General features: G+C 36.6%; 125 protein-coding genes, 1 tRNA gene, 1 pseudogene, 2 riboswitches and 2 other annotated features (1 of these 131 only partly in view). Of the genes and pseudogenes, 99 read left to right on the forward strand and 28 right to left on the reverse strand.

Annotated elements, in window-relative coordinates:
- Positions 1-202 precede the first annotated feature (202 nt).
- Positions 203-958, reverse strand: a complete 756-nt coding sequence (locus tag Y7E_RS0107800) for an HAD family hydrolase (RefSeq protein WP_017150723.1) — start codon at positions 956-958, stop codon at positions 203-205.
- 115 nt (positions 959-1,073) lie between these two features.
- Here Y7E_RS0107800 and Y7E_RS0107805 point away from each other — a divergent pair, with 115 nt between their 5' ends.
- A complete protein-coding gene (locus tag Y7E_RS0107805) occupies positions 1,074-2,027 on the forward strand; it encodes a LacI family DNA-binding transcriptional regulator (RefSeq protein ID WP_051128649.1) in 954 nt (317 codons plus the stop codon).
- A 4-nt stretch (positions 2,028-2,031) separates the two neighbouring features.
- Positions 2,032-2,538 carry a GNAT family N-acetyltransferase gene (locus Y7E_RS0107810; protein ID WP_017150725.1) on the forward strand — a complete coding sequence of 169 codons (507 nt, stop codon included), beginning with the start codon at positions 2,032-2,034 and terminating at the stop codon, positions 2,536-2,538.
- 11 nt (positions 2,539-2,549) lie between these two features.
- On the opposite strand, the gene Y7E_RS30890 is transcribed toward Y7E_RS0107810, so the two are convergent.
- Entirely contained in the window at positions 2,550-3,317 is a 768-nt protein-coding gene (locus Y7E_RS30890) for a CPBP family intramembrane glutamic endopeptidase (protein WP_017150726.1), read from the reverse strand.
- Positions 3,318-3,389: 72 nt separating this feature from the next.
- Here Y7E_RS30890 and Y7E_RS0107820 point away from each other — a divergent pair, with 72 nt between their 5' ends.
- Complete coding sequence (locus Y7E_RS0107820) at positions 3,390-3,848, forward strand: GNAT family N-acetyltransferase (RefSeq protein WP_017150727.1); 459 nt, start codon at positions 3,390-3,392, stop codon at positions 3,846-3,848.
- Positions 3,849-3,927: 79 nt separating this feature from the next.
- On the opposite strand, the gene Y7E_RS0107825 is transcribed toward Y7E_RS0107820, so the two are convergent.
- Complete coding sequence (locus Y7E_RS0107825) at positions 3,928-4,110, reverse strand: hypothetical protein (RefSeq protein ID WP_017150728.1); 183 nt, start codon at positions 4,108-4,110, stop codon at positions 3,928-3,930.
- Between the two features lie 164 nt (positions 4,111-4,274).
- Here Y7E_RS0107825 and Y7E_RS0107830 point away from each other — a divergent pair, with 164 nt between their 5' ends.
- Entirely contained in the window at positions 4,275-4,652 is a 378-nt protein-coding gene (locus Y7E_RS0107830; protein WP_017150729.1) for a MaoC family dehydratase, read from the forward strand.
- A 60-nt stretch (positions 4,653-4,712) separates the two neighbouring features.
- Here Y7E_RS0107830 and Y7E_RS0107835 read toward each other — a convergent pair whose 3' ends face one another.
- The gene (locus tag Y7E_RS0107835) at positions 4,713-5,258 is read right to left on the reverse strand and encodes a helix-turn-helix domain-containing protein (protein ID WP_017150730.1); all 546 of its coding nucleotides are present in this window, start codon (positions 5,256-5,258) and stop codon (positions 4,713-4,715) included.
- A gap of 157 nt (positions 5,259-5,415) precedes the next feature.
- Here Y7E_RS0107835 and Y7E_RS0107840 point away from each other — a divergent pair, with 157 nt between their 5' ends.
- Positions 5,416-5,820 (forward strand): DoxX family protein, encoded by a 405-nt coding sequence (locus tag Y7E_RS0107840; RefSeq protein ID WP_017150731.1) that lies wholly within the window; start codon positions 5,416-5,418, stop codon positions 5,818-5,820.
- A gap of 21 nt (positions 5,821-5,841) precedes the next feature.
- Positions 5,842-6,699, forward strand: a complete 858-nt coding sequence (locus Y7E_RS0107845; protein ID WP_017150732.1) for a VOC family protein — start codon at positions 5,842-5,844, stop codon at positions 6,697-6,699.
- A 17-nt stretch (positions 6,700-6,716) separates the two neighbouring features.
- On the opposite strand, the gene Y7E_RS0107850 is transcribed toward Y7E_RS0107845, so the two are convergent.
- Together Y7E_RS0107850 and Y7E_RS0107855 are read right to left on the reverse strand one after the other, a co-directional pair.
- Positions 6,717-7,028, reverse strand: coding sequence for a 4a-hydroxytetrahydrobiopterin dehydratase (locus Y7E_RS0107850; RefSeq protein ID WP_017150733.1), 312 nt, complete (start codon positions 7,026-7,028; stop codon positions 6,717-6,719).
- On the reverse strand, positions 7,009-8,763 hold the full coding sequence (locus tag Y7E_RS0107855) for an aromatic amino acid hydroxylase (protein WP_017150734.1): 1,755 nt from the start codon (positions 8,761-8,763) through the stop codon (positions 7,009-7,011). The genes Y7E_RS0107850 and Y7E_RS0107855 overlap by 20 nt, the downstream gene beginning before the upstream one ends.
- 162 nt (positions 8,764-8,925) lie before the next feature.
- Positions 8,926-9,153, reverse strand: a binding site (T-box leader).
- A 52-nt stretch (positions 9,154-9,205) separates the two neighbouring features.
- Positions 9,206-9,433 (reverse strand) — a binding site (T-box leader).
- A gap of 129 nt (positions 9,434-9,562) precedes the next feature.
- Between Y7E_RS0107855 and Y7E_RS0107860 the strand changes: the two genes are divergently transcribed.
- Positions 9,563-10,801 carry a TolB family protein gene (locus Y7E_RS0107860; protein ID WP_017150735.1) on the forward strand — a complete coding sequence of 413 codons (1,239 nt, stop codon included), beginning with the start codon at positions 9,563-9,565 and terminating at the stop codon, positions 10,799-10,801.
- Between the two features lie 100 nt (positions 10,802-10,901).
- Here Y7E_RS0107860 and Y7E_RS0107865 read toward each other — a convergent pair whose 3' ends face one another.
- Positions 10,902-11,024 (reverse strand): DUF4023 domain-containing protein, encoded by a 123-nt coding sequence (locus tag Y7E_RS0107865; protein WP_000071859.1) that lies wholly within the window; start codon positions 11,022-11,024, stop codon positions 10,902-10,904.
- A gap of 318 nt (positions 11,025-11,342) precedes the next feature.
- On the opposite strand from Y7E_RS0107865, the gene Y7E_RS0107870 reads away from it, so the two are divergent.
- The 3 genes from Y7E_RS0107870 to Y7E_RS0107880 all read left to right on the forward strand — a co-directional run bounded on the left by Y7E_RS0107870 (position 11,343) and on the right by Y7E_RS0107880 (position 13,231).
- Complete coding sequence (locus tag Y7E_RS0107870; RefSeq protein ID WP_017150736.1) at positions 11,343-11,918, forward strand: histidine phosphatase family protein; 576 nt, start codon at positions 11,343-11,345, stop codon at positions 11,916-11,918.
- A 13-nt stretch (positions 11,919-11,931) separates the two neighbouring features.
- On the forward strand, positions 11,932-12,465 hold the full coding sequence (locus Y7E_RS0107875) for a hypothetical protein (RefSeq protein WP_017150737.1): 534 nt from the start codon (positions 11,932-11,934) through the stop codon (positions 12,463-12,465).
- A gap of 265 nt (positions 12,466-12,730) precedes the next feature.
- Positions 12,731-13,231, forward strand: a complete 501-nt coding sequence (locus Y7E_RS0107880) for a DoxX family protein (protein WP_017150738.1) — start codon at positions 12,731-12,733, stop codon at positions 13,229-13,231.
- A 41-nt stretch (positions 13,232-13,272) separates the two neighbouring features.
- Here Y7E_RS0107880 and Y7E_RS0107885 read toward each other — a convergent pair whose 3' ends face one another.
- Entirely contained in the window at positions 13,273-14,154 is an 882-nt protein-coding gene (locus Y7E_RS0107885; protein WP_017150739.1) for an alpha/beta fold hydrolase, read from the reverse strand.
- Positions 14,155-14,169: 15 nt separating this feature from the next.
- Positions 14,170-15,009 carry a GNAT family N-acetyltransferase gene (locus tag Y7E_RS0107890; RefSeq protein WP_017150740.1) on the reverse strand — a complete coding sequence of 280 codons (840 nt, stop codon included), beginning with the start codon at positions 15,007-15,009 and terminating at the stop codon, positions 14,170-14,172.
- A gap of 292 nt (positions 15,010-15,301) precedes the next feature.
- On the opposite strand from Y7E_RS0107890, the gene Y7E_RS0107895 reads away from it, so the two are divergent.
- Together Y7E_RS0107895 and Y7E_RS0107900 are read left to right on the forward strand one after the other, a co-directional pair.
- Positions 15,302-16,687: an alkaline phosphatase gene (locus Y7E_RS0107895; protein ID WP_017150741.1), complete on the forward strand. Its 1,386-nt coding sequence runs from the start codon at positions 15,302-15,304 to the stop codon at positions 16,685-16,687.
- 60 nt (positions 16,688-16,747) lie between these two features.
- The gene (locus Y7E_RS0107900) at positions 16,748-17,227 is read left to right on the forward strand and encodes a Cif family virulence factor (protein WP_017150742.1); all 480 of its coding nucleotides are present in this window, start codon (positions 16,748-16,750) and stop codon (positions 17,225-17,227) included.
- A gap of 29 nt (positions 17,228-17,256) precedes the next feature.
- On the opposite strand, the gene Y7E_RS0107905 is transcribed toward Y7E_RS0107900, so the two are convergent.
- Positions 17,257-17,907, reverse strand: a complete 651-nt coding sequence (locus tag Y7E_RS0107905; RefSeq protein WP_017150743.1) for a GTP pyrophosphokinase — start codon at positions 17,905-17,907, stop codon at positions 17,257-17,259.
- 357 nt (positions 17,908-18,264) lie between these two features.
- Between Y7E_RS0107905 and rpmG (Y7E_RS0107910) the strand changes: the two genes are divergently transcribed.
- The 4 genes from rpmG (Y7E_RS0107910) to Y7E_RS0107925 all read left to right on the forward strand — a co-directional run bounded on the left by rpmG (Y7E_RS0107910) (position 18,265) and on the right by Y7E_RS0107925 (position 20,736).
- Positions 18,265-18,414: a 50S ribosomal protein L33 gene (gene rpmG / locus Y7E_RS0107910; protein ID WP_001265619.1), complete on the forward strand. Its 150-nt coding sequence runs from the start codon at positions 18,265-18,267 to the stop codon at positions 18,412-18,414.
- Positions 18,415-18,518: 104 nt separating this feature from the next.
- A complete protein-coding gene (locus tag Y7E_RS0107915) occupies positions 18,519-18,794 on the forward strand; it encodes a hypothetical protein (protein WP_017150744.1) in 276 nt (91 codons plus the stop codon).
- A 138-nt stretch (positions 18,795-18,932) separates the two neighbouring features.
- Positions 18,933-19,646, forward strand: a complete 714-nt coding sequence (gene sigK, locus Y7E_RS0107920) for an RNA polymerase sporulation sigma factor SigK (protein WP_017150745.1) — start codon at positions 18,933-18,935, stop codon at positions 19,644-19,646.
- A 307-nt stretch (positions 19,647-19,953) separates the two neighbouring features.
- Positions 19,954-20,736 carry a phosphatidylserine decarboxylase gene (locus Y7E_RS0107925; RefSeq protein ID WP_017150746.1) on the forward strand — a complete coding sequence of 261 codons (783 nt, stop codon included), beginning with the start codon at positions 19,954-19,956 and terminating at the stop codon, positions 20,734-20,736.
- Positions 20,737-20,900: 164 nt separating this feature from the next.
- Here Y7E_RS0107925 and sda read toward each other — a convergent pair whose 3' ends face one another.
- Entirely contained in the window at positions 20,901-21,056 is a 156-nt protein-coding gene (gene sda, locus Y7E_RS0107930) for a sporulation histidine kinase inhibitor Sda (protein ID WP_017150747.1), read from the reverse strand.
- Between the two features lie 243 nt (positions 21,057-21,299).
- On the opposite strand from sda, the gene Y7E_RS0107935 reads away from it, so the two are divergent.
- From Y7E_RS0107935 to Y7E_RS0107970, 8 genes are all read left to right on the forward strand, one after another.
- A complete protein-coding gene (locus tag Y7E_RS0107935) occupies positions 21,300-21,812 on the forward strand; it encodes a YqeG family HAD IIIA-type phosphatase (protein ID WP_017150748.1) in 513 nt (170 codons plus the stop codon).
- A 3-nt stretch (positions 21,813-21,815) separates the two neighbouring features.
- On the forward strand, positions 21,816-22,922 hold the full coding sequence (gene yqeH / locus Y7E_RS0107940; protein WP_017150749.1) for a ribosome biogenesis GTPase YqeH: 1,107 nt from the start codon (positions 21,816-21,818) through the stop codon (positions 22,920-22,922).
- A gap of 15 nt (positions 22,923-22,937) precedes the next feature.
- Positions 22,938-23,771, forward strand: coding sequence for a shikimate dehydrogenase (gene aroE, locus Y7E_RS0107945; protein WP_017150750.1), 834 nt, complete (start codon positions 22,938-22,940; stop codon positions 23,769-23,771).
- 4 nt (positions 23,772-23,775) lie between these two features.
- Positions 23,776-24,066 carry a ribosome assembly RNA-binding protein YhbY gene (gene yhbY, locus Y7E_RS0107950; protein ID WP_017150751.1) on the forward strand — a complete coding sequence of 97 codons (291 nt, stop codon included), beginning with the start codon at positions 23,776-23,778 and terminating at the stop codon, positions 24,064-24,066.
- Positions 24,067-24,240: 174 nt separating this feature from the next.
- Positions 24,241-24,810: a nicotinate-nucleotide adenylyltransferase gene (locus Y7E_RS0107955; protein WP_017150752.1), complete on the forward strand. Its 570-nt coding sequence runs from the start codon at positions 24,241-24,243 to the stop codon at positions 24,808-24,810.
- A complete protein-coding gene (gene yqeK, locus Y7E_RS0107960; RefSeq protein WP_017150753.1) occupies positions 24,800-25,369 on the forward strand; it encodes a bis(5'-nucleosyl)-tetraphosphatase (symmetrical) YqeK in 570 nt (189 codons plus the stop codon). Before Y7E_RS0107955 ends, yqeK begins: the two co-directional genes overlap by 11 nt.
- A complete protein-coding gene (gene rsfS / locus Y7E_RS0107965; protein WP_016116389.1) occupies positions 25,366-25,722 on the forward strand; it encodes a ribosome silencing factor in 357 nt (118 codons plus the stop codon). The genes yqeK and rsfS overlap by 4 nt, the downstream gene beginning before the upstream one ends.
- Positions 25,719-26,468 (forward strand): methyltransferase domain-containing protein, encoded by a 750-nt coding sequence (locus tag Y7E_RS0107970; protein WP_017150754.1) that lies wholly within the window; start codon positions 25,719-25,721, stop codon positions 26,466-26,468. Before rsfS ends, Y7E_RS0107970 begins: the two co-directional genes overlap by 4 nt.
- A gap of 172 nt (positions 26,469-26,640) precedes the next feature.
- Here Y7E_RS0107970 and comER read toward each other — a convergent pair whose 3' ends face one another.
- Positions 26,641-27,468: a late competence protein ComER gene (comER, locus tag Y7E_RS0107975; protein WP_017150755.1), complete on the reverse strand. Its 828-nt coding sequence runs from the start codon at positions 27,466-27,468 to the stop codon at positions 26,641-26,643.
- An 82-nt stretch (positions 27,469-27,550) separates the two neighbouring features.
- On the opposite strand from comER, the gene Y7E_RS0107980 reads away from it, so the two are divergent.
- From Y7E_RS0107980 to Y7E_RS0107990, 3 genes are all read left to right on the forward strand, one after another.
- Positions 27,551-28,147: a helix-hairpin-helix domain-containing protein gene (locus tag Y7E_RS0107980; protein WP_017150756.1), complete on the forward strand. Its 597-nt coding sequence runs from the start codon at positions 27,551-27,553 to the stop codon at positions 28,145-28,147.
- Positions 28,148-28,209: 62 nt separating this feature from the next.
- Positions 28,210-28,767, forward strand: a complete 558-nt coding sequence (locus Y7E_RS0107985) for a ComE operon protein 2 (RefSeq protein WP_017150757.1) — start codon at positions 28,210-28,212, stop codon at positions 28,765-28,767.
- 169 nt (positions 28,768-28,936) lie between these two features.
- Positions 28,937-31,261, forward strand: a complete 2,325-nt coding sequence (locus Y7E_RS0107990; protein WP_017150758.1) for a DNA internalization-related competence protein ComEC/Rec2 — start codon at positions 28,937-28,939, stop codon at positions 31,259-31,261.
- A gap of 32 nt (positions 31,262-31,293) precedes the next feature.
- Here Y7E_RS0107990 and Y7E_RS30895 read toward each other — a convergent pair whose 3' ends face one another.
- Positions 31,294-31,428, reverse strand: coding sequence for a YqzM family protein (locus tag Y7E_RS30895; protein WP_001001652.1), 135 nt, complete (start codon positions 31,426-31,428; stop codon positions 31,294-31,296).
- A gap of 360 nt (positions 31,429-31,788) precedes the next feature.
- On the opposite strand from Y7E_RS30895, the gene holA reads away from it, so the two are divergent.
- Positions 31,789-32,802 (forward strand): DNA polymerase III subunit delta, encoded by a 1,014-nt coding sequence (holA, locus tag Y7E_RS0108000; protein ID WP_017150759.1) that lies wholly within the window; start codon positions 31,789-31,791, stop codon positions 32,800-32,802.
- Between the two features lie 354 nt (positions 32,803-33,156).
- Here the strand turns inward: holA and rpsT are convergent, their stop codons facing one another.
- The gene (gene rpsT / locus Y7E_RS0108005; RefSeq protein WP_017150760.1) at positions 33,157-33,414 is read right to left on the reverse strand and encodes a 30S ribosomal protein S20; all 258 of its coding nucleotides are present in this window, start codon (positions 33,412-33,414) and stop codon (positions 33,157-33,159) included.
- 181 nt (positions 33,415-33,595) lie between these two features.
- Between rpsT and gpr the strand changes: the two genes are divergently transcribed.
- The 33 genes from gpr to Y7E_RS0108170 all read left to right on the forward strand — a co-directional run bounded on the left by gpr (position 33,596) and on the right by Y7E_RS0108170 (position 65,627).
- Complete coding sequence (gene gpr, locus Y7E_RS0108010) at positions 33,596-34,699, forward strand: GPR endopeptidase (protein WP_017150761.1); 1,104 nt, start codon at positions 33,596-33,598, stop codon at positions 34,697-34,699.
- 19 nt (positions 34,700-34,718) lie between these two features.
- Positions 34,719-35,072, forward strand: a complete 354-nt coding sequence (locus Y7E_RS0108015) for a DUF3679 domain-containing protein (RefSeq protein ID WP_026049139.1) — start codon at positions 34,719-34,721, stop codon at positions 35,070-35,072.
- A 199-nt stretch (positions 35,073-35,271) separates the two neighbouring features.
- Positions 35,272-37,095, forward strand: coding sequence for an elongation factor 4 (lepA, locus tag Y7E_RS0108020; RefSeq protein WP_017150763.1), 1,824 nt, complete (start codon positions 35,272-35,274; stop codon positions 37,093-37,095).
- A 144-nt stretch (positions 37,096-37,239) separates the two neighbouring features.
- On the forward strand, positions 37,240-37,614 hold the full coding sequence (locus Y7E_RS0108025) for a winged helix-turn-helix transcriptional regulator (protein WP_017150764.1): 375 nt from the start codon (positions 37,240-37,242) through the stop codon (positions 37,612-37,614).
- Positions 37,615-37,665: 51 nt separating this feature from the next.
- Positions 37,666-38,805: a radical SAM family heme chaperone HemW gene (gene hemW / locus Y7E_RS0108030; protein ID WP_026049140.1), complete on the forward strand. Its 1,140-nt coding sequence runs from the start codon at positions 37,666-37,668 to the stop codon at positions 38,803-38,805.
- Positions 38,806-38,938: 133 nt separating this feature from the next.
- Complete coding sequence (gene hrcA, locus Y7E_RS0108035) at positions 38,939-39,970, forward strand: heat-inducible transcriptional repressor HrcA (protein ID WP_017150766.1); 1,032 nt, start codon at positions 38,939-38,941, stop codon at positions 39,968-39,970.
- A 110-nt stretch (positions 39,971-40,080) separates the two neighbouring features.
- On the forward strand, positions 40,081-40,650 hold the full coding sequence (gene grpE, locus Y7E_RS0108040; protein WP_016116375.1) for a nucleotide exchange factor GrpE: 570 nt from the start codon (positions 40,081-40,083) through the stop codon (positions 40,648-40,650).
- Between the two features lie 26 nt (positions 40,651-40,676).
- Positions 40,677-42,512 (forward strand): chaperone protein DnaK, encoded by a 1,836-nt coding sequence (gene dnaK, locus Y7E_RS0108045; protein ID WP_017150767.1) that lies wholly within the window; start codon positions 40,677-40,679, stop codon positions 42,510-42,512.
- A gap of 224 nt (positions 42,513-42,736) precedes the next feature.
- Positions 42,737-43,849 carry a chaperone protein DnaJ gene (gene dnaJ / locus Y7E_RS0108050; RefSeq protein ID WP_017150768.1) on the forward strand — a complete coding sequence of 371 codons (1,113 nt, stop codon included), beginning with the start codon at positions 42,737-42,739 and terminating at the stop codon, positions 43,847-43,849.
- Between the two features lie 28 nt (positions 43,850-43,877).
- The gene (gene prmA / locus Y7E_RS0108055; protein WP_017150769.1) at positions 43,878-44,816 is read left to right on the forward strand and encodes a 50S ribosomal protein L11 methyltransferase; all 939 of its coding nucleotides are present in this window, start codon (positions 43,878-43,880) and stop codon (positions 44,814-44,816) included.
- A 144-nt stretch (positions 44,817-44,960) separates the two neighbouring features.
- Complete coding sequence (locus tag Y7E_RS0108060) at positions 44,961-45,710, forward strand: 16S rRNA (uracil(1498)-N(3))-methyltransferase (protein WP_017150770.1); 750 nt, start codon at positions 44,961-44,963, stop codon at positions 45,708-45,710.
- 6 nt (positions 45,711-45,716) lie between these two features.
- On the forward strand, positions 45,717-47,069 hold the full coding sequence (gene mtaB / locus Y7E_RS0108065) for a tRNA (N(6)-L-threonylcarbamoyladenosine(37)-C(2))-methylthiotransferase MtaB (RefSeq protein WP_017150771.1): 1,353 nt from the start codon (positions 45,717-45,719) through the stop codon (positions 47,067-47,069).
- Between the two features lie 143 nt (positions 47,070-47,212).
- The gene (gene deoC / locus Y7E_RS0108070) at positions 47,213-47,878 is read left to right on the forward strand and encodes a deoxyribose-phosphate aldolase (protein ID WP_017150772.1); all 666 of its coding nucleotides are present in this window, start codon (positions 47,213-47,215) and stop codon (positions 47,876-47,878) included.
- A 587-nt stretch (positions 47,879-48,465) separates the two neighbouring features.
- The gene (gene rpsU, locus Y7E_RS0108075) at positions 48,466-48,639 is read left to right on the forward strand and encodes a 30S ribosomal protein S21 (RefSeq protein WP_000048061.1); all 174 of its coding nucleotides are present in this window, start codon (positions 48,466-48,468) and stop codon (positions 48,637-48,639) included.
- A 15-nt stretch (positions 48,640-48,654) separates the two neighbouring features.
- Positions 48,655-49,098: a GatB/YqeY domain-containing protein gene (locus tag Y7E_RS0108080; RefSeq protein ID WP_017150773.1), complete on the forward strand. Its 444-nt coding sequence runs from the start codon at positions 48,655-48,657 to the stop codon at positions 49,096-49,098.
- Positions 49,099-49,204: 106 nt separating this feature from the next.
- Complete coding sequence (gene yqfC, locus Y7E_RS0108085; RefSeq protein WP_017150774.1) at positions 49,205-49,501, forward strand: sporulation protein YqfC; 297 nt, start codon at positions 49,205-49,207, stop codon at positions 49,499-49,501.
- 133 nt (positions 49,502-49,634) lie between these two features.
- Positions 49,635-50,834 (forward strand): sporulation protein YqfD, encoded by a 1,200-nt coding sequence (gene yqfD, locus Y7E_RS0108090; protein ID WP_017150775.1) that lies wholly within the window; start codon positions 49,635-49,637, stop codon positions 50,832-50,834.
- Between the two features lie 3 nt (positions 50,835-50,837).
- A complete protein-coding gene (locus Y7E_RS0108095) occupies positions 50,838-51,797 on the forward strand; it encodes a PhoH family protein (RefSeq protein ID WP_017150776.1) in 960 nt (319 codons plus the stop codon).
- Between the two features lie 244 nt (positions 51,798-52,041).
- The gene (locus Y7E_RS0108100; RefSeq protein ID WP_017150777.1) at positions 52,042-54,186 is read left to right on the forward strand and encodes an HD family phosphohydrolase; all 2,145 of its coding nucleotides are present in this window, start codon (positions 52,042-52,044) and stop codon (positions 54,184-54,186) included.
- Positions 54,183-54,653 (forward strand): rRNA maturation RNase YbeY, encoded by a 471-nt coding sequence (gene ybeY, locus Y7E_RS0108105; protein WP_017150778.1) that lies wholly within the window; start codon positions 54,183-54,185, stop codon positions 54,651-54,653. The genes Y7E_RS0108100 and ybeY overlap by 4 nt, the downstream gene beginning before the upstream one ends.
- Positions 54,650-55,003 carry a diacylglycerol kinase family protein gene (locus tag Y7E_RS0108110; protein WP_017150779.1) on the forward strand — a complete coding sequence of 118 codons (354 nt, stop codon included), beginning with the start codon at positions 54,650-54,652 and terminating at the stop codon, positions 55,001-55,003. Before ybeY ends, Y7E_RS0108110 begins: the two co-directional genes overlap by 4 nt.
- Positions 55,004-55,106: 103 nt before the next feature.
- Positions 55,107-55,505, forward strand: a complete 399-nt coding sequence (locus tag Y7E_RS0108115) for a cytidine deaminase (RefSeq protein ID WP_017150780.1) — start codon at positions 55,107-55,109, stop codon at positions 55,503-55,505.
- Entirely contained in the window at positions 55,498-56,403 is a 906-nt protein-coding gene (gene era, locus Y7E_RS0108120; protein ID WP_017150781.1) for a GTPase Era, read from the forward strand. Before Y7E_RS0108115 ends, era begins: the two co-directional genes overlap by 8 nt.
- 109 nt (positions 56,404-56,512) lie before the next feature.
- Entirely contained in the window at positions 56,513-56,656 is a 144-nt protein-coding gene (locus Y7E_RS30900) for a YqzL family protein (protein WP_000883924.1), read from the forward strand.
- Between the two features lie 33 nt (positions 56,657-56,689).
- The gene (recO, locus tag Y7E_RS0108130; protein ID WP_017150782.1) at positions 56,690-57,436 is read left to right on the forward strand and encodes a DNA repair protein RecO; all 747 of its coding nucleotides are present in this window, start codon (positions 56,690-56,692) and stop codon (positions 57,434-57,436) included.
- 107 nt (positions 57,437-57,543) lie between these two features.
- Positions 57,544-58,176: a transcriptional regulator CcpN gene (ccpN, locus tag Y7E_RS0108135; RefSeq protein ID WP_026049141.1), complete on the forward strand. Its 633-nt coding sequence runs from the start codon at positions 57,544-57,546 to the stop codon at positions 58,174-58,176.
- 29 nt (positions 58,177-58,205) lie between these two features.
- A complete protein-coding gene (locus Y7E_RS0108140; protein ID WP_000368932.1) occupies positions 58,206-59,018 on the forward strand; it encodes a pyruvate, water dikinase regulatory protein in 813 nt (270 codons plus the stop codon).
- Positions 59,019-59,422: 404 nt separating this feature from the next.
- Positions 59,423-59,881: a YaiI/YqxD family protein gene (locus Y7E_RS0108145; RefSeq protein ID WP_017150784.1), complete on the forward strand. Its 459-nt coding sequence runs from the start codon at positions 59,423-59,425 to the stop codon at positions 59,879-59,881.
- Between the two features lie 38 nt (positions 59,882-59,919).
- Positions 59,920-61,716 (forward strand): DNA primase, encoded by a 1,797-nt coding sequence (gene dnaG, locus Y7E_RS0108150; protein ID WP_017150785.1) that lies wholly within the window; start codon positions 59,920-59,922, stop codon positions 61,714-61,716.
- A gap of 59 nt (positions 61,717-61,775) precedes the next feature.
- Positions 61,776-62,897 (forward strand): RNA polymerase sigma factor RpoD, encoded by a 1,122-nt coding sequence (gene rpoD, locus Y7E_RS0108155; protein WP_003200669.1) that lies wholly within the window; start codon positions 61,776-61,778, stop codon positions 62,895-62,897.
- Between the two features lie 384 nt (positions 62,898-63,281).
- On the forward strand, positions 63,282-63,638 hold the full coding sequence (gene cccA / locus Y7E_RS0108160) for a cytochrome c550 (protein WP_017150786.1): 357 nt from the start codon (positions 63,282-63,284) through the stop codon (positions 63,636-63,638).
- A gap of 163 nt (positions 63,639-63,801) precedes the next feature.
- Positions 63,802-64,509: a tRNA (adenine(22)-N(1))-methyltransferase gene (locus tag Y7E_RS0108165; RefSeq protein ID WP_017150787.1), complete on the forward strand. Its 708-nt coding sequence runs from the start codon at positions 63,802-63,804 to the stop codon at positions 64,507-64,509.
- Positions 64,506-65,627, forward strand: coding sequence for a Nif3-like dinuclear metal center hexameric protein (locus Y7E_RS0108170; protein WP_017150788.1), 1,122 nt, complete (start codon positions 64,506-64,508; stop codon positions 65,625-65,627). Before Y7E_RS0108165 ends, Y7E_RS0108170 begins: the two co-directional genes overlap by 4 nt.
- Positions 65,628-65,999: 372 nt before the next feature.
- Here the strand turns inward: Y7E_RS0108170 and Y7E_RS0108175 are convergent, their stop codons facing one another.
- Both Y7E_RS0108175 and vrrA read right to left on the reverse strand, forming a co-directional pair.
- Positions 66,000-66,947, reverse strand: a complete 948-nt coding sequence (locus Y7E_RS0108175; RefSeq protein ID WP_017150789.1) for a 4-hydroxy-3-methylbut-2-enyl diphosphate reductase — start codon at positions 66,945-66,947, stop codon at positions 66,000-66,002.
- Positions 66,948-67,037: 90 nt separating this feature from the next.
- Positions 67,038-67,691, reverse strand: coding sequence for a VrrA/YqfQ family protein (gene vrrA / locus Y7E_RS0108180; protein ID WP_017150790.1), 654 nt, complete (start codon positions 67,689-67,691; stop codon positions 67,038-67,040).
- 181 nt (positions 67,692-67,872) lie between these two features.
- Between vrrA and Y7E_RS0108185 the strand changes: the two genes are divergently transcribed.
- The gene (locus Y7E_RS0108185) at positions 67,873-69,183 is read left to right on the forward strand and encodes a DEAD/DEAH box helicase (RefSeq protein WP_017150791.1); all 1,311 of its coding nucleotides are present in this window, start codon (positions 67,873-67,875) and stop codon (positions 69,181-69,183) included.
- Between the two features lie 201 nt (positions 69,184-69,384).
- The gene (locus tag Y7E_RS0108190) at positions 69,385-70,281 is read left to right on the forward strand and encodes a deoxyribonuclease IV (protein WP_017150792.1); all 897 of its coding nucleotides are present in this window, start codon (positions 69,385-69,387) and stop codon (positions 70,279-70,281) included.
- 19 nt (positions 70,282-70,300) lie between these two features.
- Here the strand turns inward: Y7E_RS0108190 and Y7E_RS0108195 are convergent, their stop codons facing one another.
- Positions 70,301-70,555 (reverse strand): DUF2624 domain-containing protein, encoded by a 255-nt coding sequence (locus tag Y7E_RS0108195; protein WP_017150793.1) that lies wholly within the window; start codon positions 70,553-70,555, stop codon positions 70,301-70,303.
- A gap of 151 nt (positions 70,556-70,706) precedes the next feature.
- On the opposite strand from Y7E_RS0108195, the gene Y7E_RS0108200 reads away from it, so the two are divergent.
- The 4 genes from Y7E_RS0108200 (at position 70,707) to Y7E_RS0108215 (ending at position 73,872) form a co-directional block, all read left to right on the forward strand.
- Positions 70,707-71,585, forward strand: a complete 879-nt coding sequence (locus tag Y7E_RS0108200; RefSeq protein WP_017150794.1) for a YitT family protein — start codon at positions 70,707-70,709, stop codon at positions 71,583-71,585.
- A 256-nt stretch (positions 71,586-71,841) separates the two neighbouring features.
- Complete coding sequence (locus Y7E_RS0108205; RefSeq protein WP_017150795.1) at positions 71,842-72,612, forward strand: metal ABC transporter ATP-binding protein; 771 nt, start codon at positions 71,842-71,844, stop codon at positions 72,610-72,612.
- Entirely contained in the window at positions 72,612-73,445 is an 834-nt protein-coding gene (locus Y7E_RS0108210; RefSeq protein ID WP_017150796.1) for a metal ABC transporter permease, read from the forward strand. The genes Y7E_RS0108205 and Y7E_RS0108210 overlap by 1 nt, the downstream gene beginning before the upstream one ends.
- A 13-nt stretch (positions 73,446-73,458) precedes the next feature.
- Positions 73,459-73,872, forward strand: a complete 414-nt coding sequence (locus tag Y7E_RS0108215) for a Fur family transcriptional regulator (RefSeq protein WP_017150797.1) — start codon at positions 73,459-73,461, stop codon at positions 73,870-73,872.
- Between the two features lie 100 nt (positions 73,873-73,972).
- Here Y7E_RS0108215 and ispG read toward each other — a convergent pair whose 3' ends face one another.
- From ispG to Y7E_RS0108230, 3 genes are all read right to left on the reverse strand, one after another.
- Positions 73,973-75,076 carry a flavodoxin-dependent (E)-4-hydroxy-3-methylbut-2-enyl-diphosphate synthase gene (ispG, locus tag Y7E_RS0108220; protein ID WP_161603953.1) on the reverse strand — a complete coding sequence of 368 codons (1,104 nt, stop codon included), beginning with the start codon at positions 75,074-75,076 and terminating at the stop codon, positions 73,973-73,975.
- A gap of 164 nt (positions 75,077-75,240) precedes the next feature.
- Positions 75,241-75,588 (reverse strand): hypothetical protein, encoded by a 348-nt coding sequence (locus Y7E_RS0108225; protein WP_017150799.1) that lies wholly within the window; start codon positions 75,586-75,588, stop codon positions 75,241-75,243.
- 64 nt (positions 75,589-75,652) lie between these two features.
- The gene (locus Y7E_RS0108230; protein ID WP_017150800.1) at positions 75,653-76,420 is read right to left on the reverse strand and encodes a DUF1189 domain-containing protein; all 768 of its coding nucleotides are present in this window, start codon (positions 76,418-76,420) and stop codon (positions 75,653-75,655) included.
- A gap of 507 nt (positions 76,421-76,927) precedes the next feature.
- On the opposite strand from Y7E_RS0108230, the gene Y7E_RS0108235 reads away from it, so the two are divergent.
- The 14 genes from Y7E_RS0108235 (at position 76,928) to glcK (ending at position 91,403) form a co-directional block, all read left to right on the forward strand.
- Positions 76,928-77,001: transfer RNA gene (locus Y7E_RS0108235), tRNA-Ile, on the forward strand.
- A gap of 225 nt (positions 77,002-77,226) precedes the next feature.
- The gene (sodA, locus tag Y7E_RS0108240) at positions 77,227-77,838 is read left to right on the forward strand and encodes a superoxide dismutase [Mn] (RefSeq protein WP_017150801.1); all 612 of its coding nucleotides are present in this window, start codon (positions 77,227-77,229) and stop codon (positions 77,836-77,838) included.
- A gap of 136 nt (positions 77,839-77,974) precedes the next feature.
- Positions 77,975-79,252 (forward strand): MFS transporter, encoded by a 1,278-nt coding sequence (locus tag Y7E_RS0108245; RefSeq protein WP_017150802.1) that lies wholly within the window; start codon positions 77,975-77,977, stop codon positions 79,250-79,252.
- A gap of 109 nt (positions 79,253-79,361) precedes the next feature.
- Positions 79,362-81,464, forward strand: coding sequence for a peptidoglycan D,D-transpeptidase FtsI family protein (locus Y7E_RS0108250; RefSeq protein WP_017150803.1), 2,103 nt, complete (start codon positions 79,362-79,364; stop codon positions 81,462-81,464).
- 315 nt (positions 81,465-81,779) lie between these two features.
- A complete protein-coding gene (locus Y7E_RS0108255) occupies positions 81,780-82,697 on the forward strand; it encodes a PstS family phosphate ABC transporter substrate-binding protein (RefSeq protein WP_017150804.1) in 918 nt (305 codons plus the stop codon).
- A 27-nt stretch (positions 82,698-82,724) separates the two neighbouring features.
- A complete protein-coding gene (gene pstC / locus Y7E_RS0108260; RefSeq protein WP_017150805.1) occupies positions 82,725-83,675 on the forward strand; it encodes a phosphate ABC transporter permease subunit PstC in 951 nt (316 codons plus the stop codon).
- Position 83,676: 1 nt separating this feature from the next.
- On the forward strand, positions 83,677-84,543 hold the full coding sequence (pstA, locus tag Y7E_RS0108265) for a phosphate ABC transporter permease PstA (RefSeq protein WP_017150806.1): 867 nt from the start codon (positions 83,677-83,679) through the stop codon (positions 84,541-84,543).
- A gap of 21 nt (positions 84,544-84,564) precedes the next feature.
- Positions 84,565-85,380, forward strand: a complete 816-nt coding sequence (pstB, locus tag Y7E_RS0108270; RefSeq protein ID WP_017150807.1) for a phosphate ABC transporter ATP-binding protein — start codon at positions 84,565-84,567, stop codon at positions 85,378-85,380.
- A gap of 325 nt (positions 85,381-85,705) precedes the next feature.
- Positions 85,706-86,362 (forward strand): phosphate signaling complex protein PhoU, encoded by a 657-nt coding sequence (gene phoU, locus Y7E_RS0108280; protein WP_017150809.1) that lies wholly within the window; start codon positions 85,706-85,708, stop codon positions 86,360-86,362.
- 420 nt (positions 86,363-86,782) lie between these two features.
- A complete protein-coding gene (locus tag Y7E_RS0108285; protein ID WP_017150810.1) occupies positions 86,783-89,137 on the forward strand; it encodes a sugar phosphate nucleotidyltransferase in 2,355 nt (784 codons plus the stop codon).
- Between the two features lie 70 nt (positions 89,138-89,207).
- A complete protein-coding gene (gene rpmG, locus Y7E_RS0108290; protein ID WP_001265618.1) occupies positions 89,208-89,357 on the forward strand; it encodes a 50S ribosomal protein L33 in 150 nt (49 codons plus the stop codon).
- 164 nt (positions 89,358-89,521) lie between these two features.
- Positions 89,522-90,100 (forward strand): 5-formyltetrahydrofolate cyclo-ligase, encoded by a 579-nt coding sequence (locus tag Y7E_RS0108295; RefSeq protein ID WP_017150811.1) that lies wholly within the window; start codon positions 89,522-89,524, stop codon positions 90,098-90,100.
- A 101-nt stretch (positions 90,101-90,201) separates the two neighbouring features.
- Positions 90,202-90,402, forward strand: coding sequence for a YqgQ family protein (locus Y7E_RS0108300; protein ID WP_016116335.1), 201 nt, complete (start codon positions 90,202-90,204; stop codon positions 90,400-90,402).
- A 20-nt stretch (positions 90,403-90,422) separates the two neighbouring features.
- Positions 90,423-91,403 carry a glucokinase gene (gene glcK / locus Y7E_RS0108305; RefSeq protein WP_017150812.1) on the forward strand — a complete coding sequence of 327 codons (981 nt, stop codon included), beginning with the start codon at positions 90,423-90,425 and terminating at the stop codon, positions 91,401-91,403.
- A gap of 133 nt (positions 91,404-91,536) precedes the next feature.
- Here glcK and Y7E_RS30905 read toward each other — a convergent pair whose 3' ends face one another.
- Positions 91,537-91,710: a DUF2759 domain-containing protein gene (locus Y7E_RS30905; protein ID WP_000524848.1), complete on the reverse strand. Its 174-nt coding sequence runs from the start codon at positions 91,708-91,710 to the stop codon at positions 91,537-91,539.
- 169 nt (positions 91,711-91,879) lie between these two features.
- Between Y7E_RS30905 and Y7E_RS0108315 the strand changes: the two genes are divergently transcribed.
- Together Y7E_RS0108315 and Y7E_RS0108320 are read left to right on the forward strand one after the other, a co-directional pair.
- A complete protein-coding gene (locus Y7E_RS0108315) occupies positions 91,880-92,509 on the forward strand; it encodes an MBL fold metallo-hydrolase (RefSeq protein WP_017150813.1) in 630 nt (209 codons plus the stop codon).
- An 8-nt stretch (positions 92,510-92,517) separates the two neighbouring features.
- Positions 92,518-93,630: a class I SAM-dependent methyltransferase gene (locus Y7E_RS0108320; protein ID WP_026049142.1), complete on the forward strand. Its 1,113-nt coding sequence runs from the start codon at positions 92,518-92,520 to the stop codon at positions 93,628-93,630.
- Between the two features lie 149 nt (positions 93,631-93,779).
- Here the strand turns inward: Y7E_RS0108320 and Y7E_RS0108325 are convergent, their stop codons facing one another.
- The 3 genes from Y7E_RS0108325 to Y7E_RS0108335 form a co-directional block, all read right to left on the reverse strand.
- Positions 93,780-94,070: an ArsR/SmtB family transcription factor gene (locus Y7E_RS0108325; RefSeq protein WP_000894376.1), complete on the reverse strand. Its 291-nt coding sequence runs from the start codon at positions 94,068-94,070 to the stop codon at positions 93,780-93,782.
- Positions 94,071-94,821: 751 nt separating this feature from the next.
- A complete protein-coding gene (metC, locus tag Y7E_RS0108330) occupies positions 94,822-95,985 on the reverse strand; it encodes a cystathionine beta-lyase (protein WP_017150815.1) in 1,164 nt (387 codons plus the stop codon).
- The gene (locus Y7E_RS0108335) at positions 95,982-97,094 is read right to left on the reverse strand and encodes a methionine biosynthesis PLP-dependent protein (RefSeq protein ID WP_017150816.1); all 1,113 of its coding nucleotides are present in this window, start codon (positions 97,092-97,094) and stop codon (positions 95,982-95,984) included. The genes metC and Y7E_RS0108335 overlap by 4 nt, the downstream gene beginning before the upstream one ends.
- 70 nt (positions 97,095-97,164) lie before the next feature.
- Positions 97,165-97,277, reverse strand: a riboswitch (SAM riboswitch).
- 396 nt (positions 97,278-97,673) lie between these two features.
- Positions 97,674-97,784, forward strand: a riboswitch (SAM riboswitch).
- A gap of 70 nt (positions 97,785-97,854) precedes the next feature.
- Here Y7E_RS0108335 and Y7E_RS0108340 point away from each other — a divergent pair.
- The 7 genes from Y7E_RS0108340 (at position 97,855) to Y7E_RS0108370 (ending at position 106,643) form a co-directional block, all read left to right on the forward strand.
- Positions 97,855-99,687, forward strand: coding sequence for a bifunctional homocysteine S-methyltransferase/methylenetetrahydrofolate reductase (locus Y7E_RS0108340; RefSeq protein ID WP_017150817.1), 1,833 nt, complete (start codon positions 97,855-97,857; stop codon positions 99,685-99,687).
- On the forward strand, positions 99,687-103,088 hold the full coding sequence (gene metH, locus Y7E_RS0108345; protein ID WP_017150818.1) for a methionine synthase: 3,402 nt from the start codon (positions 99,687-99,689) through the stop codon (positions 103,086-103,088). The genes Y7E_RS0108340 and metH overlap by 1 nt, the downstream gene beginning before the upstream one ends.
- An 18-nt stretch (positions 103,089-103,106) precedes the next feature.
- Positions 103,107-104,165, forward strand: coding sequence for an undecaprenyldiphospho-muramoylpentapeptide beta-N-acetylglucosaminyltransferase (locus Y7E_RS0108350; RefSeq protein ID WP_017150819.1), 1,059 nt, complete (start codon positions 103,107-103,109; stop codon positions 104,163-104,165).
- A 49-nt stretch (positions 104,166-104,214) separates the two neighbouring features.
- Complete coding sequence (locus Y7E_RS0108355; protein WP_087957883.1) at positions 104,215-104,517, forward strand: DUF3966 domain-containing protein; 303 nt, start codon at positions 104,215-104,217, stop codon at positions 104,515-104,517.
- A gap of 265 nt (positions 104,518-104,782) precedes the next feature.
- Positions 104,783-105,160: a nucleoside 2-deoxyribosyltransferase gene (locus Y7E_RS0108360; protein ID WP_017150821.1), complete on the forward strand. Its 378-nt coding sequence runs from the start codon at positions 104,783-104,785 to the stop codon at positions 105,158-105,160.
- A 3-nt stretch (positions 105,161-105,163) separates the two neighbouring features.
- Positions 105,164-106,141, forward strand: a complete 978-nt coding sequence (locus tag Y7E_RS0108365; RefSeq protein WP_017150822.1) for an HD domain-containing protein — start codon at positions 105,164-105,166, stop codon at positions 106,139-106,141.
- Between the two features lie 13 nt (positions 106,142-106,154).
- Positions 106,155-106,643: a hypothetical protein gene (locus Y7E_RS0108370; protein WP_017150823.1), complete on the forward strand. Its 489-nt coding sequence runs from the start codon at positions 106,155-106,157 to the stop codon at positions 106,641-106,643.
- Positions 106,644-106,685: 42 nt separating this feature from the next.
- On the opposite strand, the gene Y7E_RS0108375 is transcribed toward Y7E_RS0108370, so the two are convergent.
- The gene (locus tag Y7E_RS0108375; protein WP_017150824.1) at positions 106,686-106,997 is read right to left on the reverse strand and encodes a hypothetical protein; all 312 of its coding nucleotides are present in this window, start codon (positions 106,995-106,997) and stop codon (positions 106,686-106,688) included.
- Between the two features lie 234 nt (positions 106,998-107,231).
- Here Y7E_RS0108375 and Y7E_RS0108380 point away from each other — a divergent pair, with 234 nt between their 5' ends.
- Positions 107,232-107,447 (forward strand): DUF3912 family protein, encoded by a 216-nt coding sequence (locus Y7E_RS0108380; RefSeq protein ID WP_017150825.1) that lies wholly within the window; start codon positions 107,232-107,234, stop codon positions 107,445-107,447.
- 723 nt (positions 107,448-108,170) lie between these two features.
- Here the strand turns inward: Y7E_RS0108380 and Y7E_RS0108390 are convergent.
- The 3 genes from Y7E_RS0108390 to Y7E_RS0108400 all read right to left on the reverse strand — a co-directional run bounded on the left by Y7E_RS0108390 (position 108,171) and on the right by Y7E_RS0108400 (position 110,749).
- Positions 108,171-109,586 (reverse strand): L-cystine transporter, encoded by a 1,416-nt coding sequence (locus Y7E_RS0108390; protein ID WP_026049144.1) that lies wholly within the window; start codon positions 109,584-109,586, stop codon positions 108,171-108,173.
- Positions 109,587-109,672: 86 nt separating this feature from the next.
- Positions 109,673-109,915: a DUF2626 domain-containing protein gene (locus Y7E_RS0108395; RefSeq protein ID WP_000440707.1), complete on the reverse strand. Its 243-nt coding sequence runs from the start codon at positions 109,913-109,915 to the stop codon at positions 109,673-109,675.
- A 138-nt stretch (positions 109,916-110,053) separates the two neighbouring features.
- The gene (locus Y7E_RS0108400; protein WP_017150828.1) at positions 110,054-110,749 is read right to left on the reverse strand and encodes a helix-turn-helix transcriptional regulator; all 696 of its coding nucleotides are present in this window, start codon (positions 110,747-110,749) and stop codon (positions 110,054-110,056) included.
- A 205-nt stretch (positions 110,750-110,954) separates the two neighbouring features.
- On the opposite strand from Y7E_RS0108400, the gene comGA reads away from it, so the two are divergent.
- The 8 genes and pseudogenes from comGA to Y7E_RS0108435 form a co-directional block, all read left to right on the forward strand.
- Positions 110,955-111,998, forward strand: a complete 1,044-nt coding sequence (gene comGA, locus Y7E_RS0108405) for a competence type IV pilus ATPase ComGA (protein ID WP_017150829.1) — start codon at positions 110,955-110,957, stop codon at positions 111,996-111,998.
- Positions 111,985-113,025: a competence type IV pilus assembly protein ComGB gene (gene comGB / locus Y7E_RS0108410; RefSeq protein ID WP_026049145.1), complete on the forward strand. Its 1,041-nt coding sequence runs from the start codon at positions 111,985-111,987 to the stop codon at positions 113,023-113,025. The genes comGA and comGB overlap by 14 nt, the downstream gene beginning before the upstream one ends.
- Positions 113,026-113,038: 13 nt before the next feature.
- Entirely contained in the window at positions 113,039-113,344 is a 306-nt protein-coding gene (gene comGC, locus Y7E_RS0108415; RefSeq protein WP_017150831.1) for a competence type IV pilus major pilin ComGC, read from the forward strand.
- Positions 113,341-113,784, forward strand: a pseudogene (comGD, locus tag Y7E_RS0108420) (competence type IV pilus minor pilin ComGD); the annotation flags it as partial. The gene comGC and the pseudogene comGD, both read left to right, overlap by 4 nt.
- Entirely contained in the window at positions 113,765-114,082 is a 318-nt protein-coding gene (gene comGE / locus Y7E_RS34240; RefSeq protein ID WP_237741359.1) for a competence type IV pilus minor pilin ComGE, read from the forward strand. The pseudogene comGD and the gene comGE, both read left to right, overlap by 20 nt.
- Positions 114,069-114,530 (forward strand): competence type IV pilus minor pilin ComGF, encoded by a 462-nt coding sequence (gene comGF / locus Y7E_RS0108425; protein ID WP_026049146.1) that lies wholly within the window; start codon positions 114,069-114,071, stop codon positions 114,528-114,530. Before comGE ends, comGF begins: the two co-directional genes overlap by 14 nt.
- Positions 114,527-114,901 carry a competence type IV pilus minor pilin ComGG gene (gene comGG / locus Y7E_RS0108430; RefSeq protein WP_017150834.1) on the forward strand — a complete coding sequence of 125 codons (375 nt, stop codon included), beginning with the start codon at positions 114,527-114,529 and terminating at the stop codon, positions 114,899-114,901. Before comGF ends, comGG begins: the two co-directional genes overlap by 4 nt.
- Positions 114,902-115,068: 167 nt before the next feature.
- Positions 115,069-115,343, forward strand: partial view of a shikimate kinase gene (locus Y7E_RS0108435; RefSeq protein ID WP_017150835.1) — the 5' portion only. The gene runs 223 nt beyond the window's last position; 275 of the gene's 498 nt are visible here — the first part of the coding sequence; its start codon is at positions 115,069-115,071; its stop codon lies beyond the right edge, outside the window.

The raw sequence follows: 115,343 nt of genomic DNA on the forward strand, positions 1-115,343 counted from the left end.
GTATACGTTTTATAATGATAATCTTTATCAATTAAAATGTAATAGAACTAAGTTCTAATGCAAGGTCATTTTTGAACGGGAAGTTCTTGTCCGTTGTTAGAACAAGATAAATATCTAGTATATAACTGAAAATCCTACACCCCCCTCAGTTGTAGTTTTCTTTATACTAGTTATGATATGGATGCAGTAGACAAGTCTTTGTCTACTGCTTTTTTTTCGTTAAAACTTGTATATCACTGTAATCTGAAATGATAAAATTCGCATACGGTGTTAATTCTTCTATTGCATGCTCATGATTAGCAATACCGACAGCAATACTTCCAGCATCTTTGGCCATTTTTACGTCTACTATAGTATCTCCAACCATTACGAGCTCATTTGGCTTAATAGCAAGCCGTTCACATACTTTTGTAATCATTTCTGGATGAGGCTTTCCGTTTTCTACATCTTCTGGAGTAAGGAGAAAATGAAGCGGTGGTAGGTTAAGTAAATCGATACACTTTTTTGTTCTCACTTTATTATCTGAGGTGAGAATACCTGTGTATATTCCTTCCTTTTGCAAAGAAATAATGCATTCGGTTACCCCTTGAATAGGATGAAAAGCTTGTTCAATGGATAATTGTTCATTGCTTTCTTCAAATATGGTAGCTGCGAGTTCTTTGCAACGATGCCATGGATATTTTTTGATTTGATATAAAAGGCTCGCGACAACAATCATCTCCTCTTCTTCAGAGGCAACCGCTAATAGACCTTTAAAATCAACTTGGTTAGGAGGAACAAATCCAACTGCTTTTTCCCAATGCGGCTCATATTCTTTGCCAACAACTTGTAAAAATTTATATTTTCGTAGTCTATCAATTTCCTGCCAAAATGGAATTGCTTGAAATAATGTACCATCTTTATCAAAGGCAATTGCCTTTGTTTCAATAATTTTTCCTGAAATTTTAATTTTTCCCATATTTCATGTCACCTCGTTTATAATAGTTACCATATACTGTACATTCTGAAATGCATTACAGGTCAAGGGGGGAGTTAAGATTTCTACAATTGAAGATATCGCGAAATTAGCTGGAGTGTCTAAAGCAACCGTTTCCCGTGTGATCAATCATCATCCGTATGTACGTCCAGAATTAAGGGCGAAAGTGCAAGCGATTATTGATGAAAAAAATTATGTACCTGTGGCAACGGCGAAAGATTTACGTCGTCTGCAAACAAATTTAATTGGTGTAGTCGTACCAAATTTACATCACCCCTTCTTTAGTCAGTTAATCCAAGAGTTAAGTGGTATTTTAAAAATAGATTGTTATGATGTCGTGATATTACAATCAAATTATGAAATTGAGAGAGAAAGAGAATTTTTACAATATATTAGGACGAAGAAGTTAGATGGGATTATTTTTACTACACTTTCTTTGCCAATAGAGGAAATAGAACGTGCGGTCTCTTCAGGAGCAATTATTATTTGTAATGAACATGTAGAAACAGAACTCGTATCCACAGTTCAATTTGATGAAGAGTTAGCAGGTTATATAGGAACGAAGCACCTTTTTGAAAATGGATATACACGTATAGGATTTTGTTACGATACATTAAAAAGTAAAGCGCAGAGGCAGAGATACCAAGGATATAAAAGAGCTTTAAAGGAGCATGGCCTACAGTTGCAGCAAGAATGGATATTTTCAAATTGCTGTGGACTGAAGGATGGAAAAAATATTATACATATCATTCAATCCATGAAAAATGCTCCTGATGCAATTTTTACAGGTAGCGATGAGATAGCTGCTGGAATCATTATGGAAGCGCAGCGATTAAGAATTCGTATTCCACAAGATTTTGGTGTTATGGGATTTGATAACCAAGAAATCTCCATGATAATGCACCCTAATATAACAACGATTAATACCTCCATCAAAAGTATGGCAAAGAATTCTATCGTATTATTGCATAAACAATTACGAGGAGAGCATGTCCAACGTATACAATTGCCTATTTCAATTATAGGGAGAGAATCTACAAGAAAGGAGTAGGAGTATGTTCCATACAGATCGTTTACAATTTCGAAAATATACAATGGACGACTTAGATTTCTATGCTTCCTTATGGGGAAATGAGAAAGTGATGCGCTACATTGGGAACGGAACGCCAAAAACATATACGCAGTGTAAAAAAAGTTTGGAAAGCTGGGTCTTTCCGGGTTATAAGAATGGTTTAGGATTATTTCTAATGATCGAAAAGGATACAGGTATATCAATTGGACATGCAGGGCTTGTAAGGCAGCAAGTAGACGGGAAGGAAGAAATTGAAATCGGTTATTGGTTACTTCCAGAGTATTGGGGAAAAGGATACGCAAAGGAAGCAGCAACAGCTTTTCGCGATTATGGTTTTCAAGGGTTAAGACTAAATAAGCTTATTTCTCTTATTAATCCAGATCATCCTGCATCTATTTTCGTTGCTAGAAAAACAGGAATGAGTTATGAAAAAACGGCATCATTTCATGGGATAGATGTTCTTGTATATGCGATTAAAAGAGCAGGATAACTCCTGCTCTTTTAAAATATAAGACCACTAAATGTCATTAACATATTTAAAACTATATGCCATATAATAGCTGGAATGATGCTATTTGATTTCACAACTATTCCACCATAAAATATACCAGCTAAAATGAAAGCAGTGGAAACACTCCAAGAAAAACCTAAGGAGTAATGTTGCAAACCAAAACCGATGCTTGTAAGTAAAATAGCCCATTTTTCACCAATCTGTTTTGTAAACTGATGTAGTAAGATACCTCGCCAAATACATTCTTCTAATACGCCATTGATAATAGAAAACAATATGGAAAATAATATAATATGCTGTATGTAAGACAGGTCTTTTTGCAGTAGAAAAGGTATAAAAGTGATGATATTAATGGAGATTGCGATGATGAGAAATATATGGATTTTCACTTGATGAGGTCCACTCCAAATAAAAGGCATATATAAGGTATTGTCCCATCTTGGTTGATGCCAATTTAGAGATATTTGCTGTTTGCGTGCAAGAGCATCTATGAGAAATGGTACAAAAACAAGAAGTAGGCAAAGACGTTTCGCAATAATTGTTAGTTCTCTTGAAGGAAAGGAAATGTGATTCATTGTAAATAAATAGAGGGAAAAGCCAATGCCGAATAATAGAGTAATCCATATAAATTGATGATAGGCTTTCTTTTTAAGTAGTAGAAGCAATGTAATAATCCAAAAACTAAACAGTAGCATACTATTGGTCTGCATAGTAATCATGAGAATCGTAAAAGAAATGAGTAATTGAAATTTCTCCATCTTTTTCTCCTTTTAAAAAAGGTAATATTTAATTCTTAAAGAATAGTATATAACAATAAAAGGGGGAATGGGATGTATATTTATCATAATGGACTTATTATTCGAGAAGGAACGACTGGTGTACCAGCTTATGCAATTAAAAGTCTATTTGAAGATGCAGGCTGGAGTAACAATAGCATTCCATCTTGGCAAATAGAAAAATTTACGATAGCATTTGAGAATTCAACATGGGCTTTTACGATTTGGGATGATGAAGAAATGATTGCGATGGTTCGTGTTATTTCTGATCAGGTAATGGCTGCAAATATTATGGATTTAGTAGTGAAGTGTGAATATAGAGGGAAAGGTTTAGGGAAAAAACTTGTTTCTCTTTGTATGCAGAAATTACCCCATGGGGATTGGTTCGCTCATACGTCTGCTAATAATTTTGATTTTTATCGTAGTTGCGGATTTGAAGTGCGAGATTTATCAAGAAATGGGACATGTGCTTATTACGGTTACAATGAAGCAAAAAAAGAGGGACATCGATAATTCTGTTAGATAGTAGAAAGAATGTAAAAAGGATTGCTAGGCGATAGCAATCCTTTTTCGTTTAGACCGATACAATATTTTACTGTACAAAAAAGAAATAGTGAATTGCGAATGAGAGAGTAAACAAGGGAAGCATAAACAGCAGTTTCTTTTTGAAACCTTTAAAGAAGGAGCCATTATTAGGAGTAAGCCAAATTTCTAATGTGGAATAGAGGAGTAATAAAACTGCTAATAATATGCCACCTACTAATCCAAATGTCATTGTTAAGACCTCCAATCTAATCAAAGATAATATATATGAAATGATAACATCCAAGTGCCAATCATTACCAATAGGTATTGGTACTTTTAATAATTAAAATGAATTACTGTTCATTTTATGGTAATATAATAAAGAAAATTCAGAAATTTAAAAGGGGGATTAGAATGAATCTAAAAGTAGGCGATACATTTCAGTATGAAAGAACATTTACAGAAGAAGAAGTTCTCGAATTTGCAGGCCTTACAGGGGATAAAGGAAGACACCATATGGAATATGATGAGCAAAGACGTTTAATGGTTCATGGTTTATTGACTGCAAGTATAGGAACGAAAATTGGTGGAGATTTGCATTACATAGCAAGAGAGTTGGTAAGTGAGTTTATTAGACCTGTTTTTACAGGAGATACAATTACTTGTGATTTAACTTTTACAAGTGTTGAACAAATGGAGGGATATAAAAAGGTATCTATAGAATCGGTGTATCGTAATCAAAAAGGAAAAGAAGTATTGATAGGATCAAGCCGTGGAATTATACGAGAATAGTACAAAAAAGCCTGTTTTTCATTTTTGAAAACAGGCTTTTGGGATTGTTTGCAATGCTTTTTAATATACACGTTTTCGATTTTCAGCATGACTGGAGATAAGTAATAGTGCAGCCTCATCGCCTATATTACGTACAATATGTGGCACGCATGCGCTCCAGGAAAAAGAATCTCCTTCTTCGACAATTGCGATATCTTCTCCATGTTGTACTTCCAATTTCCCACGTAAAACAAGATGACATTCTTCTCCTTCATGAGCGTTCGGTTTGTTTTCTTTTGGGAAACCGATAGGGATTTCTACCAAAGATAAACGAAGGCCGCCTTGTTCAGCGACATGTTCAATCTTCTGTTCATCCTTTCCGTACACACTGTATTTTCGTTCTTCTTTTTTAACAATTTTCATGCGATCTTTCTGCTCAAGTAATAAGTAAGGAAGAGGGACATTTAAAAAATTAGAAATTGTTTCTAAAGTTGAGATAGATGGAGAAGTTTTATTATTCTCGACCTGACTCATAAAACCTTTAGAAAGCCCTGTTCCCTCACAAATTTGAGCGATCGTTATGCCTCTGCGTTGACGAATTTCACGTATTGCAGAACCGATATTCATACGAATCAAGCTCCTTTTTGTAGACAACTATTTGTATCATAGCAAATATTTTTCATTTTTTCTCAAGAAAAATGAATTGACGAATAAAAAAAATTATTGTATTTTTTGTAATGTAAATAAAAGTTCTATATAACAAAACTATAAAGGAGAGAAAGAAATGAATCAACACATTGGTAATTTAATTATTCGTATTGTATTAGGAGTAACATTTTTTATGCATGGTTTGACAAAGTTTCAATCAGACATTGATAATATTGCAGGGTGGTTTACAAGTATCGGCTTACCAGGTGCTCTTGCATACGGTGTAGCAACAGTAGAATTAGTCGGTGGTCTATTATTAATTGTCGGTTTAGGTGTAAGATATGTTGGATTATTATTCGCACTTATTTTAGTTGGAGCGATTGTGAAAGTGAAATGGTCTGCTGGTTTATTAGGAGATGGAAAGAATCCCGGTTACGAATTAGAGCTTGCATTATTAGCGATGGGTCTTTACTTATTTGTTGCGAAAGCTGACGGTTTTGTAGATAATTTCTTAAAAGCAACTGTGTTTAAAAAAGACTAATTTCAATGGGGGTATAACAATATGAGCTTTCAACTTCATCCCAACACGGCACTTGGTGTTGTGTATCTACATGTATCGAATGTAAAGGCGTCGCTGGCGTTTTACACAGATGTACTACGAATGAAAGTGATTAAAGAAGAGGCAACGATTGTTACGCTTGGTAATGAAGATAATGAACCGCTTCTTATAATAGAAGAGAAAGAGAACGCTCTTCCAAAACAAAGAAGCCGCACGGGTTTATATCACTACGCAATCTTATTACCAAGTAGACAAGATTTAGCAAATATTCTTCTTCATCTTGTGCAGAAAGTATATCCGTTACATGGCGGGGCAGATCACTATTTTAGTGAAGCAATTTATTTATCTGATCCAGATGGAAATGGAATTGAAATTTATCACGATCGTCAAAGAGAAGTGTGGCGTGATGAAAAGGGCGAGCTTCCATTTGTTAGTAACCCATTAGATGGAGAAGGATTATTAGAACAAGGAAGTACATGGAGTGGATTCCCAAATGGTACAGTAATGGGGCATGTTCATTTTCATGTAGCAGATTTAGAAGAGGCGAGACGCTTTTACGTTGATGGACTTGGGTTTGAAGTAACAATTCCAGCTCGTAACGGTGCATTATTTGTTTCAGCAGGAGGATATCATCACCATATTGGTTTGAACACATGGCAAGGTGAAGGTGTGCCGCAGCAAATGCCAAATTCCATTGGCTTGAAATATTTCACGATTGTACTAGCAGATGAAAGACAAAAAGAGCAAGTGTGTGAAAGTTTAAAATATATTGGCGCTATTGCTACGTATAAAGATGGAATATTGCAAGTAGAGGATCCATTTGGTCATTGTATTCATTTAATTGTAAAAGGAGAAGCCTAAAGAAAGGCTTCTCTTTTTTATTTTCTTATAATCGCTTTTTCATTTTGTAAAAAGAGTTCATTAAACTGTCTCGCGAGCTCAAAATCAAGTTTTGTTAAACCTTTTGCATTCCAGGATGACAAAGTAATAATGACTGCTTTATACTGGATAAGGATAAATGGATGGTGATTGTGTTCTTCTGATAGTTTGGCGGCTTCAGAGACAAATTCGACACCTTTTAAGTAGTCGGAAAACATATATTTTCTTTCAATCCATTTTTCATCTTTCACTGTCCATTTATCCAGCTTCATTAATTCCTCTTGTACTTCTTCATCTGTTAGTCGTTGCATGCTTTTTCACGTCCTTTATTGGAAGTAAGGAAAGGCCATTGTTAATTAAACGTTGTACAGATTCATTTTCAAAAGTAATCAGCTCTTGTAATAATGCAGCGGATGTTTCATGTCCTTTGTTATGTTCTAAAAGTAATTCTAAAATTTCAAGGCGAAGCAACCATTCTTTTTCATAGGATTTGTTCAAAATTTGTTGAATGGCTATTAGCTGCTCTACATTTGCTTCATGTAATGTACCTTCATTTCGAATATCACGAACGGTTTGATACATACGATCAAGCTCAGTTAATGTAAGTGGTGCGGGTGTTTCTTCTACTTCTTCATCCATAGGGAAGAATGCAGCTGCATCTGCTGCACCAGGAAATACAGAAGTGATTTTTGAACCAACTGCCATATCAAACGAACCCCATGAAGCATCAAATAATAAACGGTCGTTCCAAACAACTGTGCAATCCGTAAATGAAATAAGAGCGATCTTCCCATCGTTTTTCATAATATCCGTTACGGTTCCTTTTACATGAACACCGCTTGCAAAGGATAGTTTCGCACGCTTACCGATGATAACGCCTAACGATTGTAACTCCGTATCTGTACAATCCTCAAGTGAGACATTGCCTTCTAATAAACCAACTGGTGTGCCAAATCCATCTTGATGTACAGATGTAGAATGATCTGATAATTGTTTATTATTTAGTGCTAATGCAGTCGGTGTATTTGTTTTCATGTAAATCACTTCACCAGCATCATTTTGAATTGTCTCTGCAAATGTACCTGTAATTTGTAATCCACTACTTAATTCAGCAGTTGCATTATTTTCAGAACGAATTGCTTTTTCTAATCCTTCTGCACCACCTGTCTTGAAAGCCATTGTTTCAGAGAAACTCTCTAGTGCTTCTGTTAGTTCTTCAAATGACTCGCATACAAATAGCTGAGGTTGCATTTTTGTAACGTCATATATCGTTTTTGTACAAGCTTCAATTGAGAATGGAACTTTTTCTACAGCGTCTGTTAAGCAATGCTTACTTTCACCAACAGAAGAAAGTAGGCCAGCTCCGTAGATTTTAGGGTTGTCCATATCTCCAATTAATCCGTACTCGACCGTCCACCAGAAGAGACGAGAAATTTGTTCTGCCTCTGATAAGCCAGAAACAAGCTTTTGTTTTTCAATTACTTCGTTTTCAGCAGCTGCAACTTCTTCAGGTGTAGAAGTTGGACTTTCTTTCACGATTGTTAACGTGCGTACAGCTTCAAAGGCATCATGTTCTTCTTTTGTTGAGAAAGCTTTCGCTCCAATTTGTCCGAAACGTTTTACATACTTTGCGTATGTAGGATCAAGTAAAATCGGTGCGTGACCAGCAGCTTCATGAACGATATCAGGAGCCGGTGTATACTCGATGTTTTCCACTTTACGAATATCTGTTGCAATTGGTAATAATCCGTGACCTTGGAAATCAAAGAACGCTACGCCAGGAATAAGGCCGTCAATCGTTACTGCGCCCCAACCACTTGGTGCTAAACACTCATTCATTTCTTCAACCTTTGGAATTGCATCTATATTAATACCAGATGATTGTAGTCCGTTAACGTAGGCTGGATGAGCAACATCTTTTAAAAAGTTATGGTTTTGTCTCATAATGTAACGCCACACAGCGTGATTAACCGGTGTGTACTGATCGTAATGCTGCGTGGATACAAATGGTTTTAAATGTGATGGAATTTCTGTTTTCTTTGTCATTAATACATCCTCCTTTTTTATCTGTAAAAATTGTTGCGGTTACTTTTTCGTATATCACCCCCTTCAAAATATTGTAAGCGTTTATAAAATTTTATCATAAGATTCGGAATTATTTAACGTTTGTTTTTGTGAGAAATAGAAAAAGCCCCTATCGGAAAATCCGATAGGGGCGAAAAAATCGCGGTACCACCCTATTTGTAAGCAAAAATATGCTTACTTCTCAGTTACTGATAACGGAAAGATCCGTCTTTTCCTTCATGCATAAATGGCACTACGAAAAAGAAGCTCCAGAATTGTAATTCGCACTTGTATATGTACTGATTCGCACCAACCATCAGCTCTCTGAGACAGGGATATAAGTTACTACTGCGATCCTTTCAACGCGTAATATATAAATTTGTTTAAAAGGGGAGGACGCAAAAAAGCCCCTATCGGAAAATCCGATAGGGACGATAGAAATCGCGGTACCACCCTACTTGTAAACAAAAAATTGTTTACCACTCACTTTAAGATAACGGAAAGATCCGTCTTCCTCTTCATGCATACTCGCATTACGGGAAAGAAGCTCCAGAATTGTAATTCACGCTTGTATATGTACTGATTCGCACCAACCATCAGTTCTCTGATTCAGGGATATAAGTCGCTACTAGGATTCCTTCAAAGCCGATATATAATTCGTTCAACTAAACTATGTTCTGTATTATAAAACTATATTTGAAAAGTTGTCAACAATAATTTTATTTAAATATTAGATAAGGGGAACGATAAGTGGGAATTATCTATAGGAGGATAGGAAAAGATGTGGAAAAAAATAATTGTTTTGATTGTTTGTGTTTACCGTTTATGTGAAGCTGTGCCTACTGTTCAAGCTGAAACAAAAGATATACAAGTCGCATTTATTCGTAACCATGATCTCTGGATAAAAATTGATAGGAAAGAAAAACAAATAACAAAAGGAGAGTACATAACAAAGCCAAAATGGTCACACGATGGAAAATGGATTGCATATGTAAAGGGGGAGGAACAAAATCAGCTTGAATTGTACCGGATTGCGGATGGAAAAAAGGTTGTTCCGTTTCATGCAGAAGCAATTAATTACCAATGGTCACCGATAGAAAACACAATTGCATTTGAATTTACAGGCACGTTAAATATATTTGATGCAGAAAAAAAGAATGCGAAATTTGAAAATGTATCATCAGGTGTAGGAGACTATGCATGGTATCCAGATGGAAAGAAATTTCTTGTTTCATCTGAGGCGCAGTTGCTTCCGACAGGTTGGACAGGAGCGCAGTTATACGAAGTGCAAAAGGATGCTGGAATGAATCCGCATAAAATGAAGCATCTATATTCATTACCAAGTCAGCATGATGATTTTTTAGCTTATGTTGCCAGTAGATTTAAGTGGTCGCCAAATCAAAAATGGATTGCATTTTTAGCTGTTCCAACTGCTTCGTGGTCAGCGGATAGTAATACACTATGTTTTCTAAAGGCAGATGGAAGTCGTTTTGAAAGAGTAGATGAAATGCTCTTAAATAGCCAATGGTTTGGGTGGGCTCCATCGAAAAATATATTAGCATATATTGAGGGAAGTGGGAGATTTGCGTTAGAAAATAAACATTTGAAAATAAAAGAAGTACCTGCCCTCCAGCAAGAAAAATTCACTCCAAAAGGATATGTCGATTGGGATTTTACATGGCAGGATAATGAACTTATTACACTTTCAAGAGCGAAGGAAATGGAATGGTCAAACGAACAAGAAAAAAGATCATTACCTTCTTTATATCAAGTTAATATTCAAACAAATCGGCAACGCCAAATTACAACTCCTCCAAAAAAATATGGAGATTACAATCCACTTTATATAAAACATGAAAATCAACTGACATGGATGCGTTCTGACCGTAAAAAGGCGGATATGTGGTCGGCGAATGGAGATGGATCAAGAGCGAAGAAATGGATTGAAAATATAGATGTACCTCCGTGGTATTATGAGAAATGGAATTGGGAAGATGTTATTTCTGTAAAAGAAGATTGAAAGAGTCACCTGAAATTTAGGTGGCTCTTTCTGTTTATCCCGCTATTTGCGGGCAGTAAGATCTCCGCTGATGGAAGTTTTACTTTATAATGTTTAACGGTTATTTGTGCGTTTTATTTGGTTTCTTTTTCCCAGGATTTCCTTTACCTTGGTGCTTTCTATTTTGTTCATCTTTTGCTTGTTTCTCGTGTATTGTGTCTAAAAAATCGTTTGAGTTGCTCATTGATATATCCTCCTCAGAGTTTCGTTTTATCTCTGTTACTATAACCATTTGGAAGGGAAATCATGAGTTGACACGGGAAGGAATTTAGAAAAGGATATGGAAGACCAAAGGGTATGGAAATAAAAAAATGATCTATTTCATTTTTTATCCCGCATTAATGGGCAGTAATACTCCCACCTAAAAATTCTGTGAAAGCAAAGAAGTTAGGTGGGAGATAAACTGCCCGTAAAAGCCCGATTGGTGCGGGCTGATAATTAGTGGGGGATGGAGAAAACCCCCACTAATTAAAGTTTCACTCTTCTGGAAAGGAATAAAAATATGAAACTTATTTTCATAAGACATGGTGAAGGGAAACATACAAAAGATTTACCGATGAGCTTGCAATTAGAAAATCCACCTTTGACGAAAGAAGGCGAAAAACAAGCGTTGTTACTTCAAAGTAGTTTACCACTACAAGAAAGCGATGTATTAATCGCAAGTCCCATGCTTCGAACATTACAAACTGCCGCAATATGGAGCTCACAAGTAGTTTGTCGCAAAATAATACATCCTTATATTTCTCCACGTATTTTTCCTTATCGTGAAGAAGCAAGAACATTACCGTGTGATCGATTATTAAGTAAAAAGGTTATTCAAGATGTATTTCCTAATTTTTCTTTAAGAGAAAGTATAAATATTATGTTATGGAACGAGGGGATCAATACGATTTCAGAGAAGGGATTTCAAACTAGAGTGGATGAGTTCATTAATTGGTGTTATACATTAAAGGCAGAAAGAGTCTGCATTGTCTCACATGATGGAACAATTACAGCATATAGACAATATCTACAAAAACAAATACTAACAAGAGAAGACTTCTTAGAAGAAACAAGTGTATATGAAATGAACTTATGAAGGAGGATTTCATTTGAATATTGCATTAGTAGTTGGTGATAATTCTGATTTAGAGGCACAATCGCTTCGAGCGACGCTTGAGTATTTTGGAGCAAGAGTTATTACATATTGGATTGGCAGACCGCGCGATTTGATGGATGTTCTTTCAGGGGAAATTTTGTATAAAGATATAGAGTATATTATTTTTTGCTTTCATGGTGATGAAGATGAATTTGTAATGGGGGAATTAGGTAAAGATGTATATGAAGAAGATGAGCCGAGAGGGAACTTTGGTGTAACTGAAATTAGCCAATATGCAAGATTGCATAATAAATATATTATCAATAGTGGCTGTACTTTAGGAGACCCAAAACTTGCGAAGGCATTTTTAGATAGCGGTGCAAAAACATACATTGGTTCAACAGATTATGTAGATGGAAATGCGGCACTTATGTTTACAATACGTTTATTTTACGGGATTATTAACCTGCAAAAAACAATAGATGATGCATTTCAAGATGCGAAATTATTAGACGATGAGACTCGAACATTTCAATTATATAAGTGAAGAAATAACGTGTTTATCCGAATATAGGATAAGCACGTTTCGCATTTATCACATAATTTTTTCACAAAACTTTAATGAAAATATTTATCAATTATGGTATGATGTTTTCAAGTTTTTACAGGGAAATAAAAGTAACTATACAAATATTAGTTTTTAACAATCTATGAAAACGTCACAAATTATTCATAATTAATGTTTGAAAAATAAGTAACTAATGTTATTATATTACCTGTAACTAACTTAATTACAACTTTAGGAGGAATATATGGTTATTCAATTTTTAAGAGAAAACAAAGCAGTTTCTTTTGTACTAGCAGTTATCCGTGTTTATCTGGGATACACATGGCTGATGGCTGGAATCGGTAAACTACAGGGAAAAGGATTTGATGCGACAGGTTATTTACAGGGAGCCATTGAAAAGTCAAAAGGGGCGCAACCAGCTGTGCAATCTTGGTGGGCATCATTTCTACAAGATTTTGCAATTCCGAATGTTGATATGTTTAACACACTTGTAACATGGGGAGAAATCCTAGTTGGAATAGGTTTAATTGTAGGTTGTTTAACGAAAACAGCTGTCTTTTTTGGCCTTGTAATGAACTTTTCCTATATGTTTAGTGGGTCTATAGGTGTAAATCCACAAATGGTTATTTTGTCTATGTTCGTTCTGGTTGCTGGTATGAATGCTGGAAAAATTGGAATGGATGGCTGGATTGTACCAAAATTATTAAGATCAAAAAATCAAAAGAGACAAAAGCAAGCTGCTTAATATATAAAATGGGTATCTCAAAGATGAGATACCCATTTTTGTTACTTTGTTGTTTCGATTGGATTCTTTTCAAAGAATTCTTTTACATAGCCCATAAATTCTTTCGGTTCTTGGCGAAATGGTGCGTGATAACCTTTTTCTATAATATGAAATGTGCTATTTTTTAAAAACTGATGATAAGATTCGCCTTCTTTCCATGACACACTACTATCATTTCTGCCCCAAATAATTAAAGTCGGAAGTTTAATTTCACTAGCATTAATACGAAGGCGTCTAGGCCACATTTTCATTTGATTATAATGTTCTGTATCATCGCGCTTAAATTTCACTTTGCTTTCATCATAATCTGTAATAGAAGAAACAGTATGTAAATCATTAGATAACTGTGGTTTAGATGAAGCATTTTTGTTCGTTAATGATATAGCCCCAGTCGCGTCCGTTAAAATGAGATGGGTAACTGCAGCTGGATATAGGTATGTTAAATTAAGAGAAATTTCTCCCCCCATAGAGTGGCCAAGTACTGCAAATGTATCATAGCCTAGTTTTTTCATTAACTTATAATAAAGGTTGGCATGATTTGGAAAAGAGTAGTGAAAATCCATCGGCTTGGAAGAATGACCAAAGCCTAAAATATCAACGGCGATAATCGTATGGTCTTTCGCTAGTTCTGAATAAATATCACGAAAGCCATCGGATGATCCGCCAAACCCATGAAGCATAAGTAAAGGTGGTTTCTTTTGACCAATTTGTTTAAAGTAAATGGTTTGTCCATCTATTTCGACCATTTTTTCATCTGTTGTTAGTTTTGTTTCAATTGTATTTTTTACTTGTTTTACTGCTTCAGCTGGTTTTTCTGTCGCATTACAACCCACTAATAATGTAAGAGCAAGGCAACTAACCATAAAATGTTTTAGTCGCTTCAAATAGGTGTCCCCTTTCTAACATAGTGCTGCATCCATCATAGCAAATAAATGGTCGCGATTTCCAGGTAGATGTCTTCCGTTTTTTATCATAAGAGGTGAAAGAAGTGTTTCTTGAAATCCCTTCGATTCCAAGTGTGCTCGAAATGTAAATTGTGGGTGTGGAACATCAATACGGATTGTTCCATTCCAGCTCGTGCAAATGGATTGTAATAATTGGATTGCATCTTCTTCATGCTTTGCAATAAGAGGGGTGATGCAGAGTGTATCTCCTTTTTGTATACATAGTGCAAAAGATTCTATTCTATGGTTTCTTTCAATTTTAAATGCGAGTGTTGCTCTATTTAGTAATATTGAATAGAGCCTTGGACGATGTGCCCCTGTTACGGTTTGATCAAGCTTAATGAGAGAGTGTAGATCATGCTGTGCAATTTGCTTAAAATGAGAGGGATTCATAGATGGATTCGTTACAAATTTTTCAAAGCGATGGATTGTTGTAATTGTCTTAAATCCGTTTGTTTGATACAAGGGCACACCAGCATCTGTTGCAATGAGCATAACAGGAAGAGAAGACGGTGCTTGCTTTACACAAACATCGAGTAAAGTGCGGCCAAGTCCTTGTTTTTGAAAAGTGGGATGAACCATTAGCATACCGATAGAAGAAAATCCAGATTCGGAAGGGAATACCCCGCCAGTAGCAATCAGTTTTTCATTATGTGTATAGCCAAATAAACTTCCGATTGACAGGTACATTTCAAATTGTTTTCGCATAAATAATTTAGGTTGTAACCATCCAACAGTCTCGCAAAGAGAAATGAGCTGTGAAATACTAGAGTCATTTAGTTTTTGTATTTGCATATTGAATCACCACATTTCTAATCTAGTAGAAATATTTTATCATGAAACAATAAATATTCAGTTATAAATAGAAAGAATGTAAAGCAATAATGTAAAGTTTTGAAAAATCCACGCGAGATTCTTTCTGTTTTGTAAAGGTGATAAAGCTTGATAATATAAGACAAAGATATACAAATTATAATGAAAATTTACATAACTTAACAAAATGTTTACATATAACTAACTTGTCCTTAATAGTCTTCCGTTAAATTGGGTATTGGGAACTTAATAACCTATTAGGGGGACATGAAAAGTGAAAAAATTTATGAAGAAAGCATGGCCATTTGCGGTTGTTACATCATTAGCGCTTACTTCGGTAGTAACATGGGGTGTTACACGTTCAGACGTGATTAAGGCGGATGGAAAAGAAAATAATGCAAAAATTAAAAATGTAATTGTTTTAATTGGGGATGGTATGGGCCCTTCATATATAACTGCTCATCGTTATATGAAAGACAATCCGAAAACGTTTGAAATGGAGCCAATAGAATTTGATAAGTATCTTGTTGGAACGCAAAAAACGTATGCGGAAGATGAACATCAAAATATTACAGATTCAGCTTCTGCGGCAACAGCGATGTCATCAGGGGTGAAAACATATAATTCGGCAATTGCGGTTGATAATGACAAGACGGAAGTCAAAACCGTGCTCGAACAAGCGAAAGAACAAGGGAAATCAACAGGTTTAGTTGCAACGTCTGAAATTACACATGCAACACCAGCTGCTTTCGGTGCACATGATGTTAGCCGTAAAAATATGGATGCAATTGCAAATGATTACTTTGATGAGAAAATTAATGGGAAACATAAAGTAGATGTTCTTCTCGGCGGTGGTGTGAATAACTTTGTAAGAAAAGATCGCAATCTTACAGAAGAATTCAAGAAGTCTGGTTATAGCTATGTAACAGATCGTGAGCAATTATTAAATGATAAAAATGATCAAATTCTTGGTTTATTTGCACCGGGTGGTTTAGATAAAATGATTGATCGCAATGAAAAAACACCTTCACTAGAAGAAATGACAAATGCAGCAATCAATCGTTTAAATAAAAACGATAAAGGTTTCTTCTTAATGGTAGAAGGCAGTCAAATTGACTGGGCTGGACATGATAATGACGTTGTTGGTGCTATGAGTGAAATGGAAGACTTTGAGAAAGCATATAAAGCAGCGATTGAATTTGCGAAAAAAGATAAACATACATTAGTTATTGCAACAGCCGACCATTCTACGGGTGGATTCTCTCTAGGTGTAAACGGTGAATATAACTTTAATGCAAATGCAATTAAAGCGGCGAAACGTACACCAGACTTTATGGCAAATGAAATCGCAAAAGGTGCAAATGTAGAAGAAACTTTGAGAAAATATATTGATTTACAATTAACACCAGAAGAAATTAAATCTGTAAATGATATCGCATCATCAAAAGATGTAACGAAAATTGATAATGCAATTGAAGAAATCTTTAATAAGCGTTCATTTACAGGCTGGACAACAGGTGGACATACTGGTGAAGATGTGAACGTATATGCATTTGGACCAGGTAAATATCTATTCTCTGGCGTTCAAGAAAATACAAACTTAGCAAAACGTGTCTTCGATATTGTTGGTGGCGGTGACCCAAATAAAGGTAGACGCTAAGTGTGAAGGAAAGCGAGGCATTTCGCCTCGCTTTTTTTCTTTTTAGGGGAGGAACATAGGATGAAAAATTTTACTAAGAAAATAGGGGTTTTTATTACAAGCGGATTATTATTAATAGGATGCCAATCTCAACAAGAAACGCAGAAAAAAGAGGTAGAGAAGAAAGACGTCACGGTGAAACAGGAAGCAAAGAAATCTGTAACACCTGAAGATGAAAAAGAAGTTCGAAGTGTGATTGAGGCGTTTGTTCAAACGACAAACGAAAAGAACTTCGATCAACATATGGCTTTGTTTTCGAGCAAAATTGTTGGTGCTGAAGATTTACGAACACAAAAGGAAGCTGCATTTCAAAGAGAAAATAAGAAAATTGAATTGAATCGTGTTCAAGTGAAAAGTTCTAAAGGTGATTTTGTCATTGTTGAAACGGAAGAAAAAGAAATAGATAGTGGAAGCTCCCTTCAGAAAAAGGTACGGTATGCACTAGGAAAAGAAGATGTACATTGGAAAATTGAAGAAGTCCGTACGATAGAAAAGAAATGAAAAAGGTTCTCGCACGAGGAGAACCTTTTTTATAATGGGAGTAAAATTTGATTTGAACATGCTTCAATTTCATCGATATCTTGGCGAATGGTTGCCATTTTATTATCAAGCTCTTCAGCTTTCATGGCAGCATCATGGAGTTCATCTTTTAAATAATCGGGGATATTCCCTTCATATTTATAGTAGAGTTTATGCTCTAAACTTGCCCAGAAGTCCATAGCGAGTGTGCGCAATTGAATTTCCGCAAATACCTCTTTTGTACCAGAATTTAAAGCTAGTGGATACTTAATAATCATATGCAAACTTTTATAGCCGTTTTGCTTTGGGTTAGCGATGTAGTCTTTTACTTCTACAATTTCCATATCTTCACGATTTTCAATGACTCGTTTTAAGTGGTAAATATCTTCAACGAAGCAACATGTAATTCGGATGCCGATAATGTCTTGCAAATGTGTTTGCGCGTTTTCAATCGTTGGTGCTAAATTTTTGCGCTCGAGTTTTTTAACGATGCTTTCAGGTTGTTTTAATCTTGTTTTTATATGTTCAAACGGGTTATAGTCCTCTAAAAATTGAGCTTCCCGGTTCATAATTTCGAATTTTGTTTTTAACTCTTCTAAAGCGAATGTATAAGGTAATACAAATGCTTTCCAATAGTTAACGGTTGATTGATTATATTTCATTTATATACACACCTTTTCATATTTGCAAATAAGGTTGCTTATTATACTAAATACCAAATCATATAAGCGCATGCTGCAAATGATGAGATCATAAAACGGTATTTTGCTTTCATTATTTTTAACTCCTTTCTAAGTAGTTTTCATATATCAATAAATTGGATTGTTAGTAAATTGATTATGTACAATTCTAATAGTAATGGATTGATGTGAATTTCGTATGAACTAATTGTTTCAGTTTTTTGTCTTTTTAGAATGATTGTTAAAAAGGCGAATTGACAAAACAAATAATAGCATTTATAGTATAAAACGTAATCATTACGTTTTAGTTGTGATCTTTGAAGAAAAGGAGGCCTACATATGCGTGTAAACATTACATTAGCTTGTACAGAATGCGGTGATCGTAATTATATTACGAAAAAGAATAAGCGAAATAATCCGGAACGTATTGAACTAAAAAAATACTGTCCACGATTAAAGCGAGTAACATTACATCGTGAAACGAAGTAAAGCAGCTAGAGAAATCTAGCTGCTTTTATGTATATATAAATGGCATTCCAGTTGAGGGCTCATTGGTTAGGATTAATATCGATACAGAAACAGGAGACGTTACAATGTATAGTGGGATATCTCAAAGTGTAATAAAAGAGTTACTTACTTATGAAACAAGTGCAAGAATACGAAAAGAGCAGGCGTTACAAACATATAGAAATGCACTCCGCGTTGAATTACAGTGGCATGAAAATCATGATACAGATCCATCAAAATATGAGCTTATTTATAAACAAACGACAACTGAGAGCAGTGAAGCGTATCATATTGATTTTTTCATGAGACGAGAAATTCACTATATTGATGCGCATACGGGAGAAGTAATTTGGAGTAAATAGGACAAGTGCTAAGAAATTCTTGTGGTTATGCCACAAGAATTTTTTTGTGCATCGCTATTCTCAAATGGGTACAGACACAAACAACGCCCCGCCCACATACATATAGTAAAGACCACTATTTTGGCGGGGGTGAAGGGTTTGAGTCTATTCGCCGCAATTGGATACATGATTCGCGAAGTGTTTGTATTTGTTTCTTATGTTAAAAACAATGCGTTTCCACAGCCATTGTCATCAGATGATGAGAAAAAATACTTAGAGCTGATGGAGCAGGGTGATGCTCACGCGAGAAATCTTTTAATTGAACATAATTTACGGCTTGTGGCTCATATTGTTAAGAAATTTGAAAACACAGGTGAAGATGCGGAAGATTTAATTTCTATCGGAACAATTGGGCTCATTAAGGCAATTGAGAGTTATTCAGCAGGGAAAGGGACGAAGCTTGCGACATATGCAGCTCGTTGTATTGAAAATGAAATTTTAATGCATTTGCGTGTACTGAAGAAAACAAAAAAAGACGTTTCACTTCATGACCCGATTGGACAGGACAAAGAAGGTAATGAAATATCACTTATTGATATTTTGAAATCTGAATCTGAAGATGTAATTGATATGATTCAGCTTAGCATGGAATTAGAAAAAATTAAGGAGTATATCGATATTTTAGATGAACGAGAGAAAGAAGTGATTGTAAAAAGGTTTGGACTTGGCCTTGATAAGGAAAAAACGCAGCGGGAAATTGCGAAAGCGCTAGGGATTTCAAGAAGTTACGTTTCCCGGATTGAGAAGCGGGCACTGATGAAAATGTTTCATGAATTTGTGCGAGCGGAGAAGGAGAAGAAGGGAAAAGCATAAAGATGAGTGAAATGGCTGCGGTTCAAACGCAGCCACTTTTCTTTTGATGAAAAGGGAATAAAACAAGAAACTCTAAGAAGAAATATACGTTCACTGTTGAAAATGACGGGTTCTATCTGTAATATTAGAAGGTGCTAACGAATTTAAGTATGAAATGGTACCTATTCTTTCTTTTTGTATGATCGGCTTGGTTTATAATAAGTGAACATAAAAAACACTTTCAGAAGTTTCACTGTATGATATAGAAAGAAAAGAAGGGAAAGCTAAACTTAATTGTTCATTAAGACTTATTAGGAGGTTTCGCGGTTTGCGACGTACATTATATCGACTCATGATCGAACTTACAAACGGGCGTTTTACTTCTTATATATTACGTAAATTTGCACAGTCTCGTTTAAGTTCCATTATTCTTTCGTCTTATGCAAAAGCGTTTCAATTGAATCAGGATGAGATGGAAAAGGATTTAAAGGAATATCGAACGCTGCATGAATTATTTACACGTAAGTTGAAAGAAGGAAAACGAGAAATAGATGCAGCGGCATCAAGTATTGTTAGTCCTGTTGATGGGGTATTTGCTGATCATGGTCCTATTGAAGAAACGAAAACATTTGATATTAAAGGCAAGCGCTATTCGATTGTGGATATGCTAGGTAATGAAGAGCGAGCAAGGCGTTATGCCGGCGGTACATATATGGTTATTTATTTAAGTCCAAGTCATTATCATCGTATTCATAGCCCGCTCTCTGGTGCTGTGACAGAGCGATTTGTACTTGGAAGAAAATCATATCCAGTAAACGCAGCAGGAATGAAATATGGAAAAGAGCCGTTGTCAAAGAATTATCGTTCTGTTACAGAAGTCGATAGTGAAGGACAACATATGGCGCTTGTAAAAGTAGGAGCTATGTTTGTAAATAGTATTGAACTTCTTCATGAAAGAAACACTGTTCAAAAAGGTGAAGAGATGGCATACTTTACATTTGGTTCAACAGTCGTTTTACTGTTTGAAAAAGGAATGGTTGAAGTTGTTTCAACGCTAACGAGTGGCCAAGAACTTTGCGTTGGTGAAAAAATTGCAACTCGCTTACCTTAATGGTAGCGGGCGGTAAAAGTTTTATCACAAACTTGTGAGGGCGCCAAGAAGTTAGATGGGCTTATGTGCTAGGTGAAAAGTTCCCAAGGATGGAAGTTTCATTTTATAAAAGAGCCATCTTGAGGATGGCTCTTTTTACAGGTGAAGCAGTAATCTATATGTACTCAAGACGATTTGGCAAGCTTGTCCTCTAATGATCGCCGGATGATTTCTTGTTTTATAAGTAAAATGAAGTCAGGATTTAATTTTAGTTCTTTTGCTTTATAATAAGACTCAGTGAGTAATTCAGTAGATAACTGCTCCATATGTTTGATTTTCAAGGTGAGCCACCTCCGATAATAAGGATAGGTTCTTTGTTGCATCTACTGTATCAAAAAATTATGACAGTCACAAACGACTGGTTATCCACATATCACCGTGGATAAGATGTGCATGAAATGTTGATAAATTGCGAATTAACTGAAAAGTTAGTGTGGAAAATGTGTACAATGTTATCCACAATCTAGTTATCGAAAAATGTTGTCGAAAAATTTTATGAAAACTCCTCAAAGAGGTGAAAGAAATTGAAATTATTTTTACCAAATGAATACGTAAAAAACGTATATCATGTTCAACCAGAAGATTTAATAAAACGCGGGATAAAAGGTATTATCACTGACTTAGATAACACTTTAATTGAATGGGATCGTCCTAATGCAACACCTAAGCTTGAACAATGGTTTTTAAAAATGAAAGAGCATGGCATTCAAGTAACGGTCGTTTCTAATAATAATGAGCAACGAGTAAAGGACTTTGCAGAGCCACTTGGAATTCCGTTTATTCATAGTGCACGTAAACCATTGGTTCGTGCGTTTAAACGTGCCATGCAAGAAATGAATTTAAGACCTGATGAAGTAGTAGTAATTGGAGATCAATTGCTAACGGACGTACTAGGCGGAAATCGTGTTGGTCTTCATACGATTTTAGTTGTACCAGTAGCACAAACAGACGGGCTAGTAACGCGATTTAATCGAAAGATTGAACGCAGACTTATGAGGAATATGAAGAAAAAAGGTTTAATTAACTGGGAGGAATAAAGTTTGACTGAAACAATTAAATGTATTGGTTGCGGTGTAGAAATTCAAACAGAGTATAAAAATGAAGTCGGGTATGCGCCAGCTTCATCTTTAGAGAAAGAACAAGTGATCTGTCAACGTTGTTTCCGTTTAAAGAACTATAATGAAATTCAAGATGTGTCTTTAACAGATGATGATTTCTTGCGTATTTTAAATGGAATTGGACAATCAGATGCACTTGTTGTCAAGATTGTAGATATTTTTGACTTCAATGGTAGCTGGTTACCAGGCTTACATCGTTTTGTAGGGAATAACAAAGTATTGCTTGTTGGAAATAAATCGGATTTAATTCCAAAGTCAGTAAAGCATGATAAAGTAAAACATTGGATGCGTTATAGTGCAAAGCAACTTGGATTAAAACCAGAAGATGTCTTTTTAATTAGTGCAGCAAAAGGACAAGGTATCCGTGAACTTGCTGAGGCGATTGAACAATATCGCAGTGGTAAGGATGTATACGTTGTAGGGTGTACGAATGTTGGAAAATCCACGTTTATTAATCGCATGATTAAAGAATTTAGTGAAGAAACTGAGAATGTAATTACAACATCTCATTTCCCAGGAACAACACTTGATTTAATTGATATTCCATTAGATGAAGCATCTTCTTTATATGATACACCGGGTATTATTAATCACCACCAAATGGCACATTACGTTGGAAAGCAAAGCTTGAAGCTTATTACACCAACAAAGGAAATCAAGCCGATGGTATTCCAATTAAACGAGGAACAAACATTATTCTTCGGTGGATTAGCACGATTTGATTATATTAGTGGTGGTCGCCGTGCGTTCACTTGTCATTTATCAAACCGTCTACCAATTCATCGTACAAAACTTGAAAAAGCAGATGAATTGTATGAAAAACATGCTGGAGAATTATTAAATCCACCAACTCCAGAAGAACTAGAAAATATGCCTGGGCTTGTGAAATACGAATTTAATATTCGTGAGCCAAAAACAGATGTTGTATTCTCTGGATTAGGATGGGTTACTGTAAATGAGCCTGGGGCAAAGATTGTGGCTCATGTACCAAAAGGAGTTAGTGTTTCATTACGTAAATCTTTAATTTAATATGGAGAGGAATTTATGAAACAGTTATATGGTGTAATCGGAAATCCAATAGGACATTCATTGTCACCACTTATGCATAACGACGCATTTGAGGACTTAAATATAGATGCTCATTATCATGCGTTTCTTGTAGAAGAAGAGACGCTAGGGGAAGCGGTGAAAGGCTTAAAGGCATTAGGAGTATCGGGATTTAATGTCACGACTCCTCACAAAGTTTCAATTATGAAATACTTGGATGGAATTGATCCGCTAGCAAAGCAAATTGGTGCGGTGAATACGGTCGTTCATAGAGAGGGAAAGCTGATCGGTTATAATACAGACGGAATTGGTTATGTTCGTTCATTGCAATCGATTAGTAAAGATCCGCTTTATCAAAAGCGTATTTTATTACTTGGTGCAGGCGGAGCATGCCGCGCTATTTACTTTTCACTTGCAGACGCAGGTGTAAAAGTAATTGATATTGCCAACCGAACAGTAGAAAAGGCAAATCAGCTTATCGCTGGATGTCAAGCGAAGATTACATCGCATGCTCTTTCATTAGAGCAAGCAACAGAGGAACAAGGAAATTATGATATTATCATTCATACAACAACGATAGGAATGCATCCACATGTCCAAAGTACACCGATGCAAATTCAATCTTTGAAACACGGAACGATTGTTTCGGACATTATTTATAATCCATTTGAGACAAAGCTTCTGCGAGATGCGAAAGCGAAAGGAGCCATTGTGCAAAATGGAATAGATATGTTTGTTTATCAAGGAGCACTTGCATTTGAAATGTGGACAGGACATATGCCAAATATCGAAAGAATGAAACAATTAGTAATGAGAAAGCTTGGAGGCTAACTATATGTTAACAGGAAAACAAAAAAGATTTTTACGTGCAAAGGCACATCACTTAACACCGATTTTTCAAGTTGGAAAAGGCGGCGTAAATGAAAATATGGTAAAACAAATCGCAGATGCATTAGAAGCGCGTGAGTTATTTAAAGTGAGTGTACTACAAAACTGTGAATTTGATCGTCGTGAAGTTGCAGAAGAATTGGCTAAAGGTGCTAGAGCAGAAATCGTCCAAGTAATTGGAAGCACAATTGTTTTATATAAAGAATCAAGAGAAAATAAACAAATCAAACTTCCATAATAGCAGCTTACTGTGCTCAGGATATATATAGGGCGTTTCCATAGCTTACGTCCGCTATGTTCGGGATTCGTTCTTGCTAATAGGGTTTAGACCAATTGAGTTTTTACGGGCAGTAATTTTTCCATATATTGTTTCGGAAAGATTACTGCTTGTGAACTAAAGGGGGCGTTTCGTTTGAAAAAGATCGGAATCATTGGCGGCACGTTTGATCCGCCTCATTATGGACATTTGTTGATTGCAAATGAGGTGTATGATGCACTCGCGCTTGATGAAATATGGTTTTTGCCGAATCAAATTCCACCTCATAAACAAGATCGCAATATTACAAGTGTGGAAGATCGATTGAACATGTTAGAGTTAGCAATTGGGAAAGAGGAGTATTTCTCGGTTTGTTTAGAAGAGCTACAAAGAGAAGGTCCATCCTATACATACGACACTATGTTACAATTAACAAAGAAGCATCCGGACGCGCAGTTTCATTTTATCATTGGCGGGGATATGGTGGAGTATTTACCCAAATGGTATAACATTGAGAAATTACTTCAGCTTGTAACTTTTGTTGGAGTTGCAAGGCCGGGTTATACATTACATACACCTTATGAAATCATAACAGTAGAAATTCCGGAATTTGCTGTTTCTTCCTCCTTATTACGAAAGAGGTATGAGGAGAAGAAAACTTGTAAATATTTGCTTCCAGAACAAGTACAGGTATATATCGAGAGGAATGGGTTGTATGAATCGTGAGGAAGCACTTGAAATTGTAAAACAACAAATGCATGAAAAACGTTATATACATACAATTGGTGTGATGGAAACGGCAATTGAACTTGCTAAACTATATGGCGTGGATGAGAAAAAAGCAGAAATGGCTGCTATATTTCATGATTATGCAAAATGTAGATCGATTCAAGAAATGGAAGACATTATTAAACAGGAAGAGTTGCCAAAAGATTTACTTCACTATAACAAAGAGTTATGGCATGCACCAGTTGGGGCATACTTAGTAGAAAAAGAAGTCGGCATTACTGACACTGAAATTCTGCAAGCTATTACATATCATACAAGCGGTCATGAAGAGATGACAATGCTTGATAAAGTTATTTATGTAGCAGATTATATTGAACCTGGCCGCAAATTTCCAGGTGTGGAAGAAGTGCGGAAATTAGCACAGGAAGATATAAATAAAGCTTTATTATTTGCATTAAAACGTACGATTCAATTTTTAATGGAAAAGAATCAAACGATCTATCCATTAACATTTCAAACATATAACGCAGTCCTGAAGGAGGAAATTACTGAATGAAAGACAAAGAGTTATTAGTATTAGCGGCAAAAGCAGCTGATGATAAAAGAGCAGAAGATATGGTGGTATTAAATATGCAAGGTATTTCACCAATTGCAGATTATTTTATTATTTGTCACGGGAATTCTGATAAGCAAGTACAAGCAATTGCACGTGAAATTAAAGCGAAAGCGCATGAATTCCAAATCGACGTACAACGTATGGAAGGCTTCGATGAAGCGCGCTGGGTTCTAGTGGACCTTGGTGATGTAGTTGCGCATGTATTCCATAAAGATGAGCGTGATCATTATAATTTAGAGCGTCTATGGGGTGACGTGCCACGTGAAGATATTACAGAAGAGTTAAGCCAATGAGATATGAGCAATTTGCATTGTTGTATGATGAACTTATGAATGATGTTCCGTATGATAAATGGGTAGAATTCACAGAGGAAAGCTTACAGCAGGCAGGCATGAAAGAGGCGAAGATTCTTGATGTAGCGTGCGGGACTGGGAATGTAACACTTCCGCTTGTGCGAAAAGGTTATGACATGATTGGCGTCGATCTTTCAGAAGAAATGCTAACGGTTGCTCAGCAAAAGCTAGGGGGAGAAGGGTATTTTATTCCTTTTTATCAACAGGATATGAGGGAATTAGACGTTCCAGGTGAATTTGATTGTGTAACAATCTTTTGTGATTCATTGAATTATGTACTGGAAGAAAAGGGGATACAAGAAACGTTCAGACGAGTGTCCCACCATTTGCGTCAAGATGGTCTGTTCTTATTTGATGTACACTCTTTATATAAAATTCATCATGTATTTCAAAATGAGACGTACACAGTTAATGGAGACGAGATAGCTCTCATTTGGAACTGCTTCCCTGGAGAAGAATCAGATAGTGTAGAGCATGACTTGTCATTCTTTGTACAGGATCCAGAGGAAGGTGTATATCATCGCTTTGATGAATGTCACGTGCAACGTGCCTATTCAGTTGAATTAGTAACAAAATGGCTTGAAGAAGCGGGCTTTACAGTGCTTCGTGTGACGGGTGATTTTGAACGAATGGAAGTAACTGAACAAACGGAACGTATCTTTTTTATGGCAAAAAAGAATGGATAAAAACAAAAGCAACCGATTAGGTTGCTTTTGTTTTGCTTAGAAAACGGTATTTTATTTATAGAAAAGTAGAAAATTAATACTTATAAAATATAAAAATAAGAGTTTGATAAAAAATAGTATGAGAAAAAGATAAGGAGTTTTAAGAGGATTTTGTACCATTGTGGCGTATTATTTACGTGTGCTTATTAAATTGTTGTTCAACGCCTTCTAGATCTTCATCATATTTCTCATGTGTTCGCTCGAATAATTTATGGAACATATCTCCGACGTGATCCTCTAAAATCTGAATGCCCTCTCCTGTAACACCGCCTTTTACACATACTTTCTCTTGCAGAGTTGGTAATGTAAAAATTTCTTTTTCTAGTAGTTTTCCCATCCCGATAATCATTTCACTTGCTAAAGTAGTTGCTTCTTCATGAGTAATATTTGTTTTATCTACAGCAGCATTAATGAAACATTGTAGTAAGTAGCTGAAGAATGCAGGTCCGCAGCTTGCGATGTCAGATGAAACTCGTGTAATATCTTCCCCGATCACAATAGGTGTAGAAATATTTTTAAACAAACGAAGTAACTTTTGTTCCCATTCTTTCGAACAGTTTTTTCCAAATGTAAATAGTGAGGCGCCAGAGAATGCTCGGTTTGTAATGCTCGGAATAATACGTACGACGTGACAAGATACAACCTTTTCTAATTGAGTTGCTGATATGGGGCTTGTAATAGAAATTAAACATTTTTCATCAGTAAAGTGAGCAGCATGTTTTTTTAAAATTGGATAGATGTCTACAGGTTTAACACAAATGAAAATAAGCTGAGAGCGTCCAATTACCTCTTGCACTGTCTTTGCTATATGAACAGAAGGATACTTCTCTTTTATATGATGTGCTTTGGCAGGTGTACGATTAATAATAGCAAGGCACGAAGGTTTGACAGCACGGGTCTCTAAAAATGCATCGATTAGTATATTCCCCATGTTTCCTGTCCCTATAATTCCTATGTTCAATGTTTCATCCCTCCTTCGTAACATCTTTCTCCTAAACAATATGAACTATGTTGTGAATTTATGAATTGGAGGTATTAAAATCATGCAGAATTTTCAAAAGAAGTGGATCGCTTTATTAGGGGCTGTTGGAGTTGTATTTATACTCTTTATGTGGCAGACGAAGCAACAGGCCATGCAACCGACCACGAAAATTGATACAAATGTGAACAGTGAAGAAAGCAAAGATAAATTGAAAGTAGCAGAATCAAAAGAACAGAAAAAAACAATCGTGATTGATATAAAAGGAGCTGTGCATCATGAAGGTGTATATGAGATGGAGATGGGCGCACGCGTAAAAGATGGGGTTGAAAAAGCAGGTGGTTTTTTACCTGAAGCTGATATGGCAAAAGTGAACTTAGCACAGCTTATGCAAGATCAAATGTTACTCTATGTCCCGAAAAAAGGAGAGCAAGTGCAGGCAGCTAATCTATCTTCAGAACAGGAGGGGAAAATTCAAATTAATGTTGCACCAAAAGAGCAACTCGAGAAAATAACGGGAATTGGACCTCGAAAAGCAGAAAATATTATGAAATATCGAGAAGAACATGGGCCGTTTCAAAAGATAGAAGATTTATTGGAGGTAGATGGTATTGGAGAGAAATCGCTTGAAAAAATAAAAGATAAAATAATTATTCCGTAAAGGATTGACGAACTTTTTCTTCTTTCGCTACACTACAAGTAGATGAAAAAGTAGGTGAAGATATGGAACGAATTTCTTGGGATCAATATTTTATGACGCAAAGCCATTTATTATCGCTGCGTAGCACGTGTACAAGGCTTGCGGTAGGAGCGACAATTGTTCGTGATAAGCGAATTATCGCGGGTGGATATAACGGTTCAATTAAAGGTGGTGTTCATTGTATAGACGATGGATGCTATGTGATTGATAATCATTGTGTTCGCACAATTCATGCGGAAATGAACGCGCTGTTGCAATGTGCTAAATTTGGTGTGAAAACAGAGGATGCAGAGATTTATGTTACGCACTTTCCTTGTTTACAATGTTGTAAAGCCATTATTCAAAGTGGTATTACAGCTGTTTATTACGCACAAGATTATAAAAATCACCCGTACGCTGTAGAATTATTTGAGCAAGCAAATGTAACAGTGAAACATGTTCCGCTCGAATATGATATTACATCGATAGAGCAACAAGAGCGTCATTTACAATTAAAAGAGCTGTTTTCATCTTTAGAAAAAGATGATTTAACAATGAATGAATTACAACAAGTATTCGCTAAAGCAAAAGAGATGCTATAAGTGTGTGTTCAAAAAGAAGGATAAAGAGTGGCGAGCAGTTCGAGGCACGGCCAGGAAAGTGCGGAGTGTAGATGAATCTATAGGAGTGTCGGACTGACGACGTAATGAAGAAATGTGACAGCTATCTGTACCGGACTTTTTGAATATTCACGATAAGGGGGAGTATGAGTTGCGTGGACAGTGGGGCTATATTGCAATCTCGTTTGTTATGGGGATTGCAATCGCCTGTTCCTCGTTTCAGTTATTATTTGTTAGTTTATTTGGTTGTTATATTTTATTTTGTATATATCGTACTTCGCGCCAAGTCCTCGTTTTTTGTATACTGACATGTTCCGGGAGTTTCTTCTATACTTCATATGTTGAATGGAAAAATCAACCTTCAAAAGGATTAAACTTTGAAGTGACAAAAGGTATAATTCAAACAACACCTCTTATAAATGGCGATCAGCTTTCTTTTCAAATAGAAGTCAATGACAGGGATACGTTGCAATTGTTTTACAAAATTCACTCAGCTGAGCAAAAAGGACAGTTGCAGAAATTATATGCGGGTATGAGCTGTACATTTAAAGGGAAAATGAAAGTGCCGCCAGAAGCACGGAACTTTCATGGATTTGATTATCGTGACTACTTACATAAGCAAAAGATTCATTTCTTATTTGAAGCGAAAGAGATTTCAAATTGTATTCAAAAATCTTTGACATTTACACAATGGATCTTTTTAATACGCCAAAACGCAGTGTCGATAGTCACAGAAATGTTTCCCGGGCAATCTGGAGCATTTATGAATGCATTGTTGTTTGGAGATCGGCAACTGATGACATTTGAAGTAGAAGAACGATATCAACAATTTGGTCTTATCCATCTATTGGCGATTTCTGGATCTCATATTGTATTGTTAATGGCAATTGGCTATTTTATTTTACTCAGGATCGGACTGACGAGGGAAATGACAACGATATGTCTTGTTGTTTGTATTCCGCTTTATATGCTTTTAGCAGGAGCGTCTCCATCTGTCATAAGAGCTTCTGTAACAGGTGTTATGTTATTGCTAGCACTTATGCATTCTGTTCGTATTTCAAGTTTAGATGCGCTTAGTATGACAGCTATATTCATGCTTTTATATGATCCTTATATGGCTTTTGATATTGGATTTCAATTTTCGTTTGTTGGTAGTTTTGCACTATTGCTGTCGGCAAATCGTCTGTTACAGCGTAATAATAGTCTGATTCAAAATACAATCTATCTTTCTATTATTTCACAACTTGCTAGTACTCCTATTTTGTTATATCACTTCGGTTATTTTTCTCCATATAGCATTTTCCTCAATCTTATATATGTTCCGTTTCTATCTTGTATTGTGTTACCATGTAGTATCGTTATTTTTCTTTGTATGTTATTTGTTCCTTTTGTGTCGACATGGCTGGCACATGGATTATCAGTATGTTTAATGTTTTCTAATGAAATTCTTCAGTATTGTGAAAACCTCCCGTTTCTTCGCCTTATTTTTGGGCAAACACCTCTATTCCTTGTGGTTTTATATTGTTTTAGTATCATTGGTATATTTGTTGTGTGGGAAAAAACGGTCAAAAAATGTATTTTGTTCATAGCCACCGGATTTTTCCTCTTTATATGTATTTGTCATTATGTTTCACCCTATTTCCGTGCTAGTGGAAGTGTGACTTTTATTGATGTTGGACAAGGGGATGCAATCTTGATTCGTCTTCCATATGACAAGGGGATCTATCTCATTGATACAGGGGGGACAATTCCTGTAAAAAAGGAAACGTGGCAGAAGAAAAAACATGAGTTTTCTGTTGGACACGATATTCTTCTTCCGTTTTTACAAAAAGAAGGGATTCGGAAAATTGATAAGTTGATTGTGACGCATGGTGATACAGATCATATGGGGGCGGCAAAAGAAATATTATCGTCTATTACTGTAGAAGAAATCGTATTTGGAAGGAAGCAGGAAGACGCGGTATTGGAAAAAGAATTGAGGAAAATGGCAAAGGGAAAGCATATACGGACAAACGTGGTTGGAGAAGGAGATGGATGGAAGATAGATGGAGCAGAATTTGTTGTGTTATCCCCGGAAGGGAAAGAAAAGGCTGATAACGATGCCTCTATTGTACTTTGGGCGAAGTTTGGGGGACTTAAGTGGCTGTTTACGGGGGATTTAGAAGAGGAAGGGGAGAGGCGTATTGTAGAACGGTATCCGGAGTTACGTGCGGATATTTTAAAGGCTGGGCATCATGGTAGTAAGACATCGTCTTCATCTCCCTTTTTGCACCTCATTCAGCCTAAGAAGGCAATCATTTCAGCTGGAGAGCATAATCGATATGGGCATCCGCATCAGCAAGTGCTAGAGCGTTTGTTAGAACTTGAAATTGAAATATGGCGAACTGACAAACAAGGAGCCGTTTTCTATGATTTTGAAGGTGAAAGTGGAACGTTTCGAAGTAAACTGACATATGATGAAGCACAGAAAAGATGAAGTAAAAAAAGAAAGGCCGCAAGCAGCGGCCTTTAAGAACCGATAAATTTAATAATTGTTGCAATAATGAAAAGTGTTGCGAAAAAACCAAATGAGACGATAAAACCTACCCCTGAATCAATAGCGTCATTGCGTTTACTTTGAACGTTTTGCTCAAACTCATTCATTTAGAATCCCTCCCCAACATTCCATTTTAGTATAAGATATTGTCAGAAAAAAATCTACAATTTCCATATGAAGATAAATAGAGGATATTTGTGTAGAAGTAGGAGATAAATCTTATGCGAGTAGAAGGTGGAAATTTGATTTCCAAGCATGCTAACAGTTAACAATTATACTTATCCAGCAGTTGTGAATAATAACAGTAAAGTGGTTACCGCACACCAATAAGAATCCCGGGACTTATTGCGTGGCGTTTTATATAGATAAAGGAATAGGTTACTTAAGCCTGTTCCTTTGTACTTGTAAAACAAAAGATAGCGCATTAGTATAGAGATATATTGCCAAGTTAGGGAGTAGGAAAAAGTATGAGTGATATACATAAGAAGATTAAAAAGAAGCAGTTTGCACCACTTTATTTAATATATGGAACGGAAGCGTATTTTATAAATGAAACAATAAAGCTTATAACAACGGAAGCGTTAGCTGAGGAAGATCGTGAGTTTAATGTTGTAACGTATGACTTAGAAGAAGCGTATTTAGAAGATGTAATAGAAGATGCGCGTACGCTTCCTTTTTTTGGGGATCGTAAAATATTGCTAATTAAATCCCCATTATTTTTAACGTCGCAAAAAGAAAAAATAGAACAAAATATAAAGATTTTAGAGGAATATATTGCAGAGCCATCTCCATTTTCGATTATTGTATTTGTAGCCCCTTATGAAAAACTAGATGAGCGAAAGAAAATTACAAAATTATTAAAGAAAACAGCAGATGTAGTAGAAGCCAATGCGATGCAAGTACAGGACGTTCGTAAATGGGTTGTGGCTCGTGCGGATGAAGTGCATGTACATATCGAGGAAGCAGCTGTTAGCTTGCTGTTAGAGCTTGTAGGGAGCAATGTAACGATGTTAGCGAAGGAAATGGACAAGTTAACCCTTTATGTTGGGATGGGTGGAGAAATCACAACAGGGCTTGTGGCGGAGCTTGTGCCAAAATCGGTTGAACAAAATGTGTTTGCGTTAACAGAAAAGGTAGTGAAAAAAGATATTGCTGGAGCTATGCAAATTTTAGACGGATTATTTACGCAGCAAGAGGAGCCAATTAAATTATTAGCGTTATTAGTGAGTCAATTTCGTTTACTGCACCAAGTGAAAGAATTACAGCAACGTGGATATGGGCAAAATCAAATTGCTTCGCATATTGGTGTTCATCCATACCGAGTAAAGTTGGCGATGAATCAAACGAAATTTTTCTCGTTTGAAGAATTGAAAAAAGTCATTTTAGAATTAGCTGAAGCTGATTATAGTATGAAAACAGGGAAAATGGATAAGAAACTCGTCTTAGAGTTTTTCTTAATGCGTTTAAATCATATTGGATAAAGTGAAACTTTAATCAGTGGGGGGTTCTTCATCTCCCGCTTATTATTAGCCCTCACCAATCGGGCTTTTATGGGCAGCCCGCCCCCACCTAACTTCTTTGCTTTTGCTGAATTTTGAGGTGGGGGTCTTACTGCCCGCGAATAGCAGGAGAAAATAAAAGAAGAGGTAGCACGTTCAGAATCGCAGGTCATTGGAGGGCTCGACCGAGAAGCGCTTTTTGCTTCGATAGAGAGGGTGAAATGGCCTGCGATTCTAGCCGCTATAGCTGGATAAACTAAAAAAGTTCATGCCATTTGCCGCGTGAACTTTTTTGTATATAAAAAAACGACCCGAATGGATCGTTTTTTAAACGCCTTACGCGTTTACTTTTTTCGCTAAGCGAGATTTTTGACGAGCTGCAGCGTTTTGGTGGATAAGACCTTTACGAGCTGCTTTGTCAAGTTTTTTAGAAGCAGTTTTGAAAGCTTCTTTAGCATTTTCAAGATCGTTATTAGTAACTAAAGCTTCTACAGTTTTAACAGCTGAACGCATGTCAGACTTGATAGAAGCGTTATGTGCACGACGCTCTTCGCTAAGTTTAGCGCGTTTGATAGCAGATTTGATGTTTGCCATACTTTTCACCTCCCTGGTGCGATCGAGTGACTCGATACTTACATAGAACAAGTGATATTCTATCAAACGGAGAAGAGAATTGCAATAGCGAGATCAATGAAATTTCATGTAAAGGAAAGAATGACCTTATATAATTTTGGGGAATCTAACTATATTTACTATGAATTACGGAGGAGATACGATGAAAGAACCATTAGATTTAAGTAAATATAGTGTTAGAACAGACCTTGCAGTAGAAGCTCATCAAATGTTACAAGAACGTCAGCAAGAACAAACAGGAATCCAAGGTGTTGTTGTAAAAGAGCGTGAAGAAGAAGGTATTACGATTACGAAAGTGATAATCGAAGAAAGTGCTTCTGAAGCGATGGGTAAAAAGCCTGGTAATTATTTAACGCTTGAAGTGCAGGGGATTCGTCAGCAAGATACAGAATTACAGCAAAAAGTAGAGCGTATTTTTGCAAAAGAATTTTCTTATTTGTTAGAAGAAATTGGAATTACTAAAGAGGCGAGCTGTTTAATCGTTGGACTAGGGAATTGGAATGTAACACCAGATGCCCTTGGACCAATTGTTGTAGAAAATGTGCTTGTGACGCGTCATCTTTTTAAATTGCAGCCTGAAAGTGTAGAGGATGGATATCGTCCTGTTAGTGCAATCCGTCCAGGTGTAATGGGGATTACAGGGATTGAAACGAGCGATGTCATTTATGGCATCATTGAAAAGACAAAACCAGACTTTGTGATCGCTATCGATGCACTTGCCGCAAGGTCTATTGAACGAGTAAATAGTACGATACAGATTTCAGATACGGGAATTCATCCTGGATCGGGTGTAGGAAATAAACGAAAAGAATTAAGTAAGGAGACGCTTGGAATCCCAGTGATTGCGATCGGTGTTCCGACGGTTGTAGATGCTGTTTCCATTACGAGTGATACAATTGATTTTATTTTGAAGCATTTTGGTCGTGAAATGAGAGAAGGAGATAAACCATCTCGTTCTTTATTGCCAGCTGGCTTTACATTTGGAGAAAAGAAGAAATTAACAGAGGAAGATATGCCGGATGAAAAAAGTCGCAATATGTTTTTAGGGGCAGTGGGGACTTTGGAAGATGAAGAAAAGCGAAAATTAATTTATGAAGTATTAGCTCCGCTTGGTCATAATTTAATGGTGACGCCGAAAGAAGTAGATGCATTTATTGAAGATATGGCAAATGTAATAGCGAGTGGTTTAAATGCAGCACTTCACCATCAAATTGATCAAGATAACACAGGTGCATATACGCATTGATGAGAAGGGACAGCCTAAGTTGAGTCGATTTACGCTTCGGTGTATGAGTTGTGTTGTGCTGTTTCTTTTTTTGATGTTAATCGGAATTGGAATCGCTAATCATGGCTTAAAAAGCATGAAAGGCTATCGGCAGCCAACGTATGAACAAGTAACTCGAATGACGGGAACTGGAAGTGGAAATGTTGATCCGGAAATTTTAGAAGGTATATTTTCAGCTGGCGAAAAACAAAAACAGTTAGAAAGTCTCAGAAGTTTTAATGTTGTAGAAGGACTAGGGATGGGAATTGCGGAATTTGCTCGAACTATCGCTAAGTTTAGTACAGATATAGTAATTGGGAAAATAAAAGACATTTTTAACCAATTGGAAGAATAAAAAGAGGTTGTCTTATAACTTTGTAAGACAACCATTTTTTTGTTACAAAAAGGTTTGTCCCGCGTGATTTACTCGCATAAGATAAAGAGAGGAAGATTTGTCTTATAAGCAGCACGAGTTTTCATTGAATCTTTGCTGCTCTATTGATATAATCAGTGCTAGTGTATATTGGCGAGACTATTAGGAGTTGAGAACATAGATGAATAAAGAAGAAAGAGCAAAAAGACAGTCCAAAATTCGTAACTTCTCCATCATTGCTCATATTGACCACGGAAAGTCAACGTTGGCAGACCGTATTTTGGAGAAAACAAATGCGTTAACACAGCGCGAAATGAAAGCTCAATTACTTGACTCTATGGATTTAGAGCGTGAGCGTGGTATTACAATTAAATTAAATGCAGTTCAATTAACGTATAAAGCAAAAGATGGTGAAGAATATATTCTTCACTTAATCGACACACCAGGACACGTCGATTTTACGTACGAAGTGTCTCGTAGTTTAGCGGCTTGTGAAGGTGCGATTCTTGTTGTTGATGCGGCGCAAGGTATTGAAGCGCAGACGTTAGCGAACGTATATTTAGCACTTGATAATAATTTAGAGATTTTACCAGTTATTAATAAAATCGACTTGCCAAGTGCTGATCCAGAGCGTGTTCGTCAAGAAGTAGAAGATGTAATCGGTTTAGATGCATCAGAAGCTGTACTTGCTTCTGCGAAAGCTGGCATCGGTATTGAAGATATTCTAGAACAAATCGTTGAAAAAGTACCAGCTCCAGAAGGTGACCCAGAGGAGCCACTTCAATGTATGATTTTTGACTCTTTATACGACCCATATCGCGGTGTAATTGCTTATATCCGTGTTGTAAACGGTACAGTAAAAGTTGGCGATAAAGTACGTATGATGGCAACTGGTAAAGAGTTTGAAGTAACGGAGGTAGGTGTATTCACACCGAAAACAACGCAGCGTAAAGAGTTGACAGTAGGTGATGTAGGATTCTTAGCAGCATCTATTAAAAACGTAGGAGACACGCGCGTTGGTGATACAATTACACATGCGAAACGTCCAGCAGCAGAGCCATTACCAGGTTACCGTAAATTAAACCCAATGGTATTCTGTGGTTTATACCCAATTGATTCTGCACGTTATAATGATTTACGTGATGCATTAGAAAAATTGGAATTGAATGATTCTGCTCTTGAGTTTGAACCAGAAACATCTCAAGCATTAGGTTTCGGTTTCCGCTGTGGATTCTTAGGTTTACTTCATATGGAAATCATTCAAGAACGTATCGAACGTGAATTCAAGATTGATTTAATTACAACAGCACCAAGTGTTATTTATAAAGTATATTTAACAAGCGGTGAAGATTTGATTGTTGATAACCCATCTAATATGCCAGATCCGCAGTCCATTGACCGTGTAGAAGAGCCGTTTGTAAAAGCTGCAATCATGGTTCCGAATGACTATGTTGGAGCTGTAATGGAAATTTGCCAAGGTAAACGTGGTGCGTTTATTGATATGCAATATTTAGATGAAACACGTGTTACGTTGACATACGAAATCCCACTTTCTGAAATCGTATATGATTTCTTTGATCAACTAAAATCAAATACGAAGGGATATGCGTCATTTGACTACGAGTTAATCGGCTATAAACCATCTAAACTTGTGAAGATGGATATTCTTTTAAATTCTGAACAAGTCGATGCTTTATCATTTATCGTACACCGTGATTCAGCGTATGACCGTGGTAAAGTAATCGTAGAAAAATTAAAAGAATTAATTCCGAGACAACAGTTTGAAGTGCCAATTCAAGCGACAATTGGAAACAAAGTTGTAGCACGTTCTACAATTAAAGCAATGCGTAAAAACGTACTTGCAAAATGTTACGGTGGTGACATTTCTCGTAAACGTAAACTTCTTGAAAAACAAAAAGAAGGTAAGAAGCGTATGAAATCTGTTGGTTCTGTAGAAGTACCACAAGAAGCGTTCATGGCTGTATTGAAAATGGACGATAACTAATGAAAAAAGGAGCCGTTTATGCGGCTTCTTTTTGTGTATAAGCATACTTTTTTAGACATCTTTCCATCTCTCCTTTACAATAGTAAGGATGCATTTTTGTGCAAGGGAAAAAGTGATGATTGATATAGAGTTAGGAGACGAATGATGTCTGAAAATATTCGAAAAGATATTCAAGAAAAGATACAAAATGGTAATTTTAATTGTGAAAAGGAATTGACTCTTTCTATTATTAGCGGAAAATGGAAAGTTGTAATTTTGTGGCATCTAGGTGTAGAAGGGCCACACCGTTTTAGTGAGTTGCAACGACTATTTCCAAACATTTCTCATAAAGTTTTATCAAATCAACTAAAAGAATTAATGGAAGATGGAATTGTCGATCGGACAGTATATCCAGAAGTGCCTCCGCGCGTAGAGTATTTTATGACGGATTTAGGCATGACGCTTTTACCAATCGTCGAAATGATGTATGATTGGGGAAAAATGCGAATGAAGCAAATTCGTAATGGGTTAGAGAAGTAAAGGAGCCTCCGAAATGCGGAGGTTTTCTTTTTAGAAAGGTAGGAGTAAAGTTTGATGCAAGCTGCATATATTCATATTCCGTTTTGTCAGCATATTTGTCACTATTGTGATTTTAATAAAGTATTTATTGAACGTCAGCCCGTTGATCAATATTTGGAGTATTTAGAGAAAGAAATAATAAATACGATTCAAAAGGTACCGTTTGAAAATATGAAAACAATTTTTGTTGGGGGCGGGACACCAACAGCACTAAATATGGAGCAGACTGAAAAGTTGCTTGCTATTATTAATCGTCGTTTGCGTCCGTTTGCTCCAAACTGTGAATTAACATTTGAAGCAAATCCTGGAGACTTACCGAAAGAAAAATTGAACCTTCTATTAGAAGGTGGTGTTAACCGAATTAGTTTTGGTGTGCAAACGTTTCGTGATGAATTGCTAGAGAAAATTGGACGTAAGCATACGAGAGAAGATGCGTTTGTAGCAATTCGTGAAGCGCAGGAAGTTGGTTTTACGAATATTAATGTCGATTTAATTTATGCATTACCAGGACAAACGATTGAAGATGTGAAGGAAACGTTAGATATCGCCTTCACGCTCGGTGTTCAGCATTTCTCTGCGTATTCTTTAATCGTTGAACCGAAAACTGTCTTTTACAATTTAATGAACAAAGGGAAATTAAGGCTTCCTGGTGAAGATCATGAGGCGAAGATGTATGAAATGGTAATGGATGAGATGGAAAAGTATGGCTACCATCAGTATGAAATTAGTAATTTTTCAAAAGAAGGCTATGAAAGTAGACATAATCTCACATACTGGAATAATGAAACATATTATGGTTTTGGAGCTGGAGCTCATAGTTATGTAAAGGGTGAGCGGATTCAAAATGTGGGCCCGCTTAAACAGTATTTTTCTAAAATCGATGAGACAGGATTTCCTTATTTAGATGTTCATATGGTAACAAAAAAAGAAATGATGGAAGAGGAGTTATTTTTAGGGCTTCGAAAAACAAAAGGAGTTTCTAAGTTAGAGTTCCAAAAGAAATTTGGCACGGGGATGGATGAAATCTTTGCAAGGCAGTTGCTATATAATAAAGAGCATGGATTACTGGAGGAAAAAGATGGTCATGTTTGTTTAACAAGGCAAGGGAAGTTATTAGGAAATGAAGTGTTTCAATCGTTTTTAGTTGATTAACTAGATGTTTCGTGTACATGAAAAAGTTTCACTATTTCGTGACGTTTCCGTTGACAATTGAATGTCAATTTTGGTAAGTTATTAATAGATTTAGCACTCAAAGATAAAGAGTGCTAACAGAGGTGATGATGAGATGCTTACGGAACGTCAGCTCTTAATTTTACAAACAATTATTGATGACTTTATTGGATCAGCGCAGCCTGTTGGGTCAAGGACGTTGGCTAAAAAAGATGAAATTACGTTTAGTTCAGCTACCATTCGAAATGAAATGGCGGATTTAGAGGAACTAGGATTTATTGAAAAAACGCACAGTTCTTCTGGACGAGTTCCTTCAGAAAAAGGATATCGATTTTATGTAGATCATCTTTTAGCACCACAGAACTTACCCAATGAGGAGATTGTACAGATTAAGGATTTATTTGCTGAAAGAATTTTTGAAGCAGAAAAGGTTGCACAGCAATCAGCTCAAATTTTATCAGAACTCACAAATTATACGGCGATAGTTCTTGGACCGAAAGTGAGTACAAATAAGCTTAAAAATGTACAAATTGTTCCGCTGGATTATCAAACAGCAGTCGCGATTATTGTAACGGATACAGGGCATGTACAAAGCAAAACGATTACCGTTCCGGAATCTGTTGATTTATCAGATTTAGAAAAGATGGTTAATATTTTAAATGACAAGCTATCTGGTGTACCGATGGCAGAATTACACAATAAAATTTTAAAAGAGATTGTGACAGTTCTGCGCGGCTATGTCCACAATTATGATAGTGCAATAAAAATATTAGATGGTACATTTCAAGTGCCTTTATCGGAAAAGATATACTTTGGCGGAAAAGCCAATATGCTTTCGCAGCCGGAGTTTCACGATATTCAAAAGGTACGCTCCTTGCTGACTATGATTGATAATGAAGCAGCGTTTTACGATATTTTGCGTAATAAACAAGTAGGTATTCAAGTGAAAATCGGTCGAGAAAATTCTTCGACTGCTATGGAAGATTGTAGCTTAATTTCTGCAACGTATTCCATTGGGGAAGAACAGCTTGGAACCATTGCAATTTTAGGGCCGACGAGAATGCAATATTCTCGTGTGATTAGTTTGTTACAATTGTTCACAAGACAATTTACAGACGGTTTAAATGGAGTGCATAAATCAAAATAATACATTCGCTCAAGCAATGAACATGATCATTGCGGGTGTGTAATATAAAAACTATGCTTGGATGCTCATGCTTAACATGAGCCCTGGTGCCTTTTAAGGAGGTGAAAGTTGTGGAAGAGCGTAACGAACAAGTAGTTGAAGAAGCGAAAGAAACGCAAACTGAGGAATCTATTACAGCGGAAAACAGTGAAGAAACTGTGGTAGAAGAAAAAAGTGAAGCGGCTCTTTTACAAGAAAAAGTAGACGAATTGCAAGCGAAATTGACGGAAACGGAAGGTCGCACACTACGTCTACAAGCTGATTTTGAAAACTATAAGCGCCGCGTTCAACTAGATAAGCAAGCGGCTGAAAAATATAGATCACAAAGTCTTGTGTCAGATATTTTGCCAGCTCTTGATAACTTTGAAAGAGCGATGCAAGTGGAAGCAAGCGATGAGCAGATGAAGTCCTTATTACAAGGGATGGAAATGGTATATCGTCAATTGCTAGAAGCACTGACTAAAGAAGGTGTTGAAGCGATTGAAGCTGTTGGTAAACAGTTTGATCCGCATGAACATCAAGCTGTTATGCAAGTAGAAGACAGCGAATTTGAATCAAACGCGGTTGTGGAAGAATTCCAAAAAGGTTATAAGCTGAAAGACCGTGTGATTCGCCCATCAATGGTAAAAGTAAATCAATAATTTACATAAATGTAGGAGGTTTCGCCATGAGTAAAATTATCGGTATTGACTTAGGTACAACAAACTCTTGTGTAGCTGTTATGGAAGGTGGAGAACCAAAGGTTATTCCAAATCCAGAAGGGAACCGTACAACTCCTTCTGTTGTAGCTTTCAAAAATGAAGAGCGTCAAGTTGGGGAAGTAGCGAAGCGTCAAGCAATTACGAACCCAAATACAATCATGTCTGTTAAACGTCATATGGGTACAGACTACAAAGTAGAAGTTGAAGGTAAAAACTACACACCTCAAGAAATTTCTGCAATCATTTTACAAAACTTAAAAGCTTCTGCTGAAGCATACTTAGGTGAAACAGTAACGAAAGCTGTTATCACAGTACCAGCATACTTCAACGATGCTGAGCGCCAAGCAACAAAAGACGCTGGTCGTATTGCTGGTTTAGAAGTAGAACGTATTATTAACGAACCAACAGCAGCTGCGCTTGCTTACGGTTTAGAAAAACAAGACGAAGAACAAAAAGTTCTAGTATATGACTTAGGTGGCGGTACATTTGACGTATCTATCCTTGAATTAGCAGATGGAACATTTGAAGTTATTTCAACTGCTGGTGACAACCGTCTTGGTGGTGACGACTTTGACCAAGTTATCATCGATCATTTAGTAGCTGAATTCAAAAAAGAAAACAACATTGACTTAAGCCAAGATAAAATGGCACTTCAACGTTTGAAAGATGCAGCTGAAAAAGCGAAAAAAGATCTTTCAGGTGTAACACAAACACAAATTTCATTACCATTCATTAGTGCTGGTGCTGCTGGTCCATTACACTTAGAATTAAACTTAACAAGAGCGAAATTTGAAGAACTTTCAGCTAACCTTGTTGAAAGAACATTAGAACCAACTCGTCGTGCATTAAAAGATGCTGGTCTTTCTCCAAGTGAATTAGATAAAGTTATTCTTGTTGGTGGTTCTACTCGTATCCCAGCTGTACAAGAAGCAATTAAACGTGAAACTGGTAAAGAACCATATAAAGGCGTTAACCCTGATGAAGTTGTAGCATTAGGTGCTGCAGTTCAGGGCGGAGTACTTACTGGTGACGTAAAAGGCGTTCTATTATTAGATGTAACTCCACTTTCTTTAGGTATTGAAACTATGGGTGGCGTATTCACAAAATTAATCGAGCGTAACACAACGATTCCAACAAGTAAGTCACAAGTATTCTCAACTGCTGCTGATAACCAGCCTGCAGTAGACATTCACGTATTACAAGGTGAGCGTCCAATGTCAGCTGACAACAAAACACTAGGTCGCTTCCAATTAACAGATATCCCACCAGCACCACGTGGTATTCCACAAATCGAAGTAACATTCGATATTGATGCGAACGGTATCGTAAACGTACGTGCGAAAGACTTAGGAACGAGCAAAGAACAAACAATTACAATCCAATCTTCTTCAGGTCTTTCTGATGAAGAAGTAGATCGTATGGTTCAAGAAGCTGAAGCTAATGCTGATGCTGACCAAAAACGTAAAGAAGAAGTTGAACTTCGTAATGAAGCTGACCAACTTGTATTCCAAACGGATAAAGTTGTAAAAGATTTAGAAGGTAAAGTAGATGCAGCTGAAGTAGCAAAAGCAACAGAAGCAAAAGAAGCATTACAAGCGGCAATCGAGAAAAATGACCTTGATGAAATCCGTGCGAAAAAAGATGCACTTCAAGAAATCGTACAACAACTTACTGTAAAATTATATGAGCAAGCTCAAGCAGCTGCTGGTGCTCAGCAAGCAGAAGGTGCACAAGGTAACGCTGGTGCGAAAAATGACAATGTAGTTGACGCTGAGTTTGAAGAAGTAAAAGAAGATAAGTAATAAAGTGAAACAAAATAAGTAAGATGACAAAAAGTCAAAGTCAAGCGTGCCTTGGCTTTGGCTTTTTTCACGAATAAGAAGAGGGCTTAGTATGAACTAAGTTTTTTATCTGAGGGTCTTACGTTTTTCTTTTTGCATACTGTAAGTGAGGAAACTTTGTTGCAAAGCACTTTCTTTCGGTGTTAAAATTACGTTTATGTGAAAGATTCGGGGGTTACAAATTTATGAATAAAAGAGATTATTATGAGGTGCTTGGCCTTAGTAAGGGCGCTTCAAAAGATGAAATCAAAAAAGCATACCGTCGTTTGGCTAAAAAATATCATCCAGACGTAAGTAAAGAAGAAAACGCAATTGAAAAGTTTAAAGAAGTACAAGAAGCATATGAAGTTTTAAGTGATGATCAAAAACGTGCGCAGTACGATCAGTTTGGTCATGCTGATCCAAATCAAGGTTTTGGCGGCTTCGGCGGTGGAGACTTTGGTGGTGGCTTCGGATTTGAAGATATCTTTAGTTCGTTCTTTGGCGGAGGTGGCGGCAGACGCCGCGATCCAAATGCACCGCGTCAAGGAGCGGACTTACAATACCAAGTTACTTTAGACTTTGAAGAAGCAATTTTTGGTAAAGAATTAAATGTTGAAATTCCAGTGGAAGACCCATGTGACACATGTCACGGCAGTGGGGCAAAACCAGGAACTTCAAAAGAAACATGTAAGCATTGTTCAGGAACAGGTCAAGTGAGCGTAGAACAAAATACACCATTTGGTCGTATTGTAAATCGTCAAGCGTGTAAGCATTGTTCAGGAACAGGTCAAATGATTAAAGAGAAATGTACAACATGTCATGGCTCTGGAAAAGTACGTAAACGTAAAAAAATTAACGTTAAAATTCCAGCAGGTATTGATAATGGTCAACAAATCCGTGTGTCTGGTAAAGGGGAAGCGGGTGTGAATGGCGGCCCAGCTGGGGACTTATATGTTGTTGTTCATGTAAGAAATCATGAGTTCTTCGAGCGTGATGGGGATCATATTGTTTGTGAAATGCCATTAACATTCGCGCAAGTAGCACTTGGTGCTGAAGTGGAAGTTCCAACTGTTCATGGAAAAGTGAAACTAAAAATTCCGGCAGGTACACAAACTGGAACGGAATTCCGCTTAAAAGGAAAAGGTGCTCCAAACGTACGTGGGTATGGTCAAGGTGATCAATACGTAGTTGTTCGTGTTATTGTACCAACGAAACTAACATCACATCAAAAAGATTTATTGCGTGAATTTGCAGGACAAGAAGATCAAGATGATAGCTTATTCGGAAAGCTTAAACGTGCTTTCAAAGGGGAATAATGGAAATAAAAAATGGAGTTGGTAAATTGTGAAATGGTCAGAAATTAGTATTCATACAACGGAGGAAGCAGTAGAAGCAATCTCTCATATTTTACACGAAGCAGGTGCTAGTGGCGTAGCGATTGAAGATCCAGCGGAATTGACAAAAGAGCGTGAGCAACAGTATGGTGAAATTTATGCGCTTAATCCAGCTGAGTATCCAGAAGATGGTGTGTTAATAAAAGCATATTTCCCTCAAACGGATTCTTTACATGAAACCGTTGCGAGTGTAAAATCATCTATTGATGTACTTCCATCTTTCGACATCGAAATTGGTACAGGAAATATTACGATTAATGAAGTCGATGAGGAAGACTGGGCTACTGCTTGGAAAAAATATTATCATCCAGTTCAAATTTCTGATACATTCACAATTGTGCCAACGTGGGAAGAATATACACCTTCTTCTCCCGATGAAAAAATTATTGAGTTAGATCCAGGTATGGCGTTTGGTACAGGAACACATCCAACAACAACGATGTGTATTCGAGCGTTAGAGAAAACAGTTCAACCAGGTAATACAGTAATTGATGTTGGAACAGGTTCTGGTGTATTAAGTATTGCTGCAGCAAAATTAGGTGCAGCATCTGTTCAGGCATATGACTTGGATCCAGTTGCAGTTGAAAGTGCAGAGATGAATGTTCGTTTAAATAAAACGGACGATGTTGTATCTGTAGGACAAAATAGTTTATTAGAAGGTATTGAAGGCCCAGTAGATTTGATTGTAGCGAACTTACTTGCAGAGATTATTCTTCTATTCCCTGAAGATGCAGCGAGAGTTGTAAAACAGGGCGGACTATTTATTACATCTGGTATTATTGCAGCAAAAGAAAAAGTAATTTCTGAAGCGCTAGAAAAAGCTGGATTTACAATTGAAGAAGTATTAAGAATGGAAGATTGGGTAGCAATCATTGCACGAAATGCGTAATATATAATTTATGTTTTAACGAACGGAAGAGTCTCTCGCTATAAAAGTGAGGGACTTGCCGTTTGTTACATTAAAATGATAACGTTTCGTTCTTTTCGTAAGTGAGGACTTACGAAAGGAACGAAACTTTACTAAGGTGATGAGATGCAACGTTATTTTGTAGAAGAGAAGTATGTAAATGATGCAAGTATTCGTATTGTAGGTGATGATGTACATCATATCGCAAGAGTGATGCGCATGTCAGCTGGTGATCACATTTATTGTTGTGTTAACGGTAAAACAGCAATGTGTACGATTGCTGAAATTACCAGTGAATTTGTGGATAGTGCTATTGTAGAATGGATAGAGGTGTCAAGCGAATTGCCAGTGTTTGTGACGATCGCAAGTGGACTGCCAAAAGGAGACAAGCTAGAGTTAATTTTTCAAAAAGGAACTGAGCTTGGGGCAGCCGCATTTTTACCATTTCAAGCATCGCGTTCTATCGTAAAATGGGATGCGAAAAAAGCAGATAAAAAAGTTGAGCGTTTGAAAAAAATTGTGAAAGAAGCAGCGGAACAATCGCATAGAAGTGAAATTCCAGATGTACATGCTCCGGCATCATTTAAACAATTGCTTGCGATGAGCAGTGATTATGATGTTTGTCTTGTGGCGTATGAAGAGGAGGCAAAGCAAGGCGAAAAAGCTAATTTTGCGAAGGCTTTAACAGCACTTGAACGTGGTCAAAAACTGTTGATTGTATTTGGCCCAGAAGGTGGTTTATCTGAGGAAGAAGTTTCTGCGCTTCGTGAACATAAATTTGTACCATGTAGTTTAGGACCGAGGATTTTACGAACAGAAACGGCGCCGCTTTACGCGTTAAGTGCCGCTTCTTATCATTTTGAATTAATGGGGTGATGATCAATGGCAACTGTTGCGTTCCATACGTTAGGTTGTAAAGTAAACCACTACGAAACAGAAGCGATTTGGCAATTGTTTAAACAAGGTGGTTATGATAGAACTGAATATGAAAAGAAAGCTGACGTGTATGTAATCAATACATGCACAGTAACAAATACTGGAGATAAAAAAAGTCGTCAAGTTATTCGACGTGCTGTACGTCAAAATCCAGACGCTGTTATCTGTGTAACGGGATGTTACGCACAAACATCTCCAGCAGAAATTATGGCGATTCCAGGCGTGGATATCGTTGTTGGTACACAAGATCGTGAGAAAATGCTAGGGTATATTGAAGAGTTCCGTAAAGAACGTCAACCAATCAATGCCGTCCGTAACATTATGAAAACACGTGTGTATGAAGAATTAGATGTACCGTACTTCACGGACCGTACACGTGCATCTTTAAAAATACAAGAAGGTTGCAATAACTTCTGTACGTTCTGTATCATTCCTTGGGCACGTGGTTTAATGCGTTCTCGTGATGGAAAAGAAGTTATTCACCAAGCGCAACAATTAGTTGATGCAGGTTATAAAGAAATCGTTTTAACTGGTATTCATACAGGTGGATACGGAGAAGACATGAAAAACTACAATTTAGCTGGATTGCTTCGTGATATGGAAGCAGAAGTAAATGGTTTGAAACGCCTTCGTATTTCATCTATTGAAGCAAGTCAAATTTCGGATGAAGTGATTGAAGTATTAGATAAATCTGAAGTAGTTGTGCGTCATTTGCATATCCCGCTACAATCGGGATCTAACACTGTATTAAAACGTATGCGTCGTAAATATACAATGGAATTTTTCCAAGAGCGTTTAGATCGTTTAAAAGAGGCGTTACCAGGTCTTGCAATTACATCAGACGTAATTGTTGGTTTCCCTGGAGAAACGGAAGAAGAGTTTATGGAAACATACAATTTCATTAAAGAAAATCGTTTCTCTGAACTACACGTTTTCCCTTATTCAAAACGGACAGGAACACCTGCGGCGCGTATGGAAGATCAAATTCCTGAAGATGTAAAAAATGATCGTGTTCACCGTTTAATTGAATTATCAAATCAGTTAGCGAAAGAATATGCTTCTCAATTTGAAGGGGAAGTTCTTGAAATTATTCCAGAAGAGCCTTTCAAAGATGGCGATCGCGAAGGATTGTATGTAGGTTATACAGATAACTACTTAAAAGTTGTTTTTGAAGGATCTGAAGAATTAATCGGTAAACTAGTAAAAGTGAAGATTACAAAAGCTGGGTACCCATATAACGAAGCGCAATTTGTTCGTGTTCTTGAAGATGATATCAAAAAAGAATCAGCAAGTGCGTAATGAAAAAGCATGCAAACGAAAAGGTTTGCATGCTTTTTTTCTGTGTGGATAAGTTAAGATATGAACTTGTAATATTTCGTGCTATAATGCTAACCGTTGCAGTTGTCAGACAACCGGCTAGTGAAGAAAGGGGCATATGAAAAATGAACTATGCAAAATTAATCGACCACACACTATTGAAACCAGATACAAAAAAAGCAGCAATTGTTACATTATGTGAAGAAGCAAAAGCACATAACTTTGCTTCTGTATGTGTAAACCCTACTTGGGTTGAAACAGCAGCTGAATTACTAAAAGGTACAGATGTAAAGGTTTGTACAGTAATTGGCTTCCCTCTTGGGGCAAACACACCAGAAACAAAAGCATTTGAAACGCAAGATGCAATTGCAAAAGGTGCAACAGAAGTTGATATGGTAATTAACATTGGTGCTTTAAAAGATAAAAATGATGAATTAGTAGAGCGTGATGTTCGTGCAGTTGTAGAAGCTGCAAAAGGAAAAGCGCTTGTAAAAATTATTATTGAAACATGTTTATTAACAGAAGAAGAAAAAGTTCGTGCTTGTGAATTGTCTGTAAAAGCAGGTGTAGACTTTGTAAAAACATCAACTGGCTTCTCGACAGGTGGAGCAACAGTAGAAGATGTAGCATTAATGAGAAAAACAGTCGGACCAGAAATCGGCGTAAAAGCTTCTGGTGGTGTTCGTAATGGACAAGACATGGACGCAATGGTAGAAGCGGGAGCGACGCGCATCGGTACAAGTGCAGGCGTAGCCCTAGTAAGCGGAAAAACGGCAACAACTGATTATTAATTTAAAAGCGGAGCCGACTGTTTAGTCCCGTCGGCTAAGGTTCTTTCACGCAGAAGGCGTTCTTTGCCTTCTCGCGTGGAAGGTTCTTAGACGTGAGGGACTAGGAGGCGGAGCTGGATAGAATAAAAACGGAAGCGACTCGTTTAGAACATGAGGACGCCTGCACTCTTGACGTAGAGGTGTTTTTTACCTCGGAGGAAAGAGTGAAACAGCCGATTGTTCTAGTCGCTGGAGTTAGATAGGTTTAAAAGCGGAGCTGGATAGATTAAAGGTGGAAACCGCTCGTGCAGAATCGCAGGGCATTGGAGCGCCGGACAGAGAGGAGTTTTTCCTCGACCGAAGGGGCGAAATGCCTGTTATTCTTTTATAAATTTACTCGTTTAAAAAGTAAAAAAATATCAGTCGCAATACGTAATTTAAATAGATTTTGGAAAAAGGAAGAGCATCTACTCTTCTTTTATTCTGTCAAATAGTTGACCTGAAGTGACAAAATGTATTATAATCGTAAAAGACATGCTGAAGAAGTGTTTCTTTTTGCATGCTGAAGTTAGTATGTAAGTGTGATGTTTCGGAGGGAGGGAAAGAGAATGTCAAAAACAGTCGTTCGTAAAAACGAGTCTTTGGAGGATGCACTTCGCCGTTTTAAAAGATCGGTTTCTAAAACTGGTACACTTGCTGAAGCAAGAAAGCGCGAGTTTTATGAAAAACCAAGTGTAAAACGTAAGAAGAAATCTGAAGCGGCAAGAAAGCGTAAATTCTAAGAGAGGGTGTAAGTTATGAGTCTTCTCGGTCGTTTAAACGATGATATGAAACAAGCGATGAAGAATAAACAAAAAGAAAAATTAACCGTTATTCGTATGGTTAAGGCTGCTTTGCAAAATGAAGGAATTAAACTGCAACAAACTCTTACTGAAGAAGAGGAATTAACAGTTTTAACTCGTGAAGTAAAACAGCGTAAGGACTCCCTCCTTGAATTTAAAAAAGCGGGTCGTGATGACCTTGTTGATAAACTGAAAAGTGAAATTCAGATTTTAGACACGTATTTGCCAGAGCAATTAACAGAAGAAGAGCTTGCGAACGTAATTAAGCAAGTTATTGCTGATGTTGGTGCTGCTTCTAAAGCAGATATGGGTAAAGTGATGAGTGCTGTTATGCCAAAAGTAAAAGGTAAAGCAGACGGATCACAAGTGAATAAGCTGGTTGCACAGCTATTAGCATAAAAAAGCGTCTCATGAGAAATGAGACGTTTTTTTATGCTTTTTTCTGTTTGGACGTGATATTACAAGCCCTTTTTTCATACATATGGGATGAGAGGAGGTCTTGGAGATGAAGAAATTAGTACAAATGAAGAATTGGCTTACGAAGCAAATAGACATACCAGTGGATGTACTAATGGATCTACCTCGTATTACTCTTGTCGGGCAAGTACATATTTATATAGAAAATCATCGAGGGTTATTAGTATTTACAGATAAAGAAGTGCGGTTGTTATTAAAGCATGGTCAATTATTAATAAAAGGGCAATCATTTGTTATTAAAACTATTCTTCCAGAAGAGCTTTTGCTTGAAGGGATTATTGAACAAGTGACGTTTTTAGAAAATGAGAAGAAAGATAAATCATAATGAAACTTCTGTTCATGAAGTTTTCTTCTTATTTCGTTTCGTACGAGCTATTTGAATGATAAAAGGTGAGGAAAGCACGATTAGAATAGTGACGTAACACCTGTGCTTTTTGAGAAAGGTAGTGGGGCGAACGATGAAAAATCAATGGTTTACACGGTGGCTTGGGTATGTGAAAGTTCGAATTGAAGGTAGAGGAGTAGAACGCTTCATTAATGAGTGTGTGCGCAGAAATTTGCTCGTATGGGATGTAAAGAAGATTGCAGAAGATACATTAGTATTTTGCATGTTGCTTCGTGATGTGAAGCAACTAAGGCCGATTTATCGAAAAAATGAATGTAAGCTATACTTTATTGGGCGTTTCGGTTTTCCGTTTTGGAATAAGCGTTTGCTCAAGAATAGTGGTTTTCTAATCGGGTTTCTTATCTTTTTTTTCGGTATGATTGCTTTATCAAATATGGTTTGGAAAATCGAAATTACAGGGGCAAAACCGGAGACGGAATATATTCTTATGAAAGAATTGGACAAAATGGGCATTAAAAAAGGAAGACTGCAATTTCAAATGCCGAGTGTAGAGGATGTTCAACGTCATTTAACAAATAATATTAATGCAATTACATGGGCTGGCCTAGAGGTGAAGGGGACAACATATCATTTTAAAATCGTTGAAAAAAATGAGCCAGAGAAAGAGGAAGAGCAAAAACCACAAAATTTAGTCGCCAAAAAAGAGGCGATAATTACAAAAACATTTGTGGAAACTGGAAAACCAGTTGTAATGAAAAATGATTATGTGCAAAAGGGACAACTTCTTGTGTCAGGGATGTTTGGAAAGGAGGATAATCCAACGATTGTTTCTGCTAAAGGAATTGTATATGGAGAAACGTGGTATGAATCTCAAGTGACAGTTCCTTTGAAAACAACATTTCAAGTGTATACAGGAAATTCATATAATGAGCATTATCTTCGTCTTGGAAGTGCTAAAATAAAAATATGGGGATTTCAGCATGATAAGTATAAGCGGTCTCGTACTGAAAATGTCAAACATGATGTGAAACTGTTCGGTTTTACATTGCCTATTTCTTATGAAAAGGAAATTGTGCGTGAAGAGGAAGAAGCGAATCGTGAATATACAGACAAACAAGCAATACAAGTAGCGAAAGAAATGGCTGAAAAAGAACTGAAGAAAAAATTGGATGAACATGCTATGATTGTAAGTGATAAGATTTTGCATAAAGAGGTTGAGGCGAATCATCTAAGAGTAACATTACATTATACAGTGATTGAAAATATTGCAGAGCCACAACCGATATCTGAATCCGATATTCAAGGAGACTGAGTAATGGCAGAACAATTAGTAGAAATGAATCAACAAGTGGAAAATCATAATGAAGCAATTGCTCTATTTGGAGTGAATGATGCACATTTAAAAGTAATTGAACGAGAACTTGCTGTATCTATCGTAACACGAGGTGAATCTGTCCGTGTATCTGGAACAGATGAAGCGGTGGCGCTTGTTGAAAAAATCTTACAGCAATTACTTGCTGTTATTCGTAAAGGTGTATCAATCTCAGAACGAGATGTTGCATATGCAATTCAGCTGGGTCGTCAAGGGAAAATAACTCATTTTGAAGAGTTGTACGAAGAGGAAATTTTTAAAACAGCAAAAGGTAAATCCATCCGTGTGAAGACGATGGGACAAAGGCAATATATTCATGCGCTGAAGAAGAATGATATTGTATTCGGAATAGGGCCTGCTGGTACAGGAAAGACGTATTTAGCTGTGGTAATGGCTGTGCGAGCCTTAAAACAAGGGTATGTAAAAAAGATTATTTTAACAAGACCAGCTGTAGAAGCAGGGGAAAGCTTAGGTTTTTTACCAGGTGATTTAAAAGAAAAGGTAGATCCTTATCTACGTCCTTTATACGATGCTCTTCATGATATTCTTGGGCAAGAATATACGCAGCGTATGATGGAAAGAGGAACGATTGAAATTGCACCTCTTGCATATATGAGGGGACGTACACTGGATGATTCTTTCGTTATTTTAGATGAAGCTCAAAATACAACTGGTGCTCAAATTAAAATGTTTTTAACTCGCCTAGGTTTTAGTTCAAAAATGGTTGTTACTGGCGATCCATCACAGGTTGACTTGCCGAAAGGTGTAAAGTCAGGGCTTTCAATTGCTGCACATGTTTTATCAGGTGTATCAGGGCTTTCATTTGTTAAATTAGACCAATCTGACGTTGTAAGACATCCACTTGTGCAGCGGATTATCGAGGCATATGATAAAATGGAATGATCCTATTTGTAAGGGTCATTTCTTTTTGTACGATAAAGGTAGATGAAAGGGTTGGCGAATAGCCTGTTTTTTACTATCATTAAAAGATGGACAAGTAGATTTATTTACGCGTGAATGTGCAGCTCAATTTAGAAGCCTGCTCATAAAAGCCCGATTGGTGAGGGTTAATAATTAGTAGGGATGAAGAAAACTCCCACTGATTAAAGTTTCACTTTATGTCTGGAGAGGAGAAGGTATTGAAATCATGTCAAGATCTCAAGAAATTTCTAGGTGGTTTCGTAACATACAACATTCGAAAAAATTAAGCTGGATTTCTTATGTTTTATTAGGAGCGATACTGTTTTTTGCACTTATGAACAATGTGAAACCAGAGCAACTAGATGTTAAAATGCTATCTATTTCTAAACAAACAATCCACTCTCCTATCAAAATCGAAGATAAAGTAACGACGGATAGAAAGAAGAGAGAAGCAGCTCAACAGGTTGAAGACCAATATACATATCGAAGTGAATATAAGCAAAATAAAGTGGATATTGTAAACTCTGTCTTTGATGCGATAAAAGAAGTGGAAGCTGAGACGAAGGCTGCCGGTCCTGATGAACAGAAAAAGATTTCTGCTGCGGAACGATTAGAAAAGCTAAAAAAGAAATTACCTACTGATTTAACAAAAAGCTTATCTGATTCTGTGTTGTTGCAGTTTGTAAATGCTGAACCGGATCAATTGACGTTGGCGAGAGATGCTGCGGTAACAGCGATTAATAATATTATGAGTACGCACATTAAAATGAATGAAGAAAATGATGCAAGAGAGCGATTTGTTAATGAAATACGCAATGTTAATGTAAATAGCGATTTAAAAGAAGCGCTTAACGCCCTTGGGGAATATGCAATTGAAGCAAATTATTTCTATGATTCAACTGCTACAAAAGATCGAAAAAAATTAGCAGAAGACGCAGTTGCGCCAGTTTATATTCTTCAAGGGCAAATTCTTGTGAAGGAAGGCGACACGATTACAAGAGAAGTATATGATCAGTTGAAATTAGTTGGACTTCTTGAACACGGAAATACATTCCAACCATTTGTGGGATTAGCAATCATTATTGGTGTGCTCTTATTCTTCATGCATAAACAATTTGAATCGTTTTTAAAATTGAAAAGAGAAGAAAAACCATATATTTTAGCATATACAACAATTGTAGCGATTACAGTTGTTTTGATGAAAATCATTAGTTTGTTTCAAAAGTTGGAATACGCAGGCATTGCGTATGTTGTTCCAGTTGCGATGGGAACAATACTAGTGAAATTAATGATTGGTGATCGATTTGTTTTTCTAACAAGTATGATTTTCTCTGTATGTGGGAGTGTCATGTTTAATGAAGGTGTAACGAGTACGCTTAATTATAGTGTAGGTATTTATGTTTTACTAAGTTCTTTATCTGTTAGCATCTTTTTGAGAGAGAAAAACCGACGTACAATGATTTTGCAGGCAGGTATACTTGTTTCTGTTTTAAATGTAGTTGTATTAGCTGCACTGTTACTGTTACGAAATGGTAATTTTTCACCACTTGAAATCGGTTCACAATTATTAATGGCAGCAGCTTCTGGTATTATCTCGTCCATTTTAGCTATGGGAATTTTACCATATTTAGAAAGTGGTCTTGGAATTGTATCAAGTATGAAGCTTATGGAGCTTTCAAGCCCGAACCATCCGCTCCTTCGTAAAATTTTACTAGAAGCACCGGGGACATATCATCATAGCGTTATGGTTGCTAACCTTTCTGAGGCAGCTTGTGAGGCTGTTGGAGCAAATGGAGTTTTAGCGCGTGTTGGTGCGTATTATCACGATATTGGGAAAACGCTGCAGCCTCATTTCTTTATAGAAAACCAAATGGGAATTGAAAATCCTCATGATAAATTAGATCCTGAAATGAGTAGAGATATTATTATTGCTCATGTGACAAATGGAGTAAAGATGTTAGAAGAACACCATATTCCGCAAGAAATTATTGATATTGCAGGACAGCATCATGGAACGACATTACTTAAATATTTTTACTATAAAGCAATTAAAGAAGATAAAAAGAAATATACAGAAGAAATGTTCCGTTATCCAGGATCAAAAGCGACGTCAAAAGAGTCTGCAATTGTTGGGATTGCGGATAGCGTTGAAGCGGCAGTGCGTTCTATGAACCATCCAACACCAGAGCAAATTAATAATTTAGTACAAAGTATTATAAAAGACCGTTTGCAGGATGGGCAATTTAGTGAATGTAATTTGACATTTAAAGAATTACAAATTGTTGGGAAAACTTTATGTGAAACGTTAAATGGTATTTTCCATTCCCGTATTAAATATCCGGAACCGCCGGAAGAAAAGGTGACAGAATGAGTTTATTAATAGATTTTTTTGATGAAACAGAAGAAGTGAAAGAAGAATATGTGAATATGATTCGTGATCTGCTAGAGCAAGCTGCACGAATGGAGAACATAGAAGATGGAACAGAGCTTTCTGTTACATTTGTTGATAATGAACGTATTCAAGAAATTAATCGTGATTATCGCGATAAAGATCAACCGACAGACGTTATTTCTTTTGCAATGGAGGATATGGGAGAAGGAGAGATGGAGATCGTTGGTGTGGAAATGCCACGTATGCTAGGGGATCTTATTATTTCCATTCCAAGAGCGAAAGAACAGGCTGAAGAATATGGACATTCCTTTGATCGTGAGCTAGGGTTTTTAGCGTTACATGGATTCCTGCATTTACTTGGTTATGATCATATGACAGATGAAGATGAAAAAGAAATGTTTGGAAAACAAAAGGAAATTTTAGAGGCGTTTGGATTAGGTAGATGAAAAAAGGAAAACTTATAAATAGTTTTGGATATGCTATAGCTGGTATATACTTTTGTCTTCGTCACGAACGAAATATGAAAATTCATTTTTGGGCCGCAGTTATTGTTATATGCTGCGGCTTTTATTTCCGTATAACGATAACGGAATGGCTCATATTACTCATTACAATTGGAATTGTAATGAGTTTGGAAATGGTCAATACGGCAGTTGAAAAAACAGTTGATTTAGTCACAAAGGATTTTAAACCATTTGCGAAAATTGCAAAGGATGTTGCTGCCGGTGCAGTACTATTATTTACTGTTATAGCTGTTATAATTGGTGCTATTATCTTTTTACCTTATATGGTATAGTTGCATTCCAAAGCTTTTGTTATGCTTTGGTAGCGTTAAGAACGCCGTTAATGAAAGTTTCATTTTATCTTTTCACAATTGTGAATGGAAAGGATGCGAGAGCATGAACAGCAAAGAGTTAATTCAAGAAGCAATCGAAGCGCGTAAACAGGCGTATGTACCATATTCTAAGTTCCAAGTAGGTGCAGCATTATTAACGGAAGATGGAAAAGTATACCGTGGATGTAATGTTGAAAATGCATCATATGGATTATGTAATTGTGCAGAAAGAACAGCTTTATTCAAAGCAATTTCTGAAGGAGATAAAGCATTTGTAGCCATTGCGGTAGTGGCGGATACGAATCGTCCAGTACCTCCTTGTGGAGCGTGCCGTCAAGTTATGGTAGAATTATGTAAACAGGATACGAAAGTATACTTATCAAATTTACATGGTGACATTCAGGAGACGACAGTCGGAGAATTGTTACCAGGAGCATTTTTAGCGGAGGATTTACATGAATAGAAAAGGTTATAAATCAGGTTTTGTCTCTATAATTGGAAGACCGAATGTTGGAAAGTCTACATTTTTAAATCGTATTATCGGTCAAAAAATTGCAATTATGAGTGACAAACCACAAACAACTCGTAATAAAATTCAAGGTGTATACACAGAAAATGATTCACAAGTCATCTTTATTGATACGCCAGGAATACATAAGCCGAAGCATAAACTAGGCGACTTTATGGTGAAAATGGCACAAACGACATTGAAAGAAGTTGACATTGTGCTATTTATGGTCAATGCAGCTGAAGGTTTTGGTCGTGGTGAAGAGTTTATTATTGAAAAACTACAAGAAACAAAGCAACCGGTATTTTTAGTGATTAATAAAATTGATCAAGTTCATCCAGAAAAATTGTTGGAATTAATTGATCAATATCGTAAGCTGCATGAGTTTGCAGAGATTGTTCCGATTTCTGCATTAGAAGGTAATAATGTTGAAGCGTTAATTGGAGCGATTAAAAAGTATTTACCAGAAGGACCGCAATACTATCCAGATAACCAAGTAACAGATCATCCGGAGAGATTTATTATTGCAGAACTGATTCGTGAAAAGGTGCTTCATTTAACACGTGAGGAAGTGCCACATTCGGTGGCGGTTGTGATCGATGCGATTCAAAAGCGTGAAGGCGGAGCGGTCTATGTGAATGCAACAATTATTGTAGAACGCCCATCACAAAAAGGAATTATTATCGGGAAACAAGGGAAGATGCTGAAAGAAGTTGGGAAGCGAGCTCGTTTTGATATTGAAGCACTTCTTGGTTCAAAAGTATTCTTAGAAGTGTGGGTAAAAGTGCAAAAAGATTGGCGTAATAAAATGTCACAGCTTCGCGATCTTGGTTTCCGTGAAGATGAGTATTAATAGAAATTAGGAAAATTTTTCTCACATGAAAATGGACAAAATGGGTCATTTTAATAACAACAAAAGAAATTGGTTTATATGCTACGCTTACTGAGAAAGGTGGATTCTTATGCTAGATTTTACCTGGAAGTTTTTCTCCAAGACAGGAAGCATTGAGACGTATTTGCTTTTGAAGGAAATGGAAAAAGACGTAAACGATGAGATGGATCAACATGAAGAGGAGCTAGCGCATCTAGATTCTCCAATTTCTTGACCCGTTTTGTTCAAACCTTGGATGGTGACGAACATGTTTCAAAAAGTTGAGGGAATTGTCATCCGGACAACAGATTACGGAGAAACGAATAAAATTGTTACGATATTCTCCCGTGAGCTTGGAAAAGTAAGTGCAATGGCAAGAGGGGCGAAAAAACCGAAAAGTAGGTTAGCATCTATTTCGCAACTAATGACACATGGTCACTTTCTGATTCAAATGGGGTCTGGACTTGGAACTTTGCAACAAGGTGAAATAATTTCATCTATGAAAGAAATTCGTGAAGATATATTTTTAACTGCTTATGCATCATTTATCGTTGAATTGACTGATAAAGCAACTGAGGATAAGAAACATAATCCGTATTTATTTGAAATGTTATATCAAACGTTGCACTACATGTGCGAGGGTGTTGATCCTGAAGTGTTGTCTTTAATTTATCAAACGAAAATGCTTCCAGTACTCGGGATGCATCCATACTTCGATACATGTGCCATTTGTCACCAAGAAGCAGATTTTGTCGCCTTCTCTGTCCGAGAAGGCGGTTTTCTGTGCTCGCGTCATGCAGAGCAAGATCCATACCGTATTCCGGTGGGAGAGGCCGTTCATAAATTGCTACGTCTCTTTTATCATTTTGATTTAGCTCGTCTTGGCAATGTATCTGTCAAGGATGGAACGAAGCGGCAAATGCGTACAGTGTTAAATACATATTATGATGAATATTGTGGAATCTATTTGAAATCAAGGCGTTTTCTTGAACAACTTGATAAATTTCAAATATAACGAGGACCATATACAGGTCCTTTTTACATACTTTCTTTTTCGAAAAGCATATTTAGTATATAATATTTAAGAGATAGTATAACTTTTTTCGTTGTGCATTGAAGGTGGTGATTATCATAGAACTGAATAAACGGCAAGAACATATCATTCAGATTGTAAAAGATCACGGTCCTATTACAGGGGAATCAATTGCGGCACAATTAAATTTAACACGTGCTACGTTAAGACCTGACTTAGCGATTTTAACGATGGCAGGTTATTTAGAAGCACGTCCACGTGTCGGTTATTTTTATACAGGAAAAACTGGGGGACAGTTATTATCAGAAGCTGTTAAGAAAGTTAAGGTACAAGATTATCAATCTAGACCGGTCGTAATTGATAAAAATATTTCCGTATACGATGCGATTTGTACCATGTTTTTAGAAGATGTTGGTACTTTATTTGTTGTAGAGCAAGCGACGCTTCTAGTTGGGGTAGTTTCTCGTAAAGATTTATTACGTGCAAGCTTAGGAAAGCAGGATTTAACATCGCTTCCGGTTAATATTATCATGACAAGGATGCCAAACATTGCAATGTGTCGTAGGGAGGATTCTCTATACGATGTTGCGATGGAATTAATAGAAAGACAGATTGATGCTGTACCAGTTGTAAAAGACACGAAACAAGGATTAGAAGTTGTTGGTCGAATTACAAAAACAAATATTACGCGTGCGTTTGTGAATTTAGTAAACAATGAATAAGTGTAATTTGTTTAAAGTGAGGTAATGTAATGGATAATAAAATCGTATATGTCGTATCTGACTCTGTTGGAGAAACGGCTGATTTAGTTGTTCGAGCTGCAATGGGACAGTTTCCATTCGCTCCTGATATTAGACGTGTACCCTATGTGGAAGATGCAGGAACACTAAAAGAAGTAATTTCAATTGCAAAGAGTAATCAAGCGCTTATTTGTTTTACGTTAGTGAAACCAGAAATGCGTCAATATATGCTAACAGAAGCGGCAAAAGAGGGAGTAGAGGCCTATGATATTATCGGTCCTCTTATCGATCAAATTGAGGAGATTACAGGACAAGTTCCAAGGTATGAACCTGGTGTTGTCCGTAGATTAGACGAAGAATATTTTAAAAAGATTGAAGCAATTGAGTTTGCTGTTAAATATGATGACGGTAGAGATGCACGCGGAATTTTAAAAGCGGATATCGTTTTGATTGGAGTATCACGTACTTCAAAAACACCGCTTTCCCAATATTTAGCTCATAACAAGCGATTGAAGGTTGCGAATGTACCACTTGTACCAGAAGTGGATCCGCCTGAAGAATTATATCAAGTTGCAAAAGAAAAATGTTTCGGTTTAAAAATCACACCGGATAAGTTAAATCACATTCGAAAAGAACGATTAAAATCACTTGGGTTAAGTGATGGAGCAACATATGCGAACATCAATCGTATTAAAGAAGAAATTGATCATTTTGAGAAAGTAGTAAGTAAAATAAACTGTCAAGTTATTGATGTATCGAATAAGGCGATTGAGGAAACAGCAAATATTATTGTGAATGCAGTGCAAAACCAAAAAATGTTTTAGCACATTTACCAAAGGTGAATGTGCTTTTTTCGCTCGAGATAAAGTGAAACTTTAATCAGTAGTTTTTTCATCTCCACTAATTATTCGCTTTTGCCAATTGGGCTTGTACGGGCAGTTTATCTCTTGTGTAATTTTTTGATTCTACGTGGATTTTGAAGTGGAGTACTACTACCTATAAATAGCTGGATGAAATTTTAAAGGATATGTAGCGAAGTTAGAGAAAATATATTATAATAAAAAATTGTGATTAAAAGGTACATTTTACGTTTAGACTTTAATTTTTCAGAATAAACTAGGGATAGGATTTACGGAAAAGGTATACATTTACGTAAAATCGACAAAAATCCGGACAAGAAAACGCACATTATGGAAGGATTCACAGAAGGGATGTAGAATACAGAAATATGCAAAACATCAGTAAGATTCTAGTTGATGCAGATGCATGTCCTGTGAAGGATGAAATTGTGCGAGTTGGAACAAAATTTCATGTCGAAATTTTGTTTGTCGCATCCTACGCCCATCGTTCGAGAAAACAGCAAGGAAATTGGATATATGTAGATTCTGAGCAAGATGAGGTGGATTTTTATATTTATAAACACGCTAAAGCTTCAGATCTCGTGATCACACAGGATATGGGACTTGCTGGTCTTCTTGTAAAAAAAGGAGTGTATGTATTATCTCCACGAGGTACATTTGTGACTGATGAGCAAATGGATACAATTTTATATAGTAGATATGTATCTGCGAAGTTACGCAGACAAGGGACCTATACAAAAGGTCCAAAATCATTTTCAATGCATGATCGACAATGCTTTTTAACAAATTTAGAAAAAATATTGTCGAATTATAAAGGAATCCTTTAATTTGTATCGAATACAAAATACGACACGGAGATGGAGTTATGGGGAACAGAATTCCCGAAGAAGTTGTTGAACAGATTCGGATATCATCTGATATTGTAGAAGTGATTGGTGAGTATGTTCAGCTCAGAAAGCAAGGGCGCAATTATTTTGGGCTTTGTCCATTCCATGGTGAGAATTCACCTTCATTTTCTGTTTCATCAGACAAGCAAATTTTTCATTGCTTCGGATGTGGAGAAGGAGGAAATGTTTTTTCATTTCTCATGAAGATGGAAGGACTTTCTTTCATAGAAGCTGTGCAAAAGCTTGGAGAAAGAAATAATATTTCGGTTGTAGATTATACATCGGGACAAGAACAACAAGAGAACATATCTGATGACAGTGTCATTATGTTACAGGCTCACGAACTTTTGAAAAAATACTATCACCATCTTTTAGTAAATACTGAAGAGGGGAATGAAGCTCTTTCTTATTTGCTAAATCGGGGTATTACAAAAGAGATGATTGCAAAGTTTGAAATTGGTTATGCATCCCCAGATTGGGATGCAGCAGCAAAAATATTACAAAAAAGAGGTTTTTCGCTATCAACCATGGAGCAAGCTGGCTTACTTGTACGGAGTGAAAGGGATGGCAGTCATCATGACCGTTTTCGCGGAAGGGTTATGTTTCCGATTCACACACTGCAAGGGAAAGTAGCAGCGTTTAGTGGAAGGGCATTAGGAGATGATACTCCGAAATACTTAAACAGCCCAGAAACACCTATTTTTCACAAAAGTAAGTTGCTGTATAACTTCCATCAAGCAAGGTCGTTTATCAGAAAACGAGGGCAAGTTGTTCTATTTGAAGGATATGCTGACGTATTAGCTGCTGTAAAAAGCGGGATTGAAGAAGCAGTTGCGACGATGGGAACAGCTCTAACAGAAGAACAGGCGAAACTTCTGCGACGTAATGTTGAAACTGTTGTTCTTTGCTATGATGGTGATAAAGCAGGACGAGAAGCGACGATGAAAGCAGGACAATTGTTATTGAAAGTTGGTTGTCACGTCAAGGTTACTTCATTGCCAGATAAGCTTGATCCTGATGAATATGTGCAACAATATGGAACAGCGGCGTTTGAAAATCTCGTAAAGGCTAGTATAAGTTTTGTTGGATTCAAAATAAATTACTTGCGTTTAGGGAAAAATTTGCAAGATGAGTCTGGTAAAGAAGAGTATGTGAAAAGTGTTTTAAAAGAGCTAGCTTTATTGCAAGATGCAATGCAAGCAGAGTCATATTTAAAATCATTATCGCAAGAATTTGCCTACTCAATGGAAACACTTTTAGGCCAATTGCACCAATATCGCAAAGAACAAAAGATACAGCAAAAACAAACGAAGCAAATTTCTAAGCCGCCTCGAATTGTTCAGGAAAAACCGAAATTTTCAGGTTTTGAAAGGGCAGAAAGAGAGCTCATTTACCATATGCTACAAAGTGCAGAAGTTGCTTTCCGTATCGAACCTCATATAGAAGATTTTCATACGGAAGAACATAAAGGGATTTTATATGAACTATACGCATATTATGAAAAGGGAAATGAACCTTCAGTCGGGAATTTCTTGAGTTGGCTCTCTGATGAGAAATTGAAAAATATTATCACCAATATTTCAACGGATGAATTCATTAATCCAGAATACACAGATGAAGTATTGCAAGGTCACTTAGAGGCACTAAGTCGCCATAAGCAAAAGCTTAAAAAAATGGAAACCATTTTTGCATTAAAGCAAATGGAAAAAACAGATCCAGTAGAAGCTGCAAAATTTTATGCAGCATATTTACAAAATCAGAAAGCAAGAAGATAGCTTTTTGTATAAAATTTTATTATAATGAATGTTTGTATCTCGCGTAAGGAGGGGAACAAATGGCTGATAAACCAGCTCGTTCTAAACAAATTGAAACTGATATGACCCTTGAGCAAGTGAAAGAACAACTCACTGAGCTCGGAAAAAAACGTGGCGTTCTTACATATGAAGAGATTGCCGAACGCATGAATGGATTTGAAATTGAATCCGATCAAATGGATGAATATTATGAATATTTAGGTGAGCAAGGAATTGATTTAGTTGGCGACAACGATGAAGGTCCGAATAATCACCAAATCACAAAGACAGAAGAAGAATTCGATTTAAATGATTTAAGTGTGCCGCCAGGTGTAAAAATCAATGACCCTGTTCGCATGTATTTAAAAGAAATCGGCCGTGTCGACTTACTATCTGCTGAAGAAGAAATTCGACTTGCAACACGCATTGAAGAAGGTGATGAAGAAGCGAAGCGCCGTCTTGCGGAAGCGAATTTACGTCTTGTTGTAAGTATTGCAAAACGATATGTAGGCCGTGGTATGCTCTTCTTAGACTTAATTCAAGAAGGAAACATGGGTCTAATTAAAGCTGTTGAAAAGTTCGATTATCGTAAAGGTTTTAAATTCAGTACGTATGCAACTTGGTGGATTCGCCAAGCGATTACACGTGCCATTGCAGACCAAGCGAGAACAATTCGTATTCCAGTTCATATGGTTGAAACAATTAATAAATTAATCCGTGTACAGCGTCAATTGTTACAAGATTTAGGACGTGAACCATCTCCAGAAGAGATTGGAGAAGAAATGGATCTTGCTCCAGAAAAAGTACGCGAAATCTTAAAGATTGCACAGGAGCCAGTTTCTCTTGAAACACCAATTGGTGAAGAGGATGACTCACATTTAGGCGATTTTATTGAAGACCAAGAAGCAACATCACCTGCGGACCATGCAGCGTATGAGTTGCTAAAAGAACAATTAGAAGATGTGTTAGACACACTAACAGATCGTGAAGAAAATGTTCTACGTCTTCGTTTCGGTTTAGATGATGGACGAACTCGTACGCTTGAAGAAGTTGGGAAAGTATTCGGCGTAACGAGAGAGCGTATTCGTCAAATTGAAGCAAAAGCGCTTCGTAAATTAAGACATCCAAGCCGTAGCAAACGTCTAAAAGATTTCTTAGAATAGAGTTCTTTTTAAGTTTACTTCACATTTGTGAAGTAAACTTTTTTATTTTATTAATTTTTGTTAAAATTTAGCTGCGAGTAACGATTACAATTCTTGTAATTTATTTTACAGAATTGTCTTTTGATTTGCAAATGCTCATTTTTCGATTTTTCGATTAATTTCGTTTATTCTATGCAAAAATATATGTAGAAAAACAAAAAATATGATGATACGCGTTGATATTTATCAAAATAATATGTGATAAAAGAGAGATAATCAATAAACTGAATTTATGGAATATTTGTAACAACTGATAGTTTTGTCTTTTCTGATAGAACGTTTTCAAGTACAATGGAAGTAACTGAATCATCTAACTATTAGGGGCGTAGAGGGGGGAGAAGAAATATGAAACGTAATCCGCTGATTCCGTTTGCACTCATTGCTGTAATAGGGATTGTTATTATGTTTGTATTTTCGTTTGAGGGGTTATATAAATCTAAAGAGCTAGCTGATGCAAAAAATGGGGGAAAACCAGCGCAAACGGCATCAAAACCAGAAGATATTGTGAAACAGAGCTGTGCGAGCTGTCATGGTGATCAGCTGCAAGGTGCAGTAGGACCTAACTTACAAAAAGTTGGCGGAAAACTTTCCAAAGATGAAATTAAAGAAGTAATTGTAAACGGAAAGGGAAATATGCCAAAGAATTTAATTCCAGCAGATCAGGCTTCTAAAGTAGCTGATTGGTTATCGAAGAAAAAATAAAGCTAGATAAAACAAGTTCTTTGCCTATAGCAAGGGGCTTGTTTTTCTTTTCTTTCTAAAATACGATGAAATAAAAGAATTGTTTTGTTTCTTTACTTGCAACAACTACTGTAAATTCATTATCATGGAGACAGACTGACAAGAGAAGGAGTAATGGGAATAAATGAATGAAGTGAAGCTTTCAAAAAGATTAGAAGAAGTAGTGCGGGAGATTCCGGTAGGATCTACAGTTGCAGATATTGGTTCTGACCATGCGTATTTACCGTGCTATACAATTATAAATAATATTGCTACAAAGGCAGTAGCGGGAGAAGTGGTAGATGGACCGTTCCGTTCTGCACAGGCTACAGTGGCTGAGAGTGGCTTGCAAGAAAAGGTAGATGTTCGTAAGGGAAATGGCTTAGCTGTGATTACACCAGGAGAAGTTGATGTTATTACAATTGCTGGTATGGGTGGAGCGCTAATTCGTGATATTTTAGAGAATGGAAAAGAGAAGCTAAATGGTGTAACGCGTTTAATTTTACAGCCCAATATTGCTGCGCATCATATTCGTGAATGGTTTGTTGAAAATGGTTGGGAGCTGATTCATGAAAAAATTATAAAAGAAGATGGCAAGATTTATGAGATTTTAGTTGGAGAAAAAGGTGACCCATTAACTCCTTATCATGAAAATAAACAAGCTGAGTTATTTATTGGACCATTTTTGATGAAAGAAAAAAGTAATGCGTTTGTAGAGAAATGGGAAAATGAACTAAAAAACTTTCAAAATATCCTGAAGCAGCTGGAGCGTGCGACAGAATCAGAAGATACAAAAGCGAAACGGATTGAAGTAGTTGAGAAAATGAAAATGATAGAGGAGGTTTTATCATGAGTAAAATTCCAAATGGTTATGAAGTGATTTCTTTATTTGAAAGTATGTATCCGAAGCATCTAGCGATGGAAGGCGATAAGATTGGTTTGCAGATTGGTGCACTTAATAAACCAGTCCAGCATGTATTGATTGCACTAGATGTTACAGAAGCGGTTGTCGAAGAAGCGATTCAAATAGGAGCGAATGTGATTATTGCTCATCATCCTCTTATTTTTAATCCACTAAAAGCAATTCATACAGATAAAGTATACGGACGAATTATTGAAACTTGTATCAAAAACGATATCGCTGTTTATGCAGCACATACAAATGTCGATGTAGCAAAAGGTGGAGTGAATGATTTACTTGCAGATGCATTAGGATTGCATAATACAGAAGTGTTCGTTCCGACATACTCGGAAGAAATGAAAAAGATCGTTGTATTTGTGCCTGCAACGCATGCTGAAGAAGTTCGCGAAGCTCTCGGGAATGCTGGAGCGGGTTATATCGGCAACTATAGCCATTGTACGTTCAATAGTGAAGGAACAGGTACATTTATGCCTGGGGAGGGGACAAATCCTCATATCGGCGAAACTGGGCAGTTAGAGCGTGTAGAAGAGGTAAGGATTGAAACGATTATTCCAGCTTCACTAGAGCGGAAAGTCGTAAAAGCAATGGTAACAGCTCATCCATATGAGGAAGTTGCTTATGATGTGTATCCACTTGATAATAAGGGAGAGACGTTAGGGCTTGGAAAGATTGGATATTTGCAAGAAGAAATGACATTAGGTCAGTTTGCTGACCATGTGAAAGCGGCATTAGATGTAAAAGGGGCACGAGTTGTTGGGAATGTAAACGACAAAGTGCGAAAAGTAGCAGTGCTTGGCGGTGATGGGAATAAATATATTACGCAAGCGAAATTTAAAGGAGCAGATGTATATGTGACAGGCGATATGTATTACCATGTTGCACACGATGCGATGATGCTCGGATTAAATATTGTTGACCCAGGACATAATGTTGAAAAAGTAATGAAACAAGGTGTGCAAAAGCAATTGCAACAAAAAGTGGATGAGAAAAAATTTGCTGTGCAAATTCATGCTTCTCAGTTACATACAGATCCTTTTACTTTTGTATAAGCAAGTATAAACCTTTCTTTTTAGATGGAAGAGAGCATCCGGCTATGTATAGAGGCGGTCAGATCCTTTTCCTGCCCCATGCCAAGTGAAAACAAAGAGAGAAAACGAATGTAGGTAACTTTTTTGTTCTTCGTGGCAGCGACTTATATGTGGAAAGATCAAAATAGATTTATCCCGCTATTTGCGGGCAGTAAGACCCCCACCTCAAAATTCAGCAAGAGCAAAGAAGTTAGGAGGGGATCAACTGCCCGTAAAAGCTCGATTGGTGCGAGCTGATAATCAGTGGAGGATGAAGAAAACCCCACTGATTAAAGTTTCACTTGATATAGAATGAAAAAATCCGTTGCTAGTTAATTAGCAACGGATTTTTTATTATTGTTTTTTTGCCTTTACACGCGGCAAGATTTTTTGAAGTGGTACGTTTCGTTTACGTTCCCAAGTTGCTGGGTTCATCGGATCGTACTGTTCTAAAAAGGCGATTACTTCTTTTGTAATTGGCGTTGGTGTAGAAGCCCCAGCAGTAACAGCGACGTTTTCGATACCTTGCAGCCACTCTAATTGAATTTCGCTTACATCTGCAACGCGGTATGCCTTTGTACCAGCAATCTCTTGTGATACTTGAGCTAAGCGGTTTGAGTTATTACTTTTTGGATCACCAACAACAATCGTTAAATCAGCCACATCTGCTTGCTTAGCAACTGCTTCTTGACGGACTTGTGTTGCTAAACAAATTTCTTTATGAAATTCAGCTGTTGGGAATTTTTTCTGGATGTCTTCCATCAGGTGCTGAACGTCCCATTGGCTCATTGTTGTTTGATTTGTAACTAAAATTTTATCTGTTGGGATTTCTAGTGTCTCTAAATCATCCGCTTTTTCAATAAGATGAACGATATCAGATGCGATACCAACGGCGCCTTCTGGTTCCGGATGTCCCTTTTTACCGATGTAAATCACATGGTAGCCTTCCGCTTTTTTTGCTTCAATGAGGTCATGTGTTTTCGTAACGTCTGGACATGTTGCATCAATTGTCGTTAACCCTTTTTCTTTCGCGCGTTTTTTAACTTCTGGAGAAACGCCATGTGCTGTGAAAATAACAGTACCAGAATCAATTTTGTCTAAAATCTCTAATCGACTTGGACCATCTAATGTAATAATGCCATCTTCTTCGAAAGCATCTGTTACATGTTTGTTATGAACAATCATACCTAAAATATAAATTGGTCTCGGTAATGTTTTATCTAGTGCAGCATTGCGTGCGATGACCATCGCATCAACAACACCGTAGCAATAACCACGAGGGGAAATTTTAACAATCTTCATGTGAGTAATCCTCTCCTTCTAAACAAGGGATCCTTTTTATACATAGTCTTTTACATTATAAAGGAGGAGTGGACAGAAAACAAAGGATTGTTAGACATATAGTTTCGGTTTTGGTGCCATAGGTGGAATATCCTCTTTAGGTGACACCTTTTCAATAACTGGTTCTAAAATTATTTTCTTCTTTTTTTTCTTTTTTGAAGGTGGAGGTGGTGTGGTAATTACTTCCACTTTTTCCGTTGATTCTTCAGCGGCACCTTTTCCGGAAGTAAGAATTTTTACGATGCTTGGTATGCTGCGCACGATGGGACCGTATTGTTCGACGACAGGGCCGACAGATTGAGCGACTTGAGCAACCTTCTCAATGTTATTTAACATGCCAGTAGGATTGGAGATTAAATTGGAAAAGAAGCTACCGATACCACCGCCAGTGCTAGGTGCCACCGGTGCTGAGCCACGTGTTTCATTCGGATCGTTCATTTGAGGTGGCATCATTTGTGGTGACATCATTGATTGTGGTTGTTGCATATAGGGCTGCTGATGTTGATACATCATCGGTTGTCCTTCCATTTGTTGATAGGGGGGGACCATTTGCATAAAGGGCTGAGTCGGATCATGCTTTTGGAATAGTTTAGCGAGAAATCCTTTCTTTTTTTGCATCATAGGCGGTAAATTAGGTATGGGATACGGGGTGTATGGTTGTTGCTGCCCTGTATACATTTGCTGCATAGGGGATTTCGGATACATAAGAGAAATCCTCCTTTCTTCAGTTAGGTATATACACATACAATATGCAATGAAAAGAAATAAGGTTAGTTTTTGAATTGAAAACCTAAACTAAAGATGGATTTTACTATTAGATTTCGATATAATGTAGACTTGACTGATTTGTGCGCGCAGTAGAAATTTTAGAAAGAAGGTGTAACTTATGACACTACAAACATTTACTCAGTATAATTTTCAACCATTTTTAATAGATGCAGTTCGTGAACTACGCTTTTCGGAGCCGACAGAAATTCAACAGAAAATTTTTCCTGTTGTGAAAAAAGGTGTGAGTGTAATTGGACAGTCCCAAACAGGTTCTGGGAAAACTCACGCATACTTACTTCCAACTTTAAACAGAATTGATGCAAAACGCGAAGAAGTACAACTTGTCATTACAGCGCCTACTCGTGAGTTAGCACAACAAATTTATCAAGAGATTGTGAAGTTAACAAAGTTTTGTGCGGAAGATCAAATGATTACAGCCCGTTGTTTAATTGGCGGAACGGACAAACAACGCTCCATTGAAAAGCTGAAAAAGCAACCTCATGTTGTTGTTGGAACACCAGGACGTATTAAAGATTTAGTAGAAGAACAAGCACTATTTGTTCATACAGCATCTACTATTATTGTCGATGAGGCAGATTTAATGCTTGATATGGGATTCATTCAAGACGTAGATAAAATTGCCGCACGCATGCCTAAAAACTTGCAAATGCTTGTGTTCTCTGCAACGATTCCTCAAAAATTAAAGCCGTTTATGAAGAAGTATATGGAGAATCCAGAGCACATTCATATTAATCCGAAACAAGTTGCAGCAGGGAATATTGAGCATTATTTAGTACCTTCTAGACATCGCAATAAGATTGAATTAGTGAAAAATATGTTGCTTCAATTTAAGCCATATTTAGCAATCGTCTTTACAAATACGAAAAAGATGGCAGATGAAGTTGCGAATGGATTAACAGAGCGTGGATTAAAAGTTGGACGTATCCATGGGGATTTATCTCCACGTGACCGTAAAAAAATGATGAAACAAATTCGTGATTTAGAATTTCAATATATTGTCGCGACTGACTTAGCAGCACGTGGTATTGATATTGAAGGAATCAGTCATGTAATTAACTATGAACTTCCTTCAGATTTAGATTTCTTCGTGCATCGCGTTGGAAGAACAGCCCGTGCTGGTTATTCTGGTATCGCAGTGACAATTTATGATCCAGCAAACGAAGAAGCATTAGATAGCTTAGAAAAACAACGTAATATTACATTTAAACATGTAGATTTACGAGGAGACGAATGGACGGATTTAGGTGAGCGTCATCGTCGAAAAAGCCGTAAGAAACCGAATAACGAGCTGGATATTATGGCAACGAAGGTTGTTAAAAAACCGAAAAAGGTCAAGCCAGGTTATAAGAAAAAGCTTGCAACTGAACGTGAAAAAGTGAAGAAAAAGTATAGCAATAAAAAAAGATAAGGGGGTTCCCTTATCTTTTTTTATTCAGTTGTTTGCTGGGATAAGCTCCTTATTTCAAGATTCAGCGGGTGGAGAGGGAGCTGCTGATTAAAGTTTCACTTTATATTATTTTTTGTAGTGTTTTTGTGAACAAACAATTCACTACATATTTCTACAAATTATGCTATCATTATAGCTATTGGATATTGAAGAGGTGATTATATGTTAAAGATTGGATCTCATGTTTCTATGAGTGGTAAAAAGATGTTATTAGCAGCGAGTGAAGAGGCTGTTTCATATGGCGCGACAACGTTTATGATTTATACAGGTGCACCGCAAAATACGAGAAGAAAACCAATTGAAGAATTGAATATAGAAGCTGGACGAAAACATATGGAGCTTAATGGTATTGAGGAAATTATTGTCCATGCACCTTATATTATTAATGTTGGTAATACGACAAAACCTGAAACGTTCCAATTAGGTGTAGATTTCCTTCGTATGGAAATTGAAAGAACAGAAGCGTTAGGAGTAGCAAAGCAAATTGTACTTCATCCAGGTGCTCACGTTGGTGCAGGAGCTGAAGCTGGTATTCAGCAAATCATTAAAGGGCTAAATGAAGTATTGACGCCAGAACAGACAGTAAATATTGCATTAGAAACGATGGCTGGAAAAGGAACGGAGTGCGGGCGTAGCTTTGACGAAATCGCAAAAATTATTGATGGTGTAACATATAACGAAAAATTATCTGTCTGTTTTGACACGTGTCATACACATGATGCAGGTTATGACATTGTTAACGATTTTGATGGCGTATTAAATGAGTTTGATAAGATCGTTGGGATTGATCGTTTGCAAGTGTTGCATATTAACGATAGTAAAAATGTACGCGGAGCTGGAAAAGACCGTCATGAAAATATTGGTTTTGGCCATATTGGTTATAAAGCGTTGCATCATATCGTGCATCATCCACAATTACAACATGTACCAAAAATTCTTGAAACACCATATGTGGGTGAGGATAAGAAAGATAAAAAACCACCATATAAGTTTGAAATTGAAATGTTAAAGAGTGGTTCATTTGATGAAGGTCTTCTTGAGAAGATTAAAGAACAATAAGGAGGGGGATTTCCCCTCCTTATTTTAATAGTTTCTGAAATAACGTATTTATTTGTTGAGCGGTAGATGGGGAAGTGACCTTTGCGATTTTTTTTAAAAGTTCTAGTCTTTCTCCTGTATCATAAATATTGATATTTTTCCCTTTTAGTAAAGGGACGATTTGCTCAGCTTGTTCAGTTGTGATGGGAACTTCATATTCTTTACTATATTTCAATAATTCTTTTGTTGTCATATGATTTAATTTTTTGTTTACAATGTGTTTGATAAGGTTCATGATGCAGTCCTCCTTCAGGCGTCCTTATATCGAAATATATGTCTGGAATGCTTGTATATATTCGCGTAGTAGTTGCTTTTTTCTATAAGGAAAAGAAGAGTATGTTATAATAAAAGAACAGAATTGCATAGAGAATGTATAGGGAGGACTTATGGAGAAAAAACAACATCGAAAAGAAAGTATTATCCATCTATTGTATCGTTTAGTTATGATTGTCTTTGGTGCAACATGTGCGGCGGTAGCAATTGAACTATTTTTAATGCCGAATAAAATTATTGATGGCGGTATTATCGGTATTTCCCTCATACTAGATTACCTTACACCTAACATTTGGTGGTTAAGTTTTTCTACTTTAGTTGTCATCCTCAATATCCCGTTTATGTATTCCGGTTATAAACAAATTGGGAAAACTTTCATGTTATCTTCTGCTTTTGCAATTGTAGCTTTAGCGTTCATTGAGACAACATTACATACCATTAAACCATTTACGACAGAACCGATTTTAGCAACTGTTTTTGGCGGGCTTATTTTAGGCCTTGGTGTAGGGCTTGTTATTCGTCATGGTGGTTCATTAGATGGTACAGAAATTATGGGGATTTTATTAACAAAGAAATTACCGTTTTCTGTCGGTGAATTCGTTATGTTTGTGAATTTATTTATTTTTGCTTGGGCTGCATTTGTATTTGGTGTCGAGCAAGCGATGTATTCTGTTATGACATACTATATTGCGTTTAAAACAATTGATACGGTTATTCAAGGGTTGGATGAAACAAAAGCAGTTCTAATTGTATCAGATCAATATGAAGAAGTATCAAATGCAATTTTACACCGCCTTGGTCGTGGGACAACGAAACTTGTTGCTAAGGGTGGTTATACAGATAAAGAAAAAGAAGTAATTTATGCAGTCGTTACACGTCTTGAGGTAACGAAATTAAAATCAATTGTTCATGAAATTGATGAAAATGCCTTTATTACAATTATGAGCACGCAAGAGACAAATGGCGGTAAATTTAAATCAGCAATTCATTAAAAATACGTATTCAAAAAAGAAACTAGAGAGAGTCAATCGGTCCGGGCGCAAGAGGAAATGTGACAGCTATCTTTGTCGTGATTTTTGAATATCCTTAAAAAGTAGAGAGATTTTCTCTGCTTTTTTGTTATAATAATAAGGTTGTCCAAAATAAAGAATATATTTTAGGCAGATTGGTTTACAACTATAATAAGCTATACTATAATTCAAATAGAAATAAATCGGAATCATTCTGAATTAAAATAGGTGAGATGCTATGAATAATATGTTGGAAATAGAAGGGCTGACATTTCGGTATGAAGATCGAAATGTGTTAGAAGATATTAATTTGCAAGTTCCCAAGGGGGCTTTTTTAGGTTTGGTTGGGCCTAATGGATCTGGTAAATCGACCTTATTAAAGTGTATATTAGGTGTTTTGAAGCCGAAGAAGGGAAGTATTCGGTTATTTGGTATTGATAGTAAGAAATTTAAAGAGTGGAATAAAATTGGTTATGTTTCACAAAAGGCTAACAGCTTTAATTCTGGTTTTCCAGCGACTGTCTTTGAAGTTGTTTCAATGGGACTTGTTTCAAAAAAGGGTCTATTTCGTTTCTTGAAGAAAGAAGATAAAGAAAAGGTCACAAAGGCAATCTCAGATGTAGGAATGAGTGAATTTCAAAATCGTAACATCGGAGAGCTTTCCGGTGGGCAACAGCAACGTGTATTTATCGCACGTGCGCTTGTAAGCAACCCAGAATTACTGATTTTGGACGAGCCTACAGTGGGGATTGATATAAAGAGTGTAGAGAGCTTTTATGAGATACTAGAAGATTTAAATAAAAAACTAGGTATCACACTGATTCTGGTTACACACGATATGGGGGCTGTAACAGAGAAGGTGACGCATGTTGCCTGTTTAAATCAGCATTTACATTTCCATGGAAATGTTGAGAAATTCCGAGAGTTAGAAGATGCGGAAATGTCGATTTTATATGGACATCATGTTCATCGTTTAGAGCATGATCATGAGCATCACGGGAGGATATAATGATACAGGATTTTTTACAATATGATTTTTTACGTAATTCTTTATACGCTGGTATTTTAATAGGACTTGTTGCCCCATTAATTGGTGTGTTTGTTGTCATTCGCCGTTTGTCACTGATTGCAGATGCATTGAGTCATGTGACATTATCAGGGATTGCCGCAAGTTTGTTGCTGGAAAAAACAATTTTTACAGGTGGATTTTTAAATCCGTTATATATGGGGATGATTTTTTCAATAGGCGGGGCGCTATTAATTGAAAAATTACGTACTGTATATAAACATTATCAAGAATTAGCGATTCCGATTATTCTTTCAGCAGGGATGGGAATTGGAGTTATCTTTATTTCGCTTGCCAATGGATTTAATACGGATTTATTTAGTTATTTATTTGGTAGCGTGAGCGCTGTAACGAACACAGATTTAATTCTTATTGGTATTGTAGCAATCGTAGTTATTGCAACGATCATTTTATTATATAAAGAGTTATTTTTATTATCATTTGACGAGGAATATGCTGTATCAACAGGACTTCGTGCAAAATGGATTCACTTTATTTTTATTATTTTAGTTGCGCTTGTTATTGCGGTATCAATGCGTGTTGTTGGGGTTCTTCTCGTGTCATCTTTAATGACGTTACCAGTTGCAGCAAGTATCCGCATCGCAAAAGGTTTTAAACAAACAATTTTCTTTTCCATTTTATTTGGTGAAATTTCCGTGATAGGTGGGCTGTTCGCTTCTTATCAGCTTGATTTAGCTCCAGGTGGTACAATTGTTATGCTAGCGGTTCTTATTTTAATCGGTGCAATCTTATGGAAGAAGAAAAAAACTGCATAAAGTAGGGATAGTTATGAATCTGACAGAAGCTTTACGCCTTATGAAAGAAAAAGGCTATAAACACACTGGAAAAAGGGAAGAAATGTTACGTTTATTTGTGGCTCATAATCGCTATTTAACTGCAAAAGATGTTTTAGAGCATATGAAGGATGATTACCCAGGGCTAAGTTTTGATACCATCTATCGTAATTTAACGGTATTTGCTGAAATTGGTGTTTTAGAACAAACAGAACTAAATGGAGAAAAACATTTCCGGTTTACATGTTCTATTATGGAACATCATCATCATTTCATTTGCTTGGATTGTGGTGGTACAAAAGAAATTACTTCTTGTCCAATGGATTTTATGAATAAAGATTTTAAAGGATATGAGGTAACGGGGCATAAGTTTGAAATATATGGACGTTGCCCGAAGTGTGCAAAGTAAGAGCTCGTCAGTTACGAAACTGACGAGCTTTTATTTTTAGTTTTCTTACAAACATATAATAAAAACGGCTATCTGGTAACATCCAGACAGCCGTTTTTTATTATTGCTCTTGTTTTTCTTTTTCTTTTTCTTGATTTGCAGCCATTTCAGCAGCAATTACATCAATTTCTTTTTTGAGTTCTTCTACCATTGTTTCTTCCGGTACTTTACGAACGACTTTTCCTTTACGGAATAATAAACCTTCTCCGCGTGCGCCAGCAATACCGATATCAGCTTCACGAGCTTCACCAGGACCGTTTACAGCGCAGCCAAGTACAGCAACTTTAATTGGTACTTTCAGTGTAGAGATGTATTCTTCTACTTCATTTGCAATACTGATAAGGTCAATTTCAATACGACCGCATGTTGGACAAGAAATAAGCGTCGCAGCGTTCGATGCAAGACCGAATGATTTTAACAATTCGCGAGCAACTTTTACTTCTTCCACTGGATCAGCACTTAATGAAATACGAAGTGTATTTCCGATACCTTTACTTAAGATTGCTCCAAGACCGGCAGCACTTTTTACAGTGCCGGCAAATAGTGTTCCGGATTCTGTAATACCTAAGTGTAATGGGTAATCAAAAGCACGAGCTGCTTTTTCATAAGCTTCAATTGCTAAGTTAACATCAGAGGCTTTCATTGACACGATAATATCATGGAAATCTAAGTCCTCTAAAATTTTAATATGATGCAGTGCACTTTCAACCATACCATCTGCAGTAGGGTATCCATATTTTTCTAAAATATGACGTTCTAATGAACCAGCATTTACACCAATACGAATTGGAATACCGCGTTCTTTTGCAGCATTTACAACCGCTTCTACTTTATGGCGGCGCCCAATGTTTCCTGGGTTGATACGTACTTTATCAATGCCGCCTTCAATTGCTTTTAAAGCAAGACGATAATCAAAGTGAATATCGGCAACAAGTGGGATGTTAATTTGTTTTTTAATATCAGCAATAGCATTTGCTGCGCGTTCGTCTGGAACAGCAACGCGGACAATTTGACAACCTGCTTCTTCTAAACGTTTGATTTCAGCAACAGTTGCTTCTACATCATGCGTTTTTGTTGTTGTCATACTTTGTATAATTAATTCATTATTACCGCCAATTGTTAAATTACCGACTTTAACAGGACGTGTTTTTGTACGATGAGTCATTTCATTCACGAATAGATCGCTCTCCTTATAAAAGAAGTTTCTTATTTTGCCCTTCATATCAAATATAGTATATGTGATATGAAGCAATAGAAACCTATATGCTCGGTTTCGCTTTTACTATTGTATCAGCGCCTTTATGTAATTGACAAGGATTAAGTGATGGTTCATTGATATAACGGGAATTTGTAAGATTTTCCGATTTGAATTTTTGTAGAAGGTGTATTTTTATTTAATTGTTTAAAATCATCGATTACAGTTTCAATAGAAGGAACTTTTTTCTTATTAATCGCTTCTGTAATAGATAAAACAGTGTCTCCTGTTTTTACTTCAATCGCTTTATACTGTGCATCTGTTTCTTTTTTTGCTTTTGTCTCAACATTTTCTTTTTTTACAGTTTGGACAGCTGTTGTTTTTTTGTATGAACTTAACATTGGTAAAGTACCAATTTTTATATCGTAATAAAACACGTAACCGAGAACAAGCACAAGTAAGAATGCACTAAGTCTCTTCATATTCCTCACTCCTTTGTTAGGAAATATATGCTTGTCCAAAAAAAAAATGCCAAAATGGCATTTTTTATAGTTCGTGTTTTTCTTTAGGTTTTGGTATTTCTTTAATTGTTAAGTACAGAACAATTAAAATGATGGCAGTGTACAGAAGAAATGTTCCTGGCACATTTATGTTTAATAAATTCATAATCATAAAGAAAATGGTTGGAATTGTATAGCTGTAAGCTGTTAATGTCCAAACTTGTTTGTAAGATACCTTTCGTTGACCAACCATTGTTGAACCGACAAAGGCTAAAATGGTTGTGCCTAGGAACGAAATAAATAATTGGAACAAGTAAATGGCTATTCCAACACCAAACATGAGGAATGGATAGATATTATCAACGGCTGATACAATGCCTTGGATATCTTTTTTCTCAAATGTCCCATTGCCGAAGTCACTGTAAGCTTGACTTTGTGTTTGATTGTTATTAATAGATACGACTTTATCTTTTAAGACGAATACACCTTGTTTATTTGTATATGCATTCGTATCTGTTGCATTAGGGTCAAATACGAAAATAAAATCTCCATCTTCTTTTATAATAGGTTCTTTGATGTCAGCATGAAGCTCGCCATTCTCAATTTTAAAATCTGGGAGATCTTTTTCAATTGATTGATGTACAGAAGATACGACATCTTGTACGAAGTTTCCAAATGTAAAAGTTTTTGGGATCGTCGCAAGTAAACACAATAACATGATATATAGAATCGTTTTCCCCATTTTTTGAAAACGAAAAAGCGCCATGTCTTTTGGTGAATACAAACTTTTTACTAGTTGGGTAAATATGGACATATATTCACTTCCTTTGCTATATGTATGATAGGTTGATGCATAAAATCATTGTAACGTAAGAATCTAGAGAATCACAAGCTATATCGCGTGAAATAAAGTTAATACTCCATAATTGGATTGTATAGAGGACTTGCTATATAAAGTGAAATTTTAATCAGTGGAAGTTTTCTTCATCCTCCACTGATTATTAGCCCTCACGAATCGGGGGCTTACTGCCCGTTAATGCGGGATAAAAAATCTTTGTTAATGATTCACTTGCAGTAAAATCTTGTTTTAAGATATAACGGAAAGCAAAAAAGGTAAACTGCCAGTAACAGTGGAATTGGTGAGAGTTAACCATTAGTGAGAGGAGGAAGGTAAAAATACAATTGACACTTTTCTTTTTTATATGGTAAATTTATCTTACCTTTCTTAATCGATATGTCTCGCAGTTTGCAGCTTTTATGAATGTTCTGTGGAGACTTGGTGATGAATCTGAATTTCAGTCACCGCTGTATACATAATTCTGGACCCTTAGCTCAGCTGGTTAGAGCAGACGGCTCATAACCGTCCGGTCGTAGGTTCGAGTCCTACAGGGTCCATATCCATTTCGCATGTTTATCATGTAGACGAGAAGCTTCCTTGTAGAAGGAAGCTTTTTTTTACGAAATGTATGAGCATTTTGTTTGAAAAGAAATGGGGATTTTGCTACGTTAATGATAGCAAGAAAATGTGATTTAATTTGTTTTCACCCTATGGCAATTAGGGTAAAATGAAGTTGTATGCCAATTTATTTTGGCAATACATAAAATGGGAGGAATGTAACAATGGCAAAACATGAATTACCAAATTTACCTTATGCGTATGATGCTTTAGAACCTCACTTTGATAAAGAAACAATGAACATCCATCATACAAAACACCACAACACTTACGTAACAAACTTAAATGCTGCGTTAGAAGGTCATGCAGAACTAGCTGACAAAAGTGTTGAAGAATTAGTTGCAAACTTAAATGAAGTACCAGAAGCAATTCGTACTGCAGTACGTAACAATGGTGGCGGACATGCGAACCATACTTTCTTCTGGACAATTCTATCTCCAAACGGTGGTGGACAACCAGTAGGTGAACTTGCAGCTGCAATTGAAGCGAAATTCGGTAGCTTTGATGCATTCAAAGCAGAATTCGCAAAAGCTGGTGCAACTCGCTTCGGTTCTGGTTGGGCTTGGTTAGTAGTAAACAATGGTGAGCTAGAAGTAACAAGCACTCCAAACCAAGATTCACCTTTAACAGAAGGTAAAACTCCAGTTATCGGTTTAGACGTTTGGGAACATGCTTACTACTTACATTACCAAAACCGTCGTCCTGACTACATCGGTGCATTCTGGAACGTTGTAGACTGGAACGCAGCTGAAAAACGTTACCAAGAAGCTAAATAATATCGCTTATTCCGTTTTGTGTCAGTCGATATTGAAGAAGCTAGGGGAATATTCTCCTAGCTTTTTTGTATGCTTTCTTTTACATAATTGCGTCGGTCTTTGGAAGACTAGAACATGAAGTAAAGGAGAGTTATCTATGAAGTGGAAACATGTAATTGGCGATGTCGAGGTGAATCGTGATTTAGTATTGTTACTTGTTATGGGGGGATTATACACGCTCGCGATTTCTTTGTCCAACACGTTTGTTAACATTTATTTATGGAAACAAACGCAAAACTATTTGAACCTTGGATTGTATAATTTGGCAAGCGTTGTATTGCAACCATTAACATTTCTTTTTGCAGGAAAACTGGCAAAGCGGATAGATCGTGCCATTTTACTGCGAATCGGTGTAGGAACATTAGCGACTTTTTTTATTGTTGTTTTACTCGCGGGAACGCATGCTTCACATTATATTTTATTACTTGGTGGTCTTCTAGGAATTGGATATGGTTTTTATTGGCTGGCATTTAATTTGTTGACGTTTGAAATTACAGAGCCTGAAACACGTGATTTTTTTAACGGCTTTCTCGGTCTGCTAACATCCTTCTCTGGAATGATTGGGCCAATAGCAGCGGGGTATACGATTTCGCGTATGGAGAAGTGGACCGGTTATACGGTTATCTTTTTTCTTTCCCTAACTTTATTTGCAGTTGCTGTTGTCATAAGTTTCTTTTTATCAAAAAGAGAATGTGAAGGGCGCTATGAAATTGTTCAAGTTTTGAAAGAACGTAAGATTGATAAAAACTGGGGAAGGATTACCCGAGCACACTTTTTTCAAGGATTGAGAGAAGGAACGTTCGTTTTTGTTATTTCTGTATACGTCTATTTAGCATCAGGAAGTGAATTTGGGCTAGGAAAGTATAGTTTAGTCAATTCAGCTGTATCCTTTATATGCTACTATTTTGTTGCGCGTATATTAAAAAAGGAATGGAGAAAAAAAGCGATTTTACTTGGTGGAATTATTTTGTATGTCGTTGTATTTTTAGTTATTTTTCATGTTACATATGTAAAACTACTCATTTATGCAGCGTGTATCGCCATTGCCTATCCAATTTTACTCGTTCCATATGGTTCTATGACATATGATGTAATTGGAAGAGCAAGGCAGGCGAGAGAGTGGCGTGTGGAGTATATTGTTGTACGAGAGCTATGGCTGAACGGCGGGAGAATATGCTCCATTTTAAGTTTTTTATGTGCGGTATCATTTTTTTCACCAGAAAAAAGCTTACCTGTTTTATTATGTATTCTCGGAGCTGGACATTTACTTATTTATTTTGCTGTTAGAAATGTCAAATACGGGGAGGGGAATCCAAATAAAACAAGGATTCCAGCGCCTGAAACAACTCAAAATCATACTGAACGAGAAGGTTAACTTCTTCCGTGTTTTATGCTAGAATAAAAAGACATGTAAAACAGCAGTGAGGACACCTATAACAAGGTGTCCCTTTCCTATTACATAGCTGTTGGTAGAGGGGGTTCGTATGAGTAAAAAGAAGAAAAAAAAGAAGACCCACGTTCCGTTTCGGCTTAACGTGTTGTTTTTTTGTGTGTTTTTAATGTTTTCAGCGATCATTGTGAAGCTTGGAATGGTACAAATTGTACATGGTGAGGATTATAAAAATGAGGTTGAAAAAAAAGAAAACGCAACAGTAAGTAATCCGGTTCCACGCGGAAAAATCTTTGATAGGTATGGTCGAGCTGTTGTGGATAATAACCCGGTTCGTACGATTACGTTTACAAGAATGAAGGGGTCGACTTCGGAGGAGCGTTTAGAAACAGCGAAAAAACTTGCGCAGCTAATTGAAGTATCTCCAGATAAATTAACAGAACGTGATAAAAAAGATTATTGGCTTTCTTTACATGAAGAGGAAGCGAAAGCAAAAATTACAAAGAAAGATCGAGCTGAATTAAAAGAGAAAAAAATTGATGATAAAGAAATTGCAGAGCGTCAGCGTAATCGCGTGACAGAGGCAGAAATAAATCAATTAACAGCGGAAGATTTAGAAATACTTGCAATAAAGAGTAAAATGGACGGCGGATATGCAATGACGCCGCAAATTGTAAAAAAAGATGTAACGCCAGAAGAATATGCAATCATTAGTGAGAACTTAGCATTGTTACCGGGTATCGATACAACAGTTGATTGGGAACGTAAATATACTTATGATGATATGTTCCGCAGTGTACTTGGCGGGGTAACAAGCTCAGATGAAGGATTGCCGAAAGAGCGATTGGATTATTTCCTTGTTAGGGATTATAACCGTAACGATCGTGTTGGGAAAAGTTATCTTGAACAGCAATATGAAGATGCGCTTCATGGTACGAAGGCAGAAACGAGAAATGTTACGGATAAAGATGGTAACATTTTGGAAACGATAAATGTTTCGAAAGGACAACGAGGGAACGATCTAAATTTAACAATTGACATGGAACTGCAAAAGCGTGTCGAAGAAATTCTTGCGAAGAATTTAATGAAATTCAAAGGTTCAGAACCACTTTTAGATCGTGCGTTTGTTGTGATGATGAATCCCAAAAATGGTGAAGTGTTATCCATGGCTGGAAAACAACTTGTGGAAGAAGATGGAGAAACAAAGGTGCAAGACTTTGCATTAGGAACGATGACTAGTTCTTATCCGATGGGTTCAACTGTAAAAGGTGCAACATTATTAACTGGGTATCAAACAGGAGCCATTACGCCTGGAACGACATTATTGGATGAACCGATAAAATTAAAAGGTACACCAATCAAATCTTCTTGGAAAACGATGGGGTACATTAATGACCTGACTGCTTTGAAAATGTCTTCTAACGTATATATGTTTAAAACGGCGATGAATATTGCAGGAGTGCCATATGTTCGAGGTGGCACATTAGATATTAAGAAAAAGGCATTTGACGATATGCGTTATTACTTTGGTCAGTTCGGTCTTGGAGTGAAAACAGGTATTGACTTGCCAAATGAATCAGCAGGACTGAGAGGTTCAGAATATACACCTGGTTTCTTATTAGACTTATCGATTGGACAGTATGATAACTACACACCGCTTCAGCTTGCACAATATGTATCTACTATTGCAAACGGCGGTTATCGTATGCAACCACAAGTTGTAAAGGAGATTCGCCAGCCAACAGCGAAACCAGATGAAGTTGGAAAAGTCATTCAATCAATGGAACCGAAAGTGTTAAACCGCATTGATATGCCGGAGAATCAAATTAAACGAATTCAAGAAGGCTTTAGACAAGTGTTTAACGAATCTGGTGGTACGGGTGCGAAATACTTTACAGGAGCAAAATATACAGCGGCCGGAAAAACCGGAACGGCTCAAACTGTATATGGCGGTGACAAAGAAAGTGGGAAAAAAGCAAACGGCGAGCGTGTACAAGTTTATAATTTAACGTTAGTAGGTTACGCACCGCTTGATAACCCAGAGGTAGCATTCTCTGTTGTTGTTCCATGGGTACATGATGATAAAACAGGAATTAATGGGTACATTAGTCGCGAAATTATGGACGCTTACTTTGATTTGAAAAAACAAGAAGTAACAGGTGAAGCGCCAAAAGATGCAAAAGAGGAAAAAGAATAAAAATATGTAAATTTGGCACACTATCTCAAAAGATAGTGTGCTTTTTTTATATTTTATGCATAGAGTGTAGTAATGGTGGACGAGCATATCATATATGCAAAATAGGGTGTTGAAAAATGGATTCTCTCATAGTATGACCGGTCATATATCTACGTTGGAGAAAAGAAGTGAAAATGAGAAAGAAACATCGTATTCCTCCACATTATGTTGAACTTTACAAAACTTTTACAAATTATTAAAACCGAATTAATAGTTCGGCAGTATTCTTATATTTGTAATCCTGTTACTTCGGGATACTTCTAGGAGGAGCAACACGTGAAGTGGACAAGAAAATGTATCAAGATTTTAGTAATATCGACATGCTTTATATTTTCGTATGTGTCTACTACATCCGCTACTAATGATGTGAGGGAAGTGAGAGTTGATGGATCCTCAACCGTCTTTCCTATTATGGAAGCGATAGCGGAAGAATACACAAAAAAAGACCCACGTGTAAAAATTTCTATTAGTATATCTGGGACAGGAGGAGGATTTCATCGGTTTGGAAAAGGTGAAGTAGATATTAATAATGCTTCACGCAAGGTGAAACCAGTAGAAAAAGACTTTATGAGAAAAAACTCCATCCAGTTTACACCATTTGAAATTGCTTATGATGGCCTCACAATCATTGTGAATCGTCAAAATACATGGGCAGATAATATGACGATAGAAGAATTGCGTCTATTATGGAGTGAAAATGGAAAAACGAAACGATGGTCACATATTCATCCGAAATGGCCGCATGAAAAGGTGCAATTTTATGCGCCAGGTGTTGATTCCGGTACGTATGATTATTTTCAAAGTGTTGTCTTGCAAAATAAACGTCTTGCAAAAACAGTTTCTTTATCTGAAGACGATCAAGTCATTATGCAAGGGGTAATGAATGATAAAAATGCAATTGCATTTGTGGGATATGCGTACTATATGGCAAATCAGGATAAGGTAAAAGCCATAAAAGTAAATGGTGTACGACCAACGAAAGAAACCATTCAATCTGGTGTTTATAAGCCATTGTCAAGGCCGCTATTTACTTATGTAAATCATGCTTCTATTCGAAATAAAAGCAGTGTGGCAGAGTATGTAACATTTATGATGCAACATGCAGGCAGGCTTGCGGAAGAAGTCGGATATGTTAAGTTGCCACAAAAGAAATATAGTGAACAGCTGCGAATGTTAACAGAAATAAAAAGATAATGTCAGGATGGAAAGGGGTTTTCATCTTTGGCCCGAAATGACAAAAATCAAATTACATTTTCTGTGCAACATTTGATTGAAAGAAATACAATCAAAAGAAAAAAAACGCAGCGAATCAATCGAATGGTTCCGTTACTATTAAAGGCAATTGCTAGCGTATCTATTATAACGACAATCGGCATTATTGTTACGCTAGCGAATGAAACGATTATGTTTTTTCGTGAAATACCAATGTATTCTTTTTTCACTGAAAAAGAATGGTTACCATTTTTTGAAGAGCCTAAGTTTGGAATATTGCCTCTTGTATGTGGGACCGTACTTGTAACAACAATCGCTATGATAGTAGCTATTCCGATTGGACTAGGGTGTGCCATATTTTTAAATGAATATGCTTCACACTTTGTTAGAAAAGTGTTAAAGCCCATTTTAGAACTACTAGCAGGCATTCCAACAATTGTATATGGTTTTTTTGCTTTAACGATTGTTACACCAGCCCTGCAACGTATCATTCCAGATTTACAGTTTTTTAATGCGATTAGTCCAGGGATTGTTATAGGGATTATGATGGTTCCGACAATTGCTTCTCTTTCTGAAGATGCGATGGGAGCTGTATCGAAAGGTATAAAAGAAGCTTCACTTGGGCTAGGCGCTACTCGTTTTGAAACTGTGCGAAAGGTTGTATTTCCAGCTGCGTTTACCGGTATTATGGCTGCAATTCTATTAGCGGCTTCACGTGCAATTGGTGAAACAATGATTGTTGTCATTGCTGGAGGTTCAACCCCAAATGTATCGATAGATCCGACGCATTCCGTTCAAACGTTAACGGCTTATATTGTGCAAGTAAGCTTGGGTGATGCGCCTCATGGAACGCTTGCATACTATAGTATGTACGCTGTAGGTGCGACGTTACTTATGTTTACATTCATGATGAATATGATTTCACAGCAGATTATGCGTCGTTTTAGAAAGGCGATATAAGATGCGAATGCTGAATCAAAAGAAAATAAAAGAAAATATGGCGTCGCGTTTTTGGAAGGATCAAATATATAAATCGATTTCTTATATGACAATGCTATTTTCTATTTGCATACTAGTTTTATTGCTTTATCAAATCTTTGAAAAAGGTGCAAGTTATCTTTCAATAGATTTTTTTATGAACTTTGCTTCGCGTAATCCAAAGCAAGCTGGTATTGCCGCTGCATTGTCAGGGACAATTTTATTTATGAGTATAGTAGTACCAGTTTCCTTTGTATTTGGGGTAGGTACAGCTCTTTATTTAGAACATTATGCAAAGCAATCTATATTTACAAGAATCGTAGAATTAAATATTCAAACATTAGCGGGTGTGCCATCTGTTGTGTTTGGATTGCTTGGTCTAACCATTTTTGTCTATGGTCTTCAGTTAGGGGAGAGTATAGTAACAGCGGCATTTACAATGAGTCTTCTTGTATTACCGACTGTTGTTGTGTCGAGTCAAGAAGCAATTCGTATGGTGCCAGATTCTCTGTTAGAAGCCTCGTATGGCGCTGGTGCTACAAAATGGCAGACGATGTATCAGATTGTATTGCCAACTGCCTTGCCAGGAATTTTAACGGGATGTGTTTTGGCTTTATCAAGGGCAATTGGGGAGGCGGCACCGCTATTAGTCATTGGGGCGCTTGCTTTTGCTAATTATATCCCATTTAACATGCTTGATAGATTTACAGTTTTACCGATTCAAATTTTTAATTGGATGAGTAGACCACAAGAGGAGTTTCAGCATGTAGCAGCAGCCGGTATGATCGTTTTATTAGGATTGTTGCTCATTATGAATGCAGTTGTCTTATGGTTACGAAATCGTAAGTAGTGGATGAAAGGGGAATTCAAAATGGTAGCAACAGTAGTAAATGTACAGGTGAAAAATGAAATGAAAATTGAGTCAGCAGCGAAGAAAGTTGTATTCGATACAAAGAATTTAAACTTATGGTATGGAGAAGATCATGCATTAAAAGACGTGAATTTGAGTATTCATGAGAATGAAGTAACGGCAATTATTGGACCAAGTGGTTGCGGGAAATCAACATATTTAAAAACGTTAAACCGTATGGTAGAGCTAGTACCTATTGTTCGCACAACGGGAGTGATTGAATATCGGGATCGAAATATTTTTGATAAGTCATATCCTGTTGAAGAATTACGTACGCATGTTGGAATGGTATTCCAAAAGCCGAATCCATTTCCGAAATCTATCTATGAAAATGTTGCTTATGGCCCAAAGATTCATGGTATTCGTGATAAGAAGACACTTGATGAAATTGTTGAAAAAAGTTTACGTGGTGCGGCGATTTGGGATGAATTAAAAGATCGATTACATGATAATGCATATGGTTTGTCTGGTGGGCAACAACAGCGTTTATGTATCGCACGTTGTTTAGCGATTGAGCCAGATGTAATCTTAATGGATGAACCGACATCAGCATTGGATCCGATCTCTACATTAAAAGTTGAAGAATTAATTCAAGAGTTAAAGAAAGATTTTAGTATTGTAATTGTAACGCATAATATGCAACAAGCGGCACGTATCTCTGATAAGACAGCTTTCTTCTTAAGTGGTGAGGTTGTTGAATATACAGATACAAACAAATTATTTACTACTCCTACAGATAAACGAACAGAAGATTATATTACAGGACGATTTGGTTAATATTTTTGAGCGTAAAGGCCTCTTTGCAAGGGGCTTTTATCACTTTATTAAAAATCAAGTAAGAAAATTCCCCCTCAGGGACTGTGCTGAGGGGGAGCTGAATTGCTAGTAACTGCATTCTTGAACGATTTGTGCAATATACTAAAAAATAGTTTCAAAGGCATTTGTCAATGGAATAGAGAGGTTGTGCTATCAGGCAGCTGTGTCAACTCCACTCGTGTTAAGCATCTGTTAGAGAAGACACATGAGAACCCCCTACTTCAAGATCCAAAGGAGCTAAGTGGCGGGAGTTTTCATATATGTAACAGCTAAAGGAGGAAACAATGTGATAAGGGAGCAATTTCATTATGATTTACAAACACTGCAGCAAAAGGTAATTGAACTTGGAGAATTGGCAAGAGAAGCTCTTTTTCGCTCTATGGAAGGGCTTCGGAAGAGAGAGGTAGAGATAGCGCTAGAAGTCATTGATGGTGATTACCGCATGGATAATTTAGAAGAAGAAATTAATGACCTTGCACTTATGTTAATTACAAAGCAGCAACCTGTTGCGAGTGATTTACGAAGAATTTTTGTTTCGATTAAAACAGCAACAGATTTAGAACGTATTGCAGATCATGCTGTAAATATTGCTAAATCAACAATTCGGCTTGGAGAAAAAGATATATCTGTCAACTTGCAGAGCCTAGAGCAAATGTTTACGATTGCCGCGAATATGTTAAAGTTATCGCTAGAAGCATATCAAGAAGAAAATTTAACTTTTGCAAAACAAATTGCAGAGATGGATGATTCTGTTGATGAAATATATGGGAGAGCAATTCGTGAGTTTATTTCATCTATCCCTGAACATCCTGAAGTGATTACGCAAATTACACAATTATCTTTTATTGCACGTTACATTGAACGTGTAGCAGATCACATTACGAATATTGCCGAGAATGTTTTTTATTTAGTGAAAGGGAAGCATTATTTATTAAATGAATAAGAGAAAAAGGCTAGCAAGTGATGGAATATCACTTGCTTTTTTAGTCAAAACATGACAAAAAAAGCTCATTGTTTTGTTCTATCTATGATGATAAGATGTATCATAATATGATATGGAAAAATGAAACAATATAGGTTTAATTTGTTTACATTGTTATTTACGGGAAGTGAAATCCTTATCTCAAGATTTAGGTGGGGCGAGAAAGGGTGGGAGGCCTGTAAAAACCTGATTTGTGAAGACGAATACTTAGTGAAGGATGAGGACTGATTCAAGATTCACTTTATGATTTTCCCTTATTAAATTATAAAGTAAGCGCTTACTATTGAGGTTCAGTGAAGTGAAAAGGTTAATTTCTACATAAGTGACATACATATGATATACAAGGTCGTTCAACATTATAAAAGTGGAGGATGAATGTATATGAAGGGGGTTATTTTAGCTGGAGGAAAAGGAAGACGTCTTAGACCGTTAACATGTAAGCTTCCAAAGCCGATGTTACCATTACTTGAAAAACCAGTTATGGAATACAATATTGAGTTACTAAAACGGCATGGTATTCATGAGATTGCAATTACAGTTCAATATATGAGTACGGCTATTAGGCGATATTTTGGTAATGGAAGTAAATGGGGAGTAAAGTTACACTATTTTGAAGATTCACCACCACTTGGTACGGCAGGAAGCATTAAACAAGCAGAAGCGTTTTTAGATGAGCCATTTGTTGTAATTAGTGGAGATGCATTGACGGATTTTAATTTATCGAAAGGAATTGAATTTCATAAGTGTAAGAATAGGTTGGTCACGATGTTTGTGAAGGAAGTGGAAAACCCACTGTCATTTGGTTCAGTCGTTATGAATAGAGAGCGTGAAATTATACGTTATATGGAAAAACCGAGCTGGAATGAAGTGATTTCAAATATTGTAAATACAGGGATTTATATTATGGATCCCGAAATTTTTTCTTATATTTCATCAGCGCAGTTTTTTGATTTTAGTCAGCATGTATTTCCTTTGTTAGAAAATAAAAAAGCGCTCTTTGGATATGAAGCGGAAGGATACTGGTTAGATATTGGTACGTTAGATCAATATCGGCAGGCTCAGTTTGATTTGCTTACAAAGAAAGTACAGGTACCGATTTCTTATACGGAAGTACTACCGATGGTTTGGATGGGAGAAGGAGTAACTATTGAAAAGGGAACAAAAATGCGTGGGCCATCTTTCATCGGAGAAGGAGCGACCATTGGGACTGGGGTGATAATTGAGCCGTATTCAATTATTGGTAAGCACAGCACTATATCAGATTATACGCACCTTCAAAAAAGTATTGTTCTTGCCCATACGTATGTAGGAAAACGCTGTGAGTTAGTAGAAGCGACCGTTGGAGAAAATACGATGATTAAAGATGATGTTACTTTATTTGAGAAAAGTGTGGTCGCAGATCATTGCCAGATTGGAAAAAATACAGTGATACAACAAAGTGGAAAACTATGGCCGGGTAAAGTAATTGATAGTCATTCTATTATTGACTCGTCAGGAATTACTGAAAATGAAAAAAACTCAGGTTGGTTACAGAAAAGTAGGATAGTAGGTAGGAGTAATATAGAAATGACACCTCAAGTTGTTGTGAAAGTTGCAATGGCATATGGTTCTCTTTTTTCAAAAGGGGAGCGTATATTGGTTGGAGGCTATGAGGATGTAGAAATTAGTGTTTTTAAAAAGCTATTTCTACATGCCATTCATGGTGTTGGCTTGTATACGATGGAATGTCAAGAAATGAACGATTCAGCTTTTCAATATGCAATTCATGAGCTCGGATGTGCAGGGGGCGTTTTTATTCGCTTTGAACAAGAAGAAGGAATTGTCATGCAACTATATGGTAAGGATGGCATACGGTTATCATATAAACAGCAAAAAGAAATGGAACATTTGTATACGTCAGAAGCATTTCATTACGTATATGATAAAGGCATGGGACGAAATGAAACGGTACATGTTTGTTTAGAAAAATATGTTGAATCTGTTTTAGCGCATTTAGATATCGAAACGATACGAAAGCAAAAATTTCACCTTCTCATTAATAAGAGAGATGAAATGATTCAGCCCTTACTTATATCCTTCTTAAAAAAACTTGGTTGTACGATTACATGGATTTATGCTAACGAGCAAAAAGAACATGTGAAATTGTTAATGAAATCAAGTAGAGCTCATATGGCCCTTATGTTTTATGAACAAGGAAATAAATTTGAATTATATGATAACCATGGTGGGATTTACCAAAGTGCAAATTGTGAAGAAATCGATGTACCTGATTTATTACTTGAGACGACAGGAAGTGTTTATCCATTATCGTTAAAATTAGGTGAGTGCTATCTTCTTTTTTATATGTACGGTGAACAAAGTAAGTTTCAGATGAGGTGGCAACGAGATATTTTATATCGAATTGGGAAATTATTCGAACTAATTGCTAGGCAAGGAAACACTTTGTCGATGATGTTAGAGCAATCGCTGCCCCTTTACTTATTATGTGATGAAGTTGTTTGTTCGTGGAAAGAGAAAGGAAAAGTAATGGGAATGTTATTGCAAGATATGGAAAAAAGGGAGGTTGAAGTATTAGAGGGAATCCAGTTTAAATATACAGAAAAAGAGTGGTCTTATATTGTTTCTGATGCAAAATATCCAAAATTTCTTGTATATTCACATGCGAGAAACCCAGTAATAGCAAAGGAAAATATGAAAACTCTTATAGAAAAAATTAGACAATATCAAAAGGTGTAGAATTTTTATTTTAAAAGTGGTATTATAGTATAGTCTGATTTAAGTTATTAGTGACTGGAGGGAAATAAGAATGCGTGTGAATATTACTCTAGCATGTACAGAATGCGGAGATCGTAACTATATCTCAAAGAAAAATAAACGTAACAACACGGAGCGCCTTGAGCTTAAAAAGTATTGCAAGCGTGACAAGAAGTCTACGTTACACCGTGAAACAAAGTAAGCAGTAGGAATATTTCCTACTGTTTCTTTTTTTACTATGGTTATAACCCTGATTGAAAAGTGATGATACATGAAAAAAATGATAAACTGTTCACAAGAACGTAATTCATTTTTACGATTATAATTTTAAACTAAGTAAAGATCACTTTATAGGGGGAAAAGCGTGTGAAAGAGGAGAAGGTACGTTTACGTAAGAAAATAGTAGAACAAATGAATTCTTTATCGAAAGAACAGCACAAAACTTTATCAGAACAAATCGTGTTTTCTTTATATGAACAAAAAGAGTGGAGAGAATCGGAAACAATCGGGATTACTCTTTCGATGGAACATGAAGTCAATACATATGTAATTATCGAACAAGCATGGCGAGAAGGTAAAAAGGTTGTTGTACCAAAGTGTAATAGAGAGACAAGAACGATGACCTTTCGTCAAATTACAAATTTTAATCAATTAGAAACAGTATATATGAGCTTGCGTGAACCCATTCCTGCGCTAACAGTAGAAGCAGAGGCAAATGAAATTGATCTTCTTTTTGTACCTGGAGTTGCATATACAAGACGAGGAGAACGCATTGGGTACGGTGGTGGTTATTATGATCGTTATCTTGTACAGTATGAAGGGAAAACGCTATCATTAGCTTTTGGTTTTCAAATTGTGAGTTATATCCCAACAGAGTCATTTGATCAAAATGTACAAAAAATTATTACAGAAAAAGAAACAATTGTTCAAAGTAGACTTGTATAGACAAATAAAAATTGACGAGACTTTTTCTTGTTTATTATAATAAAATATGTGAACGTTTTCTTATTATATTTCCATAATAAGTGGACATAGAGGGTGATGAAATGATATCAATTTATGATATTCAGCAATTGCTAAAAAAATTTGGAACAATCATTTACACAGGTGATCGAATCGCTGATTTACAATTAATGCAAGATGAATTGCGTGAATTAAATCAATCACAGCTGATTGAGCCAAAAGACTATCAAACAGCTTTATTTTTATTGAAGCAAGAGATTCAAAAAGAGATGAGCAAGAATTAGATAAAGGTAGGTTAGCAAAAATGGAAGAAAAGTGGTTAGTTGGTGTTGACCTTGGCGGGACAACGATTAAATTAGCATTTATTAATGTGTACGGTGAAATTTTACATAAGTGGGAAATCCCAACGAATACAAGTGAGCAAGGCAAGCATATTACATTAGATGTAGCGAAAGCAATTGATAAAAAGTTAGAGGAACTAGGAGAATTAAAAAGTAAGTTAATTGGTATTGGTATGGGTGCTCCTGGGCCTGTGCATGTCGCTTCTGGTATGATTTATGAAGCAGTTAATTTAGGGTGGAAAAACTATCCATTAAAAGATTTATTAGAAGTAGAAACAGGATTACCTGTTGTAGTTGATAATGATGCAAACTTAGCAGCGCTTGGCGAAATGTGGAAAGGTGCTGGTGAAGGAGCGAAAGATTTAGTTTGCATGACACTTGGAACTGGTGTTGGCGGCGGTGTAATTGCAAATGGTGAGATCGTGCACGGTGTAAGCGGTGCTGCTGGTGAAATCGGACATATTACAGTCGTAACAGAAAATGCCTTTCCTTGTAATTGCGGGAAATCTGGATGTTTGGAAACAGTAGCATCTGCAACAGGTATCGTACGTGTTGCTATGCAAAAATTACAAAATTCAGATGAACCAAGTGTACTTCGCTCTATGTTAGAAGAAGAGGGACGTATTACATCTAAAGATGTGTTTGAAGCACTTGGACAAGGTGATGTTTTAGCGGGACAAGTTGTAGAAAAAGTAGCTTCTTATTTAGGACTAGCTGTAGCAAACCTTTCTAGTACGTTAAATCCAGAAAAGATTGTAATTGGCGGTGGTGTATCTAAAGCTGGTGATGCATTGTTACAACCAATTCAGCGCTATTTTGAACAATATGCATTTTCACGTGCTGTTAAGAGCACGAAGCTCGCGATTGCAACGCTTGGTAATGATGCAGGTGTAATTGGCGGAGCTTGGCTTGTGAAGAAGCATAAATATGAGGTTATGAAGTAAAAAGAAGGTAATCAGTGAGGACGAATCGAAATGAAGGTGCGACTACTGATACTTGCATGATAATGAGAAGAGGAAGGGAGACCCCTTCCTCTTTTTATGCAAAATCTTGATGAAGAATAGAACGGTAAGTAAATTAAGTAGCAGGTGGGTACCCGCTATTAAGGACAGTCATAATTGTAAACCATCCGAAAACAAGTACGGTTGCAATGGCAAAGCCGCCCGCAAGTAGATTTTTTTCACGTAACGTTCTAAGAGTTGCGAATACAGCTAACAGAGTGACTAGCGCAAAAATGATAACAAGACCCATATATGATCCCCCTCTGCTCTCTCATTCTTTCGTTTGAGTTTTTGCAATATTTATTCTTTTTTATTGTACATGTTTTAGAAATGATTGTCGAGACAGCATCGTTTCTTTTCCTAAGGGAAAGAAATGTTGTATCATAAAAGTGAGTTCAACAACTGGAGGAGATTTAAAAATGAAATGGATGCAAATGCCGTTAGGGCCATTACAAACAAATGCATATATTTTAAGCAATGATCAAAAAGAATGTATTATTTTTGATCCAGGTAGTGAAGGAGAGAAGCTTGTAACGTATTTACAAGAAGAACAATTAAAACCATTAGCAGTTTTATTAACACATGCTCATTTCGATCATATTGGTGCAGTTGATGCTGTGAGAGATGCTTTTCATATCCCGGTGTATGTACATAAAGAGGAAGCAGATTGGCTAGGTGATGCGAATGTCAATGGTTCACAAATCTTTATGATGAATCGAAGCATTACAGCGAAACCGGCTGATGAAATTATTGAAGGAGAAGGAACATTAACAATTGGATCTTTTACATTTGAAATGTTTGAGACGCCAGGACATTCTCCAGGCAGCATCTCATATTACTGTAAAGAGGCGAATGCTGTATTTTCAGGTGATGTATTATTCCAAATGAGTATTGGTCGAACAGATTTACCAGGCGGAAGTTTTGCGGAATTAATTGGAAGCATTGAAGAAAAATTATTTATACTGCCAGATGAAACGGCAGTATTATGCGGACATGGACCAGAAACAAATATTGGTTTTGAGAAAGAAAATAATCCATTTTTACAATAAGGAGCTATATGGGGATGGAGTTCATTTTAAGAAAATGGATGGAGAAAGAAAAGGATTATTCGATTTCATATAGCACATACATGAACCTTGCACTATATGATGAGGAGTGCGGATACTATATGAAAGAACGTGAGAAGATTGGAAGGAATGGTGACTTTTTTACGAGTAGCAATATTTCTTCTGTATTTGCAAAGACATTCGCACGTTTTTTTATTCGTCTTGCCAAAAATGGAGAAATCCCTCCAAACATCTGTGAAATTGGTGGAGGAACAGGGAGATTTGCCTATGCTGTTTTACAAGAATGGAGGCAGTTATCTCCGGAGACTTTTGCAGATTTACAGTATTCTATTATTGAAGTGAGTCCTTTCCATAGAAAGTTACAAAAACGTCAACTTGAGTCATTTCAAAATGTTTCGCAGTATAAATCTTATGAGGAGTTAGGTGAGTCTTTTACAGGAGTTGTTTTTTCAAATGAATTGTTTGATGCATTTCCTGTTAAAGTGGTTGAGAAGCGAGATGGAAATTTGTATGAAGTACGGATTACGTATACAGATGAAGAAAAGCTTATAGAAGTATTAAGGCCGATAGAAGAAAGAATAAGTAGTTACCTCCGGAGACGTCATATTCAGCTTTCTGAAGGGCAGCGATTTGAAGTACCAATAGCAATGGGGAAATATGTGCAAGAAGTTGCAAGGTGGCTCGAGGAAGGCTTATTCATCACAGTTGATTATGGATATACAATGGCGGAGTGGATGCATCCTGCGCGCCATGAAGGGAGTCTAAGGGGGTATTATAACCATAGGCTCATTCGGAATCCGCTCGAGTATCCAGGTGAAATGGATATAACAACACATATTCATTGGGATGAATTGAAGGAAATAGGAGAAGAGAACAATCTACATACAGTGTGGCATACAAAACAAAGGGAATTTTTGCTTGCAGCAGGTATATTAGAACAGCTTGCTAGTCATCAAGATTCCGATCCTTTTTCTGAGAAACAGAAACAAAACAGGGCGATTCGTTCTATGATTTTACATGGAGGGATGAGCGATGCTTTTGATGTTGTTATGCAAAAAAAAGGAATGTTATATTTTGATGTAAAGCAGTATTTACCTATATAGAAAAAACAAGACACAGAATGATTCTGCGTCTTGTTTTTTTGATACGACTTTAGGATATGTAGTATTGTATATTTTCTCTCATGATATATATTTATATTAAAGATATGAGATGAAAAATATAGAATACGCCCTTTTCTTTTTGGTTACCCCTAACCTAGTAATACACGAACAAGTTGAATGATTGTTTCATTTTCTACTTTGTAGTAAATCTCTAATCCTTTTCTTTCACTAGAAACAATTTTAGCGCTTTTTAATTTCGCTAAATGCTGTGAAATTGTGGATTGTGGCATATTTAAGCCTGTGTACATTGTCGAAACATTGCTTGGACCGCGTTCGATTAAACCTTTTACGATACATAAACGAACAGGGTGAGCAAGAACTTTCAATAATTCTGCATTATTTTCGTATAGTTCTAATTCCTTTTGAAAGGTTTCTAACATGTTTTTTTCCACCTCCATGCGAGCTGTTATACCCATACTATACATACCAAAAATCTAAAGAAAAGAAAATAGTTGTTGCAGAAAAAATGTTCTAAAGTAAAGAAATTGTAAGAAAAGAGAACGTGATGTAAATAACTTTGCAAAATTTGTACGTTTTGTAACAAGATATTTTTTGATGAAAATTACAATATGTTTAAAGATGCAGATACATTTATAACACGATTTTATCATGATTTTTTTGTTCTTTCAAATAAATATACAAAATTTTTAAAATAATAAGAAAAATGTTTTTGGGCTCTTATATAGAATATGAAATTTGGATGAAAAGAAGGCTGGAAAAGAAATCAAATCAAATTAAATTAAATTAAATATGAAGATGGTTCCTATGGAGATGATATATTGATGGTTTGCTATCTCAAATAGAATTTGTTGTTTTGATGAAAGTTGGTAAGTACATATAATGATCTCATTTTTGTAGATTTAGTAAAAAAAGGATAGACCAAACAGATGTAATCTGCTTGGTCTATCCTTTTTTTTATTACAATGTGCCACATTTTATCCAGCTATTTGCGGGCAGTAAGACCCTTACCTCAAGATTCAGAGAGAAACGAGGAAGATAGGTGGGGAGCGAGCTACCCGTAAAAGCCCGATTGGTGAGGGCTAATAATCAGTGGGGGATGAAGAAACTCCCCACTGATTAAAGTTTCACTTTATTGAGATGTTAAATGGAAATTGTTTGAATAAAACTTTCTCATGCATTTACAGGTTCTTCGACATAAGAAAGTGCATTTTCAAAATCGGCAATTAAATCATCTGCATTTTCAAGGCCAACTGATAAACGGAGCAATGAATTGGAAATATCTCTTTCATCACGTGCTTCTTGTGATAATGCTGCATGTGACATTTTTGCAGGGTAGGAAAGGATGGATTCCACAGCTCCTAGACTTACTGCAAATACAGGAAGTTTAACTTGAGATAAAAACTGTCGCAGCGCATCTTCAGATTGCAGCGTGAAAGATAGAACAGCACCGGCAGATTGTGCTTGTGATTGTTGTATGTCATAGCCTAGGTGTGATTCTAATCCAGGATAATACACATTCTGAATTTTTGAGTGCTTTTGTAAGTAATGTGCAATTTTATTTGCATTTGTTGCTGAGTGTTCGAGACGTACGTGTAATGTTTTCAGGCCGCGAAGAACGAGAGAACAATCTTGTGGTCCTAATATAGCGCCAAATGCATTTTGCAAGAAGCCGAGTTTTTTAGCGAGCTCCTCATCTTTTACAACCGCTAATCCAGCTGTAACATCACTATGCCCTGCAATAAATTTTGTCGCGCTATGAAGTACAACATCCGCTCCGAGTTCAATTGGTTTTTGGAATAACGGTGTTAAAAATGTGTTATCAACAAATGTAAGTGCACCGGTGGATTTTGCTAATTCGCAAACAGCGCGAATATCGGTTACCTTTAATAATGGATTGGACGGTGTTTCAACGTAAAAGACTTTTGTGTTCGGTCTAATATTTTGTTTTACTTCTTCTAGATTGGTCATGTCAACGAATGTATGTGAAACCCCATAACGAGATAGAACTTCTGTTACAATGCGATAAGTCCCTCCATATACATCTTCAGAAATAAGAACATGATCGCCTTGTGATAAAAGAAGAAAGGCAGTGGAAATTGCTGCGATTCCAGATGCAAAGGCAAATCCTTTTGTTCCCCCTTCTAGTAAAGCAATAATATCTTCTAGTGCTTCTCGCGTTGGATTACCGGATCGACTGTAGTCGTATTTTCCAAAGGTATCTACATCAAATTGATGAAATGTTGATGTATTATAGATGGGAACGTTAACAGCACCTGTTTGTGGGTCATGTTTATATTTGTTATGAAGTAAGAGTGTATCTAAGGAATAACTCATATTTTTACACCTTCTTTCACATGTTTAATTGCTTGTTTTAAGTCTTGAATTAAGTCTTCCCCGTTTTCAATGCCGACGGAGAAACGAAGGAGACGATTACATACACCGCGTGCTGTACGCACTTCTTCTGGGATATCTGCATGTGTTTGTGTTGCTGGATACGTCATTAAACTTTCAACTCCGCCAAGGCTTTCTGCAAAGGTAATTAGCGATAAAGATTGTAAGAAAGGATTTATCCATTTTTCATCGCGAAGGCGAAACGAAATCATGCCGCCCCTTCCTGGATAAAAAACATCGGTTACACCGTCCTCTCCATTTAAATAAGAAACGATTTTCTTTGCGTTTTCTTCATGTTGTTTCATGCGAAGAGCCAATGTTTTCATACCGCGAATTAATAACCATGAATCAAATGGACTTAATACAGCACCAGAAGCGTTATGATAGTGAGCAAGTTCTTCGCAAAGTGCTTGGCCTTTTGCAACGACAAGGCCACTTAGGACATCATTATGACCACCTAAATACTTTGTCGCACTGTGAAGCACAATATCTGCGCCTTCAGTTAATGGTTGTTGGATGTATGGGGTGTAAAAAGTGTTATCGACAATTAAAAGTAATCCATGTCTTTTTGCGACGGCTGCTACAGCTGTAATATCTGTTACTTGCATTAATGGATTAGTTGGTGTTTCTATAAAAATAGCTTTTGTTTGAGAAGAGATAGCTTTTTCTATTTGTTTTATAGATTGTGTATCTACGTATCTACATCGAATATTCCACTTTTCTTCATGTTCCGAAAATAAACGATAGGTTCCTCCGTATAAGTCTTCTGATACGATAAGTTCATCTCCAGAGCGGAATAAAGAAAGAACAAGAAGAACAGCTGCCATTCCAGAACTACAGGCGTAGCCTTGTTCGCCTTCTTCTAAATCGGCAATTGCGTGTTCTAAAAGACCACGTGTTGGATTTCCAGTTCGTGAATAATCAAAACCTGTTGATTTTCCAATTCCTTCATGACGATAAGCCGTTGAAAAGTAAACAGGGGGATTAACCGTTCCTGTTGTAGTTTCGCTTCGATTTCCGATTTGAGCTAGTTTTGTTTCGATTGTTGACATGTGAAATTCCTCCTTGATAAAAATAAAAAAAGCCTTCTAAGAAGAAGGCTTTCATGTAAATATAGTCTTCTCCTTATCTGTCAAATCTTTTCACAATTTGCTGGAATTAGCACCTTATTAACGAACGTGTTAATGGTTGCTGAGGTGTCATAGGGCCAGTCCCTCTACCTCTCTAGATAAGAATAGTTTGTATGAAATTTTATTATGTTTTTAACTTTACAATAAAAAATGATTGAATTGCAACTTTATTTTAAATATTTTTTATTTTTCTGTTAATTCCATTGACTTTTAGTCTATCTCATGCTAAATTTATGAAAAAATTAACAAAGTTTGCTATATAAATACAAATTAAAAAAACGGTATACAATCTTTCTTTTTAGGTGAGAAGAGCATCCGTCTATGCATGGAAGCTGTCACATTCTCTTCTTGCTCCATGCGAAGTTAAAACAAAGAGAGAAAACGAGTGTAGGTCACCTTTTGTTCTTCGTGGCAGCGACTTATATGTTGGAGAATCAAACTGGATTTATATAAAAGGGGAACGTATTTCCTTTTAATTACATAAAAAAATATAAAGACAAACTCTTATTGAGAGCGGTGGAGGGAAAGGCCCTGTGAAACCCGGCAACCTTCAAACGAAATGTTTGAAACGGTGCTAATACCTGCAAAACAATTTGTTTTGCATGATAAGAGGAGGATTGATGATGTCCCCCTCTTCAAGGTGAAGAGGGGGTTTTTATATTAATAGAAAAGAGGGAGATAAGTGAAAGTTCTAGATTTATTATCAAAAGGAATTGTTATTGGTGATGGAGCAGTTGGTACGTTATTACATTCTCATGGTTTGCAAAGTAGTTTTGAAGAATTAAATCTATCAGATCCAGATTTAATTATATCTATCCATAAACAATATATAGCTGCTGGTGCAGATGTGATTCAAACAAATACGTATGGTGCAAATGAAGCAAAATTGCGTACATATGGCTTAGAAAATCAGGTTGTTCAAATTAATAGAGCGGCGGTAAAACTGGCGAAAGCAGCCGTGACAGATAAGAATGCTATTTTAGGGACAATTGGTGGGATGAAACATATCGGTGCGGTCACAACGACTGACATGGAACGGGAATTTATGTTGCTTGAGCAAGCTGGGGCATTAATAGAAGAACATGTGGATGGGCTATTACTTGAAACTTTTTATGATGAATTTGAATTACTACATGCAGTGAAAGTGCTAAGGAAGCAAACGGATATTCCAATTATTGCGCAGCTAGCGCTTCATGAAGCTGGCACAACGCAAAATGGGAATGATGTAAATGAAATATTAACGCGGCTTTTAGATTACGGTGCAAATATAGTCGGCTTAAACTGTCAGTTAGGACCGCTTCATATGACGGAAGCTTTCAAGATGATATCGATTCCAAAGAACGGTTATTTGTCAGCTTATCCTAATGCAGGTCTTCCAAACTATGTGGAAGGGCGCTACGTATATGAAGGGAGTCCTGCTTATTTTGAAGCAATGACACCGAAGTTTATTGAACAGGGGATTCGGCTACTTGGGGGATGTTGTGGTACAACGCCAGCGCATATAGAAGGGATGAAACGTGGAATCGCCAACCTAACGCCTGTTAAAGAAAAGCAAATCGTGCACAGACCGCAAGTGATTCATACACAAACAAAACGTTCTCGCACTCATATTACGCTCGCGGAGAAAGCAAAGAAGCAAACGACAGTTGTTGTCGAGCTAGATCCACCAAAAACATTGGATACACAGCGCTTTTTTGAAGGGGCAAGGGCGTTAAAAAGAGCGGGAGCAGATGCTATTACATTAGCAGATAACTCGTTAGCATCCCCACGTATTTCAAATATGGCAATGGGGGCATTATTAACGAAGCATGATATTCCAGTACTGACGCATTTAACGTGCCGTGATCATAATGTCATTGGTTTGCAATCTCATCTACTTGGTTTATCAGCCTTAGGAATGGAAGAAGTATTAGCTTTAACAGGTGATCCAGCTCGAGTTGGAGATTTCCCAGGAGCGACTTCTGTATATGATATGTCTTCTATTGAATTAATTAAAATGATTAAAGAAATGAATGATGGTCGATCCATTTTAGGAAAGTCCATCGGTCCTGCGACAAGGTTTTCTGTTGGAGGAGCTTTTAATCCTCACGTGAGACATTTAAAAGCAGCGGTGAAGCGAATGGAGAGAAAGGTTGCAGCTGGTGCGGAGTATTTCTTAACACAGCCAATTTACGATATAGCCCTAATTGAAGAAGTATACCAGGCGACAAAGCATTTAGAACAGCCGATTTTTATTGGAATTATGCCTTTAGTAAGTAAGCGTAATGCTGATTTTCTTCATTTTGAGGTGCCAGGCATTACATTGCCTGAGGAAGTAAGACAGAGAATGGATGGGCATGAAACACAGGAGTCTGCAATTGAAGAAGGAATTCATATTTCACAAGAATTAATTGATGCCGCGATGAAATACTTTAATGGTATTTATCTCATTACACCATTTTTAAAATATGAAATTACAGAAAATCTCGTTAAGTATGTGAAAGAAAAGCAAGAAGTGAAAGAGGGAATCAACTGATGAGACTAATAGAAGAAAGATTACACCATGATATTTTAATATTAGATGGCGCGATGGGAACCATGATTCAGCAGGCGGATTTAACTGCAGAAGATTTTGGCGGCGAAGAATACGAGGGGTGTAATGAATACTTAGTAAAAACAAGGCCAGATGTTATTTTAGGTATCCATAAAGCTTATATTGAAGCGGGTGCGGATATTATCGAAACAAATACGTTTGGTGCTACGAATATCGTACTGCATGATTATAAGCTGTCTCATTTAGATGAGGAGTTAAATGAAAGAGCGGCGTTTCTAGCAAAACAAGCGGTAAAGGAGAGCGGTAAAGAAGTATATGTAGCAGGTGCGATAGGGCCAACGACAAAAGCGATCAGTGTAACAGGGGGGGGAACATTTGAAGAACTAATTGAAGCTTATACTAGACAAGCACGGGGCTTATTACGGGGCGGCGTTGATGTATTGCTTGTAGAGACGAGCCAAGATATGCGTAACGTGAAAGCGGCGTATTTAGGGATTCAGCAAGCATTTGTGGAAGCGAATCATACGGTTCCGCTTATGATTTCAGGAACGATAGAACCAATGGGAACGACTTTAGCAGGGCAAACAATCGAGGCATTTTATTTATCAGTTGAGCATATGAAACCATTATCTGTCGGCTTAAACTGTGCTACAGGACCAGAATTTATGCGCGAACATATCCGTTCTTTATCGGATCTCTCAGAGTGTTATATTTCTTGTTATCCAAATGCTGGTCTTCCAGACGAGGATGGACATTATCATGAATCACCAACTTCACTTGCAGAAAAGGTGAAACAGTTTGCTGAAGAAGGGTGGATTAATATTATTGGTGGTTGCTGCGGGACGACGCCTGATCATATAAGAGCGATAAAAGCTTCACTTGAGTCTCTCAGGCCACGTGAGAATCATGAGCGAGAAGGTCATGGGATTAGTGGTTTAGAAGCTTTGCAATATGATGATTCTATGAGGCCGTTATTTGTTGGTGAAAGAACGAATGTGATTGGGTCACGCAAATTCAAACGGTTAGTAGCAGAAGGGAACTTTGAAGAGGCTGCTGAAGTTGCAAGGGCGCAAGTGAGGAAAAATGCTCATATTATTGATATTTGTATGGCGGATCCTGACCGTGATGAAGTGGAAGATATGGAAAACTTTTTAGCGGAGGTTACGAAAGTATTAAAGGTTCCAATTATGATTGATTCAACGGATGAAAATGTAATGGCGAAAGCTCTTACTTATATACAAGGAAAGGGTGTTATTAACTCTATTAATTTAGAAAACGGAGAAGAGCGTTTTGAGAAAGTAGCGCCGCTCCTCCACAAATATGGTGCCGCAATTGTAGTTGGGACGATTGATGAAGATGGCATGGCAGTTAGCGCTGAAAGAAAATTAGAAATCGCAAAGAGAAGTTACGAATTATTAACGAAGAAATACGGTATACGTCCATCGGATATTATTTTCGATGCACTCGTTTTTCCGGTAGGAACTGGTGATGAAGAATATATTGGCTCTGCGAAAGCGACAATAGAAGGAATTCGTCTTATTAAAGAAGCTTTGCCAGAGTGCTTAACGATTTTAGGAGTAAGTAATATATCGTTTGGTTTGCCGCCGGCTGGTCGTGAAGTGCTAAACTCTGTCTTTTTATATCATGCAACAAAGGCTGGACTTGATTACGCGATTGTTAATACGGAAAAACTAGAACGCTATGCATCCATTCCAGAAGAGGAAAAGGAACTTGCAGATGCACTATTATTCGAAACAACGAAAGAAACACTAGAAGAATTTACGAACTTTTATCGGGTTGCGAAGAAAAAAGAAGTGGTCATACAAGAAACATTAACGCTTGATGAAAGGTTAGCAAATTATATTGTAGAAGGAACAAAGCAAGGGTTACAGGAAGATTTAAGTCTCGCGCTTACAGAAGAAAGAAAGCCGCTTGATATTATTAACGGTCCGCTTATGACCGGAATGGACGAAGTAGGTCGTTTGTTTAATAATAATGAGCTTATCGTTGCTGAAGTATTACAAAGTGCAGAAAGTATGAAAGCTGCTGTTGCGTATTTAGAGCCGTATATGGAATCTAGTGATAGTGCGAAAAAAGGAAAAGTATTACTAGCAACTGTAAAAGGTGATGTACATGATATTGGTAAAAATCTTGTAGAAATTATTTTATCGAACAATGGCTATGATATTGTCAATTTAGGAATCAATGTCCGCTCTGATCGCATTGTTCAAGAGGTAAAAGAAAAGAAACCAGATATTATCGGACTTTCTGGATTATTAGTAAAATCGGCGCAACAAATGGTAGCGACTGCTGAAGATTTGCAAGCAGCAAATATTGATATTCCAATTGTTGTAGGTGGAGCGGCATTGACAAGAAAGTTTACAGATAACCGTATTTCACCTTCTTATAATGGACTCGTGTTATATGCAAGCGATGCGATGACAGGACTTGATCTTATTAATCGACTACAAAAAGAAGAAGAACGAGAAAAAATGAAGCAGGAAAAAAAGAATCGTCATCTTCATGTTGTTGTGAAACAAGAGGAGAAAAAAGCGGAACTGCCAGCTGTAATCGAACCGTTGGCGCCAGCGGAGGTTATGATACCAGACTCAACAAAGCGGGTCGTACTTCGTGATATCCCAGTTTCACATCTTGCGCCATTTTTAAACAGACAAATGTTAATTGGACATCATCTTGGTTTAAAAGGAAATGTGAAAAAACTGCTTAAGGAAGGAGATAAGCGGGCGCATGAATTAAACAATTTAATTGATGAACTATTACAAGAAGGTCAATCTTGGCTGCGTCCAAAAGCTGTTTATCAATTTTTCCCTGCTCAAAGTGATGGACAAACTATCATTATTTATGATCCAGAAGATCATACACGTGCATTAGAGCGTTTTTCATTCCCAAGACAAGTGAAAGCACCGTACCGTACTTTAGGGGATTACTTGCGACCTGTCGGTGATGAAATGGATTATGTTGCCTTTTTATCTGTTACAGTGGGGCAAGGTGTTCGTGATATTGCGGATGAGTGGAAGGAGAAAGGAGATTATTTGCGCAGTCATGCGATTCAATCATTAGCGCTGGAATTAGCAGAGGGACTCGCTGAGAAAACACATATGTTAATTCGTGATCGCTTTGGAATTCCAGATTCACCGGAGATGATGATGGAAGAGCGCTTCCGTACAAAATATCAAGGAATTCGTGTTTCTTTTGGTTATCCGGCTTGTCCAGAACTTGCTGATCAAGAAAAACTATTTCGCTTAATTCAGCCAGAGGAAATCGGTATCTCACTAACAGAAGGATTTATGATGGAGCCGGAAGCATCTGTAACGGCGATGGTATTTGCTCACCCCGAAGCACGATATTTTAGTGTACTATAGTGTAGAAGGGGGAGGCGTATGAAAAGAATAGTCTTTACAGGCGGTGGTTCGGCGGGGCATGTGACGCCAAATTTAGCAATTATTCCACATTTGCAAGAAAAGGGCTGGGATATTTCTTATATTGGTTCTTATCAAGGGATTGAAAAAACAATTATAGAGAACGAAGGAATTCAGTACTATGGTATAGCGAGCGGAAAGTTGCGCCGTTATTTTGATTTGAAAAATATAAAAGATCCTTTTCTGGTTATGAAGGGTGTAATGGATGCTTATGTGCGAATACGAAAATTAAAACCGGATGTTATTTTTTCAAAAGGTGGTTTTGTATCTGTACCAGTAGTAGTTGGTGGATGGCTAAACCGTGTTCCAGTTTTGTTACATGAGTCCGATATGACGCCAGGGCTAGCGAATAAAATTGCACTCCGCTTTGCTTCGAAAATATTTATTACGTTTGAAGAAGCTGCGCAGCATTTGCCAAAAGAAAAGGTGGTTTATACAGGTTCACCTGTGAGGGAAGAAGTGCTACGTGGAAATCGTGAAAAAGGATTACACTTTCTTGGATTCCATGCTAGAAAACCCGTTATCACGGTTATGGGCGGGAGTCTAGGAGCGAAGAAAATCAATGAAACAGTACGAGAAGCATTGCCAGAGCTTCTTAAAAATTATCAAGTTGTTCACCTATGCGGAAAAGGAAATCTAGATGAGAAGTTACAAAGCATAGAAGGGTATAGACAATTTGAATATGTACACGGAGAATTACCAGATGTATTAGGGGTAACGGATTTTGTCATCTCACGTGCTGGATCAAATGCAATTTTTGAATTTTTAACATTGCAAAAGCCTATGATCTTAATTCCATTACCGAAAGCTTCAAGCCGCGGTGATCAAATTTTGAATGCACAATCGTTTGAAAGACAAGGGTATGCATCGGTTTTATATGAAGAAAATGTAACAGTGAAATCCCTTATGGAGCATATACAAGAGTTAAATCATAATTGTGCAAAGTATAAAAAAGAATTAAAAAAGTATAGTGGGAAAGAAGCAGTACAGACCATTATGAAATATATTACAGAGGCATGATTTTAAAAAATCATGTCTTTTTTAGTAGAATGAAAGGTTCGAAGAATTGCTGTATTTATGTTACAATAACAGAGATTTAATAGGGAAATTCCAGTTCTTTGAGCGTGAAAATACGAATGGATTAGGAGTGACTGTGTTGGAGCTGAGTCTCTATGAAAATACTGCTCTGATTATATGTTTTGTTTTGTATGTTGGTAGTGTTATTGTTTACATTTCAAGGAAATTTTCACAAGAACGAAACTTGCAAAAATCGGAAATAACAGCTGAGTTAGAAATGTTAGCCGATGAAAGTGATAAAAAACAAAAAATAAAAGAGGACCATCAGGCATCCAACCACTTAAACGCAAAGTAAGTTTTGAAGGTGGGGCCTTTTTTGCGAGCTGTTGCAAGATCTTCCTCTATATATTATCGTGAACGCTAAAAAGGAGTTTCCCTGCTGTTTTTATAAAGTGAAACTTTAATCAGTGGGGGTTTTCTTCATCCCCCACTGATTATTAGTTGAACCAATCGGGCTTTTACAGGCAGTTTATCTCCCATCTAACTTCTTTGCTTCCGCCGAATTTTGAGGTGGGAGTATTACTGCCTGTTAATGCGGGATAAATAAGGAGCTAATTCATATGAATTTCTATATTGCCTCAGGTTTTCAAAATAAACATCTTGTTCAATTTGTAGCGAATAAATTGCAAGAAGCAGGATGGCGCCATACATATGATTGGACTCAAAATGAAAGAGCAACGAATAGAGAACAATTACAGAAGATTGGTCAGGCTGAAAAGCAAGCGATACAAAATGCTGATGTTTTTCTACTTTTACTAGATGGCGGAAATGGGAGTCACACGGAGCTTGGTATAGCGATTGCTTTAGAAAAGAAAGTCTATTTGTACCATAAAAACAACCCGCTGCAAACAACGTTTTACCATTTACCAGAAGTGAGTATTTTTCAAGGAGAACTGGAGGAGTTTATTTCATACGTCATGAATAAAGGAGACGCATAGATCATGCAGATTTATGATACGATATACGGTAATTTTGAAATAGACGGCGTATTAGAAGAACTTGTGCGAACAAAAGCTATGCAAAGGTTGAAGAAAATTCATCAAGTTGGAGCGAGTTTTCTTGTAAAACCAGAGTGGAATGTAACTCGTTATGAGCATTCAATTGGAGTTATGCTTCTTGTAAAAATGCTGGGTGGGGGTGAAGCGGAACAAATTGCAGCATTGCTTCACGATGTGTCACATACTGCTTTCTCACACGTTGTAGATCGTGTATTACATAAAAAAGATGAAGACTATCATGAACATATTTTTGATACAGTCATTGAAAACTCAGATATCCCTCTTATTTTACAAAAGTATGGGTATGATTCTAAAATGCTTCAAAACTGGGAACAATGGATGCTGTTGGAACAACCATTACCAGCTTTATGTGCGGATCGTATAGATTATACACTTCGCGATTTACATACATATGGAATGATTTCAAAACAAGAAGTTTTTACATTTTTAAAGCAATTAATTGTTCGTGAACAACAAATTTGCCTTAGTACCGTAGAGGCAGCAGAGTGGTTTACTGAGGTGTATTATAAAGAAACACTGGATTTCTTTTTACATCCATTAGGTTCCTATAGCTATTATGTATTAACAAATGTACTGCAAATTGCGCTAGAAAAACATGTGATACATATTGAAGACTTTCTTCTTGATGATGAGACACTGCTCCAAAAATTAAAAAATTGTCAGGTTGAAGAGGTAACGGATTTATTGGGTACTTTGCACCAAAATGTATTATTAGAAGAGAATGAACAGGAGTACGATATTTGTTACCTAGGTGGGAAGGAACGCTTAATTGATCCGTCAGTCTATAGGAATGGTAAAATATATAAGGCGTCTAGTTTATCTGAACATGTAAGGCTGTGTAATCAAAAAGCGAAAGAGAGCTTCAATAAAAATATATATTTAAAAATAAAGAAGGCATAAAGGAGTTATATATATGAAATTAGAACAAGGATGGGAAACAAGCTTCTTAGAAGTTGTACAGAAAAGTGAATTTAAAAAAGATGCACTACGTAGTCAGTTACTTTGTATGGACGGAGAAGAAGTAGAAGAACTTGTTGATGATTATGGGTATGAAGAGATTGTTAATCGTGAACATGATGAGGAATTAGCAGAAATCTTAGGTGAGGAACTTTTTGGTGAAATGGAACGTTACGTATTTTTATCTGCGCAACCTGAAGAAAAGCTCATTTCATTTGTAAATGGATTAGGATTTCATATTTTAGATTGGATTGTTTTGCTTGAAACAGAATTTGGGATAGATAGTGCAGTATTTTCATCGGATGCAGTAAAAATGTTAGAAAAACGATTTAAACAGTTTCCGTATATAGAAGATAAGACAATTTTTGATATGACAATTGGAGAAGCAATGGATGTATTAGAGTCTGTTACTGGTTTACAATTGAAAGAGAAGATGGGTATATAGTAGTGAAAATGAAAAAGAACGTGATGGCTTCACGTTCTTTTTTTACATAATAATAATTTTGTCAGTTAATTTTTTTTGTCCTGTAAGAAGTGCATTCAAATACTCAACTTTTCGTATACAAGATTGAATATGCTTTTCAACTTCTTGCAACTCTGCTTGATGGTGCGTTTCAATTGGATGAATTTGCACGTTAAATTTTTCAAATTGATTGCTGTATGTGATTTCTGCATAGCCGCTCATGATATCGGTTTGATTATGAAATAAGAACTGTTTTGTTTCTTCGCAGTATGTTACATCTTGAAATCCATATGATTTTAATGCTTCGATTACTTTTGTAATAATTGTTATATCCATTTTTCTCCCTCTTTACGAAGTTCTGCTTTTCTATTATAACACGAAACAAGCCAGAGAAAGCGTTTCCAAATGCGTTTTCTCCTAATCTTTACGTATAATTCACAAAAATGATACAAACAAAAAATAATTGTAATAAAGGAAGGACTCTTTTACTGTTTCATCATATATATAGAGAAATAGTGCAATGAAAGGAAACGTATTTTCAAGTTGAGCGCAGTAAAAGAGGTGAGAATCTTGAATTTTGATATTACAGGACAAAAAGCATATGTAAAGGATGGGCCATATCGAAATCGACTTGGCATTATAAAGCAAAAAGAAAAGCAGGAAGAACCAAATTTTATAATTGTGATTGACGGTCAAAACATCGATGTAGAGCTAAAAGATATTGTTTTAGTAGGCGTAGATGTGCGGCAATTTCATGAATGGTGCGAGCAAAATGGCTATTTGTAAAAGGGACGGGCTGTGAAGTGAAACGTTAATTTTTATTTTGTACGAGAAAAGGTTCGTTTTGAATAATAGAAAGAAGTTTTGACATGCATCAATAGCTTATAATCATTGGAGGATACTATGTTCAATATAAGAGCATGTATCCTCATTTTTTTACATAATAAAACAATTAATTTGGTAAAGAGAAATAAAAAATGAAATCTATTTTTGTTTCTAACGATAATGATGTGTTATGGAAACTTCATATGAAAATCATATTCATCATAAAAGGTTCCATTAAAGGGTAATATTGTTTTTGTTTACATATGAGTTTTTCAAGGTTGTCAAATCAAAAGTATTTTTACATTGATTTCACAAAATTCCAATATTTTTACAATGAAAGTATTTTATTCTTTAAAAGTGGTTTCATAGAAAATTTTGAGAGAGTGTTAGATTTGTTTAAGAAATCATTTATTTTTCCTGTTCTTTTATTGCTGTCCATTATTTCTCTGTTCTCGTACAACAGTAAAATACTTGCGGCAAAATCTCTAATGTTCGAAAGAGGTAATAAGACTGACATTAAAGTTATGTCTTATAATATTCATCATGGAGAAGGTACAGATGCTATTTTGGACTTGAAAAGAATTGCAGAGGTTATTAAACAATCAGGAAAGGACTCTAACACTAGTATGTTAGAGTCCTTTGTTTTTTAGCATTTTTAAAATGGAAGTCTCAATTCAATTTTTCTTATGATGCAACTTCTTCGTTTTTTACATCCTCTTGATTATACGTCTCATGATCTAATTCACCAAGCCATTTACTAGAAATAAGACCTGCTGTCATTGATCCACTTACATTAAGAGCTGTACGCCCCATATCAATTAATGGCTCAACTGAGATAACAAGAGCAACAATTCCGATTGGTAAGTTCATTGTTGAAAGTACGATTAATGCTGCGAATGTTGCTCCGCCGCCTACACCGGCAACACCGAATGAGCTAACAGCGACAACAGCGATTAACGTTAAAATAAACTGTGGTTGTAATGGATCAATTCCTACCGTTGGAGCGACCATCATCGCCAGCATAGCTGGATAAATACCTGCGCAACCGTTTTGACCGATAGATACCCCGAAGGAAGCGGCAAAGTTGGCAATTCCTTCTGAAATACCAAGTTTCTCTTTTTGGGCTTCAATATTTAATGGCATTGCACCTGCACTAGAGCGAGAAGTGAAGGCAAATGTTAAGACCGGGAATACCTTTTTTAAATATTGAATTGGGTTTAAACCGGATAGAGCAATTAATAATAAGTGAATAACAAACATAACGATAAGTGCTACGTAAGATGCTAAAACAAAGTTACCGAGTTTTAAAATAGCATTCACATCACTACCAGCGACTGTTTTTGTCATAAGGGCTAATACGCCGTATGGAGTCAGGCGTAAAATTAACGTTACCATACGCATTACAATTGCATAAACAGCATCAAGCATTTTCTTAAATAACTCTGCTTGTTCTGGATATTTTCTTTTTACACCGATAAAGGCAATTCCAATGAACGCCGCAAAGATTACAACAGAAATTGTTGAAGTTGGACGTGCACCAGTTAAATCAAGAAATGGATTTGTAGGTAATAATTCCAATAATTTTTGTGGAATGGGTGTTTGTTCAATTGAACTAAATTTTTCTTCCACTAATTTTAAGCGAGCTGTTTCTGCATCACCTTGTTGTAAGCCAGTTGCTTGAACGTCAAACCCTGCGCTTGCAGCGATACCAACAGCGGCAGCGATTCCAGTTGTAAGAATTAAAATTCCGATAATAAGTCCGCTAATTTTACCAAGATTTTTTGTTAATTTTAACTTCGTAAATGCTGAGATAATAGAAACTAAAATTAGTGGCATAACAATCATTTGTAGCAGTTTTACATAGCCACTACCGATTATGCTAAACCAGTTATTTGAATCAATAATAACTTTAGAAGTAGGTTCATAGATAAATTGTAAGATAAGACCAAATGTAATTCCGACCCCTAAAGCAGTAAATACGCGTTTATTAAAAGATACATGCTTGCGTTGCATATAATACAATATGCCGACTAATATAAGCATGACCACAATGTTAATTCCGACTAGCAGTGTATGCATGTTGATTCCCCCTAATTTCAATCTGTTATATAAAATGTATTTCAAGAAAACCTATAAGTCAACTAGGTAATTGAAAAAAATAAAAAAGATGGCAATTTGCCATCTTTTTAATGCCCAGCTCCAGGGACAAGTAGAAATGTTGTATAGTATGTAAATCCAATGAAGAAAACAGTTAAATATGCCCCAAATACGTATATATACATACGCTCTGTTAATTTTAAATAACTTAAAAGTACGAAGAATCCTGTTTGTCCTAAAAATAATAGTGCAGTTGCGTACATATCCCCTAGGTAAAACATAACTGAGAAAATTCCAGTCCAAAAGCCGAGAACGCGAAACATGCGCTCCATGCAATCTCCCTCCTTTTCTAAAAAAAGTAAACCTCTCTTCATTATAGTTTATTTTTCTTACTATTGTAAATATTTGCGAAAAAAGAAAAGAAGCCAAATGGGATTGACTTCTTTTTGACACATTTTCATATGAAGAAATTATAGATGAACTTTGTAGTTGCAAGATTTACATCCGTCTAATAAGTTATCATGTCGTGTTAATTCCATGTTCGGGAATAGGATTTCAAAAATTCCCTTCATCATATCGCTATGCATATTGCAAATTTCTTCAGGATGATGAACAGCAACTTCTTTAAATGGGCAATTGTACACATCATAGAAAATTTGTGTGCCATCTGTGCTTAATTCAAATGAAGGGGATAGGCCAGCGGTTGATAATGCTTCTTTTGCAATTTGAACTTTGTGTTCCAATGTTAATGAATCTTCATTAACATTTAAACGCTGTATATGTTGTTCCATTACTTCTTTACCAAATTGTTTGCCTGTTTCATATAATGCTTTTTCACCGGCCACGCCGAGGCTAAGCAGTGAATTAAAAGCGATTTTCGCTAATAATTGATAATCACGAAATGGGAATTGCAGCTGAATTAAGTCTTCAGATAATACATATAATCTACTTGGTCTTCCGCCTTTTCCCGTTTTCTTCGTTTCAGATCTCAACATATTAACATCTTCTAATTTTGATAAATGTAGACGGGCTACGTTTGGATGGATATTAAATTCATCTGCGATTTCTTGTACAGTTACGTAACTATGTTTTTGAGAAATATATTTATAAATATAATAACGAGTTGGATCAGATAGTACACCTGTAATTTTTAAAGCTTGTTCCATGAGGATCTCCACCTTTATCACTTTATCCAAGATATTAACATTATAATACAGATAAAGTTGCATATAGGTAATTTTAGTCAATAATTCAGAAATTGTTCATATTTTCACAAACATATTTTTCCTTTTTGAGGAAGGGAAAACGCGAAAGTCACGATTTTTCTTATGTATCTCTCCATGGTATATACATAGTGAGGAGGAGATAATTATGAATAGTGTTGAGCATTTTGCTAATACAATTATGAAAGAAGCATGTGCATTACAGGCATCCGATTTACATATCGTGCCGCGGCAAGAAGATGCAGTCATACAATTGCGTATTGGAAAAGATTTAGTAACGAAGCATTGTATTGGAAAAGAATTTGGAGAAAGACTTGTTTCGCATTTTAAATTTTTAGCATCTATGGATATAGGGGAAAGACGTAAGCCACAAAATGGATCATTGTATTTACAAATTGATGGACAAGAAGTGCACTTGCGTCTTTCTACACTGCCAACTGTGTATTTAGAAAGTCTCGTCATTCGTTTGCACTTGCAAGCGTCGGTTCAACCGCTTTCCCAGCTTTCTTTATTTCCCAGCTCTGCAAAGACACTTCTCTCTTTTGTACATCATTCTCATGGATTACTCGTGTTTACTGGGCCGACTGGATCTGGAAAAACAACGACAATGTACGCTTTGTTAGAGGTAGCTAAAAAGGGACAAACGCGTCGAATTGTTACACTTGAGGATCCAATCGAAAAGCGAAAGGATGGTTTATTACAAATTCAAATTAACGAAAAAGCAGGTATCACGTATACAACAGGTTTAAAAGCGATTTTGCGCCATGATCCTGATATTATTTTAGTCGGTGAAATTCGTGATGAAGAAACAGCGAAAGTAGCTGTGCGGGCAAGTTTAACAGGACATTTAGTGATGACAACGCTGCATACAAACGATGCAAGAGGAGCTGTGCTGCGTTTGATGGATTATGGGATTACGCGGCAAGAAATTGAACAATCATTGCTCGCTGTGGCAGCGCAGCGCCTTGTTGAATTGAAGTGTCCATTTTGCAAAGGGAAATGTTCACCGTTATGTAAAGCAATGAGGCAAGTGCGGCAAGCAAGCGTTTATGAGTTGTTATATGGCCATGAATTGAAACAAGCTATTCGTGAAGCAAATGGAGAGCGTGTAACTTATCATTATGAAACATTGCAATCATGTATAAGAAAAGGGTATGCTTTAGGCTTTTTAGAAGAGGATGTTTATGTTTGAACGAAAAGGGTGGCGATTACATGAACAGGTCTTGTTATTAAGAAGGCTTGGAGAATTGTTAGAAAAGGGTTATTCGCTTTTACAAGCGTTAGAGTTTTTGCAATTTCAGCTATCTTCTCAAAAGCAAATTCAATTGCAACATATTGCAGAGGAATTAAAAAATGGTCGAAGTATTCACGATGCTTTTCACCAACTCATGTTTCATCCAGACATATTAAGTTATTTATTTTATGCACAGCGGCATGGGGATATTTCGTTCGCATTGCAACAAGGAAGTGTACTACTGTATAGAAAAGATAAACATCAAAAAGATATGATGAAAGTACTCCGCTATCCGATATTTTTATCTCTTTTTCTAATAGGAATACTTGCTGTATTCAATTTCGTTTTGCTTCCACAATTTGAAACATTATATAGTTCCTTACGTTCCTCTTCCGTCACATTTACCGATCATATTATGCTCTTAATTCGAATACTTCCGTACATGATCGGAGGATTTTTTCTCTGCACCGTTTTAGTAACATGTATATATGTGTTTTATATACAAAAACTTCCCCCAGTTCAAAGAATGAATATTATGATTCGGATTCCCCTTATAAAAACATTTCTTATTTTAACAAATTCTCATTATTTCTCTGTTCAATTAAGCGGCTTATTACAAGGTGGATTATCGGTACTCGAAGCCTTAACGTTAATGATCGAACAAAAACATCATCCGTTTTTTCAATGTGAAGCGACTCGGATTGAAGAGTTATTAATTGCGGGCGAACAGTTGGATTCTATTATTATGAAAAGCAGTTACTACGAGCGTGAACTGTCTTACGTGGTTGCGCATGGACAAGCGAATGGGAATTTAGCGACAGAATTAGGAGATTATAGCGAATTAACGATTGAAAAAATGGAAGGAAAGATTCACCGTATTTTAGTCATTATTCAACCACTTTTGTTTACATGTATCGGAATCATTGTTGTCCTTATGTATTTAGCGATGATTATGCCAATGTTTCAAATGATGAATTCTATTTAGGAGGTTAGTTTAAATGATGAATGAAAAAGGATTTACACTTTTAGAAATGTTATTGGTTATGGTTGTCATATCCGTATTACTGTTACTAATCATTCCAAACGTTATTTCACAGCGTTCTTCTGTACAAGGAAAAGGTTGTGATGCTTACGTAAAATCGGTCGAAGCGCAAGTTCAGGCTTATCAATTACAACATAATAAGATACCAACCATCGACGAATTAGTGAAAGACAAGTACATTACTTCCACAACGTGTCCAAAAGGGGAGCAAATTAGTATTTCAAGTGACGATGGTACAGTATCCGTTGTTGGCAAATCGTGAAACAAAAGGGATTTACATTTTTAGAGATGCTCCTCGTTCTATCCATCATTTCGATATTGAGTGTTGTTACTTATTTTAACGTTGCACCATTATATGAAAGGCAAAAAATTGAACAGTTTTTAAAACAATTTTCACAAGATATATTGTATATGCAGCAGTTAGCTATAAACCACCGGAATCTTCATATGTTACGATGGAGCCCTGAAAAACATATGTATAGCATTTGGGAATCTGGTGACAAACGTTCCCTTTTTATTCGGGAATATGAACGTGATATAAAGATTGATTTGAATACTTTTCCAAATCCAATGACCTATAATGCGAATGGAAATATAAACCAAGGTGGTACAATTCTACTTTCTTATCGCTCGCGTACCTATGAAATTGTATTTCAACTTGGGAGAGGGAGATTTACGTATCGTGAAGTGCCAAAAAGGATCGGTTATGCTCGAAATGCTCGCATCGTTAAGTTTATTGATGATGGCTGTGTCACTGTTGCTTCCGCAAACACTCCTAATTATGCAAGAAAGAAAAAATATTCAATTTCGGTATAAAGCACATGTATTGTTGAAGAAGGAAGCAGCACTATATATGTATCAAAATCGACCGAAGCAGCAAAAAGAGGAGACAGTAGATGGTGTTCTATATCAGACGCATTGGCGAGGAGAAGAGGTTTGTGCAATTTGGGAAGATGTCAAACAAAAAAGAATGGAACAATGTCGCCATGTCCAAAAGTAGAGAGGGAGAAGCAGGATTTACGTTACTAGAAATGCTGTTATGTTTATTGTTTTTATCTATTTTCTTTCTCCTTATGCCGCGCCTCCATAGTTTATTTATCGAGAAACCATATTCGAAGCAAATAAATAGTTGGGAATGGGATGTGTTCATGGAGCAAGTACAATTAGAATTTCGGGAGAGTCAAATGGGGAAAGATGTCGAGTTAGAGAATCAAGAAGATCTACTCCTTTTTCAAATGAGTAATGGTGCTAACGTAACATATGAAGTGTTAGGAAATAATATCGTGAGAAAAGTAAATACGCTAGGGATGGAAATTATATTACAAAAGGTAAGTTTGGTTTCTTATGATTTAACACCTAATATATTAACTATACATGTGCAAGATATAAGCGGTAAAATGTATCACGGTGTAGCAACGCGTTACGCACCGATTGAGTTGAAAACATGAGAAAACAAGATGGATTTGCGATGCCAGGAACATTAATTCTTCTTTTCTTACTGTTTTCATTCTTTATATATGAAATAAATATGTTGCAATCTGATCAAAGATTTTATAAGAAGACGCAGCAAAAATTTTTGTTAGAAGAGATTATTGATCAAGCAGTTTTCTCTATAAAGAAAGATTTGCAGGCAAAAGAACAAAATGATGTATTTTCATTTCAATATGAAAATGGTGAAGCGAGTGGCAATTATGCATTTGAAAATGAGATTGTATTTGTTACATTGCAGTGTATGACGAAACAAAAACGTCCCTATAAGGTGAACTTTCAGTACGATAAAACAAATAAAAGAGTTATGAACTGGGTAGAAGAGCGATGAGGAAGAAGTTTCATTACCATTACGTTTTGTTCTTGATACAAAATTAAGGACAAAACGTTTTTTACTAATTTGCGCAAGTAGTATATAAAATAAACCACATCAGCCCATATTTCGTTATAATACAAATAATTAAACAATGACTAAATTGACAGAAAAGAGGTAACAAAATGCAGTCCATTTACATAACAGGATTTATGGGAGCCGGAAAAACAACAATTGGGAAGATGCTAAGTAAGCAACTTCATATTCCAGTTGTAGATACAGATCAGAAAATCGAAGAGAAGCGAGGGAAGGTCATTCGCGATATTTTTGCAGAAGAAGGAGAAAGCAGTTTTCGTGAATACGAAAGTGAAATGCTGCGTTCGCTACCTACAAGTAATTTAATCATTACAACTGGTGGTGGCATCGTTGAACGCGCAGAGAATCGCCAGTGGATGAAAGA

It is taken from the genome of Bacillus bingmayongensis (assembly GCF_000299035.1).
Classification (GTDB): domain Bacteria; phylum Bacillota; class Bacilli; order Bacillales; family Bacillaceae_G; genus Bacillus_A; species Bacillus_A bingmayongensis.

Bases quoted from the DNA above. Each gene is read 5' to 3' on its own strand.
- Y7E_RS0108195 (WP_017150793.1), bottom strand. From the start codon at position 70,555: ATGAACCTTATCAAACACATTGTAAACAAAAAATTAAATCATATGACA.
- hrcA (WP_017150766.1), top strand. From the start codon at position 38,939: ATGCTTACGGAACGTCAGCTCTTAATTTTACAAACAATTATTGATGAC.
- Y7E_RS0107800 (WP_017150723.1), bottom strand. From the start codon at position 958: ATGGGAAAAATTAAAATTTCAGGAAAAATTATTGAAACAAAGGCAATT.
- Y7E_RS0108285 (WP_017150810.1), top strand. From the start codon at position 86,783: ATGAAGGGGGTTATTTTAGCTGGAGGAAAAGGAAGACGTCTTAGACCG.
- metC (WP_017150815.1), bottom strand. From the start codon at position 95,985: ATGAGTTATTCCTTAGATACACTCTTACTTCATAACAAATATAAACAT.
- yhbY (WP_017150751.1), top strand. From the start codon at position 23,776: ATGTTAACAGGAAAACAAAAAAGATTTTTACGTGCAAAGGCACATCAC.
- rpmG (WP_001265619.1), top strand. From the start codon at position 18,265: ATGCGTGTAAACATTACATTAGCTTGTACAGAATGCGGTGATCGTAAT.
- Y7E_RS0107820 (WP_017150727.1), top strand. From the start codon at position 3,390: ATGTATATTTATCATAATGGACTTATTATTCGAGAAGGAACGACTGGT.
- comGA (WP_017150829.1), top strand. From the start codon at position 110,955: ATGAATAGTGTTGAGCATTTTGCTAATACAATTATGAAAGAAGCATGT.
- yqfD (WP_017150775.1), top strand. From the start codon at position 49,635: ATGAAAAATCAATGGTTTACACGGTGGCTTGGGTATGTGAAAGTTCGA.
- Y7E_RS0108200 (WP_017150794.1), top strand. From the start codon at position 70,707: ATGGAGAAAAAACAACATCGAAAAGAAAGTATTATCCATCTATTGTAT.
- dnaK (WP_017150767.1), top strand. From the start codon at position 40,677: ATGAGTAAAATTATCGGTATTGACTTAGGTACAACAAACTCTTGTGTA.
- Y7E_RS0108400 (WP_017150828.1), bottom strand. From the start codon at position 110,749: ATGGAACAAGCTTTAAAAATTACAGGTGTACTATCTGATCCAACTCGT.
- Y7E_RS0107970 (WP_017150754.1), top strand. From the start codon at position 25,719: ATGAGATATGAGCAATTTGCATTGTTGTATGATGAACTTATGAATGAT.
- Y7E_RS0107850 (WP_017150733.1), bottom strand. From the start codon at position 7,028: ATGCAACGACTAACAGATGAAGAAGTACAAGAGGAATTAATGAAGCTG.
- dnaJ (WP_017150768.1), top strand. From the start codon at position 42,737: ATGAATAAAAGAGATTATTATGAGGTGCTTGGCCTTAGTAAGGGCGCT.
- Y7E_RS0108165 (WP_017150787.1), top strand. From the start codon at position 63,802: ATGAATGAAGTGAAGCTTTCAAAAAGATTAGAAGAAGTAGTGCGGGAG.
- Y7E_RS0108185 (WP_017150791.1), top strand. From the start codon at position 67,873: ATGACACTACAAACATTTACTCAGTATAATTTTCAACCATTTTTAATA.
- rpoD (WP_003200669.1), top strand. From the start codon at position 61,776: ATGGCTGATAAACCAGCTCGTTCTAAACAAATTGAAACTGATATGACC.
- Y7E_RS0108095 (WP_017150776.1), top strand. From the start codon at position 50,838: ATGGCAGAACAATTAGTAGAAATGAATCAACAAGTGGAAAATCATAAT.
- Y7E_RS0108250 (WP_017150803.1), top strand. From the start codon at position 79,362: ATGAGTAAAAAGAAGAAAAAAAAGAAGACCCACGTTCCGTTTCGGCTT.
- Y7E_RS0108365 (WP_017150822.1), top strand. From the start codon at position 105,164: ATGCAGATTTATGATACGATATACGGTAATTTTGAAATAGACGGCGTA.
- Y7E_RS30895 (WP_001001652.1), bottom strand. From the start codon at position 31,428: ATGAATGAGTTTGAGCAAAACGTTCAAAGTAAACGCAATGACGCTATT.
- Y7E_RS0107905 (WP_017150743.1), bottom strand. From the start codon at position 17,907: ATGAAATATAATCAATCAACCGTTAACTATTGGAAAGCATTTGTATTA.
- Y7E_RS0108190 (WP_017150792.1), top strand. From the start codon at position 69,385: ATGTTAAAGATTGGATCTCATGTTTCTATGAGTGGTAAAAAGATGTTA.
- holA (WP_017150759.1), top strand. From the start codon at position 31,789: ATGAGTGATATACATAAGAAGATTAAAAAGAAGCAGTTTGCACCACTT.
- Y7E_RS0108335 (WP_017150816.1), bottom strand. From the start codon at position 97,094: ATGTCAACAATCGAAACAAAACTAGCTCAAATCGGAAATCGAAGCGAA.
- pstB (WP_017150807.1), top strand. From the start codon at position 84,565: ATGGTAGCAACAGTAGTAAATGTACAGGTGAAAAATGAAATGAAAATT.
- Y7E_RS0107860 (WP_017150735.1), top strand. From the start codon at position 9,563: ATGTGGAAAAAAATAATTGTTTTGATTGTTTGTGTTTACCGTTTATGT.
- aroE (WP_017150750.1), top strand. From the start codon at position 22,938: ATGAAACAGTTATATGGTGTAATCGGAAATCCAATAGGACATTCATTG.
- Y7E_RS30890 (WP_017150726.1), bottom strand. From the start codon at position 3,317: ATGGAGAAATTTCAATTACTCATTTCTTTTACGATTCTCATGATTACT.
- deoC (WP_017150772.1), top strand. From the start codon at position 47,213: ATGAACTATGCAAAATTAATCGACCACACACTATTGAAACCAGATACA.
- Y7E_RS0108370 (WP_017150823.1), top strand. From the start codon at position 106,155: ATGAAATTAGAACAAGGATGGGAAACAAGCTTCTTAGAAGTTGTACAG.
- Y7E_RS0107865 (WP_000071859.1), bottom strand. From the start codon at position 11,024: ATGAGCAACTCAAACGATTTTTTAGACACAATACACGAGAAACAAGCA.
- ispG (WP_161603953.1), bottom strand. From the start codon at position 75,076: ATGACTCATCGTACAAAAACACGTCCTGTTAAAGTCGGTAATTTAACA.
- Y7E_RS0107825 (WP_017150728.1), bottom strand. From the start codon at position 4,110: ATGACATTTGGATTAGTAGGTGGCATATTATTAGCAGTTTTATTACTC.
- rpsT (WP_017150760.1), bottom strand. From the start codon at position 33,414: ATGGCAAACATCAAATCTGCTATCAAACGCGCTAAACTTAGCGAAGAG.
- comGG (WP_017150834.1), top strand. From the start codon at position 114,527: ATGAGAAAACAAGATGGATTTGCGATGCCAGGAACATTAATTCTTCTT.
- Y7E_RS0108205 (WP_017150795.1), top strand. From the start codon at position 71,842: ATGAATAATATGTTGGAAATAGAAGGGCTGACATTTCGGTATGAAGAT.
- comGC (WP_017150831.1), top strand. From the start codon at position 113,039: ATGATGAATGAAAAAGGATTTACACTTTTAGAAATGTTATTGGTTATG.
- lepA (WP_017150763.1), top strand. From the start codon at position 35,272: ATGAATAAAGAAGAAAGAGCAAAAAGACAGTCCAAAATTCGTAACTTC.
- Y7E_RS0108300 (WP_016116335.1), top strand. From the start codon at position 90,202: ATGATATCAATTTATGATATTCAGCAATTGCTAAAAAAATTTGGAACA.
- Y7E_RS0107880 (WP_017150738.1), top strand. From the start codon at position 12,731: ATGGTTATTCAATTTTTAAGAGAAAACAAAGCAGTTTCTTTTGTACTA.
- rpsU (WP_000048061.1), top strand. From the start codon at position 48,466: ATGTCAAAAACAGTCGTTCGTAAAAACGAGTCTTTGGAGGATGCACTT.
- Y7E_RS0108375 (WP_017150824.1), bottom strand. From the start codon at position 106,997: ATGGATATAACAATTATTACAAAAGTAATCGAAGCATTAAAATCATAT.
- Y7E_RS0108175 (WP_017150789.1), bottom strand. From the start codon at position 66,947: ATGAAGATTGTTAAAATTTCCCCTCGTGGTTATTGCTACGGTGTTGTT.
- Y7E_RS0108320 (WP_026049142.1), top strand. From the start codon at position 92,518: ATGGGGATGGAGTTCATTTTAAGAAAATGGATGGAGAAAGAAAAGGAT.
- Y7E_RS0107985 (WP_017150757.1), top strand. From the start codon at position 28,210: ATGGAACGAATTTCTTGGGATCAATATTTTATGACGCAAAGCCATTTA.
- Y7E_RS0107870 (WP_017150736.1), top strand. From the start codon at position 11,343: ATGAAACTTATTTTCATAAGACATGGTGAAGGGAAACATACAAAAGAT.
- Y7E_RS0108215 (WP_017150797.1), top strand. From the start codon at position 73,459: ATGAATCTGACAGAAGCTTTACGCCTTATGAAAGAAAAAGGCTATAAA.
- Y7E_RS0108110 (WP_017150779.1), top strand. From the start codon at position 54,650: ATGAAAAAAGGAAAACTTATAAATAGTTTTGGATATGCTATAGCTGGT.
- Y7E_RS0108225 (WP_017150799.1), bottom strand. From the start codon at position 75,588: ATGAAGAGACTTAGTGCATTCTTACTTGTGCTTGTTCTCGGTTACGTG.
- Y7E_RS0107890 (WP_017150740.1), bottom strand. From the start codon at position 15,009: ATGCAAATACAAAAACTAAATGACTCTAGTATTTCACAGCTCATTTCT.
- mtaB (WP_017150771.1), top strand. From the start codon at position 45,717: ATGGCAACTGTTGCGTTCCATACGTTAGGTTGTAAAGTAAACCACTAC.
- Y7E_RS30905 (WP_000524848.1), bottom strand. From the start codon at position 91,710: ATGGGTCTTGTTATCATTTTTGCGCTAGTCACTCTGTTAGCTGTATTC.
- Y7E_RS0108060 (WP_017150770.1), top strand. From the start codon at position 44,961: ATGCAACGTTATTTTGTAGAAGAGAAGTATGTAAATGATGCAAGTATT.
- Y7E_RS0108350 (WP_017150819.1), top strand. From the start codon at position 103,107: ATGAAAAGAATAGTCTTTACAGGCGGTGGTTCGGCGGGGCATGTGACG.
- era (WP_017150781.1), top strand. From the start codon at position 55,498: ATGAATAGAAAAGGTTATAAATCAGGTTTTGTCTCTATAATTGGAAGA.
- Y7E_RS0107840 (WP_017150731.1), top strand. From the start codon at position 5,416: ATGAATCAACACATTGGTAATTTAATTATTCGTATTGTATTAGGAGTA.
- vrrA (WP_017150790.1), bottom strand. From the start codon at position 67,691: ATGTATCCGAAATCCCCTATGCAGCAAATGTATACAGGGCAGCAACAA.
- Y7E_RS0108115 (WP_017150780.1), top strand. From the start codon at position 55,107: ATGAACAGCAAAGAGTTAATTCAAGAAGCAATCGAAGCGCGTAAACAG.
- Y7E_RS30900 (WP_000883924.1), top strand. From the start codon at position 56,513: ATGCTAGATTTTACCTGGAAGTTTTTCTCCAAGACAGGAAGCATTGAG.
- dnaG (WP_017150785.1), top strand. From the start codon at position 59,920: ATGGGGAACAGAATTCCCGAAGAAGTTGTTGAACAGATTCGGATATCA.
- Y7E_RS0107835 (WP_017150730.1), bottom strand. From the start codon at position 5,258: ATGAATATCGGTTCTGCAATACGTGAAATTCGTCAACGCAGAGGCATA.
- Y7E_RS0107845 (WP_017150732.1), top strand. From the start codon at position 5,842: ATGAGCTTTCAACTTCATCCCAACACGGCACTTGGTGTTGTGTATCTA.
- Y7E_RS0108395 (WP_000440707.1), bottom strand. From the start codon at position 109,915: ATGGAGCGCATGTTTCGCGTTCTCGGCTTTTGGACTGGAATTTTCTCA.
- Y7E_RS0107980 (WP_017150756.1), top strand. From the start codon at position 27,551: ATGCAGAATTTTCAAAAGAAGTGGATCGCTTTATTAGGGGCTGTTGGA.
- Y7E_RS0108025 (WP_017150764.1), top strand. From the start codon at position 37,240: ATGTCTGAAAATATTCGAAAAGATATTCAAGAAAAGATACAAAATGGT.
- cccA (WP_017150786.1), top strand. From the start codon at position 63,282: ATGAAACGTAATCCGCTGATTCCGTTTGCACTCATTGCTGTAATAGGG.
- recO (WP_017150782.1), top strand. From the start codon at position 56,690: ATGTTTCAAAAAGTTGAGGGAATTGTCATCCGGACAACAGATTACGGA.
- Y7E_RS0108325 (WP_000894376.1), bottom strand. From the start codon at position 94,070: ATGTTAGAAACCTTTCAAAAGGAATTAGAACTATACGAAAATAATGCA.
- gpr (WP_017150761.1), top strand. From the start codon at position 33,596: ATGAAAGAACCATTAGATTTAAGTAAATATAGTGTTAGAACAGACCTT.
- Y7E_RS0108140 (WP_000368932.1), top strand. From the start codon at position 58,206: ATGGATAATAAAATCGTATATGTCGTATCTGACTCTGTTGGAGAAACG.
- metH (WP_017150818.1), top strand. From the start codon at position 99,687: ATGAGACTAATAGAAGAAAGATTACACCATGATATTTTAATATTAGAT.
- Y7E_RS0107915 (WP_017150744.1), top strand. From the start codon at position 18,519: ATGTATAGTGGGATATCTCAAAGTGTAATAAAAGAGTTACTTACTTAT.
- Y7E_RS0108100 (WP_017150777.1), top strand. From the start codon at position 52,042: ATGTCAAGATCTCAAGAAATTTCTAGGTGGTTTCGTAACATACAACAT.
- yqfC (WP_017150774.1), top strand. From the start codon at position 49,205: ATGAAGAAATTAGTACAAATGAAGAATTGGCTTACGAAGCAAATAGAC.
- Y7E_RS0108360 (WP_017150821.1), top strand. From the start codon at position 104,783: ATGAATTTCTATATTGCCTCAGGTTTTCAAAATAAACATCTTGTTCAA.
- rpmG (WP_001265618.1), top strand. From the start codon at position 89,208: ATGCGTGTGAATATTACTCTAGCATGTACAGAATGCGGAGATCGTAAC.
- ybeY (WP_017150778.1), top strand. From the start codon at position 54,183: ATGAGTTTATTAATAGATTTTTTTGATGAAACAGAAGAAGTGAAAGAA.
- Y7E_RS0108230 (WP_017150800.1), bottom strand. From the start codon at position 76,420: ATGTCCATATTTACCCAACTAGTAAAAAGTTTGTATTCACCAAAAGAC.
- Y7E_RS0107900 (WP_017150742.1), top strand. From the start codon at position 16,748: ATGAAAAATTTTACTAAGAAAATAGGGGTTTTTATTACAAGCGGATTA.
- comGF (WP_026049146.1), top strand. From the start codon at position 114,069: ATGTCCAAAAGTAGAGAGGGAGAAGCAGGATTTACGTTACTAGAAATG.
- sodA (WP_017150801.1), top strand. From the start codon at position 77,227: ATGGCAAAACATGAATTACCAAATTTACCTTATGCGTATGATGCTTTA.
- Y7E_RS0108245 (WP_017150802.1), top strand. From the start codon at position 77,975: ATGAAGTGGAAACATGTAATTGGCGATGTCGAGGTGAATCGTGATTTA.
- Y7E_RS0108315 (WP_017150813.1), top strand. From the start codon at position 91,880: ATGAAATGGATGCAAATGCCGTTAGGGCCATTACAAACAAATGCATAT.
- comGB (WP_026049145.1), top strand. From the start codon at position 111,985: ATGTTTATGTTTGAACGAAAAGGGTGGCGATTACATGAACAGGTCTTG.
- Y7E_RS0108210 (WP_017150796.1), top strand. From the start codon at position 72,612: ATGATACAGGATTTTTTACAATATGATTTTTTACGTAATTCTTTATAC.
- yqeK (WP_017150753.1), top strand. From the start codon at position 24,800: ATGAATCGTGAGGAAGCACTTGAAATTGTAAAACAACAAATGCATGAA.
- glcK (WP_017150812.1), top strand. From the start codon at position 90,423: ATGGAAGAAAAGTGGTTAGTTGGTGTTGACCTTGGCGGGACAACGATT.
- Y7E_RS0108170 (WP_017150788.1), top strand. From the start codon at position 64,506: ATGAGTAAAATTCCAAATGGTTATGAAGTGATTTCTTTATTTGAAAGT.
- Y7E_RS0108145 (WP_017150784.1), top strand. From the start codon at position 59,423: ATGCAAAACATCAGTAAGATTCTAGTTGATGCAGATGCATGTCCTGTG.
- Y7E_RS0108080 (WP_017150773.1), top strand. From the start codon at position 48,655: ATGAGTCTTCTCGGTCGTTTAAACGATGATATGAAACAAGCGATGAAG.
- Y7E_RS0107810 (WP_017150725.1), top strand. From the start codon at position 2,032: ATGTTCCATACAGATCGTTTACAATTTCGAAAATATACAATGGACGAC.
- pstA (WP_017150806.1), top strand. From the start codon at position 83,677: ATGCGAATGCTGAATCAAAAGAAAATAAAAGAAAATATGGCGTCGCGT.
- rsfS (WP_016116389.1), top strand. From the start codon at position 25,366: ATGAAAGACAAAGAGTTATTAGTATTAGCGGCAAAAGCAGCTGATGAT.
- Y7E_RS0107830 (WP_017150729.1), top strand. From the start codon at position 4,275: ATGAATCTAAAAGTAGGCGATACATTTCAGTATGAAAGAACATTTACA.
- Y7E_RS0107855 (WP_017150734.1), bottom strand. From the start codon at position 8,763: ATGACAAAGAAAACAGAAATTCCATCACATTTAAAACCATTTGTATCC.